This is a genomic window from Kitasatospora sp. CB02891, assembly GCF_002803145.1.
Classification (GTDB): Bacteria; Actinomycetota; Actinomycetes; order Streptomycetales; family Streptomycetaceae; genus Kitasatospora; species Kitasatospora griseola.
This window is the reverse complement of record NZ_NNBO01000015.1, coordinates 1-112,999: the sequence shown is the minus strand read 5'-3', so window position 1 is coordinate 112,999 and position 112,999 is coordinate 1. Positions and strand designations below refer to the sequence as shown.

The following is a 112,999-nucleotide window of genomic DNA, read 5'->3' as shown; positions in this document are numbered from 1 at the left end:
GCGTGTAGGTGAGGAACCCGATGCCCTGCTCCTCGATGCCGGTGCCCCAGCTGGTGGTGCGGTCGACCTGGCCGAGCATGTGCGGCGGGACGCCGTACAGCATCGCCACGTCCAGGGTGGCGGCCGCCTTGGTGCCCAGGAACTGGGCGTCCTCCGGCGTGACGGAGATGGACTGCCACTTCGCGCCGCCGGACAGGATGCCGATGGAGTGCGCACTGGCCATGCCGGAGTGGCTGGCCTCGAACGCCTCCTTCATCTGGCGGGCTTTGGCCCGGTCGAGGTCGGCGTCGACGGTGATGACGCCGCTCAGGTGGGCGCCCTTCTCGAAGAACTTCCCGCCGAAAAGCTGCGCGGCCAGGCCGAGGCCGATGCAGTGCCGGGCGTAGGAGATCGGGGACATTGCGGTCGGCGCGCCGGGCAGGCACATGCCCATCAGGTGGACCATGTCGGCGGGGTTCTCCACCGGCTCGTTGTCGACCCTGTAGCAGCGCTCGCCGTCGTCGTCCCAGTCGACCTTCACACGGTCGGGGTGAAGGACCATCAGGCGTGTCGGGCGGAAGAGCCAGTCTCTGGAGGTGACCAGCGCGTAGGCGTTGCCGCGCAGGCCGAGCGAGACGGCGAGCTGCTGGAAGCCGGCCCGGCGGGACAGGCGGCGCAGGTCGTTCGCGCCGCCGAACGGATCGGCGACGATGGCGGGTTGGTCGGGCACCGGCACGGTGATGCCGCCCTGGGGGCGCATCGCCGCGATCGGCAGGGAGGACACCGCGGTCGACAGGATCCGGACGCACGCCCACACGGCAGCGAGCTGCATCGCCGTCTGGTCGGTGACCGGCATCCCGGCCGCCGACAGGCCGGACAGCGACCCGTTGGTGGGGATGGAGGAGTCGCCCCACTGAGTGACGGCGCGACGTTCGAACGCGCGGCGCAGGATGCTCACCGGCTCACCGCCCGGCCGATGAGCAGCAGCAGCGCGCCGGCCGCGGCGAGCCCGGCGACCGGGTGCAGCCACCAGGCGGCGCCGTCCAGACAGGTCAGGCCGGCCAGGTCGACGATGTCGGACAGCGCAGTGCGGGAGACTCTGAGGTGGGGCGGCTTCACGGCACCTCCTACAGGTCGGCCCAGCTGAAGAACTGCGGCTCGGGGGGGAGTTCGGGCTCTTGGACGGCGCGTTCCAGCGCCATCACCGCCGAGACGGCGAGGTCGATCTTGCGGGGGCTGTGCTTGGCGTCCTTGCTCAGCCGGGAGCCGCGGGAGTCGGTGCGGATCACGCAGTTGGCGAGGTGCCGGGCCAGACGCGGGTCGCCGGAGTGCGTCAGGGTCCGGTTCATCACCGACTCGTAGAAGCGGGTGGTGGCCGGGATCATGCGGGCCGGGCTCTGCGGGAACTCGACGACGGGCAGGCCCTCTTCCTCGAGCACCTGGTAGGTGCGGCCCCAGCGGTAGGGGTCGCAGTCGATCTCGCGCACCGTCCAGCGGCGGCAGGCCTGTCGCAGGGCGTCCTCGACTTCGAGGATCGGCACCGTCCAGTCCTGGCCGGCCTGCTGCGGGCGCTCCCACGCGGCGACGACGTCGACGTGCGGCACCTCGGTGCACGAGACGGCGGTGATCGCGGTGGAGTCGCCGTTGAACGAGCCGTCGAAGCCGATGCACACCTCGGTGCCGTCCGGGATCGGCCCGGGCGCCGCGCAGGCGTCCCACGCGCCGGCCGGGAGCCAGGCGGTGGCGGTGTTCACCCACTGGTTGAGGCGCTTGGTGCGGAACTCCGCCTCCGGGGTGCGCTTCACCGCGCTGGCGAAGTCCTCCGGGTCGATCAGGTCGCCATAGGCGGGGTTGGCGATCCGCCAGGTCTCCTCCAGCCTGTGGTCCGCCTCGTCCGGCGCGCCCCACCAGGCCATGAAGAACGTCGGGTCGACCTCTTCGCCGGCCGCGAGCCGCTGCCCGTACTGGAAGAGCTGGTAGCAGATCGAGTCCAGGCCGCGGGAGTCGGTCTTCACCCCGGCGGTGGTGATGGCGACGATCAGCGGGTCGAGCTGGGCGCCCATGGCCAGCGACATGACGTTCCACAGGTCCGGGTTCGGCTGGACGTGCAGCTCGTCGAAGACCACCCGGGTGGGCCGCAGGCCCTCCTTGGTGAACGCCTCCGCAGACAGGCACCGGTAGACGCTGCCGGAGCCGATGACCTCCAGCGCGTCCTTGTACGGCTTGATCGCCTCCGACAGGTCGGGCGACGCATCGACCATCCGCTTGGCGTCGCCGAAGACGATCCGGGCCTGCTCCTTGTCGCCGGCGCACGAGTACACCTCGGCGCCCTCGCACTCGAACAGGCCGTCCAGCGCGATGCCCGCGCCGAGTCCGGACTTGCCGTTCTTCCGGGGCTCGCCGATCAGCGCGATGCGGTGTCGCCGCCGGCCGTCGGCGCGGCGGGCAAAGAGGTGCGCGAGCAGGGTCTGCTGCCAGTCGCGCAACAGCAGCGGCGACCCGGACGGCCCGGCGAACGAGTCCTTCGTGACCGTGCACAGCGTCTCGACGAACTCGACCACCGCAGGACCGTCGCCGCGGCGCACGTCCGCGGCCGGGACCGGGGTGAGGAACCTGGGCGGCCAGTTACTCGCCGCCGGCCGCCCGCGCCTGGCGCCGCGCGATGAGCGCATCGAGCTTGCTGGCACGCTTCACCTCCGCGTAGCCGAGCCGGGCCCGGTCGGTCGGTGTGAAGCCGCACAGCGACTCCCACTTCGTCATCTGCGCCTCCAGGACGCGGATCTGGGCGAGCAGCGGATGCGCACGGGTCTGCCCCATCGAGCCGGCCACCATGTAGCCGTCGGCGGCGACCTGGTCGCGCATCGCCTCGCGCTCGTCGTGCGCCTCGCACAACCTGGTGAGCACGTCCACGTCCGTGGTCGGCGACAGCCACGCCTGGCCGGCGGTCCACAGTCGGTCCCACACCGTTCGGCCGGTGTCGCCGAGCGTCGCGGGCGGCGGCGGAAGGTGCGCGACCGCGGCCAGCTGCACCACCGGCTCCGGGAGGGGCCTGCCGCCGGGGTTGCCGGTGAGGCGCTTACGCTCCGTGGGCGTTGGAGGCCGGCCTGCGGGCATGATCAACACCCCCGAGAAAGACCAAGGTCAAAAATGGCCCGAATTTCGCGGCCGTGTGTGGGGGCTGGGGGGCCGGGTCCGAAGACGATCATGCTCCGAACTTTCGCCCACCCCCCACTGCGTGACGAAGGCTCGGTCACTCGTCACACTGTGTGACATCTGGCTGTGTCCTACTGGCGGTTGCCCTTGCGGGAGTTGCACGAGCGACACAGCACCGCGAGGTTCGAGGCGGAGTTGGTTCCACCCTTGGACATGGGCGTGACGTGGTCCGCTGTGAGGTCAGTGGCGTGGTGCGCGGGCACGTTCCAGCCCGGGCACCAGTCACCGTGCTGGGCTCGGTGTGCTGCCACTGCTGCTCGTGCTGTGCGTTGGTAGCGGGAGTCGTACCCACGCTGTGTGGCGCTGCCACGGAGCTGGTCCTGCCGGGCCTGCCACGCGGCCTGGTGCGTGTCGCACCTACTGGCGTTGCGGGTGAGCGTGCCGCAGTCCAGGCACGGGCGACGTCTGCGCACGAGGGCACCTCCGAATCCCGGGTAGGGGGTTGGTCCGGCGGCGCCGTCGTATGTTGACCCCCGGGGTCAACGTCGACGGTCTGAAACGGCGAGAGCCCCGCGGCTGCTGCTCGGCCGCGGGGCTCTCGAAGGTCTGGACTCTGCCGTTTTCGGGCAGGAAGATCTGGCAAGATCGTGCGCCCTGGTCAGGGGCGGTGTCAAGCGCCCTGGTCAGTTGATGTGGGGCGGGCGGCGATGACGTCGGCGACGCGGTAGATCGGGTGGTGGGCGCTGCCTCCCCACCGGGTGAGACGGCCTCGGCGGACCCAGCCGCGGATGACTGCCGGGGTCACACCGGCGGCCTGGGCAGCCTGGGCGGTGGTGAGGTAGCCAGGGGGCAGGGAGAGATATTGCACATCACCAGTGTGCAGGCATCCCCCGTCGGCTACAGGGCGGCAAGCGCGAACGCGGCGGGCAGGAGGCCGACGGTGATGTGCAGGGCCTGGTCGACAAGCGGCGCGCCGGCACCACTCTCCAGGAACGCTGCGCTGCCGGTGTTGCGCATCCACCAGGCGACCGGCCATCGGCGGTCGATCAGGCCGTGCGAGAAGCCGATCCAGGCGATGGCGAGCGCGGCCGGCCACGGGGCGATGTCGAGATCGAGGGCGGCCCGGGCGGTGCCGAGCAGCACCGCGGTGACGGCGACGTGGGTGGCGACGTGCAGCAGGTTCGCGCGCCAACCCTGCCAGCCCGGGCCGGACTTGAGGGTGGCCATGCGGTCGCCCTGGAAGAGGTAGTCGGCCGCGTAGTGGGCGACGAGGAGCAGGAATCCGATGGTGCCGAGCATGATGCCTCCCGGGCATGGGAAGGCCCCGCGCACCGGGTGGTGTGCGGGGCCTTGGTCGTGCGGGTCGGGTCAGCGGGCGGTGGCGGCGGGGAGTTCGGTGATCGGGCCGTCCCAGACCTTCACGTCGGGGGTGCCGCCGCCGGCGCGCCAGTCGCGGGCGATCTCGTCGGCGAGCTCCTGGGCGGTGCCGTCGAAGTGGGTGCCGGTGACTCGTTCGCCGGGGGCGGGCTGGTAGCTGTAGTGGGTGCGGGGCATCGGGTTCTCCGTCGGTTCGTGCCCTGTAGTCGGGCGTGTAGTCGGGCTGTAGTCGGGGTTGTAGTCGGGTAGTTGTGCAGGTGGGAGGCGGTCTGTAGTCGGCCGGGGAGGGGCGGGGCCCGCTCCTGGGGGAGGGGCCCCGGAAGGGGCTTCGAGAGGGGCTCCGGAAGGGCTCCGCGGGGCCCTGAGCCGGAGCCCAACTAGGCGGCCTGGGCGGGGGTGTGGTCGACGGCCGGTCGGGGAGGCAGGGAGGGGGCCCGGCCGAGAAGGTCCCGGAGGTGGCTGACGGACCATCCGGGGGAGGTCTTCCGTTCGCCCTTGATCACGACCGACACGGCCTTCTTCGGGGGGATCCCGGCGGCCCTCACGGCGGCGCCGAACCCGCGGGCGTCGGAGCCCTGGTAGTGGCCGCAGTGCTGGAGGGTGGCGAGCGCCTCGGGGAGGAGCACGTTGCCGGCCCCGCCGTCGGTGGTGGCGCGGATCGCGACCATCTGCTCGATGGTGGTGGCGAGTTCGGCGGGGGTGAGGGGCTGTGGTGCGGGGGCGGAGTCGTCCTCGTCGGCCTGGTCGTCGTCGGCCTGGTCGTCGTCGAGCTCCTCCTGGTCGTCCTCGGACTCCTCGGTGTCCGACTCCTCGGTGTCCGCCCGCCGTTGGCGCTTGGCGGCGGCGGCCATGGTGGCGGCCATGTCGGCCGGGGTGGGGGCGTGGATGAGGGCGGCGAGCCACCAGGCGGCGGCGACGAGTTCCGCGCCGATCGGGATCCAGGGGCGGGCGAGGGACCAGATCAGGGGGCCGCCGACGACCAGCATCAGGGCGGCCGCGCCGGCCTGGTCTCCGAGCTTGCTGCGGAAGGCCTTGCCGTTGGCCTTGGCCTGCTCCTGCTGGACCTGGCGGGCGGCGACCTGGGCGGCGTGCCGGGCCTCGACCATCGTCGCGCGCTTGGCGGGGTCGGTCTCGCCCTGCAGTTTCTCCTGGAAGGCGTCCTCGGCGGCGGCGGCGGCCTTGGCGGCGAGCTCCTCCTGCTGGGCGCGGAGGTCGGCGGCCTGGGCGCGCTTCTTGCGCTGGGGCGCGGTGAGCTTGGCGACGAGGGGCGGGGTGCCGGTGATGGCCCCGGTGATGGGCCACAGGGCGATCGAGATCCACCAGTACCGCTTGTCGGGGTCGGTGGCCGGGGGCGCGGTGGGGAACAGCATCGTCTTCATCGTCATGAGGGCCTCAGCTCACGAACGAGGTGACGACGCCGAACAGGGACGCGGGGATGACCCAGACCCCGCCGGCGGCGGCGAACAGCGACGGGGCGATCGCGCCGCACAGGGCGTCCTTCCAGGCCCGGGGCTTGAGGCCGAACACGGCGATCGTCAGCATGGTCGCCGTCGCGCCGACCCCCCAGTCGCCGAGCGCGGCGTTGCTCTGGAGCGAGGCGTTGAGCTGGGTGCCGATGCCGGAGAGCTGCTGGAAGGCGGTGCCCGCGTTGGCGGAGAGCATGCCGATGGTGAAGGCCCAGTAGGGGACGTGGTCCGGGTCGACCTTGATCTTGTTCTTCCCGCGGACGCCGACGTACAGGTAGAACGTGGCGGCGGTCGCGGCGCCGCCGGTGCCGAGGGCGATGAGGCTGCTCATGGTGTCTCCTGACGGTCAGTTGAAGAGGTGCAGGGCGGGGAAGAGCGGGCCGATGCCGGTGGCGACGGCGAGGCCGGAGGCGACCGGGATGCGCGCGATGACGAGCAGCACGACGGGCCAGAAGCGGGTGACCTCGCTGACGCGCTGGCGGCCGTGGTCGCGCACCCACAGGTCGAGGGCCAGTCCGACGGCGGCGAGGGCGAGTCCGGCGAGGGGGCCGCCGGTCGAGGCCAGGCCGACCAGGCCGAGCCCGTAGCCGACGGTGGCGCTGATCGCGGTGAGGACGCACCACTTCCTGAACCGCTTGTAGCGGTCCGAGGGCTCGGCCTGGCGGGCGGCCTGGCGGCGTGCGCGCCGGGCCCGGTTCGCGGCCTCGCGCTTGTCGGCGAGGGCCTGCTGCCGGTGGCGCTTGGTGCGCTGCTCGGGGGTCTCCCCGGCGGCGGCCAGCTCGGCGTCCCGGCGGGCGCGTCGGCGGCGCTTGTCGAGCTCGGCTTCGCCCTCCAGTCGGGCGGCGCGCTCCTCGGGGGTCTCGCCGATCCGGGCGGCGAGCATGTCGACCATGCCGACGAGGTCGGTGCGCTGGAGCGGGCCGGGTTCGAGGAGCTGCTCCACGCGGTGGCGCTCGGTGCGCTGCTCGCGGGTCTCGCCGGCGGCGGCGAACTGGGCGTCGCGCTCGGTGCGTTGGCGGGCGATCCGCTCCTCGTACTCGACCTGCTCGCGGGCGAAGCGCTGGGCCTCGGTCTCGGTCCACAGCTGGTGGACCTGCTCGCCGATCTGGCCGATCTGCTCGCCGACCCGGTGGGCCATCAGGTCGGCGGCCTGGCCGAGTTGGGCGGCCATCACGGTTCCGGCCTGTGCCCAGAACGCCTCGGCGGCGGCCCGCATCGCCTCGGCGTCGGCGGGGCCGGCGGCGCCGAACGCGGCGGGGATCTGGGCGGTGGTGTCCGGCATGCCCGAGGTCGGGGGCTCGGCGGGCCGCGGGGGGACGTCCTCCTGGACGCCGCCGGCGCGCCACCACCGGCCGCCGCCCTGCTGGGAGTTGCCGCCGCCGTGGGGCGGCTCCTCGGCGGCGGTGGGCGGCTCGGTGGGGTACGGCGGGATGGTGGACGGTTCGGACGGGAGCTGGGGGATGGTGGTCACCGGTGCCACCCCTGACGGCGGGTCAGGAGGCGGATGCAGCGCCAGATGATCGCGGCGTCGAGGGCCAGACCGATCAGGAAGAGCAGGATCCAGATCACGGACGTATCTCCAGGTCAGGGGTGGTGCGCACCCCGGGCGTGCAGAGGTGCGCACCAGGCGCTCAGGGGGTGGGGCGGCCGAACGGGTAGCCGGTCTCGGGGCCGGTGGTGCGGTCGTGGACCTGGCCGGTGCGGGCGTCGCTGGTCGGTGCGGCCGCGGTGGTGGCCTTCGCGTGGGCGGCGGCGTAGAACGCGCCGGCGTCGGCCGCGCCGTTCTCGGCGGCGTTGCGCTCCCACCAGCTCGTCGTGTCGGCGGTCATCAGCTCCCCTTCAACCGGTGGAGCGGGAGAGGAGGCGGCGGACGGTCTCGCGCTTCACCGCGGTGCCGTGGACGCGTCGGACAGCGGCCAGGACGGTGTCCAGGTCCTGTCCGACGGACCGGACAGCGGACCGGACGGTGTCGGTGATGGTGTCGTCCGGGGCGTGCGGGGCGAGGGCGAGCACCGTGGCTGAGCTGCTGTCCTGGCTGTCCGGGTGCTGTCCGGACACGGATTCGGACAGGGTCCGGACGGTGTCCTCGTCGGTGTCGATGCCGACGCGGGCGAGCTGCTCGACGATGTCGGCGGTGCTGGCGTCGGGCATGGTGGTGAGCGCGGCCCGGACAGCGGAGCGGACAGTGCCGGACACGCGGACGGGCTGTCCGGACGGGCCGTTCGGGTCGGGGATCGGGCGCTCGACGGTGACGGTGTCGTGGCCGTACGCCTCGCGGTAGGCATCGAGCTGGTGGCGGGAGCGGGCCAGCTGCCGCTCGACGCCAGCCATGGCGAGTTCGGCGCCGGCAGCGGCGCGGCGGCGGGCGACGTACTGCTGCGCGATCGGGGACAGCTCCTTCGCGCTGGCCTTGATGACGAGCGTCCACACGCCCTTGGCGACGAGGGAGACGGCCGCGCCGATCGCGCCGACGGCGATGCCGGAGTAGCCGTGCGGGAGGATTTCGCGGGTGGCGATGGCGGCCATGGAGATGCCGAGGAAGACGAAGCCGGCGATGCGCGGCGCGCGGGCCCGGTGAGGGTCGTGGCGGGCGAGCCACTCCAGGGCCATGCAGATGATCCACGCGAGGTCGAAGACGGCGGCGACGGCGTACGCGATGCTCTTCTCCACGCCGTTGAGGGCGAGCAGGCCGCCGATGCTGGCGGTCGACCAGGTGACGGCGAGCGCGAGGAGGAGGCCGGTGCCGGCGGCGGCGGTGCCGAGGACGGCGCGGTCCCAGTCGCGGGGGACGGCGACGGTGTACTCCTCCTCCACCAGTTCGACCGGCGCGCCGAGGGAGGGGGCGAAGGGGACGAGGCGGGTGCGCTTGACGTTGCGCGTGAGCAGGCTCATGGGTCTTGGGCTCCGGGGAGTGGGCCCGGGCCGAGGGTCGGTCGTCACCTCAGCCCGGGCTGGGCGGTCGGCGGGTCAGACGCAGGCGCTGGAGGTGATCTGCAGTCCGTTCTCAGCCGCCCAGGTGCGGGCGTTCCGCTCGGCGATGGCGGCGCGGTGCTCCTCGAAGTCGACGTAGCCGTAGGCCTCGTAGGTCACGGACCCGAAGGTGAGGGCGGCGGACAGGTTGCCCTCGGCGTCGGCGGTGGTGGTGAGACCGTGCTCGGAGGCGAACGCGATGACCGCCGAGTTGGTGCTGAGCGGCAGCAAGAACCGGGGGCTCGTCGGCGCGGGAACGTCGGGGGTGGCCTCCAGCCAGTCGGCGAACTGGCGGATGCCGGCGATCAGGTCGGTGCGGTCGGACATGGGTGTCCCCTTGAAGGTGGTGTGGTGGCCCGGCCCGAGGGGCGTGTCACCTCGGGTCGGGCGGTTGGTGCAGCAGTGACCACGGCGCGCTGCCGCGCTGGCCTTCCGCTGCGGGATGCGGCCTACTGGCCGGGGGCGGGCTCGCCCGTGACGACGTAGAGTCCGGTCGGCGGCTCGTAGCGCGTCTCGACGCTGGTGTAGCCGCGGCTGAGGGCCTCGCTGGCGATCGCAGCGATGCAGGCTGCGGCGCCGGGGGCGTCCTTGTGCATGACGGTGATGGTGTCCATCAGGCGGCCTGCGGCTGCGGGACCGGCTTCGGCTTGCCGACGGTCGCGGGCGGCTGGCGGAACGTCTTACCGGGGTCGCGCTGCGGCAACGGCTCGGAGTCGCCGTTGAGCGACACCGCCCCGTCGTTCCACGCGGCCCGGGCCTGGGCGACCAGGTCGCCGGCGACCTGGAAGACGAGGAGGGCGGCGTCACGAAGGAGGCCGGCCCGCGCGGCACGCAGCTGAGCGCGGCGGAGCGAGTCCGGCCGGGTGCAGTTCGCGACGGCGGCAAGGGCGACCTTGCGGCGACGGTCCATCACCCGGTAGTCGTCGGCGGCCTGGGCGAGCTGCTCCTTGGCGGCCTCCAGCTCGTGGAGGAGGCCGGCGAGGTGGGGCGTCACGGCGGCGCTGTCCGGCACGTCGGTGTGGTTGCCGGCCGCGAAGTCGACAGGCTGCTCGCGGCTGCTAGCGCGACGGAAGTGGTCGGCGATGACGTGGGCGGCGATGGTGTTGAGGATGCCGCGGGGACGCTCGATCTCCAGGCCGGTGGTGATCGACCTCCACAGCCGGATGAAGGTCTCGCTGGTGAGGTCCTCGGCGAGGTGGCGGTCGGTGCGGTGCAGGTGCATGGCGATGTACAGGGTGATCTGCCGGGAGTGGTCACGGTAGATCGCCTCGAACTGGGCGCGGGGGGTGATCGCCGGGTCGGTCGGCGACGTGGGAGCATTGCCCACAGCTGGTCTCCTTGTGCATGCAAGGGTGCCGGTGAGGCCCTGCCCTGGTGATGGCGTCACCTGGGCGGGGCCTGTCTGGTTGGTACGTCGAAAACTGTAGCCACACTGTGGCTACAACGCAAGGCTTGTGGGAGACTCGCTGTAGCCACAGAGGAGGCATGCATGGCAGAGAAGGCGCCGTCCGGGCTCCGTCGATTCCGCACCACGGACGAGCTCTGGGCCCGCTTCGAGGCGGCAGTCGATGCCTCCCCCGATGCGGAGGCCGATCGGTCGAAAGTGCTGCGCAGCTTCATCCGCTGGTACATCGGAGAGCCTGGCGCCAGGCTCCCGGAGCGGCCGGAGCAGCAGGCACCAGCCACCTGAGACGGCCCCCGGTGATCCGCCGGGGGCCGCTTTGCGCCCCTACGCCGCCCGGTGGATCTCTGCCGCCAGATCGAGCCAGGTCGAGGCCGGATACCGGGTCGAGCACCAGGTGCACACCACTGGCCGGCCCGGCACGGCGAAGAGCACCGCGCCGCACACCTCTCCGCCCTCGGTCTCCTGGGTGCACGTCCCTGCTCGGAGGCGGCGCTCCCGCGGGGCGACGATGGACCGGGCCGAGCTGTGCATGGTGTGCACCGCCGCGGCGAACTCGCCGGCCCGCGACCAGTTCTGAACGTACTCGAGCATGTTGTGCAGTCCGGCAACGGCGCGGCGGAGCCGACCACGGTAGTCACCGAACGGAGATCCCCATCGGATCTGTGCGTCCTGGCACAGTTCGAAGCGCCAGTCCTCCAGCGCGGTGACGATTCCGCCGGGCCCGATGAGGTCCAGGGCGTCTTCGAAGACGGGCAGGGGCGCGTCCGGAGCCGGAGTACCTGAGCCGACCCGGATGGAGATCTGGGAGGACGGGCGGAGGTAGGCACCGAGTGCCTCGTAGAGGGCAGGAAGGGAGCGGAGCTCGGCGCCCACACGCTCGGTGCAGCGCGCGCACAGGTACTCACCGGCGGTTTCCTGCTCGCAAGCCAGGCAGTCCGTCAAGAGTCAGTCCTCCTTGAACACGGACGGCGCGGCGACGTCGGTGGGCAGGCTCCCGGCCGCGATGGCGAGAGCGACAGCGTGCGGGCCGGACGCGGCACCGAGCTTGCGGTAGACGCGGCGGAGCGTGGTCTTGACGGAGTTGAGTCCGCCGTACGTGTCGAGCGCGATGTCGGCGTATCGGTGACCGCGGGCGAGACGAGTCAGGGTCTCCGACTCGTGTGGCGTGAGCGGTTGGCCGTGCAGCGGAATGGTCATGATGGTCTCCAGGCGGTCAGGCGGCGGCAGGAGCGAGAGCGGCGGCTACCCAGGGGTCCAGCACGATGGAGGCCTGGACGATGTCGAGGGCGTCCGATACCTCGCCGGCCGTCGACCCGGGGCGGATCCGAATCTTGCGATGCCGGGCCATCCCCAGCTGGCGGGCAGAAGCCGGTCGACCGCGCCAGGCGGAACTCCTCATGGCGAGCGCGCGACCGTCGGTGCGGGTCGCACCGATCTCCGCCCACCTCATCGCCTCGTGCTGCGGCACCTCGATGTCCCTGGCCGGCGGCCGGGCACCGGTGTCCGCTGCCCACCGCCGGATGCGGAAGCGACCTGGAACGGCACCGGGGATGAGGAAGTAGTAGGCGGCGCCCGCCGGGATGAACCAGGTGCCGCCAGCGGTGCGCAGCCAGCGGATCCGGGAGGTGTGGAACAGGTCGATGTCCTCCCAGCGCACGGCGAGGGCCCGGCCGCCCGGTACCGGTACGTCGGTCTCGGCGTCGGCGGCCTCGATGAGGCTCTGGTCCGAGCGGAGCTCGGCGACGGCCCGTTCGGTCAGGTCGACGATCGAGGCGAGCTTGTGGCGGGTGCTGCTTCCGACCACGTCGAGGACCAGGGCGTCTGCCTTCCCGGCGTACGGTCGCAGGACCCGGCCGACCATCTGCACGTACAGGCCGACGGACTTGGTCGGCCGGGCGATCACCGCGCACGACGCCCGAGGCGCGTCCCAGCCCTCGGTGAGCACCGAGCAGTTCGTCAGCACCTGGAGGCTGCCGTCCTTGTACCGCTGCAGGACGCTCTGCCGATCCTCGGCGGCCATGTCGCCCCACACTGCGGCGGCCGGGATCCCTCGGGCGGTGAGGACGTCGGCCATGCTGCGGGCCGTGGCGACGGTGGGGGCGAAGACGACGCCGGCCCGGTCGGCGGCGTGTTCGGCGTAGGCGTCCGCGACGACCAGGGCCGCGCCGGAGGTCTCCATGGCCTGGCCGAGCTGGCCGTCCTGGAGGTCGCCTCCGCGGGTCTTCACCGAGTCGAGGTCGAGGCCGTCGACCACGACGCGCTTCCCGCGCACGTTGACCAGGTGGCCGGTCTTCATGAGGTCCAGGATGTCGAGCTTGAACACGATGTCCTGCCAGACGTCGGCGAGGCCGCCGTCGGTGCGGGTCATCGTGGCGGTGAAGCCGGCCACGGGCACCCCGGCCCAGGCGCCGAAGTGTTCGAGGACGGTCATGTAGGTGTCGGCGGCGGCGTGGTGGCACTCGTCCACGACGACCAGGCCGATGCCGGTGATCGGTGCACGACGTCGGAGGCTGGCCAGGGTCTGAATGCTCGCCACCACCACGTCCACGCCCCGGTGTTCGTTCCGGCCGGCCTTGACGATGCCGACCTTGAGGTGCGGGGCGATGGCCCGGATCTTCGCGGCGGCCTGCTGGATGAGCTCGTCGCGGTGCGCGATGACGAGGGCGCGGTGGCCGAAGCGGGCGATGAGGTGGGAGAGGACCACAGTCTTCCCGGCGCCGGTCGGCAAGACGACCGCAAGCCGGTTGCCGGTGCCTGATCGCCAGCTGCCGATCAGGCGGTCGATGGCCTCGGTCTGGTAGGGGCGGAGTGTCAGGGTGCCGGTCACGGGGTCGCCTTCCTGGCTCGGTGCGGGGATGTGGGGGAGGGGAGCGGGGATCTCAGCGGGGATCTCAGGGGGGAGCTGGTGTGCTTCTGATCTGCTGCTTTGCGGGCTTTGCGGGAATCTGCGGGATGTTCTTCAAGTCGTGGCGTGAAGAGCAGAGAAGGTTCGGGTTCACGCTGACCACGTGCCGGGAGAGAAGGGGGAGTAGTGCGCACGGGCCTGTAGAGGGGGGGCCCGGAGTTCCCCGCAGATCCCCGCATCCCCGCATCTGCGCTGGTGGGGGCGAGGGTTGAGGCTGGCGGGATTCCCGTCGCCTGCGGGGTTGTGATCCCCGCAGATCCCCGCCACTGCGGTGCCCGGGTGCTCACTGGGCCCCGCCGTGGACGTCGACCCGCCACAAGTTCTGCTTGCGGTGCGAGTCGGGCACCATCGTCAGCTTGTGGGTGCCGTAGTAGCGCCCATCCCGGGCCTTCAGCCAATGGCCGAGCTGCTTCGGGGTGGGCGGCTCGTCTCGGGTGGTGGGGACGTACTCCTTCAACGCGCCAAGCGCCTCCCCGGTGGTGACCGTGCGCTCGCCGAACGCGTCGCGCCAGGCCTCCAGGAACATCCGCCAGTCCTGGGCCTCGTCGTCGAGCGCCCTGGTGTCGTCCTGGTCGGCCATCCAGCCGATCACGCCGAGGTGGTCGAGGATGCCCGCGATGAGGCTGGCCCACTGGGAGTAGTCGCCCTTGCGGACCCGGATGGTCGGCGCGCCGGCGGCCGCCCAGGAGCGCACCATCGTCACCAGCGCGGCCACCACTGTGGACGCGTTCGCCCGGAGCCAGGGCCTGAGGTCGCCGACCATGTAGCCGTCTCGCTGGTCCGGGTCAGGGCAGTTCGGATCGAGGCGGACCCACAGCACACGGCGGCCGTTGTCCCCGCCGGTCCGCAGGGCGTTGCCGGTGGCGATCCACAGCCGGTCGTTCGGCATGCTGACCGTCGCGGTGACGCCGAGCACCCGGTCCCGCCAGATCTCCTCGGTCAGCAGGGCCGACAGGATCGGCGACTTGATGATGTGCCCGTTGGGGAGGTTGTCGAGGGCGACGACGGGCTGGCCGGTGGTGTAGAGCTGCGCGGTGATGGCCTTGCGCAGCTCGGCGTCGTTCTCCGGCCAGGGGGTCGAGGCGGTGCCGTAGCAGTACTGGAAGATGTCCTTGAGCAGGCTCTTGCCGCTGCCGGCGGCGGTCGCGGTGATGACCATCATCTGGGTGGTGCCGTCGAAGTACGGGCGGATGATCGGGGTGAGCAGGGCACCGAGAAAATTCGCGCGGTCGGCCGGGGTCTGCCACGGGAAGTCGGCGAGCATCTGGCCGAGGACGATGTCCTTGGCCTTGGCGACGCTCTCCGGGGTGAGCTCGGGGGCCAGGCGCCGCACCTTCACCCGCGGATGGAGGAACAGGCCGCTGTCCGGGTCGTAGCCCGGTGCGGTGATCAGCGAACCGTCGCGGCGGAGCACCGGGGAGGTGATGACCCCCGTGATCTTCCGCAGCGGCCAGTCGCGCCGGCCGAGGATGGTGGAGCAGGTCCGCGGGTTGACGAGTGCCCGGACCGCCTTGGTGCCGCCGGTCTCTTTGTCGTCGGTGGTCGTGTAGGTCTGGATGTGCTCGGCGAAGTAGGCCCGGAGGTTGTCGGTGCCGAGCTGCACCAGTTGCGGGTCGCCCTGGTCGTCGGTGGTCACCCAGCACGGGCCGGTGGAGCGCTTGTAGAGGTCGGGAAGCTGGTTGGCGGCCATCACCGCGAGCAGCCCGTCGAGGCCGTCCGCTTCGTTGGTGATGTCGACCTCGGGCAGCGCTGCGGGCCCCGGGTCCTCGGGGAGGTCGGGCTCCTGCGCCGGGTCGTACTGGACGGCGAGCGCGCCGTCGGTCGGCGGGGACGCGCGCTGGACGGGCAGGTGGGAGACCGGGGCGAGGCCGCGGTGGGGTGTGGCATCGCCGTACCCCTGGGCGCGCAGGGCCCGGGCGGCGGCCTGGTAGTCGCCGCCGTGGTTGAGCAGCGCCCAGGCGCCGAACTTCGTGTAGGGCACCTCGGGGATGAAGTCGCTGCTGGTCGTGAAGACGTACAGGCGGTCGGTGGCCGGGTCGCGGCCGGTCGTCGCCTTCGCCCCGCGGGACCCGTCGGCCCACCCCCAGTAGGTGGTGCTACCGCTGGTCCGGACCGGCCGAAAGATGCCGGAGAGGATCTCCTCCCAGGACGCGCGAAGGTTGAAGTCCTCGCCGGGCCGCAGTCCTCCACCGGGAGGAGGTGGTGTGCGGCTCTTCGGGGCGCTGGCCGCAGTTTCGGGCCGGGGGAGGGCGTCGACCATCCGGCAGACCTCGCGGACCGCTTCCATGTAGTCGGCGGCGATGGTCGGGATGCTGCTCGGTCCCCCGGCGATCCGCACGTACGGCCGACCGGACGCGTGTACGGCGCCGCCTGACGGCTCGACGAGCCCGTATCCGCCCTCGCCTCGTGTCTCGACGAGCACACGCGTGATCCGACTGCCCGGCTTCTCCGCGATGCGTTGGCGCTCCTCTGGGGTGTACTCGTCCTCGCGCGCCGGCCGCTGGGCGAGCTTGGTGTTCGGCGGGACCGGGGCGCCGTCGATGTGGACGCGGTAATGGATCCCGCCGGACGGCGACTGGGTGGCCCATCCGGACTGGACCGCTGCCCAGACGTCGCCGAGGCCGGAGGCCTGCATGATCTCGGTGACCTCGTCGAGGACGCCCTCACGGACGGCGAGGCCCTCGAATTCGATCATCTCGATGGCACCAGAGACCTCGCCGTAGACCACGGCGATCCCGGCGTCCCGCCCGGGACGGAACCATGTGTCGTGCTCCTCCGGGGTGGACCTGGAGACCTTGTACGGGGTCCACTTGACGGAGGGGGCCTTCTCGCCGTTCGCCCGGATGGGGATGACGCACAGGCCGGCCTCGTGGAGTTCGCGCGCAGCATCGCGCAAGGTGGTGGGCACGGGGAAGCTCTCTTCGCTGGAGCTGGTGAAGGTGAAGTGGCAGCGCGGCAGCCGGGGGAGGGCAGGAGGGGCCCCGCCCCGGCGCGGGATGGCGCTGCTGCAGGTCGTCGGCCTGCTCGATGACGGTCTCGGCGAATACGGAGACCTGCGCGCATGAGCCGCGGGGGCTGGGATCTCAGCGGCTGTGGCGGTGGTGAAGTGTTAGGCGGCCGTCATCTGGTGGCCGGACGTCGCGCGACGCAGTTGGGCGCGAAGGCCGTCGATCATCGCGGCGGCGGCGCGCAGTTCGTGCGCCAGGCGGTCGAGACCGGCCTCGTCGTATTCCTCGCAATCGCCGTTGGCGAACCCGATCATGCCGCACGGCGGCCGGTCGGTGGCCTCGGCGAGGAACGGGCTCGACGCGATCCACCCAGAGAACAGGTCCTCGGGGGTCCCGTTGGCCCTGGTGACGCAGACGAACTGCTCGTCGCTGGCGTGGTACAGGTCCTGCGGGTGGTCACCCATGCCGTTGTGCTGGGTGTGGGACGTGGTGCACCACGTCGGCTCGAGGATCGTGATCACCGCGTCGCCCCAGACTTCGGCGTTCACGGTGGCGCATCCGGGACTGGCGGCGATCTCCGCGTCGGCGAGGGTCTTCGTCGCGGTGACCGCGTCGGCGTAGACCGCCTCGATCGGTCGCGCCGGTGGGATGCCGAGGGCGTGCAGGATGTCGTTCACCTGGGCCCGGTCGAGCACGCTGAGGTCGACCGAGACGATGTGGCCGCCGGCGGGGCGTCGCGAGGGGGCAAGCGGGGACTGGCCGTCGCGGATGGCTGCGATCAGCTCGGTGATCGGAGTGGAGCCGTCCGATTCGGGAGCCGACGTGTACACGGCCGTCCCCCGATGCGACGTAGTGAGTGCTGTGGGAGCATCGCTCATGAGATGTGCCTTCTCTTGCTAGTTCGCGCTGGTGGAGCGGGGTGTCTCGGACGGCGTCGGGGTGCCAGCCCCGGCGCCGTCGCTGTTGTCCGAGCAGATGTTGAGCACTCGGAGCAGGTCGGCGGTGATGACGCGGTAGGACCGCCCTGCCCGGATGACCTTGCAGGGAAACTGGTCCGAGCGTGCCAGTGCGTAAGCGGTGCTTCGGCCAAGACCGAAGGCGCGGCCGCCGGCCGCCACGTCGACAGTGGGCGGCCATCTGAGCAGGTCGCGCGCACTGAGGGCAGGTTGTGTCACTAGGTGTCAATCCCTCTAGAAGTTGTCTCTCTGGGATGGTCCCACGAGTCTGATCTCGGGCAGGGCCGGTGTCAAGCTGTGTTGTCTTGTACGAGCACAAGAACCGTGGGAACGTTGCTCCCATGACAACTAGTACTGAACCATCCGACTGGGCGTCGAAGCTTGCGGCAGCGGTGGCGGACGAGGTTAAGCGCCTTCGCAGGGTGCGAGGAATGAGTGCTCAACAGCTTGCGGATCGGTGTGAAGATCTCGGTTTCCAAATTCCGCGCTCCGTGATTGCGAATCTTGAAAGTAAGCGGCGGCTGACAATTTCAGCTGCGGAGATTGTGATTCTTTCTGCGGCGCTGGAAGTTCCCCCCGTGACCCTCCTTTTCCCGATCGGATATCGAGAGTCGGTGGATTATCTTCCCGGTATTTCCGTTGCTCCACTTGAGGCGATTGACTATTTTTCAGGAGCTGCCGCTCCCCCTGTTGTTTCGAATGAGGTTTTTCTATCTCATCAAATGTATCTTTATGAATCTCATCGGAGGCTCAGTAGGCGGGCTGGCAGGGAAATCGACAGGAGGCGGCGAGCTGAGACCGAGCTCGCTGTGTTTGAGCAGCGGCTCAGCAAGATGCAGACGGCTGATCGCCTGCAGGAGCTCGATGAGGTGAGAGCGGAGAGGGACTCAGTGTTCGCTTCCTTGAGGGAGCAGGCGGCTCATCCAGATAAGCGTGCCGCTCTAGAGCAGCACCTCCTGCTCCTTAGTGTGCGTGAACACGAGTTGGGTTCGGAGGTGGCGGAATTTCACTCGATGATTAGTGAGCACAGGCGGCTCCGCTGGGCTGTTGATGCTGCATCGAGGAGCCTTCGGACGGCCCTTGAGCAGCTAGTTGATCTGTGGGCCAGATTGGATGCTATTGGAGCTCTCCGGCCGAAGATTGATGGCACGTTGAGAGTGGCTGTAGAAGATTTCCTGGAGCAACGTTTTCGGTATGACGATGATGATCGCGGTGAGGATGATGACGAGGAGTAGCGTGTGAGTGCGGCGAGGCGTGGCGGGGGAGTTTATAAGCGCTGTGAATGCAGGGGGGATGATGGAAAGCTTTTGGGTTCATCCTGCCCGAGCCTTGTCCGAAAGAATCACGGATCGCCAGCCATCCGGCAGGAGCTCCCGGTTGCTTCAAGCGGTAGTCGGCGCACCTTCCGCCGTACTGGTTTCGCCAGCGTCAAGGATGCGCAGGACGCCCTCGATGAGGTGCGTGCGGTTCTCGCGCTCGTCAAGGACGACGACCAGGACGCACAGCAGAGGGTTGGCGACCTCTTGGCCGGCGTCGCCAAGAATCGGGGTCCGATCCCGAGTCCAGAGGAAGTGAAACGGCGCCTTGGCGTCGGCATCCCGCTCGATGGCAAGATGACCGTGGCCGAGTGGCTCGACACCTGGTTCGCCAGCAAGAAGACCAGGAAGACCACCAACAACGGTTACGAGTCCCACATCCGGGTGCACCTCAAGCCGCACCTCGGGCACCTGCGCCTCGACCGGCTGAACGCCGGCCACCTGCAGGAAATGTTCGACGCCATCGCCGACGAAAACGAGGTCATCACCGCAGAGAACCAGGCCCGCCGCGAACAGGTAGCCCGCTGCCGTGCCAGTCGGCCGGGCGCGCCGACGGCAGAGGAAGCGATCCGGCTCGCAGCCGAGAAGGACCGGCTCGCCGAGATGAAGCCGTTCCGGCGTATCACTGGCGCCGCCACTCGCCAGCGGATCCGTTCCACTCTGCGGGCCGCGCTGAACGTCGCCATCGCGCGGAAGCTCATCACCCACAATCCGGCCGAGCACTTGGAGATGGTCTCCGGCAAGCGGCCCAAGGCGCTGCTGTGGACGCCCCCGCGGGTCGAACAGTGGAAGAAGACAGGCGAGAAGCCGTCCCCCGTCATGGTCTGGACGCTGCCCCAACTCGGGGAGTTCTTGGACGCCGCCGAAGAGCACCGGCTCTACCCGATCTACCACCTGATTGCCTTCCGGGGCTTGCGCCGTGGGGAAGCGGTCGGGCAGGACGAGGCCAACGTCGACCTGGAGGATGCCACCATCACCGTGGCCAAGGAGATCGTGCAGGACGGCTGGACACCCATCGAGACTGAGCCGAAGACTGACGGCAGCGCTGCCACAATCGCCCTCGACAGTGTCACAGTCCAGGTCCTCCGCGAACACCGCGTCAGGAAGGCTGCCGAGCGCGCCGGCGTGCTGCGGGCCCGACGCGACTACCTCTCGGCGGGCGGAGATCTGGCAACAGCACCAGCCTGGATCGAAAGCGGTAAGGAGTTCACCACTGAGACCGGCTCCTGGCTTCACCCCGACGTGGTGTCGGCCGAGTTCGAGAAGCTGCGCGTGGCAGCGAGCCTTCCGCCGATCAACCTCCGCGATCTGCGGCATCAAGCTGCGACCGTCATCCACGCCGGCGGCGGTGACCTCCACGCGATCAAAGAGACCCTGCGGCACTCCACGATCAGGCTCGCCTCGGATACCTACACCTCGCTCCTGCCGGAGGTTGACCGAGAGGTAGCCGAGCGCGCGGCCGGGGTGGTGCCACGGGCGCGTCGGCGCCCCGCCCCCGAGCCTGCGGCGGGCAGGGAACCCTCAGACGCTCCGGTTGCCAGCCCTCCTGCGGGGTAGGCTGAGGACAGCTCGTAGAGCCCCGCCGACCGCGGTGAATACCTTGGTCGACGGGGCTTTTCTGCTGGCCCGCTGCTGGCCCGAACGCGCCGGAACGGGTTGGCACGGGACGCACCCTCGCGGACGATGCGGCACGTGGTCATGCCTTTGACCAGCACAGATGCATACGGCCCGGCACGGAATGGCAGAGGGCAGCATGTATGCCTGCGGACTTTTAATCCGTAGGTTCAGGGTTCGAACCCCTGGCGGCCCACTAGACCAAAATGTCTCCTGACCTGGGCGTTCTCCCTTCGGGGAGGGCGTCCTTCGTCGTGTTCGGGTCGGTGATGGGTCGATGGTGGGCCCCGGGTGGGGCATTGGGACAACTGCTGGTCGGTGTTCTCGGCACCGTCGTGCGCAGTCTGGGGGAGGACCGAGGTGTAGGTGTCCGCGGTGGTGACGATGGTGGAGTGGCCGAGCTGGGCCTGGATGACCTTCAGATCGCAGCTGCCGGTCAGGGCAAGGCTTGCTGCTCCATGGCGCAGGTCATGTAGGCGGACGGGCGGCAGACCGCTGGCGCGGACAAGCAGTTGGAAGGTGTAGCCGATGTGGTCGGGGCGCAGGGGACGCCCGTAGCGGTCGGTGAATGCGTATTCGGAGTCTCTCCAGAGTTTTCCGGCGGCGGCTTTCTCCAGCTTTTGCTGGTTACGGTGTGTAGTCAAAACGTGGACGGTGCCGGAGTCGAGGGCGATGGTGCGCTCGCCTGCCGCGGTTTTGGGCGGGCACACCTCCAGGCGGCCTCGCTCACGGCACGTGGGACAGGATCCTGCGGGCCGTCCAGGCCGATGCCGACGCGGCGGGCCGACTCGACTGGAGCATGGTGAGCGTGGACTCCACCCCCTGTCGCGCTCACCAGCACGCCGCTGGAGCCCGGAAGATGGCGCTTCGCGTTCCGGGAAAAGATCGGCGTCCCGGCAGCACCGCCCCGACGAGGGACTCGGGCGCTCCCGGGCCGGACTGACGACGAAGATCCACCTGGCAGGCGAGGGCGGCCGCCGCCCGCTGGGCCTGTTGATCACACCGGGCCAGTGGGGTGACGCCCCTCAACTCATACTGGTCATGGAACGCATCAGCGTCCCGCGCCCGGTCGGCGGGCACCCGCGCACGAGACCCGACCGGGTGAGTGGCGACAAGGCGTACAGCTCCCGCCGCAACCGCTGCTACCTGCGCAGACGCCAGATCAAGCACACCATCCCGGAACCCCGGGACCAACGGGCCAACCGCCGCCGTCGCGGCAGCCGGGGCGGGCGCCCACCCTCGTTCGACAAGGAGGCCTACAAGCGCCGCAACGAGGTCGAACGCACGATCAACCGCCTCAAGACCTTCCGGGCCGTCGCAACCCGATACGACAAGCGGGCCTACGTCTTCCACGGCACGGTCACCGGCACAGTGATCCGTCTCTGGCTCCGGCCGTGATCCGCCGGACAGAACCTAGACGCAGCCTGTCCACGTGAACCATCGCCGAGTTGATTCAGCCCGTGCCGTAAGCTCTGAAGCTCCAAGTTTGTCCGTGGGGCGCGATACAACTCCAGAGGACAGCCGGTCAGCAGGCCTGAAAGAGACCGGGTAGAGCGGCAGAGCCGGCACCGAAGGAAGAGGGCAAGACGGTGAGCGTCCGATACATCGGCTCCAAGGCCAGGGTCGCCGGGCTAATCGCCGATCTCACCGGGCCTCCGTCTGGTGCCGGTGCCTTCGTAGACGGTTTCAGTGGCACCGGCGTAGTCGCGAGCGCCGTGGCCGATCGCGGATGGTCGGTGCGGATCAACGACCACCTCACCAGCTCCGTCGTCACCTCCGCAGCCCGGCTGATTGCCCGGAGTGATGTGCCGTTCACCTCGCTCGGTGGCTACGAGGCAGCTCTTACGAGGCTGGACGCGGTGGAGCCGCTGCCGGGTTTCATCACGCGCGAGTACAGCCCCGCGTCCGCGCAGCACGCCGGGGTGGAGCGTCGGTACTTCACGGAGGCGAACGCTTCCCGCATAGACGCGATGCGGACCCAGATCGCCACCTGGCGCACGGACGGCACGATCAGCATGTCCGAGGAACGTCTGCTGATCGCGGACCTCCTAGCTGCCGCCAACCGTGTGGCCAACATCGCCGGCACGTACGGCTGCTTCCTGCGCCACTGGTCCAGCACTGGCGTGCGTGAACTGGAGCTGCGGCCCCGGGAGCTACGGAGACGGGCCGTCACGGCGGACCTTCGTGTCGGGGACGTCACCCAACTTTCGATCCACTCCGAGGATGTCGCGTACTTCGACCCGCCATACACCAAGCGCCAGTACGCGGCGTACTACCACATCCTGGAGACCATCGCTGTGGGTGACGAGCCCGAGGTCGGCGGAGTGACGGGCCTACGCCCGTGGAAGCACCTGGCCTCTGACTTCTGCTACCGAAAGCGCGCGCTCGAGGCGTTGACGTCTTTGGTGCGCGGCTGTGCCGCAGGACGGGTGCTGCTGTCCTACAGTTCCGAGGGTCATGTGGCCCAGAAGGAATTGGAAACGGCGCTTGGGTCACTGGGTGAGTTGACCGTCCACTCACTCGGTAGCATCGGTCGGTACCGCCCGAATGACGTCGCCGTCCGCAACGCCGACTCGGTTCACGAGTTCGTCTTCGAGCTGCGCCGTGCGGCATCGGACGTTGCCGGAGAGTCGTTGCGCCCGCTGGCAGTACAGGGAGCCGCATGACCGCCGTAAGGGCCTATGAGCAGAACGTGCTGGCCGAGTCCGAGGCCGTCCTGGGGATCGCGGGGAGTGAGTCCGAGCGTCGCCTCGAGGTGCTGGAAGCCGCATCCTGTGCGTACTCGGGCATTGACGTCACCGAGTACTGGGCCGCGTTCTGCGCCGAGTCGAGGGTGCGCACCGGTACCGAGGAGCAGGCTGTCAGGGAGCATGCCGCGCGGCTGCTTAAGTCGCTCGCTTCGTCCCCCGCTGCCGTCGTCCCCGTGCCCCTTGCGCTGGCCTCGCTGGCGAGGGTGGAACTCTCGCATGGCGAGCGCCGCAACACGGGTGCCTACTACACCGACTTCCGCCTCGCGGGTTACCTGGCCGAGGGCCTGGCCGAGCACATCGGGCCCGGGATGCGGGTGATCGACCCCGCAGCCGGGTCCGGCCTGCTGCTGACCGCTCTCGCGTTGTCGGTCGGCGAGCACGGCAAGGTCAGCGTCACGGACTTCGTCGCCAACGCCGTGTGCGCCGCTGATGTGTCCGCCTTTGCGCTACGCGGCGCCCGGCTGGCGCTCGCCGCTGTCACGGACGACCTGAAAGCTGTGATGAGCCTGGACGAACGACTACTCCATGGCGATAGCCTGCTGACCGAGGATGCGGTCTGGGAGCAGGTGTCTCTGGGCGGCTTCGACGTGGTGATCGGCAATCCGCCATGGGAGAAGCTCAAGGTCACCCGTCATGAGGTGCTCGCGAACGCTGGCGTGGTCCGGCACTACGGCGCCGACTACGCGACTCATGACGACCTGCCCCAAGCCATGTCCGAGGCGCGCCAGAGGATGCTTGACTACCTCGAGCGGACTGCCGACGGAGCCAGGCTCCAGGGACGCGGCGAAGCCGACCTCTACAAGCTCTTCCTCGAGTTCTCCTGCCGTCGGCTGCGCGCCGGGGGGCGGCTGGCTTTGCTCGTGCCCGCCGGGCTGATCCGTTCGCAGGGCACGGAGCCGCTGCGCCGGTTCCTGTTGGAGAGCGCATCGGAACTGGAGTTCACGGTGGTGGAGAACCGCGCCCGGTTCTTCGCCATCGACACTCGCTTCAAGTTCCTCGCCCTCAAGGCCCAACTCGCTGGCGGCGGGACCGCGAGTCCGGTCGTGCTGAAGCACGCATCAGGGACGGACACTGGCCTTCGCCAAACCTCCGTCGTCACCGTCGAGCGTTCCGAACTCGCTGAGGTTCGGCGGGACTTGACGGTGCCCGAGGTTCGTGGACCGGCTGAGTGGGAGATGTTTCTACGAATGTCCAGGGCGGGCGTTCCATTCGATGCCCCGGATGGCACGTGGCGGCCGCAGCTCGCCCGCGAGGTCGACATGTCACGGGACCGCGCGGACTTCCGGACCGCGCCGTCGGCCGGCTATCTGCCGGTGATCGAGGGCCGGATGGTCCACCAGTACCGTTCCCGCGCCAAGGCCCACCGGTCGGGCACGGGGCGGGCGGCACAGTGGGACGTTCTGGCTCCCGCCGAGGCGGTCGTCGGCCCGCAGTTCTGGCACCCGGTTGACCGGCTACGTCGCGGGATGGCCGAGCGGACACGACAGGTGCGCGCAGGCTTTTGCGACGTCACCGGACAGACCAACGAGCGCACCCTACTCACGGCGGTCATTCCACCCGACACTGTGTGCGGCAACAAGGTGCCCACCGTGGTCTTCGACACGCCTGCTGGCAGCGAAGAGGACCTGGTCCACCTGTGGGTGGCACTGATGAACAGCATCCCGGTCGACTGGCTCGCGCGCCGGATTACCACGACGTCGATGAACTACTTCTTGCTGTTGTCCATCCCACTCCCGCCGCTCGTGCCGGCCAACCCGGTGGGTGCCCGCATCATCGAGCTGTCCCGGCAGCTAACGGATTTGGAGGGCCAGTCGCGCCCCCATCTGAGCGCCGACGATGCGGCTCGAACCCGAGCCGAGATCGACGTGCTGGCGGCCAGGGCGTACGGGCTGGGGCCCGACGACCTACGGCTGATGTTCGAGGACTTTGCCCTTCTCGACCGCGGCCAGACAGCGCTCGACGGTGAGAAGCGCTCGACGATCACCCGTGACCTCGTGTTGGCACAGGCCTACTCCGGTGCCGCTGCCAAGCCGTGGGCAGATCGCGTCACCGAGGCGCAGCGGCTCGGGGCCACGGCCTACGTGCCAGCGGACTACGCGCACTTCTACAACTAAGGGGGAAAAGTGGCAGTGCAAGGGCTGCTTCGGAAGGCAGGCATTCTTCGAGTCGTCTACAAACAGCTCAGCCGTGGAGACCTACGGAAACTTCAGGCCGAGTCGAATGACGCTCCAACGGGTGGCGGGGCGCGGGACTTCCGGCTACCGTACAAGGACTTTGATCCGGTCATGCGCAAGCTTCTTCCGAATATCCTGCAGAAGGAACGGCGCCGAAGTGGCAAGAAGATCACCGTGGAAGTTCATTGGGGCCCGGTGAAGTTCAGCATGCCAAACGGGGAGGTCGAGGTCGATCTGGAATGGGAGAGCCCTACTGATGCCCGTCCCACCGAAGGCCGGATTTCGCGAATCCACCAGCACTTCACCCTTCCACAGGCGGGCCCTGAGCTCGGGGCGGCCTTCTTCCTGATACTGCAACACGAAACCGAGATCCGGGCCCACTATGCCTACGAGCAGGATCTACGCAAGGGAGGCTGGAACAGGGAACTGGCCCAGCGCATCCTCGCCTGCAAGGACGACCCCACCCGCAGGGCGGGAAGCTCCGTTCAGGGCTATATCGACTGCGTAGAAGAGCTCCAGCACTGCCACGGGATCGCCGGTGACTGATCACACCTACTCGGACGACTGCATCCAGATTTTGGAGCTGTTGAGGGAACGGAACAACGTACTCCTCAGTGGCCCGCCCGCGACCGGAAAGTCGCGGTTGTTGGGCGAACTGAAGCGCGCTTTCGTCGAAGGGTCCGGGACCGGTGCGAGCTACCGGCCAGGCGCGTACATCCCGCTGCCCGATCAAGGGGCCACCGCCCAACCCTGGCTGCCCAGCCAGGATCGCAAGGACCGCCACGTCTTCATCACCGCCTTCGACCAGAGCACTCACCAGCGGGACGTGCTGCGTGGACTGGTACCGAAGATCGCGGGCGCGGGGATGCCACTGAGTTTCAGCGTATCCGAGGGCATCCTCTACCGAGCGGCCGAGCATGCCCTGAAACCCAACGGAGCGGCCCTGCTGATCATCGACGAGATCAACAGGGGGCCTGCCGTGGCTGCCTTCGGCGCCAGTATCGTCTCGCTGGAGCCGGACAAGCGCCTGGACCTCGAAGGCAAGCCCACGCCGACGACCCAGTCCTTCGAGCTACTCGACGACGGTGGCGAGAGAATCGACTACGCGCTGCCCCAACACCTCTACATCGTCGGCGCGATGAACCAGGCAGACGCGTCGGTCGCGCCACTGGACGTCGCCTTCCAACGGCGTTTTGCCCCATACCGACTGATCCCCCACGCATCAGTGCTGCATGAGCACTTCGGGCTGACGAGCAACTTGGCCGGACAGCTCCCTAGTCAGGAGGCCGACAGCAAGAATGTCTATGCAGCTCTGGTACGCGCCTGGCAGAAGGTGAACGAACGGCTCTCCCTGGGGCGGGGCGCCGCCTTCCAACTCGGCCACGGCGCCCTCATGCACGCTGACGCTCCGGCCGATCTGGATGGGGCGCTGCGATACGCCACCAACTGCTGGACCCTCACTAAGGCTCACATCGACGAGGTCTTCTTCGGCGACCTCCGGGGGGTCGCCGAGACGATCTCGGCTGGCGTCCCCGGCAGTCCATTCACGCTCACCTCGGCGACCTTCGCCGAGCAGCCGGTGCTCCAGCTGTCTCCCTCCGGCGAGTTGGAGCCGCACCAGGTCTATTCGGCCCTCAAGGCCATCGCCGAGTCGCCCTGATGAGCAGTTCCGCACTGCACCGTGTGCGCATCACCGAGAACCGCGACGAGCCACGGCTGGTATCCCGGCTGGCCGGGCTGATGGCAAAGCCGGAGCTGGAGGTCGAGAGCCTACTCCTTCACACAGGGCATCGCCTCGCCGACCTGCTGGGCCACCAGCAGCTCCCCCTGCGGATCTCGTCGGTCGGATCAGTCCGGATCGAGGGGGTGGCGGGGCTGCTCCGGCTCTCGCCGCATCTGGAACTTGAGATCGTGCCGAAGTTCCTGGACGGTACTGACTCCGGCTGGCGGCAGGACTTCTTCCGAGCTGCACTGCTCAGCAAGACGGGCAAGCTGCTACCCCGCGAGCACCTGCGCGCCGACTTCGCCGCCCTCGGGGACCTGACCACACTCGTCGGCCGGACCCTCGCATACCTGTATTGGGAGAGCCACCGGCGACCACTGCGCGAGTACCGATCGCGCAACGTTCACGACTACGCCGTCGTCGGCGATCTCGACCCGGTAGGCATCGTCCTACCGGAGGCGGACGGCTTCCGTCAGAACCAGCTCGTATTCGACCACGTGAACTCCTGGAACGAGGTCATCTCATCAGCAGCGGGCATCCTGTTGCCCGAAGTCCGCGACAGCGAAACACTGCACCAGCTCCTCCGGGTGCGCCAGGCCCTGGCGCCGCAACGGGTGGTCACCTCAGCCCAGCACCGAAGACTGCCGAACCGGTACCAACACTGGCAGGCCTTGTACGACCTCTCCGTGGAGGTGCTCAACGGCTTCGGTGTCGGCTATGACGAGCGGCACCTGCGCGCACCCGGCTACGTCATGGTGATGTGGTCGACCTGGCAGCACCTGTGCGAACTCGCCCTCAGAACGGGGATGGCCCCACAAGAGGTACACGCCTCGCCAGTCTTCCCCCTCGGCATGCGGAACAGCAAACCGCTCACCGTCACTCCGGATGCGGCGGTAGGTCCCCGGAACGCGCCCACCATACTCGTCGACGCCAAGTACCGGACGAGGCTCAACGGAAGGGCCTCCGTGGAGAACTCCGACGTCTACGAGTCACTGGCCTTTCTGCGAGCTACCGGTGCCAAGCAGATATTCCTCCTCTATCCACGGCCCGCCTCGACCGGAACCCCCGAGCAACCAGGCACCACGAAGGTATTCCAAACGATCACCGTCGGCGAGGATCGGATCGACGCCCTCCTGGTCGAGTGCCGCGGCATCGGAGGCACGGGCGGCTTCGAAAAGTTCAGCCACAACCTCGCGTCGGGGATCACGAGTTTCCAACTTTACGGCGACTCGTAGCTGGCCCTGCACCACCATCCTCGGCCAGAAGAGGCAGGCCCTCATCCCGCCCGAGCACACGAAACCCTGGCCGAAGGACGGCACGGTCGCCGAACTCTCTTGCCCTGTCGGCCGCCACTGGCCTGCCCGCCGTGTTTGTGCGTCGTCTGCCGAAGCCGCATGGCTCCCACCGGCAGAGCGAGGGCATCGGCATCACCGTTCTGCGCACCGTCCTGATCGGCGACGTCGTCCGCTCCGGCAGCCAATTCCTCGCCGTGGCGCGGACGCTGCGGATGGCCGGGAGACCGGTCACCGACGCGATGTGCGGGCTGGAGCGCCCGCTCGGCGGCCGGACGGTGCTGGCCGAACACCGGGTATCCGCGCCTCCGCCAAGGCCGACAGCCGTTGTCCGAGTCATGAGTGGGCCCGACCCGCTGCCGCCGATTGTCTCTGCGGACGGCTGACGCGGCGGGATTACCATCTCGTACTTGCGGCCCCCGGGCGAGGGGCGACAAGACATCGCCGAGGCCGGGGTGTTCGTGTGGCGCGGGTCACGGCAACGGCCGGACGCGGCGGGACAGGTACGCGCGTGGAGAAATCGATACGCGCTCAAATACGGGCCGGGGATGCGAGGGCGTTCGGGCAGGTCTTCGAGGACCACGCCCGCGCGGTGTACCGGCACGCTGTTCGGATGACGGGAAACTGGGACGTCGCCGAGGACGTGGTCTCGCTGACCTTTCTGGAGGCGTGGCGCCTGCGCACCAGGGTCGAACCCGAGGGAGAGAGCCTGCAGCTCTGGCGCTGGGCATCGCCACCAACGTCATCCGCAACACCCGCCGGGCCGCCCGCCGCCATCGGAAGGTACTCGCCGCGCTTCCGCCGCGCGAAGTCGCCCCCGACTTCGCCGTCGAGCTGACCGGCCGCATGGCCGACGCCGAGGAGATGGCCGCGGCGAAGGCCGCGCTGGAGCAGTTGCGCCCGGCCGACCGGGAGGTGTTCGCGCTGTGCGTGTGGGAGGGGCTTGACCACGCGGCCGTCGCCGAGGCACTGGGCAAGCCGATCGGGACGATCCGCTCCCGGCTCTCCCGCGCTCGCAGCCGGCTGCGGAACCTCACCGCGAAGGAACTGGCGGCGAAGCGCTCCGCGAACAATCTGCAACGCACGGACAAGCGCGGACAAGTAACAGGTGACCGCGCTTTCGCGGTTCGGTCGACCAAGGAGACGATCCGATGAGCGCCACCCCCCAGCACCAGTCCCAGCAGGCTGAGCGGGAGGAACTGGCCCGGCTGCTGCCGGCCGCGGGCGACGCGGAACTCCCTCGCCGCCGCCAGCTCCTACTGAAGAAATACCTGATGGGCGCCATCACCGAGAACTCCCGGCCCGCGACCAAGCGACGGACCCTGATGCTGCGGGTGGTGCTCCCGCTGGGAGTGGCCGCTGCCGTGTCGGGGGCCGCTCTCGCCGTGGTGCCCGGCCACCGCGCCGCGCCTTCCCCGGGCGTGGCCGCGCCGGGAAGCGAGGGGCTGGGCAGTGTCGCCGCCGTGGCGTACACGTTGCAGGGCAGCAGCGACGGCCTCGTCAAACTCACCATCCTGGACGGCTGCAAGCCGGCTGACGCGACCCAGTTGCAGTACGACCTGGACCGGGTCGGCGTCCGCAGCCGCGTCTACGCCGGCGAGCCCGGCTGCCACGCCCTCGACCCGACGATGCCCTCCTACTCGCCGGAGACCGTGGCCAAGGCGAACCAGGACCAGCTGTCGGCCTTCGGCTGGGACATGCGGGGGGAAAGGGGAGCCGGTTCGGAAGGCGCCCGGCAGGTTCTCACCATCCGCCCCAGCGCCATCCCGGCCGACCTGCGGCTCTTCATCTACCTGCCGCTGGCCAAGACCGACCCGGATCACAGTTCCCGCGAACTGCGGGCCGGTCTGATGCAGAGCCCCGCCCCCGACTGCATGCCCACCGGGACTTATGAGAACCCCCTGGCCAGCCTGTACCCGACCCCGGAGCACTGAGTCCTCCCGACGCCCGGCCGCCGGTGTACGGCGTGCTCCGGACAACGGTCCCCGCACCCGCCGGAGTACCGTCGCAGGCACGCCGCGCACAGGTACCTTCTGCCCGGCCCCTCGTGCGGAGGGTTGACCAGCAAGATCCACCGGTCTGCGACGGCCTCGGCCGTCCGCTCGTCCTCACCTCGACCGGTGGCATCCACAACGACCGCGCCCAGGCCGAAGCTGTGATCGGCCTGATTCGCGTCGCCCGCCCCGGAGACGGGCCGGCCCGCACTGCCGCCCCCGACCCGTTCGTTGGCTTCGGCGTCGACACCCCCACGGCCTCCCGCGTCTCCAGCATCGCCGGGGATGTTCCTGCGTGAGCGACGCGTGAGCGGACTGCGTGGCAGCGGCCGTCCGGTGCCGGATGGGCCGTCACCGCACACACCAACACGCTGCAGAGATAGCAGGAAGTGACCTGCTCCAACCCGCCGGAGTACGATCGGAGTTGATCTTTTAATCCGTAGGTTCAGGGTTCGAACCCCTGGCGGCCCACCGGAGTTGAGGCCAGGTCGGACATCGTCCGACCTGGCCCTCTTCGTTTCCGGGTGGGGGACCTGGGAGTGTGACGGGGGCGCGGAGGGTGTTACGGGGACGTCGGCTGCGTGGTGATCCGCCCCAGGCGGACGCTGTCCAGGCTGCCCGGCTGATGGCCGAGGCCGTTGATCCCGCGAACACCAGGACCGCGAGCGAGCTGCTCGCCGCCGAGCCGAGCGCCCGTGCGACCGGGACGAACGCCCGTTCCGACTTCCTGCCGTCGGCCGTCACCCCTTTCACCGGGCTCGGCGAGGCGGAGCGGCGATCCGTCTCGCCCGGAGCCGGGCCGCCTCCTGGCCGGCAGCCGTGTAGGCGGCGGACGGGAGGAGCCCGGGCCGGGGCCGGGCTCCGTCACTCGCGTGACCACTCGGTCTCGGCGTGGGGTTCGCCGTCGGCACCGGTCCCTTCCCAGAGTCGGATTCTGACTGCCCGGGGGCCCGGCGCCGGTCGGGAGAGGGTGCGAACGAAAACGTCCCGGAGATGGTTGGCCGCCCGCTGCGGCGGACCGTCGTACTCCAGCGGATTCGGCATCGTCGTGTAGTCCTGCCGGGACCAGCGGCCGTCGTCGTCCTGGGTCTCCAGAATCCACCGGTAGCGCCGCATCGTGGCCTCCTGTGACAACGCTCCTGCTCCGACCACGACCGTACGAGGCGGTCGGCCGGAGGGCGACCGGGGACGTCAGCCGGCGGCTCCGGGGCCACGGTGGAACCAGGAGCGGAGGAGACGGAGGAGGTGGCCGATGTTCGAGGCAGCGGAGACCGGTCCGTGAAACGCTGAACGCCGGGCCAGGCCGGGCGTAGCCTGGACATTACCGAAGGCACTCCGCATGCCGGCACCGGACACTGGCGTCGTCTCCGGCGAACGGCAACCCCGGACGTGGCACCGGTCAGGTTCGGAGACAGGTCCGTGATCATGACTGTGATCGACGGCGCGATGCTTGCCACTCCCGAACCCGCCCTGCGGTTGTGCCTGGCACCGGACGGCTCGCGAGCCGGACGACTGGACGGGGCCTGGTGGCCCCGGTCGCACGACCTTTCTTTCGAACTCCCCGCCCTGGCCGCCGAACTGGACGCGCAGTGGGGCCGGGTCGCCAGGATCACCGTGAATCCCGCCCAGTGGTTGACCGTGCCCCGACGGATCCCGGTCGCGGGCCACACCGTCCACACGGGCTGGCTCACCGCTGTGCAGGGCCGGCACACGATCTCGGTCCGCTCGCACCTTCCCCGCCGGCTGACCCTGCTGGTCGTCCCGCCTCGGACGGAAGCCGTCGCTGCCGCCCGGTTGATGGCCGAGGCCGCCGATCCCGCGAACACCAGGACCGCGAGCGAACTGCTCGCCGACGAGCCGTCCGCGAAGGTCTCCGACCGGCGGGGGATCGTCTGGCCGGTACGCGACCCCTCGGTCTCTGCCTGGAGCTCGGCCCGGTGGGGCGGGCCGTCGTCCTCGCCCCGGCGCTCCGACCCGGGCCCCCGGCCGACCAGCGGTGACGCCGACCAGCGGTGACGCTGCCCGATCCTTCGCTCTTTTGCGGCCGGCGGATCGCCGTCAGTACTCGGAGCCGCTTCGTAGGCAGGTACCCACGACCTGGAGCCACGCTCCGGGGCTGGAGCACGCCTCGATCCGGTCGGAGTGTCCTCGAAGACCCGCAGGACGCGAAGCGCCCCGCTGGGGTGCAGGTCGTACTGGAAAGTGACGCTGTCCGCGCCGTCCTCGTACTGCAGGTCAAGCGACCCCTGGGCGACGGCTCGGACGCGGTGAACGTCGCGACCGTCACCGACGGATGCACCCCGAACGGCCGGGTCGTCAGCTGCGGGCCGCTCTCCCGGCCGGCTGTGGGAGAGGACGGCGGTCTTCCGGATCACCGTGAAACTCCTCGCGCCCGCCACCGCACCCACCCCCCACCTCCTGCCGGCCACCGGCGCCGGCCCCGTACCGGCGCTCGCCGCAGCGGCCGTCACCACCCTGAACCTGGGAGGAACCCTCGCCGTGACGTTCCGCCGCCGCCGCCACCGCCACCGCCGCCGCAACGGCCCGCCCGGTCGCGCAGAGCGCCCGGTACCCCGAGGGCCCGGACCGCAGCCGCGGTCCGGGCCCTCGATCGCGGTTACCGACTCGGCGGTCGTGGCGGTGCGAGTCAGAGGTGGTACATGGCGGTGTAGGGCTCGGCGATGCGCTCCTGTCGTGATCCGAAGTCGACCAGCACCGCGGTGTCGCCCTCGGCGCCGATGACCCGGCCGAGGCCGTAGGCGTCGTGAGTCACACGGTCGCCGACGGCGAAGTGCTTGCGCGGTGCTGCGGTCCTGGCTTTGAAGGGGCTGGTGGGCAGGTGCCGGCGGACTGCTTCAGATTTTTTCATCCAGGCCAGTATGCGCCGCGGGGAACGGAGTTGGCTCTTCCCAGGCCGGCCGAATTCCGGGCGGTCCGAAATGCCGGGTGTGTCGAACGGCACCTCCCGTGGCTCGGGCACGGGAGCTGAGGGCGAGAGTGCCCCGGAAGGTGCTCCGAAGAGTGGCCAACGTGCTTTCACTGAGAGTGGGTTGAGGGCGTATGCGGCTCGGGGCGACGGCAGCGAGGGTGCCTCCGGCGAAAAACCGGGGTGAAATTTTCCGCCCGTTACGGGTCCGGGGCTGCTACAGTCGAGGTAGTTGCAGTAATGGTTCCCATGAACTTTGTGTGCGCCTGCTCATATATCGCAGGCGCATTTTTTTGTTTTCCGGATCTTCTCCGGGCGGGCTCCCATCACGGTGACTCGGCATCCGCATCGTGCGGGTCGCCGGAAAGCCCCTGAAGGAGATTTTTTACATGGCTAATGGCACCGTGAAGTGGTTCAACTCGGAAAAGGGCTTCGGCTTCATCGAGCAGGAGGGTGGCGGCCCGGACGTGTTCGCCCACTTCTCGAACATCAACGCCGGCGGCTTCCGTGAGCTGCTCGAGGGCCAGAAGGTCGAGTTCGACGTCACGCAGGGCCAGAAGGGCCCGCAGGCCGAGAACATTCGCCCGCTGTAGTTCTTTCCACCGCCGCGGCACCCGCCCGGCGGCGAGGGGCCCGCACCGCGTGCATCACGCGGTGCGGGCCCCTCGGCATGTCAGCGCACGTCCCCTGACTGTGCCGGGGCCGCCCCGAGGAAGGCCTCCGCATGGACCGCTCCATCCGTCTGCCGGGCAGGAACCGAGTGCGGCCCTGACCGAGTGTGCGCGGAGTACCGTGGGAGTGCAGCCGAGGACATCCCGCACACCGGCATCCGCGCCGACGTCGCCCTGGGTGATGAGTGGTCCCGCAGCGGACCGGACGGGCGGCCGGCCATGATGTCGATCCCCCTCCCTGTTCCTTCCTCCCCCGGCCCGTGGTCGGTGCCCGGGGACCCTTCGCTCCCGCGTCTGACGATGGAGCCGACCATGTCCCGGGAAGGCCTCTTCGATGGCGCCTGGTGGCCCCGCACCACCCACGTTCTCGACGAACTCCCGGATCTGGTAACCGCGTTGGGCGCCCATCTGGGCCGGATCGTCCGGGTTGGCCTGGACACCCCGGCCTGGGACGGCGTGCCGAGGTCCGTCGTGGTCGACGGCCTCATGGTCAGGATCAGCTGGTTCGACGGCAGTGACGCCACGATCAGCGTCACCCGGGGCTTCCAGGACCACTTCCTGCTCCTGGTGGTGCCCCCGGACACCCCGTCCGCGACCGCTGCGGCCGCGATGGCCGAGGCCTCCGCGACCGGCAACCACACACCGGCGGCGGAACTCCTGCCCGGCTGAAGCGGGTCAACGCCGGACGGGCGGTTCCGGCGGGCGGCTCCCGGGCCGCTCAGCGCCACTCGATCAGGAACAGCGTGGCGTCGTCGCTGGTGTGCCCGCCCCGGCGCGCCTTCAGCGCGTGCGAGAGGGCGCGTACGGTGGCCCGCACGCCGGAGCGGGAGCGCTCGATGCGGTCGACCGAGTCGATCAGCTGCTTCTCGCCGAACTGCTCGCCGCTCGCGCCCCGTTCCTCGACCAGGCCGTCGGTGAAGCACAGTACGCGGTCCCCGTGCCGGAGTTCCCGCTCGCTGATCACCGGCTGTTCGCCGCCGAACCCGACCGGCAGGGTGGTGGCGCTCTCCAACCGCTCGACGACCGCGTGGTCGCGGATCAGCAGCGGTTTCGGGTGACCGGCGTTGACCCACTGGAGGTGGCCGGTGACGGTGTCGAGCCGCATCATCTGCGCGGTGACGAAGTGGTCGGGGCCGAACTGCTCGGCGATGGCCCGGTCCATGAAGGCGTAGATCTCGGCGAGTCCGACGTCCGCGCGGCGGGCGTGCCGGTACGCGCCGACGGCCACCGTCGCCATGGTGGCGGCGTCCAGGCCGTGGCCCATGGCGTCGAGGGTGGCGACGTGCAGCACGTCGCCGTTGAGCGCGTAGTCGAAGCTGTCGCCGGCCACCTGGTAGGCGGGCTCCAGGATGCCGGCCACCGCGACCCGGGGCACGGACATCGACAGCGGCGGCAGCAGCGACCACTGGATCTCGGCGGCCACGCTCATCGGCTCCAGTCGCCGGGCCTGGAAGACCAGGTCGGTGTAGCCGCTCCTGGTGATCAGCAGGTCCGCGACCAGGGCCGACAGCCGTCGCAGCGGCAAGCGGTCGCCGTCACCGACCGCGTCCAGGGTGAAGGCCAGCACCCCCGCCTCGTCCCCGCCGTCCAGCAGGGGCAGGTACACCCGCATCCCGTCGTCCTGGGGCACCTCCACCGTGGCGCCCCGCAGGAACGCCTCGCCCGCGGCGGAATCCGCGATCGGCAGCGGTGGGCCCTCGGCCAGACCGCCGCCCGGCAGCGGGACCAGGACCGACTGGCCGTAATCCTGCAACAGCAGCGCCGGCTCCCGGCCGCCCAGCTCGGCCACCGCCTCGGCGACCAGCGGGGCGATCAGCGGCGGCGCGAACTCCCGCGCCCGGTCGAGCAGCACATCCAGCAGGTGCTCCCCGGACCTCGCGGTCCGGCCCGGGCCCGCCGCGGACCGCCGCCCGCCGTCGCCGCTCACCGCCATACCTGCCTCCCGAACCACCCCGGGCCTCGCACCCGGCCCGACGGACCGGTCCTCTCCATTACGCCCGACATCGGCCCGACCCGCCCCCGGCACCGGACCGCAGCGCCGTCCCGACCGCCCACCCCGCCCAGACGGCCTCTCCCACCGCTCTCCGCCGCTGCGCCCCATCCCGTAGTGCGCCGGTCGAGGACGGCAGCGCCGTAGCCGTTGGGCGTCCCGGGCTCGGTGAGCTGGCGGCGGGGCAGGGCGGAACTTCGGTCGCCGACCGTGACGCGGACGGCGCCGGGGAGGCGTTCGAGTGCGAGGTGGCGCGGCCCGCCACCGTGGTCGCAGGCGTTGGACAGCAGTTCGCCGACCGCGAGAAGGGTGTCGTCGGCGAGGTGGGGCCGACCGGGGCCCCGACAGGTGCCATTCGGACAGGGCCGGCGGGTGAAGTCCAGGGCGGACCCGACCGGGGCGTCGGAGCGGGTGGGGAACGGGAGGCGTCGGCGCAGCGGCTTCGGGTCCGGATCCGCCGCTTCCGGCACCAGCGTGGGCTCAGCCAGGAGCGGCCGGCCGAGGCGATCGGCCGGGACCGACAGACGTGGGAGCGGGCCGTCACGCCACCCACGGTGGACGACCTGTCAGACCTTGCCCGAGCACTCCGGATCCGAACCCGGCGGCTGTTCTGCGGTCAGCCGGTTGAGGGGCCGTCCGCGGTGGGACTGGGCGTCCGGGCCTCGTTGCACCCGTGGTGGTTGCGGATGGCGTCGGAGTGGCTGCTGATGACGCCGGCGTACTCGCCCCGGCCGTAGCCGCCGCATCTGACGCAGTAGCCGAGCATCTCCTGTTGGGGTTGGTCGACGGGTTGGTCGCTCATGATGCCTGCCCGGTGGCGGCGTCGAGGTGGTCGGCCCAGCAGTCCGAAGCGGCGGGGTCGACGTCGCGGCCGGCGCCGGTGAGGCATCGGTCGCAGTCGTTGCACTCGATGTACGGGTCGCCGGCCGTGGATCCGTTCCGACGCCCAGTTCTGGGCCGAACGTCTCGCTGACTGGTTTCGCTCATGCCCGGCTCCCTGCCGATCGTTCCGTGTCGGGCAGCGCTCCGACACGACGATGGTCGGTCAGTCGACGGGACGAACACACCACGTTTCAGGGACGCTTGGGACGTCTTGCTGGTACACCTTGACTCGTCCTTGCAGACCGGAGAGGCGAGCCCGTGAACGAGCCACTGCGGCAGGCCATGGCCCGTGCGAACATGACGGAGTCCCAGATCGCGCGCGCGTGCGGAGTGGATCCGAAGACGGTCGGCCGGTGGATCGGCAACGCCACTTGCGTGCCTCATGCCCGCCACCGTGCGGCGGTGAGCCGGGCCCTTGACGAGGAGGAGACCGTGCTCTGGCCGGCAGTTCAGCAGCTCGTCAAAAGCGGCCCCGACCGTGAGCTCGTCCAGATGTACCCGTACCGGTCGGCGGCCCCCACCTCGCTCTGGCGGCAGCTGATCGGCAAGGCGCAACGGGAGTTGACGTTCGCCGGCTACACCAACTACTTCCTGTGGCTGGAACAGGCCCGGTTCGGCGAGGTGCTGCGGAGGAAGGTCTCCCAAGGGTGCCGGGTCCGCTTCATCCTCGGTGACCCGGCATCCCCGGTGACCCGGCAGCGCGAGCTGGAGGAGGACGTGCCGCTCACCCTGTCCACCCGGATCGAGGTGACGCTGTCCGAACTGGCCGAGCTGAAGGACACGGCGGTCGAAGCCCGCTACGAGACCGGGCACGTCTCGCTCTCGGTGTTCCGCTTCGACGACGACATGATCGTCACGCCTCTGCTGCCCGGCAGGATCGGCCACGACGCCCCGATGATGCACCTGCGGCGAGTCCAGGACGACGGCGTGTTCGACCGGTTCGCCGGCCATGTGGAGGACCTCTGGGGGCGCGGCCGTGACGTGAGGACGATCCCGACGACGGAGGACGCTCATGCCCAGGCGTGACTACGAGGACGACCCGAACGCGCCGAAGGCCAACAGCCTCGTTCCTGCGGCGAGCGTCGTGGTCGTCGGCGCGGACGGCCGAGTGCTTCTCCAGCGCCGGACCGACAACGGCATGTGGGCCCTTCCCGGCGGCGTGATGGACATCGGCGAGTCCCTGGCCGGCTGCGGCATCCGGGAGACGCGGGAGGAGACCGGCCTCGACATCGAGATCACCGGGATCGTCGGCACCTACACCAACCCCGGGCACGTCTTCGCCTACGACGACGGCGAGGTCCGTCAGGAGTTCAGCATCTGCTTGCTCGGCCGGCCGATCGGCGGTGAACTCCACATCTCCGACGAGTCGTTCGAGGTCGCGTGGTTCACGCCCGAGCAGACCGACGAGCTGCCGATGGTGCCCAGCATCCGCAAGCGCCTGTCGGACTGGCGGTCGGGGCAGAGCCCGGTCGTTCGCTGATCATCGTTCGGGCGGGGCGGTGTTTCGAGACGGGCACATCGAGTACACCTCCTGCCCGGCCGATACGGTCCTCCGTACATCACCACCCCTTTCACCACCTGGTCAGTGACGGGGTGTGGAGGGTGCGGACTGACCGGGGGCGGGGAGTTCGGGCAGTGGCGTCGGAGTGCTCCGCTCCGGCGGGGCGGCCGGGCGGCTCGCGCCCGATCTGGAGCTCGCCGAGACGGGCGCGGTGACCGGCATCGATGCCGCGGCCCGGCGGGAGCGTGACCGGCGGATGCGTGAACCGATACTCACGGCCTACGAGTTCCGGTGCGCGTCCTGCGGTTACGACGGGATGCTCGGCCCAGCTCGGTCGGGCTGGAGGCCGCGCACGTGCGCTGGTGGTCGCACGACGGGCCGGACGAGGTCGAGAACGGCCTGTGTCTGTGCTCGCTGCACCACAAGCTCTTCGACGAGGGCGTTCTCGGCTCGGGGGACGAGCACCGCGTTCTGGTCTCCCAGAGCTTCGCCGGTCGTCAGTGCAGGGTAGGGCGGATGGCCAACTGGGCGGCTCTGCAGGGCTGATCGCAACCCCGGGTGAAACATCGGGAGGTGGCCGTGCATCTAATAGGAGGAGACAAGCTCGGAGGGGCCGGGCGACGGGGGTGCGATGTGATGGGCGGACAGGCCGAGACCGTCGAGCCGGTGGCGGACGGGGGCGGCGGGAAGGCGCCCCGGCAGCGTTCGGGGGACGAGGGGCGGGCCGGGGCCCGGCGGGCGGCGAAGCGTGGGCGCAAGGGGCGGCGGCGTGGGCTGAAGATCGTCGCCTGGAGCGTGGCCGGGCTGGTGGTGGTGACCGTCGGGACGGGCGGCTACCTGTACATGCGGTACAACGGCAACATCAAGTCCGCGCCGCTGTTCGCCGGTGAGAGCGGGGACGCCGGGCACGAGGTGCCGGACGAGTTCGGGCGCACCCCGATCAACGTGCTGGTGATCGGCTCCGACGGCCGCGACAACCCGGAGGACTGCGAGATCGGCGGCAGCGAGTGCGGGGCCGGCGCCAACGCCGACGTCCAACTGCTGCTGCACGTCTCGGCGGACCGCTCCAACGCCACCGTGATGAGCATCCCGCGCGACCTGATGACCAACCTTCCGGGCTGCGTGGACAAGGAGCACAAGACCTCGTCCAAGGCGGGCCGCGGGCAGATCAACTCCACGCTGCAGTACGGCCCCGGCTGCACGGTGGCCGCCGTGCACCAGCTCACCGACATACCGATCGACCACTTCATCAAGGTCGACTTCGTCGGCGTGATCAAGATGTCGGACGCGGTGGGCGGCGTCCCGGTGTGCGTCAGCGACGACGTGTACGACCCGTACTCGCACCTCAAGCTGGCCAAGGGCTCGCACACCCTGAAGGGCATGGCGGCGCTGCAGTTCGTCCGTACCCGGCACGGTTTCGGGGATGGCGGCGACCTCGGGCGGGCGAGCGCCCAGCACGCCTTCCTCGGGTCGATGATCCGCCAGCTGAAGAGCGCCGGGACGCTCACCGACCCGGGCAAGGTGCTGTCGCTGGCCGACGCCGCCACCAAGGCGCTCACCGTCGACCCCGGCCTGGACGGGATCACCAAGCTGGTCGGCCTGGCCGACGACCTGAACAAGGTGCCGCCGTCCCGGGTCACCTTCACCACCATGCAGACCGAGGCCGACCCGAGGGACGAGAACCGGCTGGTGGCCGGCCCGGACGCGAAGAAGCTGTTCACGACGATCAAGAACGACCAGTCGCTCAGCGCCGACCCGAACGGCGCGGCCACCGCGCCCTCCTCGCCGCCGCCCGCCGCGCCCTCCTCCAGCGCGCCGGCCGCGCCGCCCGCGGACGCGACGCCGCGCAAGAACATCGCCGTCCTGGTGCGCAACGGAAGCGGCGCGGCGCACCGCGCCACCGCGCTGGCGGACGCGCTCAAGTCGGCCGGCTTCTCCCGCGAGACCTCCACGGGCAAGGACACCGCCGCCGACCGCACCGCGGTCCGCTACCCGGCCGGGAAGGCGGCCGAGGCCAAGCAGGTGGCCGCCGCGCTCGGCGTGCCCGAGACCGCCGTCGAGGCCGGCGCCGGCGGTTCGATCGAGCTGGTGATCGGCGCCGACTGGACGCAGGGCACCAGCTACCCCGCCGGTGCGAACGGCGCCCCGGCCGCCCCCGCCGACCCGGCCGCCGCGCTCAAGGGCGCCGACGCCGTCACCGCCGACAACGACGGCAACTGCACCCAGGTCAGCCACGAGAAGACCGTGAGCCTGCCCGGCCTCGGCAGCATGACACCGGTGCAGGCGTTCGCCCGCAGCAAGGACGTGCCGGTCTCCGCACCCTGATGCGGTGTCAAGACCGCACCCGGCGACGCGGACGGGCGGGCGCCACCGGAGTGGCGGAAGGCGCTCCCATCACGGGCGTCGTGCGGGGAGGGCGGCGAGCGGGAGCGGGATAGGGGGCCGATAGCCGGGCCGGTTCGGGGCGATAGGGGGGGCCGGGAGAGTAGTGCTCACAAGAGGCGAACCTCCGCCGAATCGTGAGGACTCGGATGATGATCGATTATCAGAACCGTACGGCGTCGAGGGGGACGGCGTCCCCCCTGGCGGCTGAACTGTCCAGTGTCGTCAAGCGGTTCACCAATGCCAAGGGCGAGGTGTTCACCGCCGTCAACGGGCTGGATCTGCGGATTCGGCGGGGCGAGGTGGTGGCGTTCCTCGGGCCGAACGGCGCGGGCAAGACCACCTCGATCGACATGCTGCTGGGGCTGACCCGGCCGGACGAGGGCGAGGTGCGGCTGTTCGGGGTGAGCCCCGAGCAGGCGGTGCGGGCCGGGCGGGTGGCGGCGGTGCTGCAGTCCGGCGGTCTGCTGCCGGACCTGACGGTCGAGGCGACCGTGCACATGCTGGCCTCGCTGCACCCGGGCGCGGACCCGGAGCGGTGCATGGCGCGGGCGAACATCACCGAGCTGCGGGCCCGCCGGGTGGCGGCCTGCTCGGGCGGTGAGCAGCAGCGGCTGCGGTTCGCGCTGGCGCTGCTGTCCCGGCCGGACTTCCTGGTGCTGGACGAGCCGACGGCCGGCATGGACGTGGTGGCGCGGCGGGACTTCTGGGCGGCCGTCCGGGAGGACGCGGCGCGCGGCATGACGGTCATGTTCGCCACCCACTACATGGAGGAAGCGGACCAGTTCGCCGACCGGGTGGTCATGATCAACAAGGGTGCGGTGGTGGCCGACGGCTCGGCCTCCTCGATCCGCGCCGCGACCAGCGGCCGCACCGTCTCGGCGGTGCTCAGCCCGTACGAGGCCGGCCTGGTCTCCCGGACGCCGGGCGTGCGCTCCAGCGCCGTCCGGGGCGAGCGCACCTACTTCACCTGCACCGACTCGGACGCGCTGCTGCGGGTGCTGGTCGGCGAGACGCAGGCGCGGGACATCGAGGTGGCGCCGCGCAGCCTGGAGGAGGCCTTCATGGCCATCACCGAGAACGCCGGCCGCGTCGAGAGCGCCGCCAACGCCCGGAAGGAGAACGTCTGATGGCCGCCGCCACGGCGCCCGCCGCCGCCCGCACCTCGGTCTTCAACGGGGTGAACCCGACCTTCGTCCGCTACGAGCTGCGCCGCCGGTTCAACCGGCAGACCACGATCTTCACGGTGCTGCTTCCCGCGGTGCTGTACCTGGCCCTGTTCCGCACCGCCCCGTCCGGCGGGGCCGACCTGCCGCACGGCAACTTCGCCGCCTGGATGATGATCGGTCAGGCGGTGTACGGCGCGGCCACCGCGGCCGTCAGCTCGGCCGCCACCATCTCGGTGGAGAAGTCCGTCGGCTGGATGCGGACGATCGCCATGAGTCCGCTCACCCCGCCCGGCTACCTGCTGGTCAAGGTGCTCTGCTCGGTGCTGATGGCCGGTGTCCCGGTCGCCATCGTGGGAGCGCTGGGTGCGCTGACGGGCGCTCACGCCGACGCCAATGTCTGGGTGACGTCGCTGCTGGTGGCCTGGGTCGGGGCCGCGGTGTTCGCCGCGCTCGGCATCGGCATGGGCCTGGCGCTGAAGCCCGACGTGGTGATGCACATGCCGGGCCTGACCATGACCGCCCTCGCCTTCCTGGGCAACCTGTTCATCCCGCTCAGCGGCGTGATGCTGGAGATCTCCCGCTACACCCCGATGTACGGGGTGGCGACGCTGGCCCGGTACCCGCTGAACGACGGGTTCTCGTTCCACGGGGAGCACTCCAGCGTGGCCGGCGCGGTGTTCAACCTGCTGGCCTGGTTCGCCGGCTTCTCGTTCCTGGCGATCCGCCGCTTCCGCAAGTCCACCGGCCGCCCGTAGCGGTCCCCACCGAAGCCCGCGCTCCTGCGCCGGGCGCAGGCCCCACTCGAAAGGAGGTTCGAACAAATGTTCGCATTCATTGCGCCGGGTCAGGGCTCCCAGACCCCGGGCATGCTGGCCGCCTGGCTGCGCGACCCGGCCACCGCCGAGCGGGTGCGGGCCTGGTCGGAGGCCGCCGACCTGGACCTGGTCCACCTCGGCACCAAGGCCCCGGCCGCCGAGATCGCCCGCACCGAGCACACCCAGCCGCTGCTGGTCGTCGCCGGACTGCTCGCCCACCACGCCCTGGCCGGCGCCGCCCGGCCGGGCGGGGCGGTGGCGGCCGGCCACTCGGTCGGCGAACTCACCGCCGCGGTGTACGCCGGGGTGCTGGAGCCCGCGGACGCGGTGCGGCTCGCCGCGATCCGCGGCCGGGCGATGGCCGCGGCCTGCGCCGAGGCGCCCACCTCGATGGCCGCCGTGGTCGGCGGCGAGCAGAGCGAAGTCCTGGCACGAATAGCCGAGTTGGGCCTGACCCCGGCGACCTTCAACGGCCCCGGCCAGATCGTCGCGGCCGGTCTCGGAACGGCCCTGGAGCAGCTGGCCGCCGCCCCGCCCGCCGGGGCCACCGTCAAGCCGCTCACCGTGGCCGGCGCCTTCCACACCCCGTTCATGGAGTCGGCCCGGCAGACCTTCGCGGCCGCCGCCGAGGCGGTGCCGTTCGCCCCGCCGACGCAGCCGCTGCTGTCCAACGCGGACGGCGCGCTCGTCGAGGACCCGGCGGAGATCCGCCGCCGACTGGTCCGGCAGGTGGTCAGCCCGGTCCGCTGGGACTTCTGCCTGGACCGACTGGGCGAACTGGCGCCGGAGACGACGATCTCGCTGCCGCCCGCCAAGACCCTCGCCAACCTGCTCAAGCGCCGGCACCCCGGGCTGGACGTGCTGTCCGTGAACACCGCCCGGGACGTCGCCCGGGCCCAGGAGCGGCTCGCCGTCGCCGCGATCAGCGAGGGAGTGGCCGTCCATGCCGGTGTCTGACCTGCTCGAATACCCGCTCCTGGAGCGGGCCGACCACCCCGCCGTGACCGACGGCGAAGGCACCCTGAACTACCGCGAGCTGGGCGCCGCCGTGGACCGCGCGGTCGGCTGGCTGCGCGGCCAGGGCCTCACCGCCGGCGAGCGGGTGGTGTACGCCGGCGGCAACGACCGCTCCTTCCTGGCCCTGTTCTGGGCCACCCTGCGGATCGGGGCGATCTTCGTCCCGGTCCACCCCGACCTGACGGACCAGCAGATCGACCACATCGTGGCCGACTCCGAGGCCGCGCTGGCCGTCTGCCGCCCGGCGGCCGGCGCCCGCGCCGCCCGCACCGTCGACGTCGAGCAGGCCTGGCAGCAGGTGCTCGCCTCCGCCGAGGACGGCCACCGCGCCGACGTCGACGAGGACGCGGTGGCGATGCTGATCTACACCTCCGGCACCACCGGCCGCCCCAAGGGCGTGGTCTGCCCGCACCGCCAGATGCTCGCCGCCCTGGACGCGATCAACGCCTGCCTGGGCTACCGGCAGGACGACGTGGTGCTGTGCCGGCTGCCGCTCTCCTTCGACTACGGCCTCTACCAGGCCCTGCTGTCCGCCCTGGTCGGCGGCACCCTGGTGCTGGCCCGCCGCAGCGAGGACGTCGGACTGCTCCGGCTGATCGAGCGCACCGGCGTCACCGTCGTCCCGCTGGTGCCCTCGCTGGCCCAGATGCTCCACCTGCTGCAGAGCAAGTTGCACCGGCCCACCCGGGTGCGGCTGTTCACCAACACCGGCGCCCGCCCCGGCCGGGCCGTGATGGCGGAGCTGCTGGAGGTCTTCCCCGGCTCCGAGTTCGCCTCGATGTACGGCATGACCGAGTGCAAGCGGATCTCCATCCTCGACCCGGCCGAGTACGCCGGGCACCCCGATTCGGTCGGCCCGCCGATCCCCGGCGACCGGGTCCGGATCGTCGCGGCCGACGGCGCCGAGCTCGGCCCCGGCGAGACCGGCGAGATCGTGGTGTGGGGACCGACCGTGATGGCCGGCTACTGGCGGATCCCGCTGGAAGAGCAGAACCGTTTCATCCGCCGCCCGGACGGCTCGCTGGAACTGCACACCGGTGACCGCGGCCGGCTCGACGAGGACGGACGGCTGTACTTCGTCGGCCGCGACGACGACGTGATCAAGCGCCGCGGCATGCGGATCGCCCTCACCGAGATCGAGGACGCCGCCGAGCGACTCCCCGGCGTCACCGCCGCCGTCGCGCTGCGCCCCGAGGAGGAGGGCGGACCGCTGCTGCTGGCCGTGCACGGCACCCTCCCGCCGGAGCAGGTCCGCGCCGCGCTGGTCGGCCGGCTCGACCCCAGCCGGATGCCCGACCGGGTCGTCCCGCTGGACACCGTCCCGCTGACCGCCAACGGCAAGCCGGACCGGGCCGCCGCCAAGCGCCTGGTCGACGCCGCCACCGCCGCAGCGGCCGAAGCCGCGGAAGCGGCCGCCGCCGCAGCCGCCGTCGTCGCGGCCGAGCACCACCGAATCCACCAGACCGTCACCGCATCCCCGAGGGGCAGCCATGAACCAGTCGCAGTTTGATCAGCTCGTCGAGCGGATCTGCTCCGTGCAGGTCACCGACTCCGAGACCCCGCTCGTCGACCTGGGCGTGGACTCGCTGCACACCATCGCCCTGGTGATGGCCGTCGAGGAGGAGTTCGGCATCGAGGTCGACCCCGACGCCCTCGCCGACCCGGCGCTGGCCTCCCCGGCCGGACTGTTCCGCTACGTGCAGGCCTGGGCCGCCGACGCCGCCCCGGCCCGAGTCTGAGGGACCGCCAGCCATGTGGACCGACACCAGACCCGCGGCCGAAATGCCCCGGCTGTTCGAGCGGGGCGGGGACGTCATATCCCTGGCGGGCGGACTGCCCGACCTGGACGTGCTCCCGCTGGGGGACATCTCCCAGCAGCTCGCCCGACTCGTCCGCCTCGGCGGCAAGCTCGCCCTGCAGTACACCACCCCGCACGTCGCCAAGGCCCTCGTGCCCGCCGTCGCCGACCTGATGGCCCGTGAGGACGGCCACGCGAGCGCCGACAACCTGATCCCGACCAGCGGCTCCCAGATGGGCCTCACCGCCGTCGCCCTCGCCCTCGGCACCCCCGGCGACACCATCCTGGTGCAGACCCCCGCCTACCCCGGCGCCACCGCCGCCTTCCGCACCGCCGGCCTCGAACTGCACGCGGCCCCCGAGGACCCCCAGGGCCTCGACCCGCAGCAACTGCGCACCACCGTACGCGAGTTGAGAGAAGCCGGCCGCGCCGTCCGACTGCTGTACGTCAACCCGACCTTCCAGAACCCGACCGGCGCCACCCTCTCCGTCCCGCGCCGCGCCGAGATCCTCACCGCCTGCCGCGAACTCGACCTGCTGCTGATCGAGGACAACCCGTACGGCCTGCTCGGCTTCGACGGCGCCACCACCACGCTGTTCCAGGCCCTCGACCCCCAGCAGGTGGTCTACCTCGGCACCTTCTCCAAGATCTTCGCCCCCGGCCTGCGCTCCGGCTGGATCGCCGCCCCCGAGCACCTGCGCTTCGACCTCGCCCGGGTCGCCGAGATCATCTCGCTCTCGCCGTCCGCGCTCGCCCAGGGCACGCTGGCCGCCTACTACTCCCGCAACGGCTGGACCGAGCTGATCGACCGCTACCGGGACAGCTACCGCGAACGCTGCACCCTGATGGCCGACGCGCTGGACGCCGAGCTCGGCGCCGACAGCCCGTGGACCTGGCAGCGCCCCGACGGCGGCTTCTACCTCTGGCTGCGCCACCGCGACGGCGCCGACGCCACCCGCTACGCGCAGGCCGCCGCCGCGCACGGCGTCTCCTTCGTCCCCGGCGGCCACTTCTCCGTCGACGGCGAGCACAACGACGGCATCCGGCTGTGCTTCAGCAACGTGCCGCGCAAGAAGATCACCGAAGGCATCGCCCGGCTCGCCGCCGCACTGACCGAAACCTCGGCCGGGGCACGCGAGTTGGCGGAGGTGTCGGGATGACCGCCCCCGCCGTCGAAGCCGCCCGCGCCGTGGACTGGGCGGACTTCGCCCCGCTCCACCCGCTGGCCGGCTCCGACTGGCAGGTCTGGGGCGTCGGACTGCTCCGCAACGCCGGCTTCCCGGTCTCCGGCCTCGACCTGATCGGCGGCGCCCTCGCCCCGGCCGCCGCCGCCCGGCTCGCCGCCGGCGACGGCACCGCCGAGGAGTTCGACACCGCCTACCGGGCCGACGTCGACACCGAGGCCGCCCGGCTCGCCGCCCTCGCCACCGACCCCGAGCTCCGCCTGGCCATCGCCTGGCAGAACCGCACCGTCTTCCGCATCCTCGACTCGCTCGCCGCCCCCGGCGGCAAGGAGACCAAGCGCCGCCAGCGCGAACGCACCCTCGCCATGTACTGGCTGCGCTACTGCGCCAAGGCCGAGACCATCGGCTTCTTCGGCCCCGGCGCCTGGATCGGCGTCGGTCGCACCCAGCAGGCCATCGGCATCGACCACGGTCCCGCCCTGGTCGCCGCCGCCCGCACCTCGCTGGAACGCTGGACGGTCGCCGCGATCGCCGACTGGATGGCCGAACAGCCCGGCGCCCGCTGGTGGTTCCCGCCGATGCTGCGCCCCGACGTCCACCTGGACGGCGAGCAGCTGGTGCTGGCCAACCGCAAGACCGTCCGGCTGCGCCCCGAGGACGGCCAGGTGCTGCGGCTCGCCGACGGCGACCGCAACGCCGAGCAGATCACCGACCTGCTGGTCGCCGACCACGGCTGGGACGCCGCCACCGCCCGCGGTGCCGTCGACAAGGTGCTGAACCGGCTGCTGCGGCAGCGGGTGCTCGGCTGGGACGCCAACATCCCGGTCGACGTGCGCGCCGAGGAGGTGCTGCGCCGCCGCGTCTCGGCGATCGGCGACCCCGAACTGTTCGTCCGCTACGACGCGGTGCTCGCCGAACTCGCCCGCCACAAGGGCGAGATCGACCGGGCCGGGAGCGCCGAGCAGCTGGTCGAGGCGCTGGACGCGCTGGACGCGTACTTCGTGGAGACCACCGGCCAGGCCGCCTCCCGCGAGGAGGGCAAGGCGTACGCCGGCCGCACCCTGGTCTACCAGGACACCCTGCGGGACTGCCGGATGGAGCTCGGCCGGGACTTCCTGGACGGCATCGCCCGCCCGCTCGCCCTGGTCGCCGACGCCGCCGACTGGTTCGGCAACCGGCTCGCCGAACTGGTCGAGGCCGAGGTGGTCGCGCTGGTCCGCAAGGCCGCCGAGCGGCAGCGCCCCGGCGTCGCCGTCACCCTGGCCGACGTCTGGCCGCAGACCCTGGCGCTGTTCTGGGGCGAGCACAACCACCCCGTGCAGCAGGCCGTCCGGGAGCTGGCGCTGAAGTGGCGCGAGGTCATCGGCGAGGTGCCCGAGGGCGCCACCCGGATCGACCTGAGCGTCGAGAAGATCGCCGCGAAGACCCGGGAGGTGTTCGCCACCGGCCCGGTGCGCTCCCCGCACCTCGCGGTGCACAGCCCCGACCTGCAGATCGTGGCTCGCTCGGCGGACGCCGTCAACAACGGCCAACACCTGGTCGTGCTCGGCGAGTTGCACGCCTGCCTGGCCACCCTCGACCTGCCGTTCCTGGACTGGACGGCCGACGCCGGCTCGCTGCGCGACAAGGTCAACCGGGCGATCGGCGGCGAGCGGCTGGTGCCGCTGCTGCCGGTCGGCTGGAAGCGCAACAGCGGCCGCATGGTGCCCGCCCCGATCGGCGCGGGCGACCGGCTGATCGGCTTCACCCGCGCCCCGTTCGACCAGCGGGAGCGGATCGAACCCGCCGTCGCGATCACCCTCGCCGAGCACGACGGCACGCTCACCGCGACCACCTCCGACGGCCGTACCCGGACGCTCTCCGAACTGCTCGCGGTGCTGATCTCGATCATCGCCTGCGACGCGTTCAAGATCGGCCTGGACCGGCCGCACGCCCCCCGGGTCACCCTCGACGACCTGGTGCTGTTCCGGGAGACCTGGCGGCTGCCCGCCACCGGCGTGGCCCTCGCGCCGAAGGCCGACCGGAGCCGCGACTACCTGGCGGTGCGCCGCTGGGTCACCGACAACGCGCTGCCCGACCGGGCCTTCGTCAAGTTCCCCGAGGAGACGAAGCCGTCCCTGGTCGACTTCACCAGCCCGACGCTGGTGCTCTCCTTCGCCAACCTCGTCCGCCGGGCGGTGCAGTCGGACCCCGACGCCAGGGTGACCGTCAGCGAACCGCTGCCGGCCCCCGAGGAGTCCTGGCTGCCCGACGCGGACGGCGAGCAGTACGTCAGTGAGCTTCGGCTCCAGATCAGCCGAAAGGTGCCGGAATGACCGTGCTCGTCCCCGACGGCGCCGGGCTGCGGGTCCGCCCGCACCGTCCGTCGGACCCCGACATCGTCGCCACGATCGGCGGCACGCCGCTGGTGGCGCTGGACCGACTCTTCCCGCCGAACCGCTTCCAGGTGTACGCCAAGTGCGAGCGGTTCAACCCCGGCGGCTCCATCAAGGACCGGGCCGCCAAGTCGATGGTCGAACAGGCCATCGCCACCGGCCGGATCGTGCCCGGGGTGTCCACCGTGGTGGAGTCCTCCTCCGGCAACCTGGGCATCGCGCTCGCCCAGCTCTGCAACTTCTACCGGCTCGGCCTGATCATCGTGGTCGACCCGCGCACCACCCCGCAGAACCTCGCCATCATGCGGGCCTACGGCGCCCGGGTGGAGGTGGTCGAGCACCGCGACCCCGCCACCGGCGAGTTCCTGCCGGCCCGGATCGGCCGGGTCAAGCACCTGCTGGCCACCGTCCCCGACGCCTGGTGGCCCAACCAGTACGCCAACGAGGACAACTCGCGCGCCCACCACACCACCATGCGGGAGATCGTGGAGGCCCTCCCCGAGGCCCCCGACTACCTGTTCCTGGCGGCCGGCACCACCGGCACCCTGCGCGGCTGCGCCGAGTTCATCCAGGACCAGGGGCTGCCCACCCGGGTGGTCGCGGTGGACGCCGTGGGCAGTGTGATCTTCGGCCCGCCGGAGCCGTGGGAGTCCACGCACCGGCGGACCATCCCCGGCCACGGCGCCGCGGTCGTCCCCGCCCTGCTGCGGCCGGGCTTCGCCGACCGGGTGGTCAAGGTGACCGACTCGGAGTGCATCCGGGGCTGCCGCCGCCTGCTGGCCGAGGAGTCCGTCCTGGCCGGCGGCTCGTCCGGCGCGGTGATCGCCGCCCTGCAGCAGTCCGCCGACTGGATCGAGCCGGGCGCCACCTGCGTCGCCGTGCTCCCGGACGGCGGCGACCGCTACCTCGACACCATCTACGACGACCAGTGGGTGGAGTCCTACCTCCGGCAGTACCTGCCGCAGACCGACCAAGAAGGGACCCAGCCATGAGGATCCTCGGCCGGGAGGACGTCCGGACCGCGCTCGCGGACCTCGACTCCACCGTGATCGACCTGGTCCGCAACGCCTACGTGCTGCACAGCCAGGGCAAGTCCGACCTCCCGTTCTCGACCTTCCTGCGCCCGCTGCACCGCTCCGACTCGCGGATCATCGCGCTGCCCGCCTACCTCGGCGGACCGGCCCCGGTGATGGGCCTGAAGTGGATCTCGTCCTTCCCGGAGAACGTCAACCGGGGCATGCAGCGCGCCAGTTCGCTGTGCATCCTGAACGACCTGGAGTCCGGCTACCCGCTCGCCCTGATGGAGGGCAGCCAGATCTCCGCGGTCCGCACCGCGGCCGGCGCGGCGCTCGCCTCGGGGCTGCTGAACGCCGGACGCGAGGTCCGCACGATCGGCCTGGTCGGCTGCGGCACCATCAACAGCCAGGTGGTGCACTTCCTCACCCAGGTGCACGAGGACCTGCGGACCGTGCTGCTGCAGGACGCCTTCCCGGAGCGGGCCAAGGTGTTCGCCGCGGAGCTGGCCGCCGAGTACCCGGGCGTCGAGTTCAAGGCGGCGACGCTCGGTCAGGCGCTGTCCGCCGACACGGTCTCGATCGCCACCACCGACTCCTCGTACTGGCTGGACCTGGCGGACCACCCGAACCGCCCGTACGGGCAGGTCGTCCTGCACCTGTCGCTGCGCGACCTGTCGGTGGCCTCGGTGCTGGGCGCGGTCAACGTCACCGACGACGCGGACCACGCGATCCGCGAGCAGACCTCGCTGCACAAGGCCGAGCAGCAGGCCGGCCACCGCCGCTTCGTCACCGCCGAGATCGGCGCGCTGCTCGACGGCACCGCCGAACTGCCCGCCGCCCGCACCGTGGTGTTCGCCCCGTTCGGACTGGGCGTGCTGGACCTGGCGGTCGCCGAGGCGGTGCTGAACCACGCCGAGAAGCACGGGCTCGGCACCGAGGTCGAGGGCTTCGACCCGGGCAGCCACAAGGTCACCTCCAACCTCGCCGGGAGCGCGGCATGAGTCAGCTGTTCACCGAAGGCACCAGGGCCGTCGTCACCGGGGCCTCCCGGGGCATCGGCGCGGCGATCGCGCTGCACCTGGCCGAGCACGGCTGCGACGTCGCGCTCAACTACCGCTCCAGCGCCGGCAAGGCCGAGCAGCTGGCGGAGAAGATCGAGGGCCTCGGCCGCAAGGCGCTGCCGGTGCAGGCCGACGTGTCCGACGAGGCGCAGGTCGCCGCGATGTACAAGGAGATCCGCACCGCCTGGGGCGGCGTGGACGTCGCGGTCCTCAACTCCGGCATCACCGCCGACGGCCACTTCGCGGCGATGAGCGCCGCCAAGTGGCAGGAGGTGATCTCCACCAACCTGACGGGCGCCTTCCTGACGGCCCGTGAGGCCACCAAGCAGATGTACGCGAGCGGCGGGTCGATCGTCTTCATCGCCTCCACCTCGGGCATCGCCGGCCGGGTCGGCCAGGCCAACTACGCCGCCTCCAAGGGCGGGGTGATCGCGATGGCGAAGACCCTGGCCTACGAGGGCGCCGCCAAGGGCATCCGGGTCAACGTGGTGGCCCCGGGCTTCATCGACACCGACATGGTGAAGAAGGTGCCCCGCGCCCAGCTGAAGGAGGCCGCGGCGGCGATCCCGCTGGGCCGGATGGGCACCCCGGAGGAGGTCGCGCAGGCGGCGGTCTTCCTGGCCAGCCCGGCGGCCTCGTACATCACCGCCAAGGTGCTCACCGTCGACGGCGGGATGCTCTACAGCTGACCCCCCTCACATCGAACTGACGTTCCATCAATTACCGACAACGGAAAGGCACATCATGTCCACCGCCACCTTCGAGGACGTCCGGACCCAGGCCGAGCAGCGCCTGGAGAAGAACCTCAAGATCAAGTCGATGATCATCGACCGCCTGGGCCTGGACGCCGAGGCCGAGGTCGTCTCCGACAACCAGCCGCTGTTCGGCCGGGGCCTGGAGATGGACTCGCTGGACACCCTGGAGATCGTCGTCATGATCAACAACGAGTACGACGTGCTGATCAGCGACGACGACTTCGAGGCCTTCGGCTCCATCAACGCCCTGGTCGACTTCATCGAAGCCCGCGAGGTCTGACCGTGGCCACTGCCGTCGCACCCACCAAGGTGGCCGTCAAGGAGAAGCCGAAGACCTTCGCCTACTCCTCCGACGACATCAAGCGGATGCTCCCGCACCGCTGGCCGATGCTGATGATCGACCGCGCGTACGACGTGGTCCCCGGCGTCTCCGGACGCGGCATCAAGAGCGTCTCGGTGAACGAGCCGTTCTTCGCCGGCCACTACCCCGACCACTCGATCATGCCCGGCGTGATGATCGTCGAGGCGATGGCCCAGCTGGTCGCCGTGGTCTACGTCGCCGAGCTGCTGGAGGCTCCCGCTCCGGCCGAGGGCGACCCGTCGTCGAGCGTCGGCTACCTCGGCTCGATCAGCTCGATGAAGTTCTCCCGGCTGGTCGTCCCCGGCGACCAGCTCACCCTGGAGGCCAAGCTCGGCCAGAAGCTCGGCGGCCTGCGCTCCGTCTCCGTCCGGGCCTCCGTCGGCACCGAACTCGCCGCCGCCGGCTCGCTGATCGTCACCACCGAACGCAAGGGCTGACCCCCGTCGCCCCTCGGACCAGAGCAGACAAGGAGGTGTGGAATGTCCATCACGATCCGCCCGTACCAGGAGGGCGACGCGCATGACATCGCCGAGCTCTACAACCGTCACCGCGACAACCCCAACCCGGTGGCGGGCGGAATCACCGGCGAGGAACTGGAACGCGAACTCGCCGAACGCGACACCGCGACATTCCTGATCGCCGTCGACGACGACCGGGTGGTGGGCACCTTCGGGCTGTTCCACAGCACCGGACGCCGCTCCGCCCGGGCCGGCGAGCTCATCGCCGACATGTTCTTCGTCGCCCCGGCCTACCGCAACGGCGTCATCACCGGACGGCTCTTCACCGAAGCCGTCGAATGGATGATGCGCTGCGGCTGCCTGGTGCTCCGACTGACCGTCAACCCGGCCAACACCGTCGCCTTCAAGCTGTACCGGCGGGTCGGCTGCGTGTCGGTCGGCGAGACCGTCCCCGGCGAGGACGGCAACGTCGAGCTGCACAACTACATCCCGCTGATCCTGCGCAGCGTCTTCCACGACCTCGACCCCGAGGCGCTGGCGGCGCTCGGCCAGCTCAGCAGCTTCGGCAACGTCGCCGGCGGCCGGGACGACGAACTCCGTTCCGACGTACGGGTGGTGGACGGAATCCGCACCGTCGCCTACGCTCTGGCCCTCGGCGAGTTCAAGCTCACCGCCACCATCGACGTGGACCGCGGCCTGATGCTGGACGCGGCGCTCACCACCCCCGACGGCGCCACCCGGCCGCTGAAGATCGCCGAACCGCCCTACGAGGTCCGGAGCCGGCAGGCCGCCGAGCCGCACCGCTTCGGCGACAGCGGCCTCACCGCCGAGCTGGACACCGCCGAAGGCACCCTCACCGTGCACGCCGAGGGCCACCACGGGCCGGTGTTCGTCTCCACCTGGCCCAGCGCCGAGGCCGACCGCTCGGCCGGCTGGCGCGAAGGCCAGGCCCGCGAACTGGAGATCCACCCCGTCGAACACGGCGTCCAGGTCCGCGAGACCACCGGCGGCAACCAGGTCACCGGCACCCTCACGCTCCACCGGGGCGTGCTGGAGCAGCAGTTCACGTACACCACCCGGCCCGGCCGGATCTTCCAGACCGTCGGACTCCGCCAGGGCGACTTCACCCTGACCGGCCCCGACACCACCGCCGTCCAGCACCTGATCGGCACCGGCATCGGCGTCCGGGACACCTCCGAGGTGGTCGCCGCCGCGCAGACCGCCCCGGCCGGCTCCACCCTCGCCTGGACCGACGGCGCCACCCGGATCACCCTCCCGGCCGGCCGCCCGGTCCGGCTGATCCACACCACCCTGGTCGAACGCCACCTGGAGCCCGACGCCGACGGCACCGCCCGGCTGCGCACCGAACTCCGCACCGGCGCCGACCACGACACCCCCCGCACCACCGCTGAACCGCAACTCGCCACCGGCGAACGGAAGTTGATCGTCAAGGCGAACGCCGGCGGGATCACCTCCTGGACCGAGGGCGGCAAGAAGGTGCTGCGCAGCCCCGCCCCCCGCACCCGCGCCTTCGGCAACAACCCGCGGTGGAGCGCCGGCGCCTGGGTCACCCTGGAGCACCACCGGCACAGTCTCGCCACCGGTCTCGGCTGGGGCGTGCCGACCACCCGCGAGTGGGAGCAGAAGCACCCGCTCGGACTGGCCGCCCCGCAGGAGCGGATCAGCTGGGAGGCCACCGCCCCCGAGCAGGCCGCCGAGCCGGTCCGGATCGACGTCCACGCCCCCGGCGCGGACGAGGAGACGGTGCTCTGGCTCACCCCGGACACCCCGGCCGACACCGCCGTGGTGCTGCACTCCGCCGGAAAGCGCCACGAGCTCGACGCCACCGCCTTCCGCCAGGTCTGGGCGTCCGCCGCGGCGATCCGCCTCACCAGCGGCCACTGGCTGCACCTCGCCCCCGCCGGCAGCGGGAGCGGCGCACCGGAGATCGTCCTGCGCACCACCTCCTCCGGACTGCTGATCGGCTGCGCGACGGCCGGCGCCGAGGCCGCCTGGCAGCTGTCCGTCCACCCCGCACCCGCGATCTGACACCCCGTCGAAACATCCTCGAAAGGACCACCAGAGCCATGACCACCACCGTTGCCGTGCGCACCGCGCAGGACGACTACACCACCGTCCGCACCGCCATCGGCGTCTACCCGATCACCGCCCCGCTGGTCCGGATCTCCGGCGGCGACCGCTACGAGTTCCTCGACCTGTTCCTCGCCAAGTCCAGCGAGTACGTCGAGCCGGACACCGTCCGCGAGGCGCTGGCGCTGAACCAGGACGGCTCGCCGTTCGCGATCCTGCTGCACTTCGAGATCGGCGACGACTCCTGGCTGCTGCCCCGCACCCCCGTCTCCGTCGACGCCCTGACCGGCTACCTGGAGGCGCTGGACGCCCCCGCCGACGTCACCGTCGAGGTCGCCCCCGAGGGCTGGGGCGCCACCGCGTTCGAGGGCCCGAACGCCTGGGCCGCGGCCGCCGCGTTCGTCGAGTTCGACATCTCCGGCCTGACCCTGCACGGCGTCACCGAGTCCGCCGTCCCCGGCGAGCCGGCCGCGCTCGCCCACCTGGCCCGGGTCGGCACCACCGGCGAGTACGGCTACCTGCTGCTGTCCAACGCCCCCGAGGCCGGCCACGCCGCCGCCGTCGAGGCGGTGCTCGCCCAGGGCGGCGCCGAGGTCGGCGCCGAGGGCCTGGCCCGGGTCCAGGCCGAGGCCGGCATGGCGGTCTACGCCGCGGGCTTCGCCGGCCTGCCGGTCCACGAGGCCGACCTGGCCTGGATGGTCGACTGGAACCGGGTCGGCGAGTTCCTCGGCTCCGAGGAGCTGGTCAAGCCCACCGCCGAGAACGCGAAGATCACCGCCCTGGCCGCCCCGGCCGGCGCCGCCTTCGCCGTCGGCACCCCCGTCACCGCCGGCGGGCAGCAGATCGGCACCGTCATCTGGCAGGCCCCGTCCGCGAACGCCGACGAGGAACTGATCGTCGCCAAGCTGGACGCCCCGTTCTGGGTCCCCGGCCTGGAGCTCTCCGCGGCCGACCGGGACGGCGCCGACACCCCGGTCCGCACGGTCACCCAGCCCCGCGTCATCGCCCGCTCGCTCACCACCCGGATCCACTGATGACCAAGACCACCGAACGCATCGCCCTCACGGGCCTCGGGCTGATCACCGGCGCCGGCGATGACGTGGAGAAGAGCTGGGCCTCGATCTCCCAGGGCGTCTCCGGCATCCGCACCAACACCCTGTTCGACACCGCCGAGCTGCTCACCGACTGGGCCGGCATGGTCACCGCCGAGCAGCCCGCCGACCTGGACCGCTGCTACGCGCTGGCGGCCACCGCGATCCGCGAGGCGCTGCGCAACTCCGGCCTCGACCTGGACACCGTGGACCGCGACCGGGTCGCCGTGGTGGTCGGCTCCAGCCTCGGCGCGATGCCCACCCTGGAGAGCGTGCACCGCGGCCTGGTGAAGGACGGCGTGCTGGACGCCGTACAGGCCGCCGCCTCCCAACTCCCGTGCGTGGGCGACTTCATCGCCGCCGAGTTCGACCTGCGCGGCCCCCGCGTGGTGCTCTCCAACGCCTGCGCGGCCAGCGCCGTGGCCCTCGGCTACGCGGCCGAACTGCTCTGGAAGGGCGACGTCGACTACGTCATCTGCGGCGGCGTCGACCCGCTGGCCCAGCTCTCCGCGTACGGCTTCTCCGCCCTCGGCGCGCTCGATCCCGAGCCGTGCGCGCCGATGACTGCCTCCACCGGGCTCACCCTCGGCGAGGGCGCCGGCTTCATGGTGCTGGAGTCCGCCGAGCGGGCCGCCGAACGCGGCGCCGCCCCGCTCGCCGAACTCGGCGGCTACGGCCTCTCCTGCGACGGCTACCACCAGACCGCCCCCGACCCGAGCGGCAAGGGCGCGGCCGCCGCGATGGCCCAGGCCCTGCAGACCGCGGGCCTGGCCCCCGAGGACGTCGACTACGTCAACCTGCACGGCACCGGCACCCCCGCCAACGACGTGTCCGAGCCCAAGGCCGTGAAGCTGCTGTTCGGCGCCGAGGTGCCGCCCGCCAGCTCCACCAAGTCGATGCTCGGCCACACCCTGGGCGCGGCCGGCGCGGTGGAGGCGATCGTCTCCACCATGGCGATCGACCGGGGCGTCATCCCGCCGACCGTCAGCACCCGCGGCGTGGACTCCCCGTTCGGGCTGGACATCGTCCCCAACGCCGGGCGGCCCGCACCCCTCGAAGTGGTCGCCTCCAACTCCTTCGCGTTCGGCGGCAACAACGCCACCGTGGTGCTCAACAAGCCCGGCCGGCCCGCCCGTTCGGCCCGGCGCACGCAGCCCGTGCACCACGTCGTGGTCACCGGCGTCGCGGGCCTGGCCGGTTCGGCCGGCTCCACCGCCGAACTGACCGCCGCGCTCGCCGAGGGCCGGGTCGGCTTCGACAACCTGGAGCAGGTCGCCGGCGTCGGCGAGCGCCCGATCGGCCGGATCGACGTCAAGGCCGTCGCCAAGCGCCTCAACCCCAGCAAGGCCCGCCGGATGGACCCGCTGGGCGTGCTCGCCGCGGGCGCCGTCGGCGACCTGTACGAGCGGCACGGCAAGCCGTCCCGCGCCGAGGCCGAGGGCACCGGCATCGTGTTCGCCACCGGCTACGGCCCGGTCACCTCCGTCCTGAGCTTCCACCAGGGCGTGCTGGAGCAGGGCATCACCGGCGCCAACCCGGCGATGTTCGCCAACACCGTGGTCAACGCCGCCGCCGGACACGTCGGAATGCTGCACCGCTACCGCGGCTACACCGCCACCATCGCCAACGGCGGCACCTCCTCGGTGCTCGCGCTCCAACTGGCCGCCCGGGTGATCGCCCGCGGCATGGCCGACCGGATCATGGTCGTGGTCGCCGACGAGTTCCCCGAGCAGGCCCTGGCCACCCAGGCCCGGCTGCCCGGATACGCGACGACGACGCGGGTGGTCCCCGGCGGCGGCACCGGCACCGTGCTCTCCGAGGGCGCGGCCGCGATCCTGCTGGAGTCCGAGGCCTCCGCCGCCGCCCGCGGCGCGAGCGTCCTGGCGGACGTCCGGGGCTTCGGAGCCTCCGGCGAGGCGGCCGGCATCGGCCGGATCGGTCGCGACGGCGGAGCCTGGGCCCGCGCCCTGCGCGGCGCCCTCGCCGAGGCCGACTCCACGCCCGAGCAGATCGACACGGTGGTCTCCGCCGCCTCCGGCTACCGCCTGGTCGACGTCGCCCAGTCCCGCGCCCTGACCCTGGCCGGCCTCTCCGACCGCCCCACGGTCACCCCCAAGGCGCTGCTCGGCGAGACGTACGGCTCGGCCGGCGCCCTCGGCCTGGTCGCCGCCCTGGCCGGCGACGCCCCCGCCGGACGCCTGCTGCTGTCCAGTTTCGCCTACGGCGGCTCCTACGCTGCCGCGGTGTTCGACGCGAGGCCGTGATGGGCGCCGTGCGAAGCGTGCTGCGGGCCGCCGGGGACTGGCTGGAGGAGCAGCGCCCGGAGACCGACCTGGTCGGGACGGACCTGGTGATGCTCGGCTGGGCCGGCCGGTTGGGCCCGGTGCTCGCCGCGGCCTCCGCGACGGCGACGGCCGAGCGGCTCCGGACGCCGGAGTCGGTGCCCGGCGGGGCACCGGACTTCGGCCGGGTGCCGGGCGGCGGCCCGGCACCCACCCAGGCCCCGGCACCCACCCAGGCCCCGGCGGACGGCCGGCCCGACCGGGCGACACCCGGGCCGACGGTCCGGCGGGCGACGGCGGAGGCCCCGTCCGCCCCCGCGCAGCCGAACCGCCCGGCGCCCGCCGCGGACGCGCCGCAGGGCGGCCCGGCGGACGAGGCCGCCATCGACTGCCTCGTCACCCGGCACCCGCACCTGCCGCGCGACCGGATGGGCCACCAGCTGAACGACGCCGGCCGGTGGCTGATCACCGAAGCGGTGGCGAGCCTGTACGGGGTCCGGCTGAGCCCCCGCGAGCTGGCCCGCGACGAGCACCGGCGGTGGAGCGTGCCGGAGCTCGGCCTGACCGCCTCGGTGGCGCACTGCGCCGCGTACTCGACGGTGGCGCTGGTGTCCGGCCAGACCGTCGGCGTGGACCTCCAGGACCACCGGGACCGGCCGTTCGCGATGCAGTGGCTGGGCGCGCTGCTCGGCCGCCCGGACGGCGAGCCCGCCACCATGCGGGACTTCGCCGAGTGCGAGGCGCTGATCAAGGCCTCGCACCTGCGCAAGGAGACCTTCGCGGGTGTCCGGCTGCCGGACTGGCGGCCGGGCTGGCGCCCCACCAACGTCGGCCACTTGGTCCGCTCCGCCGACCTCGGCCACGGCCTGCACCTGGCGCTGGCCACCGACGCCCCCGCCGCCGTCCGCTGGTGGTGGCAGCCGCAGCCGTCCGCACCCGCCGTCCGCACCGAGGCACTCGGCCTGGAGGCCGCCGCATGACCGCCGCCCGCTGCGCGGGGCAGGCCGGGACGGAGCAGCGGCCCGCCGTCGGGCCCGAACCCCGCCGGCCGCAGAACTCCGGTGCGGCCGCACTGCTCACCGCCCACCCGGTACTGGACGGCTCCGCCGAACTCGGTTCTCCGGTCGAGGAGTTCGGTGTGGCGTCGCAGACCGGTCCGGGCTGCGCGCAGCGCGCCTCCGCCCGCGCCTGCTCGCGGTGGGACTGCTCGGCCGAACCCGTCGGCCCGCAGGCGGACTCCGGTGCCGCCCCGACGCCGTCGGCCGAACCCGGCCGCGCGCGGCGCGAGGTGGTGACGAGCAGCTGCTCCCGGTGGGACTGCCTGCCCGAACCCGCCGCTCCGACTCTGGAACTCGTCGCATGACCGCCATCGCGACCACCGCGACCGCCACCGCAGCCACTACCGCCGCCGTCCGCCGACCCGCCTCGCAGTTCGAACTCGGCACCCTGCCCGAGGACGTGGCCACCCGGCCCGAGGACTTCGCCGCCCCGACCCTGGAGCTCGTCGCATGACCGCCACCGCCGTTGCCACGCCGGCCCGGGCCTACACCCGGCGGATCTCCCAGATCGAGCGCGGCTACCTGAACGCCAACGCCACCGGCACCCCGCAGCTGATCCAGATGGTCGTCGAGGGCGAGGGCCGGATCGACCCGGAGCGCCTCGCCGACGCGGTGCGGCAGGCCACCACCGCCAACCCGGGCCTCGCGGTCCGCCGCAAGGGCCCCAACTGGCGGGCCGGGGACGCGCTCCCGCCGATCACCGAACTGCCCGCCGACGCCGGGTTCGACCACCCGTTCTTCCACCGCGACCTGGACGTGGTGGCCGGGCCGGTCTGCGAGGTCGGCCTCGCCAACGGGCCGGTGACCACCCGACTGGTGGTCCGGGCCAGCCACATCGTCACCGACGGCCGCGGCCTGCGGTACTGGATCGAGGACCTGTTCCGCGCACTGCGCGACGAGCCCGCGATCGGCGCGGACTCCACCGTCGACGACACCCACTTCCGGACCGCCGCCGCCCCCGTCCCGGCCGCCCCCGTCCCGGCCCGGGTGGAGGGGGGCCCCGCGATCCTCGGACAGGGGACCGCCGACGGAACGGCGCTCTGGCTGCGCCGCTCGATCGCGGCCACGCCGTCCGCCGCCACCGCCCGGATCGGCGCGGCGGTGTCCCGGCTGCTGACCGCCGACGCCGGCCGCCTGATCATCCCGGTGGACCTGCGCCGGCACGACCGCGAGGTGCGCTCCACCGCCAACCTGACTTCCCAGCTGGTGCTCGACCTGCACCGCGAGGACCGCTGGAACCGGCTGCACAGCCAGCTGCTCGCCGCCATGCTCCGCAAGCGCGAAGTCGCCGCCCTGGACCGGGACTTCCTGCGCAACAACCCGTTCGCGAACTCGCTGCGGGAAGCCCAGGAGCTGGACGGCGCCCGCTTCCCGTGCACCGCGATCCTCACCGACCACGGCCGGATCGACACCGAGCTGTTCCGCACCGCGCACTTCCGTCCCACCGACTACTGCACGCTGCCGATGCTCGTCCCGTACGCCGAGATGTTCCTCAGCACCTGCCAGCTGGGCGGCCGTACCGAAGTCACCCTGTCCTGCCGCAACCGGCCCGACGCCCGCCCGGCCGCCGAGGCCGTCCTGGACGAGGTCGAACGCGCCCTGCTCGCCGTCGACTGACCCGGCCACCCCTCCTCCCGCTGATGAAGGACCCGCGAAGATGCCCACCAAGCAGCCCGCCCGCACCACGGTGAACGCGGCCAAGGGCAAGGCCCGCCGCACGCCGGGCCCGGCACGCAAGCCCGCCGCCAAGCCCGCAGCCGCCGCCAAGCCCACCGCCCCCAAGTCCACCAAGGCCGCCCCCGAGCCCACCAAGGCCGCCCCCGCCGCCGTCGCGACGACCGTCGAGCCGGCCGCGGTGGTCGAGGAGACCGCCGCGGTCGCCGTGGCGGAGCCCGAAACCCCGTCGACGTCCGCTGCCGACAGGTCGACCGACAAGCCGGCCGAAGCGCCGCCGGCCCAGGACGGCGGTCCGTCCAAGGCCGCGCTGATCACCATGGCCGTCGCCATCGCCGGCGGGTTCATCGCGCTGCTGGACACCACCATCGTCAACGTCTCCATGCAGGAGACCACCGCCCGGTTCGGCGGCATCAACCAGGTGCAGTGGGTGGTGACGGCCTACCTGCTGGCGCTGGCGGCGACGATGCCCGCGACCGGCTGGCTGTCCACCCGGTTCGGCACCAAGCGGGTGTTCGCCGCGGCGGCCGCGCTGTTCGCGCTGGGTTCGCTGGGCTGCGCCGCCGCCCAGTCGCTGGACCAGCTGATCGCGGCCCGCGGCCTGTCCGGCGCGGCGGCCGGCATCCTGACCCCGGCCTCGACGATCCTGCTGACCCGCGGCGTGCCGCGCGAGCACCTGGCCAAGGTGCAGGGCCTGAACGGCTCGGTGATGCTGATCAGCCCGCTGCTCGGCCCGACCATCGGCGGCCTGCTGGTCGCCTGGGGCGGCTGGTCGGCGGTGTACGTGGTGAACATCCCGTTCTGCGCGGTGCTGCTGTTCGCCGCCGTGCGCTGGGTCCGCAAGGACGCCCCGCCGGCCGGCAGCGCCAAGCCGCTGGACCTGCTGGGCCTGGTCTCCTCGGCGACCGCCACCGTCTCCCTGGTGCTGGCCATCCACGCGTACGCCGAGCGCGGCGCCGAGGCGAGCGCGGCGCTGCTGGTGCCGCTCGGCCTGGCGGTGGTCGGCACGACGGTGTTCGTGGTGCGCGAGCTGAAGGCGAAGCACCCGCTGCTCGACCTGCGGCTGTTCCGCATCCCGGTGTACGCGGCCGCGGTGGTGAACATCTTCTGCCTGGGCTTCGTCCTGTACTCGCCGATGATGCTGATCCCGCTGTACTTCGAGGACGCCCGCGGCGAGTCCGCGGTGACCACCGGCCTGCTGATGTCCACCGGCGGCCTGGGCGTGGTGACCGCCGCCTGGCTGTCCCGGGTGCTGCTGCGGAAGATCGGCGGCGGTGCGACGGTGCTGATCGGCATCAGCCTGACGATGATCGCGACCGTCCCGATGACCGGCCTGACCGGCGCCACCCCGTACTGGCTGATCTGCGGCAGCCTGGTGGTCCGCGGTCTGGGCACCGGCCTGACCATCGTGCCGACCATGACCCGGGCGTTCCAGTCGATCCGTCAGGAGTCCATCCCGGACGCCTCCTCGCAGCTCAACCTGACCCAGCGGATCGGCGGTGCGCTGGCCATCGCGGTGGTCACGGTGGTGCTCACCGACTCCGCCCGCAGCCACCACGGCATGGTGCCGGCCGCGTTCGCGCACTCCTTCGGCTGGCTGCTCGGGGTGTACGGGGTGACGCTGCTGCCCGCGCTGGCGCTCCTCCTCGCGGACCGCCGGGAGAAGCGCCAACAGGCCGCGCAGGCGGCCTGACGGCATCGGAGCAGGACGCCCGCGGTCAGCGCGTGGCGGGGAGCCAGCCGTCCTGGACGGCGTGCACCCCGGCCTCGAACCGGCTGCGGGCGTCCAGGCGTTCCATCAGGTTGGCGGCGAACCGCCGGGCGGTGCGCGGGGAGACGCCCATCCGCTTGGCGATCGCCTCGTCGGTGTGGCCCTGGGCGAGCATCTTCAGCACCGCGAGCTCGTGCGGGGGCATCTCGTTCTCGTCGCACTTGGGGGCGTCCCCGACCGGGATCGCACCCGACCACACGCCCTCGAACAGCGCGCACAGCGCGGCCACCGTGCCGGCGCCGCGCAGCACCACCGCCCCGGCCCGGGCGTCCTCGGTGTCGATCGGCAGGACCGCCTGCTGCCGGTCGAAGATGATCATGCGGATGGGGAGTTCGGGCACCGTGCGGACCTGGCCGCCCTGCAGGTTCAGCCAGGTCACGTGGTCCAGGGTGGGCCGGTGGTTGCGGACGCTGTCCAGGTAGACGGTGCGCATCTGCACGCCGCGCTCCAGCAGCGCCGCGTTCGGCTGCCGGCTGGCCCGCAGGTCCTCCTCGGTGTGGGCGCCGCCGGGGGCGAAGGTCGCCACCTCCTGGCGCACCGACCCGGCCAGTTCGGCCAGCCGCTCGCGGATCATCTCCGGGCCGTTCAGCTGCTCGGACGCCGCGTCGGTGGCGGTCGGCCGGAACGCCGAGCACTCCGCGATCAGTTGGGCCGCCGCGGCCCGCGACGCCTCCACCCGCAACTGCTGGGCGGCCAGTTCGGCCTGCTGGCGGGCCAGCAGCACCTCCATCGCGGTCTCCGGTCCGACCGCCCGGAAGCCGATGCCCTCCCGGGCCGACGGCTGGATCAGGGCCAGTTCACTGAGTCTGTCGAGTCCGGTGCGGACTCTGTCCTCGGTGAGACACAAGGCTCTGCCCAGCGCCACCACCCCGGCCTGCGGGTCGGCGAGCATCCTCCGGTAGATGGACTCGGCCTCCGCATCGAGCCCCAGAACGTCCAGCATGGATCGGTCCCCGTTTCGATCAGCGCCAGTAAGGTCTACATCTTTTCCTGAGCTTACTGACACAGGGCAACCACACCTTGACCCCAAGATTCCACAAACATGTCAGGACAACGGCGGCCCGGACACGACCCGCGGAGCGTTCCGACCGGGCCCGCTCTCAGGCTGTCACCGCCAGTTGACCGACGGTCAGCTCGGTCGGCGGTCCGCTCCCGTCCGACGGCTCCGGCAGCAGCCGCGAGCAGTCCCGCACCAGGCTGTGGAACGAGAACAGCGCCGCCGCCTCCTGCCGGATCAGGTTGTTCTCGTACAGCGCGTCGAGGCAGCCCTCCACCTCGTCCGCGCTCAGCCCCGTCACCGCCGCCGCCCGGTCCACGTCGAACGACCCGGCGGGCTGACGGCTCATCAACAGGCTGAACCGCTGCTGCGCCCGGTCCAGGTACTGGTAGGACGCCCGCAGCAGCGCCATCAGGTCGCGGTCCGCGGTGCGCAGGCAGCGGGCCCGCCGCTCCGGATCGGCCAGCCGGTCCACCAGGTCCGCCACCGACCACGCCGGCCGGTCCCGCAGCCGGGTCGCGGCGATCCGGATCGCCAGCGGCAGGTAGCCGCACAGCGCCGCCGCCTCCGCCGCCCGGACCGGCTCCCGCGCCACCCGGCGCTCCCCGGCCACCCGGGCGAGCAGCTCCACCGCGTCGCCCGGCGGCAGAACGTCCAGCGGCAGCGCCACCGATCCGTCCAGCGCGCTCAGCTTGCGCCGGCTGGTCACCAGCACCAGGGTCTCCCCGGCGCCGGGCAGCAGCGGGCGCACCTGGGCGCTGGTCGCCGCGTCGTCCAGCACCAGCAGGCAGCGCCGGCCCGCCAGCCGGGAGCGCCACAGCGCGGAGCGCTCCTCCAGCGAGGCCGGGATCCGCTCCGGGCCCAGGCCGTCGGCGCGCAGCAGCGCGGCCAGCGCCTGGCTCGGCGGCACCGGCGGCCGGGACTCGTCGAAGCCGTCCAGGGCGGCGAAGAACTGGCCGTCCGGGAAGTCGGCGGTCACCCGGTGCGCCACCCGCACCGCGAGCGTGGTCTTGCCGACGCCGCCCATGCCGTCGATCGCCAGCATCAGCGGGGCTCCCGCCGCCCGGCGGGCCACCGCCTCCTGGAGCAGCGCCAGTTCGGCGCTGCGGCCGGTGAAGTCGGTCAGGTCGTGCGGCAGGCAGTTGGGCCGCTGCCCGGGCGCGGGGTCCTCCGCGGCCGCCGGGCGGGCCGGCGGCCGCTCCGGCGCGTCGTGCACGCCGGGCGCGTCCGCGAGGATCTCCGAGTGCAGGGCCCGCAGTTGGGGGCTCGGCTCCAGGCCGAGTTCGTCCGCCAGGAACCGGCGGCCCTCGTCGTACACCGCCAGCGCGTGCGCCTGCCGGCCGCTGCGGCACAGCGCCGTCATCAGGCTCCGCCGCAGCGAGTCGCGCAGCGGGTACTCGGCCAGCAGCGCGGTCAACTCGCCCACCAGCGAGGAAGTCTCACCGACCTTCAGGCGCAGTGCCATCAGGTCCTCCAGCGCGGTCAGCCGCTGTTCGTTCAGCTTCACCGCCGCGCTGGTCACCGCCGGGCAGTGGATGCCCGCGAAGGCGTCGCCGCGCCACAGGTCCACCGCGGCCTGCAGCAGCCGGATCGCCTCCGGGAACCGCCCGTCCCGTTCGGCGGCCCGGGCCTCCCGGACCTTGCGGGTGAACCGGTGCGCGTCCACCGCGTCCTCCGGCACCGCGAGCCGGTACCCGACGTCCACCGTCACCAGTCGGTGCTCGCCCGCGGCCAGCACCCGTCTCAGGTCGCGGATCGCGTTGTGCACCTGCGGTCTGGCCGACGGCGGCGGGTCCTCCCACAGCTCGTCCACCAGGAAGTCCATCGGCACCACCCGGCCGGCGTTCAGGAGCAGCAGCGCCAGGAGTCTCTGCTGCCGCATGCCCCGGACGTCCACCAGGACGCCGCCCTGACGCGTCTCCAGCGCGCCCAGGACCAGGTATTCCATCGTCTTCACCCCCGTGAGTGCGATCGGTCGGATGTGCGGTCGTCGTGCGTGGGGCTCAGCCGCCCCAGGTGACGTCGCCGTTCGGGGAGACGACCGGGCTCGGAGTGGCCGTCGCGACCGGCACGACCTGGCCGGCGCCGGTGCCGTCGGCGACATTTCCGGAGTATTCCACCGACGCCGCGGAAAAGGCCAGTGCGGCAATTGCGGCGACCGAGAGAGCGACCAACTTGGAGACGCGGGTGACCAGCACGGAAATTCTCCTCGAAAGTGGTGGAATTTCCCCGGGATTGCTTTCCCGGGGTTTCGGTCGGCGTCCTCGCCGCTGCCGACACCACTACTGTGCTCCACCTGCGCCACCGTGGGAACAGCGGGCGGCTGGACGGAACATGCACTGTCCTAAGCCGTCCACGCGGCGGCTACTCGAAGCCCCACCAGGGCCCGGGAACCAGTGCGGCGCCTACCGCCAGCACGCCCCAGCCGGCCAGTGCGGGTTCCTCGTCCACGGCCCGCCGGACCAGCCGGGCCGCCCGCTCCTCCGCCTCCAGCAGGGTGGCCGCCAGGCTGAACACCCCCACCGTGACCTCGCCGGATCCGGCCGGGTGGACGCTCACGTGCTCCAGCGCGTCCAGGTCCTCCGCGTGGGAACGGATCAATTCCGCCAGGTCGGGAGGAGAGCTTCGACCGACCGGCGAGCGTAGTCGCGCATGCACCAGATACATACTCCTATCTTCGGCCCCGCCACTAGGTGCTCGAACAATTTCGCGCTGGTCGATTCATGCCATGTCATAAACCGACCAGGCCCGGCATCGGGCGAATTCGGGCACAACGACGGCAGGGCCCCGGGAGCGACCTGCGCCCCCGGGGCCCTGCCCGGTTCACTGTCCACAGCCCTGTGGACAGGCGTCACGGTGGTGCGTCAGCGGCCCTGCAGCGCCTTGACGTTGTCGCCGAAGCTCCAGCCCTTCGAGCCGTCCCAGTTGATCGACCAGTCCATCAGGCCCTTCAGCTGGCCGTTGAAGGCGCTCCAGGACTGGCTGACCAGGCTGGGCGCCATGTAGCCGCCGCCCGCGCCGGGCTGGGCCGGCAGGCCCGGGACCTGCTTGTCGTACGGGACCTTGATGGTGGTGCCCTGGATGTTCAGGCCGTTGTTCAGGCAGGTGGTCTGGGCGGTGAAGCCCTGGACGGTGCCGGCCGAGTAGGAGTCGCCGGAGCAGCCGTACATCGAGCCGTTGTAGTACTGCATGTTCAGCCACCACAGCCGGCCGTTGTCGACGTACTTCTTGATGATCGGCAGGTAGGAGCCCCAGATCGAGCCGTAGGTGACGCTGCCGCCGGTCACATACGCGGTCTCCGGGGCCATCGTCAGGCCGAAGCCGGCCGGCATCTGGGCCAGCACGCCGTCGATGATGCGGATCAGGTTGGACTGCGAGGGGGACAGCGTGCCGATGCTGCCGCTGCCGGACAGGCCGGTCTCGATGTCGATGTCGATGCCGTCGAAGTTGTACTTCTTCAGGATCGGCACGACGGTCGCCACGAACCGGTCGGCCACCGCGCTGGAGCTCAGGTCGATGCCCGCGGCGGCGCCGCCGATCGACATCAGGATGGTCGCGCCGGCCGCCTTGGCCTGGCACATCTCGGCCGGGGTGGAGACCTTGACGCCGCTGTCCATGCCGTCCTGCCACAGCACGGTGCCGTCCGACAGGATCACCGGGAACGCGGCGTTGATGACGTTGTAGCCGTGCTGCGCCATCCGGCTGTCCGTGATCGGGGTCCACCCCATGCCCGGGTGCACGCCGTTGGACGCGCCGTCCCAGTTCTCCCAGTAGCCCTGCAGGACCTTGCCGGCCGGCTTGGGCTTGGTCGGGCAGGTCGCGTCACCCGAGGTCGAGCTGGACGACGGGCTGGCCGAGGCGCTGCCCGAGGGGCTCGACGAGGCGCTGCCGGACGGGCTGCTCGACGGGCTGGCAGAGGCGCTGCCCGACGGGCTCGACGACGGGCTGCCGGACGGGCTGGTGCTCGGCGACGGGCTGCTGCCGCCGGGGCCGGAGAGCGTGAAGTCGTCCGCGTAGTAGGCGGGCTGCCCGTACCAGCCGTGCACCCAGATGGTGACGGAGGTGGTGCTCGCGCCGGTGGTGAAGCCGACGCTGAGCTGACCGTACGAGGCGTTGCCGGCCGTCCAGGTGGACGGGGAGGTGGTCAGCCCGGTGCCGGTGGCGCCCAGGTAGACGTAGCTGCCCTGGACGTACGCGCTCAGCGTGTACTGGGAGTTGGGCTGCACGCTGATGGTCTGGCTGCACTGGGCGGTGTCCTGGCCGCTCGGGGTGGCCTGGAGCGCGGAGCTGCCGGAGTGGACGGGGCTGCCGACGACCGTGGCGCCGGAACAGGTCCAGCCGGAAAGGCCGTTCTCGAAGCCGGAGTTGGCCACCAGGTTGGTGGTGTCGGCGGCGGCCGTGACCGAGCCGGCCACGGCGAGGCCGGCGCCGACCACGGCGGCCGCGCACACCCCGGCGAGGGAGCGCTTGAGAACGCTCGGGCCGGGTTCGGGCCGCATCACCTGCACTGCGCGTTCCACGCCCGCCTGTTGCGGGCGTGACGTGCGCGGGCTCCGACGGAACATGTGGTGCTCCCTTCCCGCCGAGCGCCATGGGCATGGGTGTGGCCATGCTGCGTGGGGGCGTGACGCCCGGCTCTGGGTGAGGTGGGGGACATGTGGGGCTGTGCCGACCGGATCGTAAAAGCGCTGGCAGAGCCCGTCAATAGGTCTGGACCAAAGGCAAGGGTGGTCTGGACCATCGGCGAGGGACGGCCGGCTCGCCGGGCCGCGCGGCCCCGAAGTCCCGCCCCACGTGGGCAGGGTGGACACTGACCTGGGCGCCCACCCGGCGCCCCGACGCGCCGCACCCAGCCGGTCGCGGCCCGCACGCCGAGTGGAACGGGCCCGAGACGTGGACTGCCGAGAACCCGCCGGACTGCTGGCCGAGGCCTGCGCCGCCGCCGGCCGCCCGAGCGCCGGCGCCCGGCTGATCCGGGCCGGTGAGAACACCCTGTGGCGACTGCCCGGCAGGGTCGTCGCCCGGATCGGCCGGACCGGCCAGGGCGCCGTCGCCGCCCGCGAGTTGACCGTCGCCGGGTGGCTGCGCGAGCACCGCGTCCCGGCCGTGCGCCCGCTCGACGAACCGCCCGGCCCGGTCCTGGTCCGCGGCCGCCCCGTCACCTTCTGGCACGAACTGCCCCCGCACCGGCACGCCACCGCCCCCGAACTGGCCGCGGCCCTCCGCCGGCTGCACCGACTGCCGCCGCCCGCCGCCGAACTGGGCGCCATCGACCCGTTCGTCCGGCTCCCCGCCCGGATCGACGGCGCCGCCACCCTCGACGCCCCGCAGCGCGCCTGGCTGCACGGCCGACTCGCCGAACTCCGCACCGCCTGGGCCGAACTCGGCGCCAGGACCGCACCGCCCACCGTGGTGCACGGCGACGCCTGGGGCGGCAACCTCGCCGTCACCGCCACCGCCGCCCACCTGCTGGACTTCGAACGCACCGCCCTCGGCCCGCCCGCCTGGGACCTCGCCTCCACCGCCGTCGCCCACGACACCTCGGCACCCTCGCAGCCCCCGGCTACGCCGCCTTCTGCGCCGCCTACGGCGCGGACGTCACCGAGTGGCCCGGCTACCCCGTGCTCCGCGCCGTCCGCGAACTGCGGGTCGCCTGCTACGCGTTGCAGCAGGCCGCCGCCGACCCGGCCCGGCACACCGCCCAGGCCCACTACCGAGTGGCCTGTCTGCGCGGCGAACACGGGCCCCGGCCCTGGCGGTGGACGGCCATCGCCTGATGCAGCGTCAGTCCACGCAGGGCACCCCGTCCAGCTTCACCGGCGCCTGCCCGGCGTTCCCGGAGTACACCTCCCCGGTCTCCGCGGAGGTGCTCGACGGGACCGGCGCCACCGGCCCGTTGCCCAGCAGGATCTGCTTGGCCGCCCCGTCCGCGGTGCGCACGCGATTCCCCTCGAACGCGATCGGCAGCGTCGACGCGGTGCCCCGGCCGGCCGCCAGCGCCGGCACCTGGCGGACGAAGTCCACCGGGCTCCACCCCTTGTCGGTCACCAACTGGTCGGAGAACGCGCCGTAGAGCGCCGACAGCTTCGCCGGATCCGTCAGCACCCCGCCGGTGCGCAGCTTCGTCAGCACCCCCGCCAGGAGCGCCTGGGCCCGGGTGGTCCGCTGCACGTCCGAGCCGTCGCCGATGCCGTGCCGCTGCCGGACGAACGCCAGCGCCTGCGCCGGGCCCACCTCCTGCTTCCCGGCGGGCAGCCGGATCCCGCTCCAGGCGTCCTTCACCGCCTCGTTCAGGCAGACCGGCACTCCGCCGAGGGCCTCCACCGCCCGGACGAAGCCGGCCATCGAGATCTCGGCGAAGTGGTCCACCGGCAGCTCCGCGAGCCGCTCCACGGCCGTGATCAGCGCGGCCCGCCCGGCCTCCCGGGCGCGCCGGCGCAGCTCGTCCTCGGGCAGGTTCTGCCCGCGCAGCCGGTCCAGCTCGGCAGCCTCCGCCTTCGGGTACACCCCGTTGACCGGGCCGTCCCAGCTGCGGCCGTCCGGCGCCCACAGATCCCGGGGGATCGACAGCTGCCGGACCTCACCGCCGTCCGGCGGGATGTGCACCAGGATCAGCGTGTCGGGCATGTCCTGGTGGCGCAGCAACGGATCGGTGGGCACCGGCCCGCCCAGCGCGTCGATGCCGGGCCCCAGCCCCATCAGCAGGATCGTCACGCCCTTCGCCGCCGGCTGTGCGTGCGGCGGCGATGTCGAATCGGCCATGTCGATCGCATTCGACCGCGTCCCCGGCACCCCGTGGGGCACCGTCAGCATCCCCGCCCCGACCGCCACCGCCGCGGTCAGCGCACTCGCCGCCAGCACCGCCCGCCGGCGGGCCCGCCTGCGCCGCCGACCGATCGCCAACCCGCCGTCCACCAGCCGCGCCGTCACCTCCGGCCCCGGACCGCCCCCCGCCTGCCCGAAGGCCGCCTCCAACTGCACCTCGAACTCCCCGTCCCCGCCGTTCACTCCACCACTCCCTCGACCGAGCTCCCCGTACTCCCCGTGCTCCCCGTGCTCCGCACTCACCGCGCCACCAGCTCCGCCAGTTCCCCGCCCAGCAAGGTCCGCAACTTGGCCAGCGCCCTCGAAGACCGGGTGCGCACTGCCGCCGAACTGTCCTTCACCATGGCCGCGGTCTCCTCCACGCTGCGGTCCTCCCAGTACCGCAGCACCACCACCGCCCGGTCCCGCGGCGGCAGTTGACCCAGCGCGTCGACCAGCGCCAGCCGCAGGGCCGAGTCCGGCGACTGCGCGGCCACCTCCGGCAGCACCTCGCTCGGCCGCTCGCTGCTGCTGCGCCGCCGCTGATGCGTCAGGTACGCCCGCACCAGCACGGTCTGCGCGTACCCGGCCGGATTGTCGATCCGCCCCGCCCAGCCCGGCCGGTGCAGCCGGTGCCACTGGGTGTACATCTGACCGAGCGTCTCCTGCACCAGATCCTCGGACAGGTGCGAGTCACCGCCGGTGAGGAAGTACGCCGAGCGGTAGAGCTGCCCGGACCGGGCCGTCGCGAACGCGACGAACTCCTCCTCCAGGGCCGCCCGCCGTCGAGCTGTGGCCACGTTTCCTCTCCCTCCGCCGAGTCCGCCCTATGACGACCCGGCACGGCCAGGATGTTTCATCCAGCCCCCGAAAAGATTCCTGTCCGGTAGCGGACAGCTCCCGGAGCCCCGCCCGCTGGAAGGATGGAACAGCCCCACCGTTCGTCCCCCGCACTGGAGTTCGCCATGGCCATCACCCACGATCCACTCACCGGCAGACTCGTCCGGCTCAGAGAACTCCGCGAGAGCGACCTCCCCCGACTCACCGCCTGGTGGCGCGAGCCCGGCCTCGCCATCCAGCAGGTCACCGGCCCCGTCCACCCCCAGCCGGACGGCCGCCTCGCCGACATGTTCCGCGCCTGGAGCCAGAACACCGGCACCGACCTCGGCCTCTCCGTCGAAACCCTCGACTCCGAGGACCTGGCCGGCCACGTCACACTCTACGGCGCCACCCCCAAGGACCGCTGCGCCACCCTCGCCATCATCATCGGCCCGCCCCACCAGGACCGCGGCCTCGGCACCGACGTCCTGCGCACCACCATCCGCTACGGCTTCGAGGAGCTCGGCCTCCACCGCATCGAACTCACCGTCAACGGCTACAACACCCGCGCCCTCGCCGCCTACCGCCGCGCCGGCTTCACCGAGGAGGGCCGCCGCCGCGAGGCCGTCTTCCGCGCGGGCAGCTGGCACGACCAGGTCCAGATGGGCGTGCTCAGCACGGAGTGGCGCGAGGACGTGTAGCCGGCTGAGGGGCACGAGAACAGGGAGAGCACACCCGGGCGCCCCCACGCGCCCCTGAGGGTGCTCTCCCCGACTTCGCCACCGGTCGCCCGGCTAGCGCTGGAACGCCCCCACCCCGTTCGGGGTGCCCAGCCCGGTGGGCCCGTCGTAGCCCGGGCCCGCCGTGCAGAGGTAGGCCGGGCGGCAGGTGGAGGTGGATCCGGTGACCACGTCGTTGAGCGCGGCCGGGTGGGCGTACGGGAAGCTCGCGGGGTTGCTGCCGGCGGGCGGGGCGCCCGCGAGGGCGTAGGTGGCGGTGATGATGGGGGCGGCCGCGGAGGTGCCGCCGTAGGTGTACCAGCCGGAGCCGCCGAAGCTCTGGTAGACGGCGACGCCGGTCTCGGGGTCGGCGACGGCGGCCACGTCGGCGACGGTGCGGCGGGTGCAGCCGGTGTCCTTCTGCCAGGTGGGCTTGGCGAGCCTGGCGGAGCAGCCGCTGCCGGTGCCTTCGGAGGAGGTGGTCGACCAGACGTTCTCGGTCCAGCCGCGCAGCGAGGCGTCGGTGCGGAGGGAGGTCCCGCCGACGGCCGTGACGCGCGGCGAGGAGGCCGGGAAGACCACGCCGTAGCCGCCGTCCCCGGAGGCGACGGCGATGGCCACCCCGGGGTGGTCGAAGTAACGGCTGTCGTACGTCGCGGAGTTGACGCTCTCGGGCCCGCCCCAGCTGATCGAGACGAACTTGGCGCCCAGCCCGACGGCGGTGTTGACGGCGGTGCCGAGGTCGGACATGCCGGCGCTGTCGGCCTCGACGAGGATCAGGTGGGCGCGCGGGGCGATCGCGGACACCATGGCGAGGTCGAGCGCCGTCTCGCCGGCCCACGCGCTGTCCGTGCGCGGGAGGCGGCTGCCGCCGCGCTGGTCGGTCTTGCGGAAGCAGCCGCTGTCGGTGGTGCAGGACGGCAGGCCGTAGTGGCTGCGGTAGACGCCGAGGTCGGCCTCGGCGTTCGGGTCGTCGTAGGCGTCGACGACGGCGATGGTGGCGCCCGCGCCGCCGTCGGCGGGCAGCCCGTACGCGTCGAGCAGGTCGGCGGGGCCGTAGCCGCCCTGGTCGGAGGCCGGCCTGACGACCCGCAGGGCGTTGCAGGCGGCGGTGTCGGCGGTGGTGGGGCGGGCGCAGCTGCGCACCCAGTGGGCGGCGTGGTGGTGGGTGTCGGCGTGCGTGGGGGCGGCGGCGGTGAGGGTGGTGAGCAGGGCTGCGGCGGTGGTGAGGGCGAAGGTGCGCACGGACGGGCCTCCGGTCGGGACGGCGGACCGGTGGCGCGCGTGGAGCTCCCTGCACGACCGGTCACGGTTCGTACCGGGAGTGTTGACGCGGAGTCAGCGATTTATGCGTCCGGTCACTCGGCCGGTAGATGGTCGACGCCGCCGACCTGGACGCCGGCCTGGCTGTGCCGGCGGGCCGGTTCGCGGCCGGGCGGCTGGCCGGGCCGATCCGCGGGGGCGCTGATCTTCGCGGTGGGTCGGCTGACGGACTTGCCGACCTCGACGCGCAGCGGCACCCCGTCGTGCAGGATCGTCAGCACGCTGCCGCGGCGCAGCGTGTAGGTGGTGGCGGCGTGGGTGATGTCGACCCGCAGCAGGTGCTCGTGCACGGACATCGAGAAGCACAGCCGTTGCAGTCCGGCGGGCAGCCGGGGCCGGAACGCGAGCTGTTCGCCCGCGTCGCGCAGGCCGCCGAAGCCGGTCACCAGGGCGATGCAGGCGCCGGCCAGCGAGGCCATGTGCAGACCGTCGCGGGTGTTGCCGCCGAGGTCGTGCAGGTCCATCAGGGCGGCTTCGGCGGTGTAGTCGTAGGCCAGGTCGAGCTGACCGACCTCGGCGGCGATCACGGCCTGGGTGCAGGCGGACAGCGAGGAGTCGCGGACCGTCAGGCGCTCGTAGTAGGCGAAGTTGCGGGCCTTCTGCTCGGGGGTGAAGAGGTCGCCGCGGACCTGCATGGCGAGCACCAGGTCGGCCTGCTTGACGACCTGCTTCCGGTACAGGTCGAAGTACGGGTAGTGCAGCAGCAGCGGGTACTTCTCGGGCGGGGTGGCCTCGAAGTCCCACATCTGGTGGTCGGTGAAGCCGTCCGCCTGCGGGTGCACGCCGAGCTGCTCGTCGTACGGGATGAACATCTTGTCGGCGGCGTCGCGCCAGGCGGCGGCCTCCTCGGTGTCCACCCCGAGCAGCGACGCCTCGTGCAGGTACGTCAGCGCGGTGTCGGCCGCGTTCCACAGGTTCGACTGCGCCATCACGTTGGTGTAGACGTTGTTGTCGGCGACCGCGCTGTACTCGTCGGGGCCGGTGACGCCCTCGATCCGGAAGTTGCCCTTGGCATCGTGGTGGCCGAGCGAACGCCACATCCGGGCGGTCTCCACCAGCAGCTCCAGGCCGTGCGTGCGCTCGAACTCGGTGTCGCCGGTGGCCCGCACGTAGCGGACCACCGCGGCCGCGATGTCCGCGCCGATGTGGAACGCGGCCGTGCCGGCCGGCCAGTACCCGGAGCACTCCTCGCCGCGGATCGTCCGCCACGGGAACACCGCGCCCGCCAGGCCGAGTTGGGCCGCTCGCTCGCGGGCCATCGGCAGCGTGGTGTGCCGCCAGCGCAGCGCCTGCTTGACCGCCTCCGGCAGGCAGTAGGTCAGCACCGGCAGCACGAAGGTCTCGGTGTCCCAGAACGAGTGCCCGTCGTAGCCCGGCCCGGTCAACCCCTTGGCGGGGATGGCCCGTTCCTCACTGCGGGCGCCCGCCTGAAGGACGTGGAACAGCGCGAACCGGACGGCCTGCTGGAGTTCGACGTCACCCTCGATCTCGACGTCGTTGTCGCCCCAGAACCTGCCGAGGAACTCCTTCTGCTCGGCCACCAGCCCGTCCCAGCCGGTGTAGCGGGCGGCGGTCAGCGCCGCCTCCACCTGGTCGCGGACGGCGGGCAGCGACCGGGTCGCCGACCAGCCGTACGCCACGAACTTCACCATTCGGAGCTTCTGGCCGGACTTCAGCACCGTGGTGACGGTGAGCCGGGCCTGGTCGTCCGAGGCCTCGGCGGCGGTGTCGATCCGCTCCGGACCGTCGATCACGTGGTCGATCCCCGCGGCGACCCGCAGCCCCGAGAAGCGGGTGCGGTGCACCAGCACTCCCTTCGTGCCCTCCGCGTGCCGCAGCTCCGACGCCAACGGCGCCTCCAGCACGGCCGCGGCCCGCGGATCGCCGTCCCCGCCGCCCGGCAGCTGCTCGTTGGCGACCAGCTCCGACTGCAGCACGATCCGCACCGGGCCGTCCACGGCCTCCACGGTGTAGTCGATCGCGCACACCGCCCGCTGGGTCAGCGACACCATCCGCCGGGAGCTGACCCGCACCGTCCGCCCGGCCGGCGAGGTCCACTCGGCCTCCCGGCGCAGGATGCCGTCCCGGAAGTCCAGGCTGCGCCGGTGGCTGCGCAGCTCGCCGTACCGCAGGTCGAACGGCTCGTCGTCGACCAGCAGCCGGATCAGCTTGCCGTTGGTGACGTTGATGACGCTCTGCCCGGACTCCGGGAAGCCGTAGCCGCTCTCCGCGTACGGCAGCGGACGCAGCTCGAACACGCCGTTCAGGTACGTGCCGGGCAGGCCGTGCGGCTCGCCCTCGTCCAGGTTGCCGCGCAGCCCGATGTGGCCGTTGGACAGCGCGAACACCGACTCCGCGCGGGCCTGCCCGGGCAGGTCCAGCCCGTGCTCGCTGATCCCCCACGGATCGACCGTGAACGCCTCGGACGGGCTCATCCGCGCTCCCCGAGCAGCTCCGACAGGTCGTCGACCACCAGGTCCGCGCCGTGCTCCCGCAACGCCGCGGCCTGCCCGGTGCGGTTCACCCCGACCACCGTGCCGAACCCGCCGGCCCGGCCCGCCGCGACGCCCGCCAGCGCGTCCTCGAACACCGCCGCGTGCTCCGGGGCCACCCCCAGCTGCTCCGCCGCGGCCAGGAAGGTGTCCGGCGCGGGCTTGCCCGCCAGGTGGTCACGGGCCGCGGTGATCCCGTCCACCACCACGTCGAACATCCCGTCGATCCCGGCGGCCCTCAGCACGTCCCGACAGTTCGCACTGGACGAGACCACCGCCCGCGGCAGCCCCAGCTCCCGCAGCCGCTGCAGGTACGCCACCGACCCCCGGTACGGCTGCACGCCCTGTTCGCGGATCATCCGCAGCACGGTGTCGTTCTTCGCCGCCGACAGCCCGTTCACCGTCCGCGACCCCGGCGGGTCCTGCGAGGCGCCCTCCGGCAGCTCGATGCCGCGCGAGGCCAGGAACTGCCGGGTGCCGTCCAACCGCGGCCGGCCGTCCACGTACCGGTCGTAGTCCTCGACCGGGTCGAACGCGACGAACGGAGCGCCGGTGCGCTCCGCCTCCGACCGCAGGAAAGCGTCGAACATGTCCTTCCACGCGGCCGCGTGCACCTTCGCGGTCTGGGTCAGCACCCCGTCCAGGTCGAACAGGAAGGCGTTGATGTGGTCCGGAAGTCCCAACATGCAGCCAGTCTCACCCGTCGCCGCCGCTCCATGCCGGTCATCGCCCGAAACGGCGCGTCGCGATCAGTCCGCCGCCGCGTGCACCCCGGGGTGCGAGTGGCCGTCCGGCACGAACAGCGGCTGCGGACGCCCGCTCTGCGCGTAGTCCTTCAACCGGACGATCGCCTCGGCCCAGCCGCCCGCCGCCGCCGGAACCGACGCCGCCGTGTCCGGGCCCCACCCGAGATGGCGCAGCAGCAACAGCGTGCGCCGCGACCCGTCCGGATGGTCGAACAGGTCCCACGTCACCGTGGTGCCCTGCCAGGTCGGCGGATACATCCCGACACTGCGCCACCCCACCCGGTCCAGGTCCGCCCGCTCGCGCCGGAGCCGGAGCGGCTCCGGCGCACCCGGCACCGTGACCAGCAGATCCTCCCCGTCCCGGTCGATCCCGGTGCTCCACCACGACGTCAACCCCACCTGGGTGTCCAACGCCGCCAGCAACCGCTCCCGGGACGCCGCGACATCGACCTGCAAGGCGATCTCGGCCATCGCACTCACCTCACCACCCACCATCGCGCGAAACGCACGCGCGTGCGAAACGCAGGCGGGTGCACCGACGGGGTGTTCACCTCGCCGCAGGCGACATCCGGGTCGAGACGCCCACCCGGTTGAGGGCGTTGATGCTGATGATCAGGCCGAGCAGGTTCGCCAGCTCCGTCTCGGAGAAGTGCTTCGCGGCCTCGTCGTACACCTCGTCCGGCACGTGCGTGGAGGCGACCAGGGTGACGGCCTCGGTGAGGGCCAGCGCAGCGCGCTCGCGGGCGGTGAAGAACGGCGTCTCGCGCCAGGCGGCGAGGGTGTGGAGGCGGTGCGCGCCCTCGCCCTGCTCGACGGCGTCGCGGGAGTGGACGTCGAGGCAGAACGCGCAGCCGTTGAGCTGGGAGGCGCGCAGGTTGACCAGTTCGGCGACGACCGGGTCGCCGAGGCCGGTCCGGGCGAGGCGGTCGAGGGCGATCAGGTTGCGGTGGAACTCGGGGACGGCGCGGGCGAAGGCGAGGCGCGGGGCAGGGGCGGGAACGGTCTCGTGGTCGGTCATGGCCCCCACGCTAGGCGGGAGTTGTCCCACCGGTGTGGTTCATTTGAGGGATGAGTTCCTGGGCCACTTTCGGTGGTGACCTGCACCTCGACCTGACCGCCGGCCGCGCCCGCGGTCTCGGCCTGCGCGCCGCGCTGGAGGACGCGCTGCGGACGGCCGTGCGCGACGGACGGCTCGCGCCGGGCACCCGGCTGCCGTCCTCCCGGGCGCTGGCGACCGATCTCGGGATTGCCCGCAACACCGTCGCCGAGGCGTACACCCAGCTGGTCGCCGAGGGCTGGCTGATGTCCCGTCAGGGGTCGGGCACGGTGGTCGCCGAGCGCGGCCCGCAGCCGACGCCGTCCGCTCCGCCGCCGGGCCTGCGGCAGCCCGTCGCGGTGCGGTACGACCTGAAGCCGGGCTCGCCCGACCTGAGCGGGTTCCCGCGCGGCGCGTGGCTCGCGGCGGCCCGCCGGGCGCTGGCGACCGCCCCGCACGACGCGTTCGGGTACGGCGACCCGCGCGGCCGGATCGAGCTGCGCCGGGCGCTCGCCGGGCACCTGGCCCGGGCGCGGGGGGTGCGCACCGACCCGGAGCGGCTGCTGATCTGCTCGGGCGTGCAGCAGGGCCTCGGCCTGGTGTGCGCGGCGCTGCGCGAGCAGGGCCTCGGGGCGGTCGCGGTGGAGGCGTACGGGCTGCCCCCGCAGCACGCGGTGCTGGCCGCGCAGGGGCTGGCGCTGCGCCCGCTGCGGTTGGACGAGGGCGGCGCGGTGACGAGTCGACTGGGCGGCACGGACGCCGGGTTGGCGCTGCTGACGCCGGCGCACCAATTCCCGACCGGGGCGGTGCTGCAGGCGCGTCGGCGGACGGAGGCGGTGCACTGGGCGCGGCAGGTCGGCGGGTACCTGCTGGAGGACGACTACGACGGCGAGTTCCGCTACGACCGGCACGCGATCGGGGCGATGCAGGCGCTGGACCCGGAGCGGGTGGTGTACGCGGGCACCGCGTCCAAGTCGCTGGCGCCGGGCGTGCGACTGGCCTGGCTGGCGCTGCCGGCCGCGCTGGTGGAGCCGGTGGCGCGGCACAAGCAGCTGGCGGACGGGCAGAGCGGCGCCCTGGAGCAGTTGACGCTGGCGGAGCTGATCGAGTCCGGCGGCTACGACCGGCACATCCGCCGTAGCCGCCACCTGCTGCGGCGCCGCCGCGACCGGCTGGTCGAGGTGCTCGCCGAGCGTGCCCCGCGGGTGCGGGTGACGGGGATCAGCGCGGGCCTGCACGCCGTCCTGGAACTGCCCGCGGGGTCGCCGGGCGAGGAGGAGTTCCAGGCCCGGGCGTTCCGGGCGGGCCTGCGGGTGCACACCCTGGGGTGGAGCCGGGTGGACGCGGCGGACCGGCCGCCGGCGCGGCCCCCGGCGCTGGTGATCGGCTACGGCACGCCGCCCGACCACGCCTTCGAGGCCGCCCTGGACGCGCTGTGCGCCGTGCTCGGCCCCTGACGGTCGGTCACTTGCCGTGGCGGCCGACGTAGAACAGCAGGAACAGGAAGCCCACGAAGCCGTGGCCCGACACGATGTAGATCCAGACCCGGATCCACACCCGGTTGGAGGCGCGGTAGCCCGCGTCGACGGTCTCCTTGTACTGCGGAACGGCGGGCTTGGTGTCGGCCATGGCGGTCTCCTGACGGTGGTGGCGGACGGGTTCGGGGGCTACAGGCGCGGGGCGTCGCCGAGGCACAGGTCGCCGGCGGGGCTCTGCAGCAGGGTGTGGACGAAGATCAGGTCGACTCCGGCCTCGGAGTCCGCCGCGATGACGTGCGGGGTCAGCGAGTCGAAGTGCGCCGAGTCGCCCTCGGCGAGCAGGTGCACCCGGTCGCCCAGGGTGAGCTTCATCCGGCCCTTGGTGACGTACAGCCACTCCTCGCCGGGGTGCACCCGCACCACCGAGTCCTGGGTGCCCGGCGGGACGTGCACCCGCAGGGCCTGCATGGCCCGGCCCGGAGCACCGGCGCGCCGGTACCCCCAGCCGCCGGCCCGGCCGGGTTCGACCACACCGCCGCGGATCACCGGATCGGGCTCGGCCACCTGCTCGCCGAGCAGCCCGGACACGCTGGTCCCGTACGCCCGGGCGAGGCCGAGCAGCACCGGCAGCGAAGGCTGGCGCCGCCCGGTCTCCAGGCGCGACAAGTAGGCTGGCGACAGGCCGACCCGGGCCGCCGCCGTCTCCAGCGTGAGCCGGCTGGAGACCCGCTGTTCCCGGAGCCGCGCGCCGAGGCCCGCGACTTCCTGGTCGTCGCCGAGTGGACTGTCTGTCATGACTCCAGTCCACACCCTCCGTGCCTCATAGGCAACATCTTTGCCCCACAGGCAAACCGGGTGGATCCCCCTTCGATTTCCAGTCTCCTCGCCCTTATCCGACCGTCAAGGACGGGTCAGGGGCGGGGCACGTTGCGCAGATTGGAACGGGCCAGGTCGATCATCCGGCCGACGCCGCCGGCCAGCACCGTCCGCCCGGCGGCCAGCGCGAAGCCCTTGAGCTGGGCGGCGGTGATGCGCGGCGGAATGGACAGCGCGTTCGGATCGGTGACCACGTCCACCAGGGCCGGACCGGGGCGCTCCAGCGCGTCCGCCAGCACCTCGCGGACCTTCGCCGGGTCGGTCACCCGCTTCGCCGGGATGCCGCAGGCCCGGGCGATCGCCGCGTAGTCCACGTCGCCGTTGTCGATCTCGAACTCCGGGTAGCCGGAGACCAGCATCTCCAGCTTGATCATGCCGAGCGCCCCGTTGTTGAACACCACGGTCTTCACCGGCAGCCGGTGCTTGGCCACCGTCAGAAGCTCACCCAGCAGCATGCCCAGCCCGCCGTCGCCCGACATCGACACCACCTGCCGCCCGGGGAACGCGAGTTGGGCGCCGATCGCATGCGGCAGCGCGTTCGCCATCGAGCCGTGCAGGAACGAACCGATCACCCGCCGCCGCCCGTTCGGGGTCAGGTAGCGGGCCGCCCAGACGTTGCACATGCCGGTGTCCACGGTGAACACCGCGTCGTCGGCGGCCACCTCGTCCAGCACCGACGCCACGTACTCCGGGTGGATCGGCCGGTGCTTCTCGATCCCCGACGTGTACGCCCCGACCACCGTCTCCAGCGCCCGGCAGTGCCGGGTCAGCAGACCGTCCAGGAACGACCGGTCGGTCTTCTGCTCCAACAGCGGCAGCACCGCCCGCAACGTCGCCGCCACATCCCCGTGCACCGCCAGCTCCAGCGCGGTGCGCCGGCCCAGCCGGGTCGCGTCGTGGTCCACCTGCACGGTGCGGGCCTGCGGCAGGAACGAGTCGTACGGGAAATCGGTGCCCAGCAGCAGTACGATCTCGGCCTCGTGCAACGCCTCGTGGCACGCCCCGTAGCCGAGCAGCCCGCTCATCCCGACGTCGTACGGGTTGTCGAACTGCACCCACTCCTTGCCCCGCAACGAGTGCCCGATCGGCGCCTGCAGCGTCCCGGCGAGCTTCATCAGCTCCTCGTGCGCGCCCCGCACCCCCGCGCCCGCGAACACCGCCACCGTCCGCGCCGCGTTCAGCGCCTCGGCGAGCGCCTGCACCTGCGACCACGGCGGCGCCGCCACCGCCTGCTCGGTCAGGAACGTGCTGCGCCCGGTCGGCGCCGGCGCCGTCAGCGCCGCGACATCGCCCGGGAACGCCAGCACCGCGACACCGCGCGCCCCCAGCGCGTGCTGGATGCCCACCCGCAACAGCCGCGGCAACTGCGCCGGGCTCGACAGCAACTCGCACCAGCCGCTGCAGTCGGTGAACACCCGCTCCGGATGCGTCTCCTGGAAGAACCCCGTCCCGATCTGCGCGGACGGAATGTGCGACGCCAGCGCCAGCACCGGAACGCCACTGCGGTGCGCGTCGTACAGGCCCTGGATCAGATGGGTGTTGCCCGGCCCGCAACTTCCCGCGCAGACCGCCAGGCGCCCCGTCAGCTCGGCCTCGGCCGCCGCCGCGAACGCCCCCGCCTCCTCGTTCCTGACGTGCACCCAGGAAATCCCCTCGGCCCGCCGAATCGCGTCCACCACCGGATTCAGGCTGTCCCCCACCACCCCGTAGACCCGCTCGACCCCCGCCTGCTGAAGCACTTCCACCATCTGGTCGGCCACGCTGCCCACGGGATCACCTCATGCCACGAGACGTTTCGGACGAGCCGAACATATCGGGTGAAAACGGGCACGGAACGCAGGCAGGCGCGAAAACAGGGGCACGTGGGGCCCCTGCTCCCGCACCCGCCTGCGCCTACCGCCGGTCCAGTGTCTTGCCGAGCGCCTCGCACACCCCCGTCGTGCGGTCGACCGTCTCGCCCACGATCGGGTAGTTCGCGAGGTCGCGGTGGCAGAGCTCGGTGGCGGGGGGCATGCCGTCGAGGTAGCCGTTGTCCATGCCGTGGACCTCGTCGAGGCCGCTGACCTGAATGATCGGAGCGTCGGCGTAGGCCGGGGTCGCGCCGAGGGCGAGGCCGGAGAGGGAGAGGGCGGCGAGCGCGGTGAGCTTGTTCATGGCTGGTAGAACGAGGGCCGCCCCCGCCCGGTCACGTGCGGTGACCCGGCGAGGGCGGCGGCCCCGGGGGAACGTCAGGAGGTGCGCACCAGCAGGGTGCTGACGCTGTTGCTGACGAAGGAGGCGATCGGCCGCGGGTCCGCGCCGTCGGCCAGCCGCAGGCCGGGGTGGCGGGCGAACAGCTCGCGCAGCGCCGTCTCGGCCTCCAGCCGGGCCAGCGAGGAGCCGATGCAGAAGTGCGGCCCGTGCCCGAGCGCCAGGTGCCGGTTGTTCTCCCGGGTCAGGTCGAAGCGGTTCGGGTCCTCGTAGTGGCGGTCGTCGCGGCCCGCGGCGGCGTACGAGGCGAGCATCGCCTCGCCGCGGCGGATCAGCACGTCGCCGACCTGGATGTCCTCCAGCGCGTAGCGCATCGGGAACTGGCCGACCGGGCCGTCGTAGCGGAGCGTCTCCTCGACCACCGCGGACCAGGAGACGGTGCCGTCGAGGACGAGTGCCAGCTGGTCGGGGTTGGCGAGCAGGGCGCGCACCGCGTTGCAGATCAGGTTGAGGGTGGTCTCGTGGCCGGCCACCACCAACTGCATGAGGATGCCGATGAGTTCGGCCTCGCTGAGGCGGTCCTGCTCCTCGCGGGCGGCGATCAGCGCGGTGGTCAGGTCGTTCGCGGGCTCGGCCCGCTTCGCGGCGGCGACCTGGGCGAGCAGTCCGGCCAGGTTGCGGGCGGCGGCCGCGCCGGCGCCGGGGGTGGCGGAGGAGCTGACCAGGGTGTTGGAGAGTTCGTGCAGCAGGCCCTGCTGCTCCTCGGCCAGGCCGAGGAGTTCGCCGATCACCTGCATGGGCAGCGGGTAGGCGAAGTGGGTGCGCAGGTCGAAGTCGCCTTCGAGGTCGGCGACGCCGTCCAGCAGGCGGGCCACCCGCTGCTCGATGGCGGGGGCCAGTTCGGCGATCCGGCGCGGGGTGAGCGCCTGCGAGACCAGGCCGCGCAGACGGCGGTGGTCGGCGCCGTCGGAGGTGGTCATGCCGGGGACGGTGATGAAGGTCATCAGCGGCCAGCCCTCGGGCAGCCGGCCTTCCCGGTACAGGTTCCAGTGCTTGGCGTCCTTGCCGACCCGTGGGTCCGCGAGCAGCTCCTGGAGGGTGTCGTGGTGGGTTATCGCCCAGACCACCACTCCACCAGGTAGCTCCACCAGCGTGGCCGGTCCGTTGGCGCGGAGCCGCTCGTTCTCGGCGTGCTGGTCGGCCCCGACGGGGTCGAGTCTGACGGGCTGGAGCTGGTCTGCGGTGTCCATGCGGTCCTCTCGGGCGTGGCGGTGCGGGGCGGGACGAAGGCGCTGTACAGCACCGGCAGGCTGACCAGGGCGCGCGACCAGGGCGACGGGCGCCACGTCAGCTCGTGCGCGGGGATGGCGAGCTGGAGGTCCGGCAGACAGTGCAGCAGGGTCTCGATCGCGGTCTCGACGATCAGCCGGGCCGGGTCCTGCGCGGGGCAGACGTGCCGTCCCGCGCCCCAGGCCAGGTGCGCCCGGTTGCCGGCGATGCCGTCCGGCCCGTGCGCGGACGGGTCGTCGTTGGCGCCGGCCAGGCCGAGCACCAGCATGTCGCCGGCGCTGATGTACTGGCCGCCCAGGATGGTGTCGGAGACCGCCCACCGGCCGGGGAAGTTCTGCACCGGCGGGTCGCGCCACAGCACCTCGTCGAGGGCGTCCGCGACGGTCGCCCGGCCGCCGGTCAGGGTGGTGCGGAAGCGGCGGTCGGTGAGCAGCAGCCGGACGGCGTTGCCGATCCAGTTGATGGACGACTCGTTGCCGGCCACCAGCATCACCATCAGGTTGTGCACCATCTCCTCGTCGCTGAGCCCGGCCGGGTGGGCCAGCAGCCAGGACACCAGGTCGGCGCCGGGCTGCGTGCGACGGCTGACCACCAGGTCCATCAGCAGGCCGAAGAACTCGGCGGCGGCGCGCTGCGAGTCCTTGCTGCTGTCGACCAGGGCGGTGATCAGCCCGACCAGGCGCGGACCGTCCTCCGGCGGCAGGCCGAGCAGCCGGGTGAACACCAGCAGCGGGAGCCGCCGGGTGAACTGGGTGACCAGGTCGGCGGTGCCGTCGGGGCCCCAGCTCTCGATCAGCGCGAGCGCGGCCTCCTCGGTGGTCTCGCGCAGCTGCTGGTGGTCGATCTTCGCCAGCGTGTCGGCGATCGCGGTGGACAGCCGGTGGTGGGCGGCGCCGTCCATGCTCTGCAGGGTGGGGCGCCACATGGTCATCGGGATCAGGTGCGAGTCGACCCGCAGCCGGCCCTCCCGCTGCACCCGCCAGCGCCGCGAGTCCTTGGAGAACAGCTGCTCGTTGCGGGTCAGTTCGAGCAGCTCCTGGTAGCCGAGGACCAGCCAGGCCTCGACGCCGGGCTCCAGCTCGATCGGCGCGACCGGGCCGTGCTGCGCGCGCAGCCGGGCGTACAGGCTGTGCGGGTTCTCGGCGACCGCCGCCCCGTAGAGCGCGGAGCCCTGGGAGCCGGTGTACGGGCAGCCGGTGGCCGCCCGGTGGTCGGGGACGGTCATGAGAGCTCCTCGGCGGCGGCCCGCAGGTGGTCGACGAAGTCGACCAGCAGCTGGTGCGCGGCGTCCTGGTCACGGACGTCGCAGGCCAGGATCGGGACGTCGGGCAGCAGGTCGAGGGCGGCCCGCAGTTCCTCGTCCGGGTAGGCGGGGGTGTCGGGGAAGACGTTGACCGCCACCGCGAACGGGATGCGGTGCTCCTCCAGCAGGCCGAGGATGTCGAAGGACTCCTCGATCCGCCGGGAGTCCACCAGCGCGATCGCGCCCAGCGCGCCGCGCGACAGGTCCTCCCACAGCGGCCAGAACCGCTGCTGGCCGGGCGTGCCGAACAGGTACAGCGCCAGGTGCTGGTTGAGGGTGATCCGCCCGAAGTCCAGCGCCACCGTGGTGGTGGTCTTCTGCGGACGGCCCGTCAGGTCGTCCACCCCGGCGCCGGCCGCGGTCATGGTCTCCTCGGTGCGCAGCGGAGCGATCTCGCTCAGCGCACCGACCAGCGTGGTCTTGCCGACCCCGAACGGGCCGGTGACCAGGATCTTGACCGCCCCCTGGACGGTGGACGGCAGATAGGTCGGCTCAACGGAGCTGACGGAGGCCAACCAGCACCTCCTCGAGCAGTGCGAGCGGGACCTGCTCGGCCTGCCGCACCGGCGGCAGGACCTGCACGGCCCCGAGGTCCAAGAGATCGCCGACCAGCACCTTCAGCACACTGATCGGCAGGCCGAGGTGGGCGGCCACCTCGGCTATCGACAGCAGTTCCCGGCAGAGCCCGAGGATCGCCTGCTGTTCGCGGTTCAAGGCCGTGCGGTCGACCGCGGCCCCCGGCACGGTCCGCACCAGGCTCTCGAACTCCAGCACGTTCCGGCTGGCCCGACTGCGGCCGCCGGTGATCACGTAAGGCCGAACCGGCCCCCGCCTCACCGCACGTCCCCGGCGGTGGCGTGCTCCTGCCGCGGTGCCGCGGTCAGGTGGCTGCCGATCCGCTCGACCAGCGTCTGCATCTGGTAGGCCACCAGGCCCGCGTCCACGGCCTCGGTGGCCAGCACCGCCAGGTGGGTCCCGGCGCCGGCGGCGACCACGAACAGGTATCCGCCGCCGAACTCGATGATGATCTGCCGGGTCGGGCCGTCGCCGAAGCCCTGCGCCACGCCCCGGGACAGCGACTGCAGTCCGGAGCAGGCGGCGGCCAGCCGCTCGGCGTCGTCCCGGCCGATCTTCGGGCTGCGGCCCATCTCCAGGCCGTCGTTGGACACCACGACGGCGTGCTGGACCTCTGGAACGGCGACGATGTCGGTCAGCAGCCAGCCGAGATCAGGGGTTGCGGTCATGGGATTCTCCTGCGCGCCGGGGAAGTTGGGGGGAAGCGGGGAATTCGTCGTGGCGGTCCTGGTCGGACCGCCGGTCCTGCTGGGCGGCCGAACGGCCGCTGGCGGTCCCGGCCTGGAACAGCGACATGAACGTCTGCGCCTCGCGCGCACAGCGCGGCGGTGGCGCGGGCTGCTCCTCGGCCCGGGACTCGGTCTGCTGCTGGGCGCTGCTGCGGCGGTTGACCCGCCGCGGCAGGGCGCCGCCCTGCGTGGGAACGGACGGCCGGCCGGGGTCCGCGGCGACGACGGCCGGACGGGAGACCGCGGCGGCCGCGGCCGGCGTCGGCTCGGTGCGCGGGAGGCTCACGGGCACCGACAGCGGATCGGTGAGCAGGGCGGACGGCAGCAGCACGACCACCCGCACACCGCCGTACGGCGAGGGCGCGGAGTTGATGGTGACCCGGAAGCCGTACTGCTCGGCGAGCCGGCCCACCGCGGCCAGGCCCAGCTGCGGGACCTCGCCGATCCGGGACACCTCCAGCGAGCCGCCGCCGGACAGCGCCGCGCCCGCCTTGGCGACCGTCATCTCGGTCATGCCGACGCCGCAGTCGTCGATCTCGATCACCGCGCCGTTGTGGACCGGCATCAGCGTGACGTAGACCTGCGAGCTGGGCGGCGAGTAGCGGGTGGCGTTGTCGAGCAGTTCGGCCACCGCGTGGATCAGCGCCTCCGCCGCGGCGCCGAGGACGGCGGTGTCGACCCGGCTGTGCACGACCACCCGCTGGAACGGCAGGATGCGCGACTGGGCGCCGCGCACCACGTCCTCCAGCGAGACCGGCTCCGGCCAGTGCCGGCCCGCACGGGAGCCGCAGAGCACCGCCAGGGTCTGGGCGAGTCGGGCCTGCTGGGCGGCCGCGTGGTCGGCGCGCAGCAGGCCTTCGAGCAGCACCGGGTCGTCGTGGGTGCGCTCCATCTCGTCCAGACCGGCCTGCTGGTCGTGCGCCATCACCAGGATGCGGCGGGCCACGCTGAGAAAGGCGCGGTGGGTGGCCGCGTTCATCTCCTGCTCGCGCAGAACCGATTCGGCACCGGCCTGACGGTCCGCCAGCTCGGCGGCCAGCCGGTCACGGGCGGCGGCGAGTTCGTCCTCGGCGTCGGCCAGCCGGCCGCGCAGGGTTCGGGTGACGGCGCGGGACCGAGCGGTGGCCGCGAGAGCGAGAAGAGCGAGCAATGCGGCTGCTGCCAAGCACCATTGAGTGGTCGTCACGCGCGAATTCTAGGGTGGACTTCCTACTTCCGTATGAACTGATCGAAGCATTGCTGTTCAGAGCGCGCCAATATCGGACAGAACCGGCAGGGCCGGATGTCCGAAAGTCGACCGGTCGATGGCCGGAAGACAACATGCCATTGACCGACCGGAGTTCACGCTCCGTCACATTCGACGGGCGACGACTACTGGCCGTCGACCTCGCCGTACGACGGCTGCTCCTTCGCCGCCACCGGCCGCAGCGAGCGCAGCCCCCGGGCCACCGCGGAGCAGCGGGCCAGCACCGCCCCCCACCGCTCCGGCCCGGGCTCGACGGCCCGCGCGACGGGCGCCGACCCGTCCGGGGCGGTCCGCGGGGCCGGGATCAGTCCCGTGCGGGTGTGCTGAGTCGCCTGCGACATTGCGCTGTCCTCCGTGCTTGTCGGTCACACCGTGGAAGTTCTCTACGCGGTATGACTTCCCGACCGAAGGACAGTGTTACGCACCGGTGGTGACAGAACGGTGGTGGACCGGTTGCGAAAAGGTGTGGAGGGGCGCGCACGGGGGGCGTGTGCGCAGGTGGGGCTGCTGTCAGGCGGGTGTGCCGTCCTCCTGGACGTTCTCGGCGAGCGGCCGGTCCGGGGCGGAGAGGGTGTCGGTGTGCGGGGTGGTGCCGCCCGCGTGCTCGTGGGTGGCGTGCGCCGCGCTGGGCGCGGTGAGCGAGGCGACCACGCCGACGGCGAGCGAGGCAAAGGCGAGCAGGCTGCGCTTCTTCATACCGGGTAGAACGCGCCCGACCCCCCTCAGGTCACGCCGTCCGCCCGCCCGGCCAGTCGGCGAGGCCGTCGACCACGACCCCGATCAGCCGCTCCAGCGTCACGTCCCGGCCCTCGGCGAGCTGGAACGCCCCCGCCGTGGTCAACGAGGCGTACCCGTGGGCCACGGCACGCAGCGTGCGCGCGGCGTGCACCGCCTCGGACCCCTCCAGGCCGTACCCGCGCAGGACGGCGAACAGCACGTTCACCAGCCGCTCGCCGGCCGCGGTGAGCTCCGGATCGGGGTCGGGGGCCTGCGGCAGTGCGGCGTAGCGCCGCGGGAACCCGGTGGCGTACCCGGCGTACGCGGTGAGCAGGGCGGCGACCGCCTCGTCGCGGGAGTGGCCGAGGACGGCGGCGGCCAGGTGGTCGGTGAGGTCGTCGAGGGTGCGGACGGCGACCAGGCGGCGCAGTTCGGGCAGGCCCCCGGCGACGTGCTTGTACAGCGAGGGGGTGGCGACCCCGGCCCTGGCGGCGACGGCGGCCAGGGTGAGCGTCTCGGCGCCCTGGGCGTCGATCAGGTCGAGGGCGTGGTCCACCACCGCGGTGGGGGAGAGTCCGGCGCGGGCCATCAGCGGGCGACCTCGTTCAGGAAGGGGAGCAGGGCGTCGGCGACCGCCTGCGGGTGGCTGGCCATCGGGTAGTGGCCGGCGTTCTCGATCATCACCTTACGGCCGCGCAGCGCGGCGGCCTGCCGGTCGGCGATCAGCCCGGGGTCCGGGAAGTCGGGGTCCTTGCTGCCCATCAGTACCAGCGCGGGGACCTCGACGGCCTCGCACCAGCCGACCGGCGCGGAGTCGCCCTTGAGGTAGCCGCGCAGCGCTGCCTTGCGGGCGGGCTCGCGCAGCATCTCGGCGAGGCCGGCCCGGTAGGCGTCGAAGTCGGCGGGTCGCTCGGTCGGGTAGTAGAACTTCTGCAGCGCGCTCCACAGGCCCGGGAACGCGGAGACCAGCGGGGCGGCCAGCCCGAACATCGCCTTCTGGAAGCCGTTCAGCGGGAGGTTCTCGATGAAGGCGTCGATCAGCACCACCCCGGCGGTGCGCCCGGGGGCGAGTCCGGCCGCGCGGACCACCGTGGCGCCGGTGTACGAGCTGCCGGCCAGGACGGCGCCGCGCAGGTCGAGGTGGTCGAGCAGGGCGACCAGGTCCTCGGCGATCGCGGCCGGGGAGTGGTCGGTGAAGCCGGTGGAGGACTCGCCGAGGCCGCGCAGGTCCATGGTGATCACCCGGTGTCCGGCGGCGGTCAGCAGCGGGACGAGGTGCCGGTAGGCGGCGCGCTTGTCGAGCATGCCGGGCAGCAGGACCACCGGGACGCCGTCGCCGGGGGTGTCGTCGTAGGCGATCCGGCCGCCGGTGACGTCGAGGTACCGGGTGGTGCCGAGGGTGCTGTTCATGGTGGGCCTCCTGGGCGGCGGGTGCGGTGCGCCGGGCACTGGAGGCCCGGCCGACTGCCGATAGCCATAAAGCTAAGGCTAATAGCCTTAGCCGTCAAGCGGGGGCGGCCGGCCGGGTCGTCAGATGTTCTCCACCTTGAACGGGTCGTGCTCGGCGAGCAGCTTCTCCAGCCGGGCCTGGTCCACCCGGCTGGTGATCGCGCCCTCCTCCTGGCGGTCCCGGACCACCTTGGCCAGCGTGAACGCGGAAGTGATCACGTACAGCACGCCGACGGCCAGGAAGGCGCGCATCCAGGCGCTCACCGGCAGGTAGGCGATCCCGATGGTGAGGGCGATGGCGGCCAGCGCGAAGGAGGCGGCGGCCTGCAGGAAGTAGGCGGCGGTGGTCCGGTGCGGCACGGTTGCGGTCATGGCATCAGGGTCGCGCCGGCCCGGGGGCGGGGCGTGAGTACGGATACTCAACCGTGCGGTCACCATCCGTCAGGTACGGCCTGGTGAATCGTCATAAATCGCCCATAGGGCGTCAGGAAATCTTCACCGTCTCCCGGGAGGAGCTTGGAATCATGGGGTCCATAGGATTAACGTTTGATAACGCAGCGCGGTCGGCAACGCCGTAACCATGCGGCACCGTGCGCCACGCCTAATCCACTTGGGCACGCCTTTCGGGGCGTCCCAGGAGCCGGGGAACCACGTTCCACCGGGGTGAATCGGGACGGCCCTGGGCCCGACCGTAGGAGACCTTCCACCTCCGAACCCGTCAGCTAACCCGGTCGGCGGCAGGGAAGGAAGGAGCACGCCCCCGTGGCGTCGACCTACACCGAGAGCACCGGCACCCAGCTGCTCGACCACCCGGTCGAGCCGGAAGCCGCCCGGCACCGGCTGCCCCGCCAGTCCCGCGCCGGCGCGCCCCTGCTGGGCGTCACCGCGATGACCGCCGCGCTCAGCGCCACCGGACTCGCCCCCGCGCAGGCCGCCGCCCCGGTGCCCGTCACCGCCGCCGACGAGGTCTCCGACGGACTGCTCGCCGCCGACCCCGGCCTCGCCCTCGCCGCCCGCATCCAGCAGCAGGCCGACGGCCAGCGCACCTCCGCCGACGAATCCGCCCGGCTCGCCGCCGCCCAGGACGCCGAGGCCAAGCGCGCCGCCCAGCAGGCCGAGGCCGAACGGGACGCGCACACCCTGCCGGTGGCCGGCTACCAGCTGACCGCGCACTTCGCCCAGGCCGGCTCGCACTGGGCGCACCTGCACACCGGCCTGGACTTCGCCGCCCGCACCGGCACCCCCGTCGCCGCCGTCGCCGGAGGCACCGTCACCTCGGCGGGCTGGTCCGGCCCCTACGGCTACCGGGTCATCCAGACCCTCCCCGACGGCACCGAACTCTGGTACTGCCACCTCTCCCGGATCGTCACCGCCTCCGGCCCGGTCGCCCCCGGCGCCGTGCTCGGCGCGGTCGGCGCCACCGGCAACGTCACCGGCCCGCACCTGCACCTGGAGGTCCGCCCCGGCGGCGGCGCCCCGGTCGACCCGCTGCCCTGGCTCCAGCAGCTCGGCCTGCAGCCGTAACTCCCGCGCTCACCGACGGCCGTCGTCTCCCGGCAGGAGTCGGCGGCCGAACACCGTGCACCCGAACAGCACCCCGCCGGCCAGGAAGAACGGCTCGTACAGCAGCGTCGCGAAGCGGGCCGTCGCGGCCGGCTCCGCCACCGGGCGGTGACCCTCCGCCGCCGGCGCCGCCCAGTCCGGCACGGACGGCGCGGCGTGCACGATCAGCACCACCGCCGTGCCCCGCGCGGCCCGCAGCAGCCCGCGGGCCGGCAGCCGCCTGCCCCACGGCCGCACCAGCGCCAGGGCCGCGAGCGGTGTCGTGACGACGTCGGTCACCAGCAGCGGCGTGTTGTCCAGCACCGACAGGCCGCCCGGCAGCCCGGCCCGGCCGCCCAGCAGCCAGTACAGGTGCACCAGGGCGAAGCCGGCCGACCAGAACGCGGCGGCCAGGGCGGCGACCCGCCGGAACGACGGGCGCAGGCCGGCCGCGGCGGCGCCGGCGGGAGTCACGATGTCCATGGCTCCACCCCGGCCCGGCGGCCCCGCCCCGCGGATCGTCCGGACGGCCGCGGCTGATGGATCACCAGGACGATCCCCGGGTCCTCCGAGCGGCGGACCCGACGGGCCGGAATCCTCAGTACACCTCGGGGGCCAGCTCCGGGAACTCCTCCAGCAGCAGCCGGGCCAGCCCCGGCACCGTCCACTCGCCGCACAGGTCGATCGCGGCCTGCGCCACCGCCTCCTCGAACTCCTCGAACTCCCCGGCGAGTTCGTCCGGCATCGGCAGACCCCGAGCGGTCAGCTCCGCCAGGTTGCGGTAGCTGCGCCGCATCAGGCCCTGCTCCAGCAGCCGGCGCGCGCCGTCCGTGGACACCCCGACCAGCAGCGCCCGCTCCGGGCCCCAGCCGCCGTCCGGCGCCACGCCCGGCACCCGCTCGTACGCGGCGAAGCGCTCCTCGACGTCCAGCGCCCGGAACTCCTCCAGCCAGCCCCGCACCCGGTCGAGGTCCTCCACCGGCACGCCGTCCGCGCGCAGCAGCAGGGCGTACAGCCTGGGCCAGGTCAGCAGGTCGGACCGGAGCAGCAGCGAGTCCACCAGCACCTCGCCCTGCCAGTCGGTCTCCTCGCGCAGCTTCTCCAGCCGCTTGGCGTTCAGCCGCCGCGCCGCCCGCTGCCACTCGATCAGCAGCCGCACCGCCGCCGGGTACGCCCGGGCGTCGCCGTCCGGCTGGACGTACAGGTGCAGCTGCTCGTACAGCAGGTGTTCCAGCACCGGCGAGGTCAGCTCCGGGAAACCGTCGTGCATCCGGGCGCCGCCCAGCTCCAGCAGCGTCAGGACGGTTCGCACCGCGGGCTCGGGTACCGCCTCCAAACCCTCCTCGGCGGCCCACTCCAGCAGGTCGGCGGCTCGGGTACGGGGGAGCAGGTGCAGGTCTTCGTCGTCCACCCAGGTACGGTAGCCGGTCCGCGCGGGGCCGCCCGGTAGGGTCGGGCGCCATGGAAACCGTCCGGCTGACCGGCCCCCGGCTCACCCTGCGGGAGTACCGCCACACCCCCGAGGAAGTCGCCGCGCTGCACGCCGTCCACGGCGACCCCCGGACCGTCCGCCATCTCCCGTTCGACGCCGCCGACTTCGAGGAGTGCGCCGACCAGATCGAGCTCTACCTCGACGAGGCCGAAGCGGAACCCCGGCAGCACTACCGGCTGGCCGTCGACGACGCCGCGGGCGAACCGATCGGCCAGGCCGCCCTCACCCGCGAGGGCGAGCACGCCGCCCAGCTCGGCTGCGCGCTGCGCCCCGACATCTGGGGCTGCGGCCACGCCGGGGAGGTCACCGCGCTGCTGTGCGCGCTCGGCTTCGACACCCTCGGCCTGCACCGGCTGTTCGCCCGCACCGACCCGGCCAACCCGGCCGCCGCCCGGGTGCTGGTCAGGGCGGGCTTCCGGTACGAGGGCCGGATCCGCGCCGAGTCCCACTGGGGCGGCAGCTGGCACGACGCGCTCCAGTACTCGCTGCTCGCCCCCGAATGGCGGGCCCTGGCCACCCCCGGAGCCGGGGGATAACCCCACCCCGAACTCGGCAGCAGGCCTCATACCGGCGACCGGGTCCGGTGCGGCACCTTTGAAGGGTGCCCGGCACCGCCGACCGGCGGCGCCGACCCCGACCACCGAAGGACCGCGGATGTCCACCGCTGCGTACCGTGCCACCACCGGCGACCACTCCATCCGGCCCGGGTTCTGGCGCGCCCCGATCTCCCGGGCAGGCTTCCGGGAGCTCGGCTTCGCGCTCAGCGGCCTGCCCGTCGCCATACTCGGCTTCTCCGTCGTCGTCACACTGTTCAGCACCGGCCTCGGCCTCGCCGTCACCATGCTCGGCCTGCCCGTGCTCGCCCTGCTGACGATCGCCGGCCGCGGCTTCGGCGCCGCCGAACGCTTCCGGATCCGCACCATGCTCGACCTCGACCTGCCCGACCCGCGCGAGGTGACGGCCCGCCGGGAGGGCGTCTGGGGCGCGATCACCGCCCGGCTCGCCGACCCGGTCGGCTGGAAGGGCGCGCTCTACCAGTTCGTCATGTTCCCCTGGGCGATCCTCAGCTTCGCGCTCTCCACCGTCTTCTTCACCGTCGGCTGGGCGCTCCTGCTGTTCCCCGCCTACCAGTGGGTGTTCGGCCGCTACACCGACTGGGACGGCTACCGGGTCGCCAACTGGACGGACTCGCACGGCGTCCACCACGTCTACGACATCATCTCGCCGTTCCAGATCGCCGGCGTCAGCCTGGTCGGCCTGCTCTTCGTCCTGCTCACTCCGCAGCTGGTCCACGCCCTCAACGGCGCCAACCGCCTCGCCGCCCGCGCCCTGCTGGCCGGCCGCTGAACATGCGACACCGCCGGGCCCGTGGTCGGATGACCACGGGCCCGGGCCGCACCCCGGGCCCGTCGGACGTCCGGAGGACCACCGATGTGCCCGGTCAGCAGCACCCGCCCCGCACACCGGCGCGGGCCGGCCGCCCCGCCCGTGCTGATCAGCTCCCGGCCGCTCGACGAGTACTGCGGCTACTTCGGCCTCACCCGCGCCGACCTGAGCCGTCTGCCCGGCCCGCTGCTGGACTGCCCCGGCGGGGCCGCCGCGTTCGCCGCGGAGGCCCGCGCGCTCGGCTGCGAGGTGGTCGCCGCCGACCCCGGCTACGCGCTCGGCCCGCGCCGCCTCGCCGAACTCGCCGCCGCCGGCCGCGACACCATGGCCGGCGCCATCCGCCGCGACCCCGCCCACCACCTTCCCCGCGGCCGGCACGGCCGGCGCCGCCCCGACAAGTACCTCCGCAGCTGGGACCGCGCCCGCCGCCTGTTCGTGGCCGACGCCGCCGCCCACCCCGGGCACTACCCGGCCGCCGAGCTGCCCCGACTCCCGTTCGCCGACGGCAGCTTCGCCCTCACCCTCAGCTCCTACCTGGTCTTCGCCTACCCGGCGCTGTTCACCCCCGCCGACCAGTTCCGGGCCCTGCGCGAACTCGCCCGGGTCACCGCCCCCGACGGCGAGGTCCGGATCTTCCCGCTCCACGACCACACCGGCAGCCGCTGCCCGCACCTCACCGAACTCCGCGCGGCGCTCCGCCACCACGGGATCGCCAGCCGGGTGCTGACCACCACCCCCGCCCACCGCATCCTGCTGCTGCACCCGCCCCGATGAGGGCCCGTCAGCAGGCCTCGACCGGCGCGGGGGCGTCCCGCAACGAGCGCACCGCGCGCAGGTAGGCGCCCACCGCGTCCCGGCTGCGGGACAGGCACTCCACCCGGTCGGTCAGCTGCCGGTGCTCGTGCTCCAGCGCGGCCAGCGTCTCCGGGGTGGCGCCGCGGACGTGGTACTGGCCGCTCGTCAGGCAGGGCAGCACCTCCCGGATGGTGCGGGTGGACAGGCCCGAGTCCAGCAGCGAACGGATCTGCCGGACGCGCTCCACCAGCGCGTCGTCGTACTCCCGGTAGCCGTTCGCCGAACGCTCCGGCTTCAGCAGGCCCTGCTCCTCGTAGTAGCGCAGCAGCCGGGGCGAGGCCCCCGCCCGGTCCGCCAGCTCACCGATCCGCATCCGCTTCTCCCGCCCGTCGGAAGGACTTGACCTTCACATCGATGTGAGGGTTCGAGGATAGCGGCATGACCGCGACCCGCACCGTACTTCCTTCCCCTGCTACGCCCGTGACCAGCAGTCATGGCCTGCGCTGGTCCCCCCTGCTGGCCCTCGCCACCGCCGCCTTCCTGGGCATCGTCACCGAGGCGCTGCCCGCCGGCGTCCTCCCCGAGATGGCCCACGACCTGCGGGTCGGCGAATCCGCGATGGGCCAGTCGCTCACCGGCTACGCCCTCGCCACCGGACTCTCCGCGATCCCGCTCGCCCGGGCCACCGCCCGCTGGAACCGCAAGCGCCTGGTGCTCGCCGCCGTCGCCGTCCTGCTGGTCGCCAACGCCGTCACCGCACTCTCCCCGTCCTACCCGCTCACCATGGCCGCCCGGATCGCCGGCGGCGTCGCCGTCGCCGCGATCTGGGCCGAACTCGTCGGCTACGCCCGCCGGTTGACGCCGCCGCAACTGCACGGCCGGGCGATCGCCGTCACCGGCATCGGCGTCCCGCTCGCACTCTCCCTCGGCATCCCGCTCGGCACCTGGTCCGGCCGGCTGATCGGCTGGCGGCCCACCTTCGGACTGGTCGCCGTCCTGGCCGCCGCCCTGCTGGTGTGGATCGCCGCCGCCGTCCCCGGCGCCCCCGGCCGGCGCTCCGGCCGCGCCGAACCCCTCCTCGGCGTGCTGCGGCTGCCCGGCGTCCGACCCGTGCTGTTCGTGGTCGCCGCGTTCGTCCTCGCCCACAACGTGCTCTACACCTACATCGCCGCGCTGCTCGACGACTACGGCCTGACCGACCGCCGCGACCTGGTGCTGCTGGTCCTCGGCATCGCCTCGGTCGCCGGACTCGCCGTCACCGGCGCCCTGGTCGACCGGCGGCTGCGCCACCTCACGCTCGCCGCCACCGCCGCCGTCCTCGCCGCCCTCGGACTCCTGCTGCTGCCCGCACCCGCCGCACCCCTGGTGCTGCTCGCCGCCGCACTCTGGGGCCTCGGCTGGGGCGCCGTCCCCCCGCTGTTCCAGACCGCCGCCGCAGACGCGGGCGGCGACCGCGCCCAGACCCTGCTGGTCGCCACCTGGAACACCGCGATGGGCCTCGGCGGCGCCGTCGGCGGACTCCTGCTCGACCTGGCCGGCCCCGGCGCCTTCCCCTGGTTCGCCCTCGCCCTGCTGCTGCCCGTCCTCGCCGTCGCGGCCCTGGCCCGCCGTCACGGCTTCCCGCCGAAGCGCCCCTGAAAAGCCCCCGGAGAACGCAGACGGCCCGTGGGCTGCTTCCTCGGGCCGGGCCCCGCTGGAACGGGGACGGCGATCGAGGCACCGGGGATGTACCGGTGAGCCCACGGGCCGGGTGACTGCTGGGAATTAGCCTGAGCCGGAGGCCGAACGGCCTCACCACTGCACAGGCAGGGGCGGCTCTAGCGAGCAGCCACCTCACGCATCCTGAAAGAACTCAACTCAGGATCACCTCCTTTCAGTGTGCCGCCAGCGTAGGCACCCCCGCCGAAGCGGGCAACGGATTTATTCGCCGAGAATCTCCGCCGGTACGACGAAGGGCCCGGAGGCGATGCCTCCGGGCCCTTCGTTGCTACTGAGTAGCGGGGACAGGATTTGAACCTGCGACCTCTGGGTTATGAGCCCAGCGAGCTACCGAGCTGCTCCACCCCGCGTCGGTGAACACGACTCTACGTGAGTCCCACCGGAAAGGGAAATCCGTTTCCCGCGGAGACCCGTGCAGGTCAGCCGGGGCTGGTGCGCGGGTCGGTGCGCGGGTCAGCCGGGGCCGGTGGGTTGGCGGGTGCGACGCGTCTGCGCCCACACCGCGAAACAGACCAGCGCCGCGAAGCACGGCACCATCACCAGGCCGTACACCAGCAGGAAACCGTCGGTGCCCAGCCCGGCCGCCGCGTTCCACACCCCGTGCAGGCCCATCGCCAGCAGCAGACCCGCCGGAGCGCCCAGCCGGGCCGCCCAACGGCGGCCGGTGGTCAGCGTCACCGCGAGACCGATGCCGGCCAGCGCGGTGAACAGCGGATGCGCGAACGGCGACAGCAGCGCCCGCAGCACGAAGGTGTGCACCGTCCCGTCGAAGTCCCGCAGGCTCGGCGTCCGTCCCAGCCCGATCGCGTCCAGCCGGGCCTGCCGGTCCGCGGTGAACGCCCGACCCAGGTAGAGCGCGTTCTCGGTGAACGCGAACCCGGACGCCGTCACCCCGCCCAGCACCGCCCCCGCCGCCAGCGTGCGCGGCCGTGAACGGGCCCGCTGCCGCCCGGCCGGGGCCGGCCGGAACAGTGCCGCCGGACGCTCCGGGGCGCCCCGTCGGCGGCGCAACCGCCGCCGCCGCAGCCGCCGCAGGCGGCCGGGGGGCCGGGCGGGCTCGTCGTGCTGCCGCCGCAACGGCAGCAGCAGCATCAGCAGCGCCGAGCCCTTCGCCACCTCCTCGATCAGCGGCGTCGCGAACTCCGAGCCCCAGGTCTCCCCGCGCGCGCCCCGGTGGGCGATCAGGAAATCGCTCGCCCAGCCGTTCGCCAGGATCGCCACCGTGGTCGCCGCACAGGCCCCCCACGCCAGACAGAACAGCGTGTGCCGGATCGGCACCCGCGCGGTCTGGTTCAGCCACGCCAGCGACCCCAGCACGAACGGCAACGGCAGCAGCGCCAGCCCCAGACCCACCAGCAACCCGGCCGTCCCGGTCTGACGCTGCACCAGGTGCAGGATCAGCACCCCCGACCCGGCCAACGCCAGCGCCACCACCGCCGAGGACACCGCCGGCCGCCGCAGCGGCCACAACCGGCGCGCCAACGACGGAACGGCCCGCACCGCGCGGGCGCCGCGCTGACCCGGAATCCGCCCGACCGCCGACAACCGCATCCGGGACAGCCCACCGGACCGGTGCGCCCCCGGCTCCGGGAACGATCGGGCACCGGTGGGGGACGGCGGTGGATCGGCGGCCATGGCGGCGGCCCCTACAGGCAGGCTGGGGGAGGCCTTGCCGCCGGGCGGACTGCTCACCCGCAGAAGCGTAGGGGAATGCTCCGCTCGCAGGGGAGTGGCGAGAACAATCCGTACAGCCGGGGTGACGGTCCGTCAGCAAGGCGAAACGGCGGACGCCGCCTCCCCGTTGTTCCTACCCTGCCCACCCCCGCCGGGAACGCGCCCGCCGCCTGCCGTCGTCAACTCTCGTAGTGGTAGCGGCACTGCGCGATCAGTACGGAATCGTCGGTGGCCTTGTGGATCAGTCGGTGCTCGTCGTCGATCCGCCGCGACCAGTACCCCTGGAAGCCGTGCTTCAGTGGTCCGGTCTGCCGATTTCCTGGGCCTGCCACCACAGGTAGTCCTCCCAGACGCGGGAGGCGAAGACGACCTTCACTCGGGATCCGCCGGCTCCCGCACGCTGCCGCCGCCGTTCTCCAGCTCATCGATGGAGGCCAGCAGGCGTCGTGCGTTCGCGGGGCTGCGCAGCAGGTGGGCCGTCTCCTTCAAGGACTCGTAGTCCTCCAGCGGGACGATGACGACCGGCTCGTGCCCGGCGCGGGTGATCACCATCTCCTCGCGGTCGTCGACGACGGCGTCGAGCACCTCGGCATACCGGGCGCGGAACTCCGAGTACGACATGGTCTTCACGGTCCACCTCCTGCGTACAGAAAACCGTACGCAGGACGCCTGGGGCTCTCACGCCTCATTCGCCGCAGGGACGATTCGGCAGGCCGTGACGCGTCTCAGCGGCGGCGGAACAGGACGTCGTGCACCACGTGGCCCTTGGCCAGGCCGGCCCGCTCGAACTTGGTCACCGGGCGCCACTCGGGGCGCGGCGCGTAGCCCGGCACGCTGCCCGCCGGGTGGTCCTCCGGCTCCAGCCACGGCGAACCGTCGCCCTCCCGGTGCAGGTTCTCCAGCTCCGGCGACGCCTCCAGGACGGCGAGCATCTGCTCCGCGTACGGCTCCCAGTCGGTCGCGCAGTGCACCAGCGCGCCGGGGGCCAGTCGCGGCAGCACCAGCTCCAGGAACGACTCCTGGAGCAGCCGGCGCTTGTGGTGCTTCGGCTTCGGCCACGGGTCCGGGAAGTACACCCGCAGACCCGCCAGCGACGCGTCCGGCAGCATGTCGCGCAGCAGGATCACCGCGTCGCCCGCCGCGAGCCGGACGTTCTCCGAACCGTCCCGCTCCAGGAACTGCAGCAGGTTGCCGTGGCCCGGGGTGTGGACGTCCGCCGCGAGGATCCCCGCCGACGGGTCGGCGGCGGCCATCGCGGCCGTGGTGTCGCCCATCCCGAAGCCGATCTCCAGCGTCACCGGTCGGCCGCCGAACATCGCCGGCAGATCCAGCGGGGTGCCGTCGATGGCATGGCCGAAACGCTCCCAGCCGCGGTCCAGCGCACCCGCCTGCGCCTTGGTCATCCGACCACGACGCGGCTGGAAACTGCGGATCCGCTGCTCACGGTGCTGGGCCTCGGTGGCCTTGTGCGGGTACATCGGCGCGGGGTACGCCGCCGGAGCGGCGGACAGCCGGGCCGAGGCGGGCAACTGGGGGCTGGGGGCGGAGGAGGTCACAATCGCACCAGTCTACGGGAGGCGAAAATTCGGCACGGGCGGGTGCGAAACCAGTGCGAGTGCCACCTGCCCGCGCCCCTGGTGGTGCTCTCCTCACTCCGCTGCAGCCACGGCCCGGCGGGCCACCTCCCGGCCGATGGCCAGGGAGGCTGTCGCCGCCGGCGAGGGTGCGTTGAGGACGTGGACGATGCGGCCGGTGCCGGCGAAGGCGAAGTCGTCGAGGAGGGTGCCGTCGCGGGTGACGGCCTGGGCGCGGACGCCGGCGGCGGTGGGGAGGAGGTCGGCTTCGGTGACGGCGGGCAGGAGGCGGCGGACGGCGGTGGTGAAGGCGCGCTTGGAGAGGGAGCGGTGGAGTTCGCCGAGTTCGTAGCGCCAGTGCCGGCGGGCGATCGTCCAGGTGCCGGGGAAGCGGACCGTCTCGGCGAGGTCGCGGAGGTCGACGGTGCGCCAGTCGTAGCCCTCGCGGGCCAGGGCCGGAACGGCGTTCGGGCCGACGTGGACGTCGCCGTGGATGCCGCGGGTGAGGTGGACGCCGAGGAACGGGAACGCCGGGTCGGGGACGGGGTAGACCAGGCCGCGGACCAGTGCGCGGCGGGCGGGCGCGAGTTCGTAGTACTCGCCGCGGAAGGGGACGATCCGGACGCCGGGGTCGTCGCCGGCCAGCCGGGCGATCCGGTCGCTGTGGAGTCCGGCGCAGTTGACCAGCGCCGCGCAGCGGATCTCGCCGGTGGGCGTGGTGACGGTGACCCCGTCGGCACGTCGGGCGATGTCCAGGACCGGGGTGGCGAGCCGGAGTTCGGCGCCGCGTTCGCCCGCGAGGGCGGCGTAGCGGTGGGCGACCGCGGTGTAGTCGCAGATGCCGGTGGTGGCGAGGTGCAGGCCGGCGAGGCCGGTGATCTCGGGTTCGTGCTCGCGGATGCCGGCGGGGTCGAGTTCGAGCAGGGGGATGCCGTTGGCCCGGCCGCGTTCGGCGAGCGCGGCGAGGCGGGGGAGTTCGGCCTCCTCGGTGGCGACGACGAGTTTGCCGGTGACTTCGTGGGCGATGCCCTGGTCGCGGCAGAACTCGACCATTTCGCGGGCGCCCTCGGTGGCGTAGCGGGCCTTGAGGGAGCCGGGCCGGTAGTAGACGCCGCTGTGGACGACTCCGCTGTTGCGTCCGGTCTGGTGGAGGGCGAGGGCGCTCTCCTTCTCCAGCACCGTGACGGTGGTGCCGGGGTGGGCATGGGTGAGCGCGTACGCGGTGGACAGTCCGACGATGCCGCCGCCGACCACCAGGACCCGGACGTCGTGCTTCAAGCCCGCACCCCTCAGCCGGTGGTGAGGACCAGGCGGGCTCGTTCGGTGAGCTCCTTGACCCGCTGCTCGTTCTGGTAGGGCTCCAGGCGGCGCAGCAACTCGACCACGTACTCGCGGCTGCGGTGCGAGGAGATCCGCCCGGCGACCTCGACGGCGCGCTCGCCGGCGGCGACGGCCGCGTCCAGGTCGCCGGCCTCGGCCTCGGCCATCGCGGAGACGATCAGGCGCAGGCCGTGCGAGCGGACGAAGCCCTCGGTGGGGCGGGCCAGTGCCTCGCGGGTGAACTGCCGGACCTTGGACGGCACTCCGAGGTCGCGGAAGCATTCGGCGGCGTCGGCGGCGAGGCGGTCGTAGGCGTAGAAGTCGATCCAGGTCGGGTCGGGGTCGCCCGGGCGGGCCCGGTCCAGCGCGGCTTCGGCGGCGGACAGTGCGCTGCCGCAGGCGGGGGCGTTGCCGGCCTTGGCGTGCGCGCGGGCCTCGACCAGGTGGAAGAAGCTCATGGTCCGGGCCGTCGCCAGGCCGCGGTTGCGCTCCAGGGCGGCCTGGGCGAGGTCGACGGCCTCGTCCGGGAAGGAGCGGTAGGAGGCCTGCAGGCTCATCGAGGCCAGGACGTACCCGCCGAGCGGGACGTCGCCGGCGGCCCGGGCCAGGCGCAGCGCCTGGATGTAGTAGCGCTGGGCGGCCTCGTGCTGGCCGGTGTCGAAGGCCATCCACCCGGCCAGCCTGGTCAGTTCGGCGGTGGCGCCGAACAGCGCCCGGCCGACCGCGTCGCTGTACGAGGCGAGCAGCAGCGGGGCGGCCTCCACCCGCAGGCACTCCGGGACCATCGAGGAACGCCAGTCGCCGCCGCCGTACTTGGAGTCCCAGCGGCGGGCCTCCTGGGCGGCCTCGCGGAGTTTGGCGGCGTCCGCGTGGCCGACCCGGTAGCCGGACAGGTCGGGGGGGGTCTCCCGGGCCACCGACCCGTCGGCGGGAGTGATCAGCCAGCGGGAGACGGGGGTGGCGTACGCGGCGACCGAGAAGGTGCCGGCCAGGCTGTCGCTCCACCGGCCGCCGCCGGGGCCGCGCCGCAGGTCCAGGTCGACCCGCCAGAGTTCGGTGGCGGAGCGGACCGCCTCCGGGACTTCGCGCGGGAACTCCAGGCCGAGTTCCGGGGTGGGGTGCGAGTCGGCGAGGCCGATCTCCTCCAGCGGCACCGGGCGGCCGAGCTTGTTGCCGAGCGCGGTGGCGATCAGGTGCGGCACCGGGCGCTGCGGGACCATCCCCTTGGTCACCCAGCGGGCCACCGAGGTCTTGTCGTAGCGGAGGGTCAGGCCGCGCTGCGCGCCGAGGTCGTTGACCCGGCGGGCGAGCCCGGCGTTGCTGATCTGGGCGAGCGCGAGGAGGGCGCCGAGCCGGTCGTTCGGCCCTCGTGAGCTGACGGTCATGGTGGCGGTGGCACCCCCTGGCGACGTCGTGCGCGGATGGCGGCGAGTCGCGACGGCAGCAGCACGCCACCGGACTGCTTGCACCTAGCGTAGTCGCCCGCGTTCCCACGGTTAAGAGGCCGCATTCCGGTTGGCGGGAACGCGCTGCGTCCGCGGCGGGCGGCCGGGCGCCCGCCGAGTGTCCCGCGGGCACCTGCCGGACGCCCGTGCTCCGGTCCCGTGCCCGTGTGCGCCATCCGTGCTCCCTGGCCGCATCGGCAGGTGGGCGATTCGCTGGTGCCTGTGGATCGGCCCGCCGTCGAGGACCCGGCGGGCCGGGGGAAACGCTGCCTCAATCCCCGCGGGCAGCGGCGCGTCCGGGAGGGCATGCGGATGCCCTCCCGGGTCGTGCGACGGCTTTCGGCCATTCTCGGCCGCATCGCGGCGTCCACGGACCATTCCCGCGCCGCTCTGTCCGGCCACCGGCCGTACCCCGGACGGGAGTTCGAGGACCCGCACGGCCCGGGCCCCGGAGGGGGTGGCCCGGTCCGTGCGCCCCGCCGGGAACGCCCGGCCCGTTTCCGCCCCACCGGTGGCACGATGTCTCCTGACGGTGCGCCAATTTCCCTCACATCACCGGATGTTCGCCGCGCACCCGAAGCACCACGGAGGCGCGATGCGGTGGCTCACCGGCTGGAGCGGCCCGGCCGCCGACCCGGCGCTCGCCGCGGTCCGGCCGATCGCCGGGACCCTGCTCTGGGGCGGCCCCGACCCGCTCTGGGCGGTCGGCGACTGGCGCCCCGACGAACTGCGCCTCGCCGTGCTCCGCCCCGGCGCCCCCGCCGCCGTCCGCGGCGGACTCGACCCGCGCGACCCCGCCGACCGCACCGACCGGGACACGCCCGCCACCCTGCGGCTCGCCGTCGCCGGCCGCTGCGGCGCCACCGACCGCGAACTCGCCGACGGCCTGGCCGCCGCCCGCGGCGGTGCACTGCGCCACCTCACCCACTGGCCCGGCAGCTACACCGTCGTCCTGCGGACCGGCACCCGCTCCACCGTGCTGCTCACCGACCTGGCCGGCGTCCAACCGGTCTTCCACACCCCGTTCGCCGGCGGCACCGCCTACGCCACCGCCGCCCTGCCGCTGGCCGACCTGGTCGGCGCACCCCTGGACGCCGGCCACCTGGCGGCCCGCCTCGCCACCCCCGAGACGCCCGAGGCGCTCGGCGACCGCACCCCGTTCCGGGGCGTGCGCCGGGTCCCGCCCGGCCACGCGCTCGGCATCCGCGGCGGCCGCGCCCACCACACCGCCCACCCCGACGAACCCGTCGAGGCCCCGGCCGAGGCCCCCGCCGTCCGCGAACTCACCCGCGCCCTGCTGGAAGCCGTCCGCTGCCGGGTCCGCGCCACCACGCCCGGCGACCGCTCGCGGCTCGGGGTCGACCTCTCCTACGGCACCGGGTCCGCCACCGTCGCCCTGCTGGCCGCCGCCGTCCCGCTGCCCGCCGGCGCCCAGCCCGGGGCCGCGCTCGAACGGCCCGCCGCCCGCACCGGCGCCGTCCGCGGCTCCTGGGCCCGCGGCGCCGACGGGCGCCCCGAGCCCGAGACCCTGCCCGCCGTCACCCTCGGCGAGGCCGACGGACTGGCGCTCGCCGTGCACGCACCGCGGCTGCGCCACGTCGTCGTCCCGCCCGTCCTCCCGTACGCCGGGCTCGCCGACCCTCCCCCGGCCCGGGGGGCCGGGTGGTACCCCCAAGCCGGCCCGCTCACCGACGAACCCGGCCCGGCGCTGCTGTGCGCCGCCCGGTACACCGCCCTGCACCGGGCCGGCGGCGCCGACCAGCTCACCGGCCACGGTGCCCGGCAGGTGCTCGACGGGCACCCCGCCAGGCTCGCCGACCTGCTCCGCTCCGGCCGCCCGCTCCACCTGCTCGCCCCGATCGCCGCCCTGGCCGGCGCCGACCGCTCCACCTCCGGCACCCTCACCGGCGCCCTGCACACCCCCGTCACCGTGCTGCGCGCCGCCCGTCGCCTGGCCCGCACCCGCCAGGCCGACGCGCTCGACGACCTCGCCCTGCGCCTGATGCTCCGGCAGGAGCCGGGCGGGCCCGGCACCATGGGCCGGGCGACCGCCGCCGAACTCACCTGGCACCGGGCCGGCCCGGCCGCCCACCTGCTCGCCGACGAGCCCCTCGCCGCGCTCGCCCAGCACCTGCGCACCGCCGCCCGCGACGGCACCCCCACCGAACCGCCCGGCGCCCGCCGCGCCCGCCTCGCCCTGCACCGGCACGCCGCCCACTACCGCACCCTGGTGCACGCCACCGAGCAGCACGGCCAGCGACTGCACGCGCCGTTCCTCGACAACCAGGTGGTCCGCGCCGCCCGCCTGCTCCCCGACGACGTCCGCCTGCAACCCGGCGCCCGGCCCGCCCTGCTGGCCGCCGTCCTGGCCGGCGCCGGCCGCACCGACCTGCCCGCCGACTGGGGCCGCGCCGCCGGATCCGACCCGCACGGCCCCGCCCGGGACGGCCTGCGCGCCGCCGCCCCCGCACTCGTCGAGCTGCTCGACCGCCCGCTGCTCGGTGAGGCCGGACTGATCGACGTCCCCGCCGTCCGCAAGACCCTCGCCGCCGCCACCGACCCCGCGCAGGACGCCCCGCCGGCCACCCTCGCCGCGCTCGCCGAGCTGATCGCCGTCGAACTCTGGCTGCGCCGCCTGGCCGCCCGCCGCCCCGGCTCCGCCTGGACCGGCCTGCCCGCCCCGCGCCGCACCGCCCTGGAGACCTGAGCGTGCCTGCCCGGCCCGCGCCGGGCGGCCGGATAGCGTCGCGCCATGACCCTCCCCGTCAGCACCGACGCCCCGCCGCCCGGCACCGCGATCCTCAACGCGTGCGACGGCTCCGACGCCTCGCTCTGGGCGCTCGACCGGGCGATGACCGAGGCGGAGGCGCACCGCCTCCCGCTGCACGTGCTCGCCGTGGTCAACCCCTCGCCCACCGGCTACCCGCCGGGCATGGCCGACCTGGTCCAGGAGAGCGTCCAGCGCCTCACCGCCAGCATGTCGGACGGCCTGCGCCGGGCCGTCGACACCGTCCAGGCCGCCCGCCCCCGCCCGTACGCCGGGCAGCTCACCCTGCACGTGCTGCTCGGCAACGTGGTGGACGTGCTGCTCCAGGCCGCGAACGGGCGGCACACCCTGGTGCTCGGCACCCGCGGCAACGGCGGCTTCGCCCGGCTGCTGCTCGGCTCGGTCAGCACCGCCGCCGTCCACCACGCCGGCTGCCCGGTGCTGGTGGTCCCGGCCCCCGTGGAGGACGCCTGAGCAGGAATGACGGCGAACAATTGAGCGTTCGTCCTGTCGACCCGGGCCGCCCGGCCGCCGTGAACCACCCCGACAGGAGCCCGCCCGCCATGAAGGTCGAAATCTACTCGGACATCGCCTGCCCCTGGTGCTACGTCGGAAAGCGGCGCTTCGAGCAGGCCCTGGAGCGCTTCGAGGGCAAGGACGGCGTCGAGGTGGTCTTCCGCCCCTACCAGCTGGTGCCGGACGCGCCCGAGCAGGCCCGCCCGCACCGCGAGTGGCTCGCCGAGCGCTACGGGCCGCAGTCCCTCGCCATGGACGCCCGGATCACCGAGGTCGGCAAGACCCTCGGCATCGACTACGACTTCGACGCCGCGCTGGAGGTCAACACCCTCCGCGCCCACCGCCTGCTGCACCTCGCCGAAACCGAGTACGGCCCCGCCGTGCAGGCCGCCCTCAAGGAGCGCCTGCTGAAGGCCCACTTCTCCGAGGGCGTGAACGTCGGAGACGTCGAGGCGCTGGCCGACCTCGCCGCCGAGACCGGCATCGACCGCGAGCGCGCCGCCGCCTACCTGGCCGGCGACGAGGGCGAGGCCGAGACGCTCGACCAGCTCGCCGAGGCCCGCGCGATCGGCGTCACCGCCGTCCCCACCTTCGTCTTCGAGGGCCAGTGGGCCGTCCAGGGCGGCCAGGAGGCCGACACCTTCCTCCAGGTCCTGCGCCAGGTCGAGGCCGAGACCGCCCGGCAGCTCACCCCGATCGCCCCGGCCGGAGACGCCTGCGCGGACGGCAGCTGCCAGATCTGAGCCGCGCCGGCCCCGCCTGCTGCGCCGGTCCGGCCGTCAGCAGGTGAGGCCGGCCTGGGCCCAGTCCGCCAGGTCGAGCACCGGGCCGGAGCCGTGGGCCGCCGTGACCACCAGCCGGATCGAGTGCTGGCCGTCCAGCGACGCGTGCACCGGGACGGGCTTGTCGTCCGCGGACAACTCGCCGGAACTCCACAGCACTTCACCGTTGTCGCCCTGCACCGAGAAGACCGCCCGGCCGAACGTCGGCCCGAAGTCGTCCAGTCCGGCGACGGCGTCGAACGACCGACAGCTGCGGTTCAGGTCGATGGTCACCCGCGACGGCACCTGCACCGCCAGCACGTGCCGGTAGTAGTCGCCCCGCATCCACGCACCGGGCCGCTGCAGCGCGAACCCGGCGCCGCGGATGGTCGGCGTGTCCGCGGGAGCGTGCCCGCGGTCCGTCGGCAGCTTCTCCAACCAGAACCGGCTGACCGCGGTGACGGTCGGGCTCGGCGAGGGCGTCGGGCTCGGCGGCGGCGTCGAGGCCGGCGGCTCCGGGTCGGGTGCCCGGGGCGTCGTGGCGACCGGCGCCGCGGGCAGGGCCGGGCTCGGCGACTGCGACGGCGACGAGCCGGCCTTCGGCGTCGGACCCGGGGTCCGCGACGGCGACGGCGACGGCACCTGCGACGGGGCCGACGAGGGCGCCGGCTCCGGGCCGGCCGGCGGCGGCACCGGCGTCGGGGCGTCCGGCACCGCGCTGATCGGCGCCGGCGGCGCGGCCACCGGCGGCTTCGGCTCGGGCGAACCGGTGAGCGCGAACGCGGCGACGGCCGCCGCGGCCACCGCGATGCCCGCGGCGATCCCGGCCTTCCCGACCGTGCCGACGCCCTTCCCGGCAGCCGCGGCCGCCCCGCCGCCACCGGACGAGCCGCCCGCCACGGCCGTCCCGCCGGCCACCGCACCCGTGACGGCGACCCCGGTGCCGACCGCGGCCGCCGCGGCCGTGAACCAGCCCGCGCCGACCCACAGCAGCGCACCGCCGGGCAGCACCGCCCGCAGACTGTGGTTGATGTCGGCCAGCTCCAGGTACGCGGCCGTGCACCGGGTGCAGTCCTGGACGTGCTTGCCGACCTCCGCCGAGGCCCGCTTGCGCAGCGACCCCCGGGCGTACGCGCCCAGCCGGTTCGCGTACCCGGCGCAGCCCGACTCCTGACTGCCCGACACGTGCGCCTGCAGGAACGCCGCGGCCAGCCGGTCGCGGGCCCGGTGGGCCTGCACGGCCGTCGCGTTGGCGGTCTTGCCCAGCATCACCGCCACCGTCTTCGGCGACTCCCGCTCGACTTCGGTGTGCCAGAGCACCACCCGGTCGTCCTCCGGGAGTTCCGCGTACGCCCGCATCACCATGCGCTGATCGGCCAGCGCCAGCGCCCAGGCGTCCGCACCCGGGTCGGCCAGGTCGAACTCGATCGTGGCGGCGGACCCCTCGGCGAAGGTGGAGAAGTCGTCCACCAGCTGCTCGCGCCGGTCCGACCGCGTCCAGGCCGCCGCGACATTGCGCACCGCCGTCAGAAGGTAGGCGCGGACCGCGAACTCCGGCCCCTTGCCCGCCTTCAACGCCTGCAGGGTACGGGCGAACACCTCGCCCGCGAGGTCCTCGGCGGTGAAGCTGTCCCGGCAGCACGTCCGGGCGTAGCGGCGCACCGCGTCCGCGTGCCGACGGTAGATCTCCTCGTACGCGGTGTCGTCGCCGGCCCGCACCAGAGCGGTCAACTCGGCGTCCGAGGCCGGGCGTTCACCGTCCACCGGATCGGCCGGCGGAGGCACCGTGGCGCGCACCGCGAGCTCCTCGGGAAGGAACGCCTCCGGCAGCACCCCGCCCTGCCCGGCGGGCGCCTGGCCCGGCACCCGGCCGGTCAGCGACTCCCGGGCGGGGCTTCCGCTCTGGTCCGGGACCTGTGCACCCAGCCCGGAACCGAACTCCCCGGCCTCGCCCTGCTCCTCCGGACTCACCTGGCACCGCCCTGTCGCACGGCACGCGACACGGGCCGCTCCTCGAAGTCGACGGCGATCACGGTACGCAACGGGACAATGGCTCCAACCACGGGCAAAGAATGGCATAGCGCAGCGACCACCGGTAGCCGCCCGGACCCGGACCCACTCTTCCGTGCCGCCGCTCGCCGAGGTGTTCGGGGACACGACGGCGCAAGTGCCGCGCGTACCCGGACAGTTCCGTGCGCCGTCCGCCCGACACTGCGCGCCCGGCGGCTCCCGTCACCCGAACGGTGCGCCACCGGCCACCGGCCGGGCCGCCCCGCCCGACCGCCCGCCAACGGCCCTCCCCGCACGACCGGTTCAGACCGAGCGCAGCCCCTGCAACAGGATCTGCAGCAGCCGGCTCCCGGCACTGCCCTCACCGCCGTCCTCGGCCGCGAACGCCGCCGATGCGTGCACCGGCACCGCCGCCGTCAGCACCAGCACCACGTCGGACACCGTCACCCCCGGCCGCAACTCGCCCGCCGCACCCGCCCGGGCCACCAGCGCCGCCACCAGCTGCAGCAGCAGCCGCGGATCCGCGCTCTGCTCGCCGTCGGCCACCGGCGCCCCGGCGAACGCCCGCAGCTCGGCGCCGCGCTGCTCCGGCACCCGGCCGATCTCCTCCGCGTACCGGAACGCCTCCGGCGGCAGCAGCCGGCCCGCGCCCGAAGCGGCGGCCCGCTGCAGGAACCCGGCCAACGCGTCCCACGGCCCGTTCAGCCCGCCGTACAGCGACTCCCGGGCCTGCGCCGTCAGCCAGGACACCTCCTCGGCGGCGATCCGCTGGACCAGCACCTCCTTGCTGGGGAAGCGCCGGTACACCGTGCCGACACCCACCCCGGCACGGCGGGCGACCTCCTCCATCGGCGCCCCGTAACCGAGTTCGCCGAACACCTCGCGCGCGGCCCGAAGCACGCTCTCCAGATTCCGGCGCGCGTCCACCCGCAGCCGCGAACCCGCGCCCCGGCCGGCCTCGCCCGGGCGCTCACCCTGCGGGAACGCGAAACGCTCCCGGTCGCCCGGGCCGCGCTGCTCCGGCACCACGTCCACCGGGGACCTTCCGAACGCCGCACCCGGCGACCGCTCGGCCAACTGCTCCTGCTCCGACATGCCAACCTCCCCCGAGGCACCCCGTCCCGGGCACCCGAACGGTCACTGCGCCCCCTGGTGTGCGCTGTCGACACCGGTCGGTCCGACGTCCGCGCACTACCTTCCCCGGATGGCTCCCGGGCAGTCGCACCGATGCCACCGGGCTCGCAGGTACATGGACCGGCGCCATCGGCGGTCCGAACCACAATCCGACCATAGTTCAAGGAAGTTCGCCGCAGAAGTGGACCACCCGTCGACCCGAACGGGCCGATCCCGCCCCGAGTCCGGACAAAACCACTCCCACCCGGACCGCCGGACCCGCCCACCCACCCGTCGACAGCCCTTCCGCCGAGCGGATTCGGACCGATCCGGCCCGGACTGTGGACAAGACCCCTCCACCCGGTGCGTCATAGGGGGAACGTGAAACGGGTCACAGCCCGAGGGCCGGCCGGAGGTGCCCCATTCGGATCCTGATCATCGGCGGCGGCTGCGCCGGACTGAGCGCCGCGCTGCGCCTCCAGCAGCTGCTGCGGCCCCGGTTGAGGGACCGTCGGATCGACCTCACGATCGTCGAACCCCAGCCGTACCTCACCTTCCAGCCACTGCTGGCCGAGGTCGCCGCCGGCTCCATCGACCCCCGGCACGTGGTCGTCCCGCTGCGCACCGCGCTCCCCGACTGCCGGGTGCTCACCGCCCGCGTCACCAGGATCGACCACGCCGCCCGCACCGCCTGGGTGGACGCCGCCCCGCGCGGCGAACTCCGGCTGCCCACCGAAGTCCCCTACGACGTCCTGGTGATGGCCCCCGGCGCGATCTCCCGCACCGCCCCCGTTCCCGGCCTCGCCGAGCACGGCATGGGCTTCGCCACCGTCGGCGAGGCCGTCGCCCTGCGCAACCACGTCCTGGAACAGCTCGACCTCGCCTCCTCCACCCGCGACCCCGCACTCCGCCAGGCCGCCCTCACCTTCGTCTTCGTCGGCGCCGGCTACGCGGGCGTCGGCGCCCTCGCCGAACTCGAGGACATGGCCCGCACCGCCACCAAGGGCTTCCACAACCTCACCCCCGACGACCTGCGCTGGGTCCTGGTCGAGGCCACCGACCGCATCCTCAGCGAGGAGATCCCCGAACTCGCCACCCACACCCTCGCCGAACTGCGCGAACGCAACATCGACGTCCGGCTCTCCACCACCCTGGAATCCGCCGTGGACCAGGTCATGGTGCTCTCCGACGGCGGCCGGTTCGCCGCGCGCACCCTGGTCTGGACGGCCGGAATCCGCCCCGCCCCCGTCCTCGCCCTCACCGACCTCCCGCTGGACCACGCCGGCCGGATCACCTGCCTGCCCACCCTCCGGATCGCCAACCCCGACGGTAGCCCCCTCGCCGACGCCTGGGCCGCCGGCGACTGCACCGCCGTCCCCGACCAGGGCGGCCAACCCTGCGCCCCCAACGCCCAGCACGCCCTCGCCCAGGCCAAGCTGCTGGCCGAGAACCTGGCCGCCGAACTGGCCGGCCAACCCCTCACCGCCTACCGGCCCGGCGACCCCGCCTGCTCCACCTCGCTCGGCCTGCGCCGGGCCGTCGCCCACACCAGGCGCGGCGCCCGCCTCACCGGCCGGCGCGCCTGGTGGCTGCACCGGGCCCGCCAGCTGCGCCGTCTGCCCAGCCGGGAGCGCCGGGTCCGGGTCCTGATGGACTGGCTGTTCGGCGGCCTGTTCCCGCGCGAGGTGGTCTCGCTCGGCACCATCGAGCACCCCCGCGCCGAGTTCGAGTTGGGGTTCGAGTCCGGGTACACCAACGGCCCCGGCAACTGACCGGCCCCGATCGCCGACCGGCTCCGGCACCCCACGTCGGCCGTACCGAGGTGCACCCCCGGCGCACGCCTGTCGGAACGCGCCGTACCGGGGGCCCGACTTCCGGAATCACCCCGGAGCCTGACAGGATCGACCCATCACGCCACGTACTGCCATGTGTACGCAATGTGATGATCGTATCGGAATCGACTCGTAAGCAGGCACCACCCCCACATCACTTCCCCGAGGAAGCGGCCGACGTTGAACCTCATGCGCTGGAGCGCCCGGCTCACCGGAGCCGCCCGGCTCACCGGAGCCGCTCGGCGGACCGCCCCCGCCGTCGCGGACGAACCCGTCACCGTCCCCGGCCAGCGCGACCCCGCCACCTCCGGCCCCGACGCCCGCGACCCTGAACAGCTCTACGACCTCCGCGACGTCCTGCGCCGCCTCCCCGCCCCCGTCGCCCTCACCCACGGCCCCCACCACCTGCTCGGCTACGCCAACCGCGCCTACCGCGACCTGTTCGGCACCCGCACCCCCGGCCGCCCGGCCGCCGAAGCCCTCCCCGAACTCACCGCGCTCGGCGTACTCCCCCTGCTCGACCAGGTCCTGCGCAGCGGCCGCCAGCGCAGCGTCAAATCCCGCTGCATCCTCGGCCTCGGCGGCAACCGCTACTACAACATCGCCTGCGTCCCGCTCGGCCCCGACGAACACACCACCCCCACCGGCGTCCTGATCTTCGCCACCGAAGTCACCGACCAGGTCCAGGCCGCCGGCCGCCTCCGGGACGCCGAACGCCGTCAACGCGAAGCCGCCGTCACCCTCCAGCACAGCCTGCTCCCGCAGAAACTCGAACAGCCCGCCGACCTCCACGTTGCCGCCACCTACCTGCCCGGCGGAGCCGACGCCGCCGTGGGCGGCGACTGGTACGACGTCATCGCCCTCGGCGGCGGACGCACCGCCCTCGTCATCGGCGACGTCATGGGCCGCGGACTGCGCGCCGCCGCCGTCATGGGTCAGCTCCGTACCGCCGTCCGCGCCTACGCCCGCCTCGACCTCCCGCCGCACGAAGTGATGACCCTGCTCGACGGCCTCGCCATGGAGATCGACGCCAACCAGATCGCCACCTGCACCTACGCCGTCTGGGACCCCGCCACCACCACCCTCGTCTACGCCTCCGCCGGCCACCTCCCCCTCCTGCTCCGCGCCCCCGACGGCACCGTCCTGCACGGCGAGGAACAGAACGGCCCACCCCTCGGCACCGGCGGCGCCGGCCACCTCTCCCACACCCTCCGCCTGCTCCCCGGCACCACCGGCGTCCTCTACACCGACGGCCTGGTCGAACGCCGGGACCAGGACATCGACCAGGGCATCGACCACCTCGCCCGCACCCTCACCGGCCCCGTCGCCGCCCCCGACATCGTCTGCGCCCGCCTGCTCCGCGCCCTCGGCGTCACCGCGGAACACGACGACGACGTCGCCGTCCTGGTCTTCCAGGTGGCCCTTGAACCCGAGCCCGCAAGTGTGTAGAGTTCTTCGAGTTGCCTGACAGGGAGCACCGAGCACGTGTCTGCGTGGACGGTCCCGGGGCGGCCAATCCTCAAGAACCACCCAGTTGATCCGTGCCGGGTCGCGTCTTTTTCGCGTCTCCGTTCGTATTTGCTGTGCGCGTTTTCGGAGATTGCGGCGGATTCGCTTTTCGGAGCGGGGATCGGCTAGAGTTTGAAACGTCGGACAGGCCGTCAGGTCGGGAAGACGAACAGCAAGTCGGATCGAAACTCCGGAAAACGGAGCGGAAAACATCTGATAAGCTGGAAACACGAAAGAACGAAGCGCCCGGAGGGTCGGTCGGAAGGCGGCCCGAAGGAAGTGTCCGTTCCTTGAGAACTCAACAGCGTGCCAAAAGTCAACGCCAGATATGTTGACATCCCCGGCCGGTCCTCTGGATCGGTTGGAGATTCCTTTATGAAGTATCACTAGCGAGGACGCAGTGCG

At 72.5% G+C, this 112,999-nt stretch carries 109 protein-coding genes, 2 tRNA genes, 6 pseudogenes and 1 riboswitch (1 of these 118 cut by a window edge); of the genes and pseudogenes, 53 read left to right on the top strand and 64 right to left on the bottom strand.

Features of this window, described 5'->3' with window-relative positions; all coding sequences use genetic code 11:
• The 16 genes from CG736_RS28370 to CG736_RS28310 all read right to left on the bottom strand — a co-directional run.
• Positions 1-937: the 5' portion of a phage portal protein gene (locus CG736_RS28370; protein WP_100589006.1), read on the bottom strand. 287 nt of this gene lie to the left of the window's left edge; the window shows 937 of its 1,224 coding nt (coding positions 1-937); the start codon lies at positions 935-937; the stop codon falls past the left edge of the window.
• Positions 934-1,098, bottom strand: coding sequence for a hypothetical protein (locus tag CG736_RS37220; protein ID WP_198520637.1), 165 nt, complete (start codon positions 1,096-1,098; stop codon positions 934-936). The genes CG736_RS28370 and CG736_RS37220 overlap by 4 nt, the downstream gene beginning before the upstream one ends.
• An 8-nt stretch (positions 1,099-1,106) precedes the next feature.
• On the bottom strand, positions 1,107-2,540 hold the full coding sequence (locus tag CG736_RS28365; protein ID WP_232734238.1) for a terminase large subunit domain-containing protein: 1,434 nt from the start codon (positions 2,538-2,540) through the stop codon (positions 1,107-1,109).
• A gap of 64 nt (positions 2,541-2,604) precedes the next feature.
• Complete coding sequence (locus tag CG736_RS28360; protein ID WP_232734237.1) at positions 2,605-3,009, bottom strand: phage terminase small subunit P27 family; 405 nt, start codon at positions 3,007-3,009, stop codon at positions 2,605-2,607.
• 254 nt (positions 3,010-3,263) lie between these two features.
• Positions 3,264-3,395: an HNH endonuclease gene (locus CG736_RS38445; protein ID WP_255419040.1), complete on the bottom strand. Its 132-nt coding sequence runs from the start codon at positions 3,393-3,395 to the stop codon at positions 3,264-3,266.
• Between the two features lie 407 nt (positions 3,396-3,802).
• Entirely contained in the window at positions 3,803-4,000 is a 198-nt protein-coding gene (locus CG736_RS36600; protein WP_157815772.1) for a hypothetical protein, read from the bottom strand.
• Between the two features lie 29 nt (positions 4,001-4,029).
• Positions 4,030-4,431: a DUF3307 domain-containing protein gene (locus tag CG736_RS28350; protein WP_100589002.1), complete on the bottom strand. Its 402-nt coding sequence runs from the start codon at positions 4,429-4,431 to the stop codon at positions 4,030-4,032.
• A gap of 69 nt (positions 4,432-4,500) precedes the next feature.
• Positions 4,501-4,686, bottom strand: coding sequence for a hypothetical protein (locus tag CG736_RS28345; RefSeq protein ID WP_100589001.1), 186 nt, complete (start codon positions 4,684-4,686; stop codon positions 4,501-4,503).
• A 200-nt stretch (positions 4,687-4,886) separates the two neighbouring features.
• On the bottom strand, positions 4,887-5,894 hold the full coding sequence (locus CG736_RS28340) for a hypothetical protein (protein WP_100589000.1): 1,008 nt from the start codon (positions 5,892-5,894) through the stop codon (positions 4,887-4,889).
• Between the two features lie 7 nt (positions 5,895-5,901).
• A complete protein-coding gene (locus CG736_RS28335) occupies positions 5,902-6,306 on the bottom strand; it encodes a hypothetical protein (protein ID WP_100588999.1) in 405 nt (134 codons plus the stop codon).
• 15 nt (positions 6,307-6,321) lie between these two features.
• Positions 6,322-7,446, bottom strand: coding sequence for a hypothetical protein (locus CG736_RS28330; RefSeq protein ID WP_100588998.1), 1,125 nt, complete (start codon positions 7,444-7,446; stop codon positions 6,322-6,324).
• A 160-nt stretch (positions 7,447-7,606) separates the two neighbouring features.
• Entirely contained in the window at positions 7,607-7,804 is a 198-nt protein-coding gene (locus CG736_RS28325; protein ID WP_100588997.1) for a hypothetical protein, read from the bottom strand.
• A gap of 10 nt (positions 7,805-7,814) precedes the next feature.
• Positions 7,815-8,867, bottom strand: coding sequence for a hypothetical protein (locus CG736_RS28320; RefSeq protein WP_100588996.1), 1,053 nt, complete (start codon positions 8,865-8,867; stop codon positions 7,815-7,817).
• 75 nt (positions 8,868-8,942) lie between these two features.
• Positions 8,943-9,272 carry a hypothetical protein gene (locus CG736_RS28315; protein ID WP_100588995.1) on the bottom strand — a complete coding sequence of 110 codons (330 nt, stop codon included), beginning with the start codon at positions 9,270-9,272 and terminating at the stop codon, positions 8,943-8,945.
• A 122-nt stretch (positions 9,273-9,394) separates the two neighbouring features.
• A complete protein-coding gene (locus CG736_RS36595) occupies positions 9,395-9,559 on the bottom strand; it encodes a hypothetical protein (RefSeq protein ID WP_157815771.1) in 165 nt (54 codons plus the stop codon).
• A complete protein-coding gene (locus CG736_RS28310) occupies positions 9,559-10,272 on the bottom strand; it encodes an RNA polymerase sigma factor (protein WP_100588994.1) in 714 nt (237 codons plus the stop codon). Before CG736_RS28310 ends, CG736_RS36595 begins: the two co-directional genes overlap by 1 nt.
• A gap of 162 nt (positions 10,273-10,434) precedes the next feature.
• Between CG736_RS28310 and CG736_RS28305 the strand changes: the two genes are divergently transcribed.
• Positions 10,435-10,635 (top strand): hypothetical protein, encoded by a 201-nt coding sequence (locus CG736_RS28305; RefSeq protein WP_100588993.1) that lies wholly within the window; start codon positions 10,435-10,437, stop codon positions 10,633-10,635.
• 39 nt (positions 10,636-10,674) lie between these two features.
• Here the strand turns inward: CG736_RS28305 and CG736_RS28300 are convergent, their stop codons facing one another.
• From CG736_RS28300 to CG736_RS28280, 5 genes are all read right to left on the bottom strand, one after another.
• The gene (locus CG736_RS28300; protein ID WP_100588992.1) at positions 10,675-11,292 is read right to left on the bottom strand and encodes a hypothetical protein; all 618 of its coding nucleotides are present in this window, start codon (positions 11,290-11,292) and stop codon (positions 10,675-10,677) included.
• A 3-nt stretch (positions 11,293-11,295) separates the two neighbouring features.
• On the bottom strand, positions 11,296-11,547 hold the full coding sequence (locus CG736_RS28295) for a helix-turn-helix transcriptional regulator (protein ID WP_100588991.1): 252 nt from the start codon (positions 11,545-11,547) through the stop codon (positions 11,296-11,298).
• Positions 11,548-11,563: 16 nt separating this feature from the next.
• Positions 11,564-13,177, bottom strand: a complete 1,614-nt coding sequence (locus tag CG736_RS28290) for a DEAD/DEAH box helicase (RefSeq protein WP_100588990.1) — start codon at positions 13,175-13,177, stop codon at positions 11,564-11,566.
• Between the two features lie 361 nt (positions 13,178-13,538).
• Positions 13,539-16,163: a hypothetical protein gene (locus CG736_RS28285; RefSeq protein ID WP_100588989.1), complete on the bottom strand. Its 2,625-nt coding sequence runs from the start codon at positions 16,161-16,163 to the stop codon at positions 13,539-13,541.
• 201 nt (positions 16,164-16,364) lie between these two features.
• Positions 16,365-17,033 (bottom strand): hypothetical protein, encoded by a 669-nt coding sequence (locus tag CG736_RS28280; protein WP_100588988.1) that lies wholly within the window; start codon positions 17,031-17,033, stop codon positions 16,365-16,367.
• A gap of 557 nt (positions 17,034-17,590) precedes the next feature.
• Between CG736_RS28280 and CG736_RS36590 the strand changes: the two genes are divergently transcribed.
• From CG736_RS36590 to CG736_RS28260, 3 genes are all read left to right on the top strand, one after another.
• Positions 17,591-18,394 carry a hypothetical protein gene (locus CG736_RS36590; RefSeq protein ID WP_157815770.1) on the top strand — a complete coding sequence of 268 codons (804 nt, stop codon included), beginning with the start codon at positions 17,591-17,593 and terminating at the stop codon, positions 18,392-18,394.
• 3 nt (positions 18,395-18,397) lie between these two features.
• Positions 18,398-20,032 carry a tyrosine recombinase XerC gene (gene xerC / locus CG736_RS28265; RefSeq protein ID WP_100588986.1) on the top strand — a complete coding sequence of 545 codons (1,635 nt, stop codon included), beginning with the start codon at positions 18,398-18,400 and terminating at the stop codon, positions 20,030-20,032.
• A gap of 188 nt (positions 20,033-20,220) precedes the next feature.
• A tRNA-Lys gene (locus CG736_RS28260) sits at positions 20,221-20,285 on the top strand.
• Here CG736_RS28260 and CG736_RS28255 read toward each other — a convergent pair.
• Entirely contained in the window at positions 20,260-20,799 is a 540-nt protein-coding gene (locus CG736_RS28255; protein WP_157815769.1) for a tyrosine-type recombinase/integrase, read from the bottom strand. The two genes, CG736_RS28260 and CG736_RS28255, sit on opposite strands and share 26 nt — an antisense overlap.
• Positions 20,800-20,813: 14 nt before the next feature.
• Between CG736_RS28255 and CG736_RS28250 the strand changes: the two are divergent.
• The 9 genes and pseudogenes from CG736_RS28250 to CG736_RS28195 form a co-directional block, all read left to right on the top strand.
• Positions 20,814-21,487, top strand: a pseudogene (locus CG736_RS28250) (IS5 family transposase); the annotation flags it as partial.
• A gap of 191 nt (positions 21,488-21,678) precedes the next feature.
• A complete protein-coding gene (locus CG736_RS28245) occupies positions 21,679-22,755 on the top strand; it encodes a DNA adenine methylase (protein ID WP_100588984.1) in 1,077 nt (358 codons plus the stop codon).
• The gene (locus CG736_RS28240; RefSeq protein ID WP_100588983.1) at positions 22,752-24,953 is read left to right on the top strand and encodes a restriction endonuclease; all 2,202 of its coding nucleotides are present in this window, start codon (positions 22,752-22,754) and stop codon (positions 24,951-24,953) included. The genes CG736_RS28245 and CG736_RS28240 overlap by 4 nt, the downstream gene beginning before the upstream one ends.
• Positions 24,954-25,124: 171 nt before the next feature.
• The gene (locus CG736_RS28235; RefSeq protein WP_100588982.1) at positions 25,125-25,559 is read left to right on the top strand and encodes a hypothetical protein; all 435 of its coding nucleotides are present in this window, start codon (positions 25,125-25,127) and stop codon (positions 25,557-25,559) included.
• Entirely contained in the window at positions 25,552-26,673 is a 1,122-nt protein-coding gene (locus CG736_RS28230) for an AAA family ATPase (RefSeq protein ID WP_100588981.1), read from the top strand. Before CG736_RS28235 ends, CG736_RS28230 begins: the two co-directional genes overlap by 8 nt.
• Entirely contained in the window at positions 26,673-27,971 is a 1,299-nt protein-coding gene (locus CG736_RS28225) for a hypothetical protein (protein ID WP_100588980.1), read from the top strand. Before CG736_RS28230 ends, CG736_RS28225 begins: the two co-directional genes overlap by 1 nt.
• Before the next feature lie 568 nt (positions 27,972-28,539).
• Positions 28,540-29,183, top strand: a pseudogene (locus CG736_RS28215) (RNA polymerase sigma factor).
• Positions 29,180-29,962 (top strand): hypothetical protein, encoded by a 783-nt coding sequence (locus CG736_RS28210; RefSeq protein ID WP_100588978.1) that lies wholly within the window; start codon positions 29,180-29,182, stop codon positions 29,960-29,962. The pseudogene CG736_RS28215 and the gene CG736_RS28210 overlap by 4 nt, the downstream one beginning before the upstream one ends.
• Positions 29,963-31,447: 1,485 nt before the next feature.
• Positions 31,448-32,038, top strand: coding sequence for a DUF5994 family protein (locus CG736_RS28195; RefSeq protein ID WP_157815768.1), 591 nt, complete (start codon positions 31,448-31,450; stop codon positions 32,036-32,038).
• 631 nt (positions 32,039-32,669) lie between these two features.
• Here CG736_RS28195 and CG736_RS28190 read toward each other — a convergent pair.
• The gene (locus CG736_RS28190; protein ID WP_100589092.1) at positions 32,670-32,891 is read right to left on the bottom strand and encodes a hypothetical protein; all 222 of its coding nucleotides are present in this window, start codon (positions 32,889-32,891) and stop codon (positions 32,670-32,672) included.
• A 446-nt stretch (positions 32,892-33,337) separates the two neighbouring features.
• Here CG736_RS28190 and CG736_RS28185 point away from each other — a divergent pair, with 446 nt between their 5' ends.
• Positions 33,338-33,541, top strand: a complete 204-nt coding sequence (locus tag CG736_RS28185) for a cold-shock protein (RefSeq protein WP_100588974.1) — start codon at positions 33,338-33,340, stop codon at positions 33,539-33,541.
• 297 nt (positions 33,542-33,838) lie between these two features.
• The gene (locus tag CG736_RS36585; RefSeq protein ID WP_369880620.1) at positions 33,839-34,288 is read left to right on the top strand and encodes a DUF5994 family protein; all 450 of its coding nucleotides are present in this window, start codon (positions 33,839-33,841) and stop codon (positions 34,286-34,288) included.
• Positions 34,289-34,337: 49 nt separating this feature from the next.
• Here CG736_RS36585 and CG736_RS28175 read toward each other — a convergent pair whose 3' ends face one another.
• Together CG736_RS28175 and CG736_RS36580 are read right to left on the bottom strand one after the other, a co-directional pair.
• On the bottom strand, positions 34,338-35,552 hold the full coding sequence (locus tag CG736_RS28175; RefSeq protein ID WP_100588972.1) for a PP2C family protein-serine/threonine phosphatase: 1,215 nt from the start codon (positions 35,550-35,552) through the stop codon (positions 34,338-34,340).
• 673 nt (positions 35,553-36,225) lie between these two features.
• Entirely contained in the window at positions 36,226-36,411 is a 186-nt protein-coding gene (locus CG736_RS36580; RefSeq protein ID WP_157815766.1) for a hypothetical protein, read from the bottom strand.
• 482 nt (positions 36,412-36,893) lie between these two features.
• On the opposite strand from CG736_RS36580, the gene CG736_RS28165 reads away from it, so the two are divergent.
• The 24 genes and pseudogenes from CG736_RS28165 (at position 36,894) to CG736_RS28055 (ending at position 62,272) form a co-directional block, all read left to right on the top strand.
• Positions 36,894-37,517, top strand: coding sequence for an XRE family transcriptional regulator (locus tag CG736_RS28165; RefSeq protein WP_369880617.1), 624 nt, complete (start codon positions 36,894-36,896; stop codon positions 37,515-37,517).
• On the top strand, positions 37,504-37,971 hold the full coding sequence (locus CG736_RS28160) for an NUDIX hydrolase (protein ID WP_100588969.1): 468 nt from the start codon (positions 37,504-37,506) through the stop codon (positions 37,969-37,971). Before CG736_RS28165 ends, CG736_RS28160 begins: the two co-directional genes overlap by 14 nt.
• Positions 37,972-38,030: 59 nt before the next feature.
• Positions 38,031-38,490: pseudogene (locus tag CG736_RS38080) on the top strand (HNH endonuclease); the annotation flags it as partial.
• A gap of 138 nt (positions 38,491-38,628) precedes the next feature.
• Complete coding sequence (locus CG736_RS28150) at positions 38,629-40,317, top strand: LCP family protein (RefSeq protein ID WP_100588968.1); 1,689 nt, start codon at positions 38,629-38,631, stop codon at positions 40,315-40,317.
• Positions 40,318-40,526: 209 nt separating this feature from the next.
• Positions 40,527-41,504, top strand: coding sequence for an ABC transporter ATP-binding protein (locus CG736_RS28145; protein ID WP_100589091.1), 978 nt, complete (start codon positions 40,527-40,529; stop codon positions 41,502-41,504).
• A complete protein-coding gene (locus CG736_RS28140) occupies positions 41,504-42,298 on the top strand; it encodes an ABC transporter permease (protein ID WP_100588967.1) in 795 nt (264 codons plus the stop codon). Before CG736_RS28145 ends, CG736_RS28140 begins: the two co-directional genes overlap by 1 nt.
• 66 nt (positions 42,299-42,364) lie before the next feature.
• The gene (locus tag CG736_RS28135) at positions 42,365-43,315 is read left to right on the top strand and encodes an ACP S-malonyltransferase (protein WP_100588966.1); all 951 of its coding nucleotides are present in this window, start codon (positions 42,365-42,367) and stop codon (positions 43,313-43,315) included.
• Positions 43,302-44,885, top strand: coding sequence for a class I adenylate-forming enzyme family protein (locus CG736_RS28130; protein WP_100588965.1), 1,584 nt, complete (start codon positions 43,302-43,304; stop codon positions 44,883-44,885). Before CG736_RS28135 ends, CG736_RS28130 begins: the two co-directional genes overlap by 14 nt.
• Positions 44,866-45,114, top strand: coding sequence for an acyl carrier protein (locus CG736_RS28125; RefSeq protein ID WP_035864761.1), 249 nt, complete (start codon positions 44,866-44,868; stop codon positions 45,112-45,114). Before CG736_RS28130 ends, CG736_RS28125 begins: the two co-directional genes overlap by 20 nt.
• A 13-nt stretch (positions 45,115-45,127) precedes the next feature.
• Positions 45,128-46,333, top strand: a complete 1,206-nt coding sequence (locus tag CG736_RS28120) for a PLP-dependent aminotransferase family protein (RefSeq protein WP_100588964.1) — start codon at positions 45,128-45,130, stop codon at positions 46,331-46,333.
• Complete coding sequence (locus CG736_RS28115; RefSeq protein WP_100588963.1) at positions 46,330-48,672, top strand: lantibiotic dehydratase; 2,343 nt, start codon at positions 46,330-46,332, stop codon at positions 48,670-48,672. The genes CG736_RS28120 and CG736_RS28115 overlap by 4 nt, the downstream gene beginning before the upstream one ends.
• Positions 48,669-49,724 (top strand): 2,3-diaminopropionate biosynthesis protein SbnA, encoded by a 1,056-nt coding sequence (gene sbnA, locus CG736_RS28110; RefSeq protein WP_100588962.1) that lies wholly within the window; start codon positions 48,669-48,671, stop codon positions 49,722-49,724. Before CG736_RS28115 ends, sbnA begins: the two co-directional genes overlap by 4 nt.
• Entirely contained in the window at positions 49,721-50,749 is a 1,029-nt protein-coding gene (gene sbnB / locus CG736_RS28105) for a 2,3-diaminopropionate biosynthesis protein SbnB (RefSeq protein WP_100588961.1), read from the top strand. The genes sbnA and sbnB overlap by 4 nt, the downstream gene beginning before the upstream one ends.
• Complete coding sequence (fabG, locus tag CG736_RS28100; protein ID WP_100588960.1) at positions 50,746-51,498, top strand: 3-oxoacyl-ACP reductase FabG; 753 nt, start codon at positions 50,746-50,748, stop codon at positions 51,496-51,498. Before sbnB ends, fabG begins: the two co-directional genes overlap by 4 nt.
• Positions 51,499-51,553: 55 nt before the next feature.
• A complete protein-coding gene (locus tag CG736_RS28095) occupies positions 51,554-51,844 on the top strand; it encodes an acyl carrier protein (protein ID WP_035864774.1) in 291 nt (96 codons plus the stop codon).
• A 2-nt stretch (positions 51,845-51,846) separates the two neighbouring features.
• Positions 51,847-52,362, top strand: a complete 516-nt coding sequence (gene fabZ / locus CG736_RS28090; protein ID WP_232734235.1) for a 3-hydroxyacyl-ACP dehydratase FabZ — start codon at positions 51,847-51,849, stop codon at positions 52,360-52,362.
• A 42-nt stretch (positions 52,363-52,404) separates the two neighbouring features.
• Positions 52,405-54,432 (top strand): GNAT family N-acetyltransferase, encoded by a 2,028-nt coding sequence (locus CG736_RS28085; protein WP_100588959.1) that lies wholly within the window; start codon positions 52,405-52,407, stop codon positions 54,430-54,432.
• Positions 54,433-54,470: 38 nt separating this feature from the next.
• Positions 54,471-55,508, top strand: coding sequence for an aminomethyltransferase family protein (locus CG736_RS28080; protein ID WP_100588958.1), 1,038 nt, complete (start codon positions 54,471-54,473; stop codon positions 55,506-55,508).
• Positions 55,508-57,829 (top strand): beta-ketoacyl-[acyl-carrier-protein] synthase family protein, encoded by a 2,322-nt coding sequence (locus CG736_RS28075; protein ID WP_100588957.1) that lies wholly within the window; start codon positions 55,508-55,510, stop codon positions 57,827-57,829. Before CG736_RS28080 ends, CG736_RS28075 begins: the two co-directional genes overlap by 1 nt.
• On the top strand, positions 57,829-58,827 hold the full coding sequence (locus tag CG736_RS37215; protein ID WP_198520636.1) for a hypothetical protein: 999 nt from the start codon (positions 57,829-57,831) through the stop codon (positions 58,825-58,827). Before CG736_RS28075 ends, CG736_RS37215 begins: the two co-directional genes overlap by 1 nt.
• The gene (locus CG736_RS28065; RefSeq protein ID WP_100588956.1) at positions 58,824-59,210 is read left to right on the top strand and encodes a hypothetical protein; all 387 of its coding nucleotides are present in this window, start codon (positions 58,824-58,826) and stop codon (positions 59,208-59,210) included. The genes CG736_RS37215 and CG736_RS28065 overlap by 4 nt, the downstream gene beginning before the upstream one ends.
• On the top strand, positions 59,207-59,359 hold the full coding sequence (locus CG736_RS36570; RefSeq protein WP_157815765.1) for a hypothetical protein: 153 nt from the start codon (positions 59,207-59,209) through the stop codon (positions 59,357-59,359). Before CG736_RS28065 ends, CG736_RS36570 begins: the two co-directional genes overlap by 4 nt.
• Positions 59,356-60,522 (top strand): hypothetical protein, encoded by a 1,167-nt coding sequence (locus CG736_RS28060; protein WP_100588955.1) that lies wholly within the window; start codon positions 59,356-59,358, stop codon positions 60,520-60,522. Before CG736_RS36570 ends, CG736_RS28060 begins: the two co-directional genes overlap by 4 nt.
• Before the next feature lie 40 nt (positions 60,523-60,562).
• Positions 60,563-62,272, top strand: coding sequence for a DHA2 family efflux MFS transporter permease subunit (locus tag CG736_RS28055; protein WP_100588954.1), 1,710 nt, complete (start codon positions 60,563-60,565; stop codon positions 62,270-62,272).
• Between the two features lie 25 nt (positions 62,273-62,297).
• Here CG736_RS28055 and CG736_RS28050 read toward each other — a convergent pair whose 3' ends face one another.
• From CG736_RS28050 to CG736_RS39035, 5 genes are all read right to left on the bottom strand, one after another.
• A complete protein-coding gene (locus CG736_RS28050; protein WP_100588953.1) occupies positions 62,298-63,293 on the bottom strand; it encodes a helix-turn-helix transcriptional regulator in 996 nt (331 codons plus the stop codon).
• A gap of 157 nt (positions 63,294-63,450) precedes the next feature.
• Positions 63,451-65,295 carry a BTAD domain-containing putative transcriptional regulator gene (locus CG736_RS28045; RefSeq protein WP_100588952.1) on the bottom strand — a complete coding sequence of 615 codons (1,845 nt, stop codon included), beginning with the start codon at positions 65,293-65,295 and terminating at the stop codon, positions 63,451-63,453.
• Positions 65,296-65,350: 55 nt separating this feature from the next.
• A complete protein-coding gene (locus CG736_RS28040) occupies positions 65,351-65,545 on the bottom strand; it encodes a hypothetical protein (RefSeq protein ID WP_100588951.1) in 195 nt (64 codons plus the stop codon).
• Between the two features lie 166 nt (positions 65,546-65,711).
• Positions 65,712-65,948: a hypothetical protein gene (locus CG736_RS28035; RefSeq protein ID WP_100588950.1), complete on the bottom strand. Its 237-nt coding sequence runs from the start codon at positions 65,946-65,948 to the stop codon at positions 65,712-65,714.
• 263 nt (positions 65,949-66,211) lie between these two features.
• Complete coding sequence (locus CG736_RS39035; RefSeq protein WP_369880607.1) at positions 66,212-67,912, bottom strand: glycosyl hydrolase family 18 protein; 1,701 nt, start codon at positions 67,910-67,912, stop codon at positions 66,212-66,214.
• Between the two features lie 229 nt (positions 67,913-68,141).
• Between CG736_RS39035 and CG736_RS28025 the strand changes: the two are divergent.
• A pseudogene (locus tag CG736_RS28025) lies at positions 68,142-68,813 on the top strand (phosphotransferase); the annotation flags it as partial.
• A gap of 155 nt (positions 68,814-68,968) precedes the next feature.
• On the top strand, positions 68,969-69,124 hold the full coding sequence (locus tag CG736_RS38065; RefSeq protein WP_232734234.1) for a hypothetical protein: 156 nt from the start codon (positions 68,969-68,971) through the stop codon (positions 69,122-69,124).
• 7 nt (positions 69,125-69,131) lie between these two features.
• Here CG736_RS38065 and CG736_RS28020 read toward each other — a convergent pair whose 3' ends face one another.
• Both CG736_RS28020 and CG736_RS28015 read right to left on the bottom strand, forming a co-directional pair.
• Entirely contained in the window at positions 69,132-70,355 is a 1,224-nt protein-coding gene (locus CG736_RS28020; protein WP_100588949.1) for an LCP family protein, read from the bottom strand.
• Between the two features lie 56 nt (positions 70,356-70,411).
• Positions 70,412-70,951: a SigE family RNA polymerase sigma factor gene (locus CG736_RS28015; protein ID WP_043915519.1), complete on the bottom strand. Its 540-nt coding sequence runs from the start codon at positions 70,949-70,951 to the stop codon at positions 70,412-70,414.
• Between the two features lie 123 nt (positions 70,952-71,074).
• Between CG736_RS28015 and CG736_RS28010 the strand changes: the two genes are divergently transcribed.
• Positions 71,075-71,671, top strand: coding sequence for a GNAT family N-acetyltransferase (locus CG736_RS28010; RefSeq protein WP_232734233.1), 597 nt, complete (start codon positions 71,075-71,077; stop codon positions 71,669-71,671).
• Between the two features lie 93 nt (positions 71,672-71,764).
• On the opposite strand, the gene CG736_RS28005 is transcribed toward CG736_RS28010, so the two are convergent.
• The 5 genes from CG736_RS28005 to CG736_RS27985 all read right to left on the bottom strand — a co-directional run bounded on the left by CG736_RS28005 (position 71,765) and on the right by CG736_RS27985 (position 77,268).
• Positions 71,765-72,934, bottom strand: coding sequence for a S8 family serine peptidase (locus tag CG736_RS28005; RefSeq protein ID WP_100588948.1), 1,170 nt, complete (start codon positions 72,932-72,934; stop codon positions 71,765-71,767).
• A 113-nt stretch (positions 72,935-73,047) separates the two neighbouring features.
• A complete protein-coding gene (locus tag CG736_RS28000) occupies positions 73,048-75,447 on the bottom strand; it encodes a glycoside hydrolase family 65 protein (RefSeq protein WP_100588947.1) in 2,400 nt (799 codons plus the stop codon).
• Positions 75,444-76,190 (bottom strand): HAD family phosphatase, encoded by a 747-nt coding sequence (locus CG736_RS27995; RefSeq protein WP_100588946.1) that lies wholly within the window; start codon positions 76,188-76,190, stop codon positions 75,444-75,446. The genes CG736_RS28000 and CG736_RS27995 overlap by 4 nt, the downstream gene beginning before the upstream one ends.
• A 63-nt stretch (positions 76,191-76,253) precedes the next feature.
• Entirely contained in the window at positions 76,254-76,721 is a 468-nt protein-coding gene (locus CG736_RS27990; RefSeq protein WP_100588945.1) for an SRPBCC domain-containing protein, read from the bottom strand.
• Between the two features lie 76 nt (positions 76,722-76,797).
• On the bottom strand, positions 76,798-77,268 hold the full coding sequence (locus tag CG736_RS27985) for a carboxymuconolactone decarboxylase family protein (protein WP_100588944.1): 471 nt from the start codon (positions 77,266-77,268) through the stop codon (positions 76,798-76,800).
• 50 nt (positions 77,269-77,318) lie between these two features.
• On the opposite strand from CG736_RS27985, the gene CG736_RS27980 reads away from it, so the two are divergent.
• Complete coding sequence (locus CG736_RS27980) at positions 77,319-78,743, top strand: PLP-dependent aminotransferase family protein (RefSeq protein ID WP_100588943.1); 1,425 nt, start codon at positions 77,319-77,321, stop codon at positions 78,741-78,743.
• Positions 78,744-78,750: 7 nt separating this feature from the next.
• Here the strand turns inward: CG736_RS27980 and CG736_RS36565 are convergent, their stop codons facing one another.
• From CG736_RS36565 to CG736_RS27915, 15 genes are all read right to left on the bottom strand, one after another.
• Complete coding sequence (locus CG736_RS36565) at positions 78,751-78,915, bottom strand: DUF6126 family protein (protein ID WP_157815763.1); 165 nt, start codon at positions 78,913-78,915, stop codon at positions 78,751-78,753.
• A 38-nt stretch (positions 78,916-78,953) separates the two neighbouring features.
• Positions 78,954-79,559 (bottom strand): helix-turn-helix domain-containing protein, encoded by a 606-nt coding sequence (locus CG736_RS27975; RefSeq protein WP_100588942.1) that lies wholly within the window; start codon positions 79,557-79,559, stop codon positions 78,954-78,956.
• 116 nt (positions 79,560-79,675) lie between these two features.
• On the bottom strand, positions 79,676-81,409 hold the full coding sequence (locus CG736_RS27970; protein WP_255419037.1) for a pyruvate dehydrogenase: 1,734 nt from the start codon (positions 81,407-81,409) through the stop codon (positions 79,676-79,678).
• 124 nt (positions 81,410-81,533) lie between these two features.
• The gene (locus tag CG736_RS27965; protein WP_100588941.1) at positions 81,534-81,794 is read right to left on the bottom strand and encodes a hypothetical protein; all 261 of its coding nucleotides are present in this window, start codon (positions 81,792-81,794) and stop codon (positions 81,534-81,536) included.
• A gap of 74 nt (positions 81,795-81,868) precedes the next feature.
• Positions 81,869-82,957 (bottom strand): cytochrome P450, encoded by a 1,089-nt coding sequence (locus CG736_RS27960; RefSeq protein ID WP_232734232.1) that lies wholly within the window; start codon positions 82,955-82,957, stop codon positions 81,869-81,871.
• Positions 82,942-84,345, bottom strand: coding sequence for a cytochrome P450 (locus CG736_RS38060; protein WP_232734231.1), 1,404 nt, complete (start codon positions 84,343-84,345; stop codon positions 82,942-82,944). Before CG736_RS38060 ends, CG736_RS27960 begins: the two co-directional genes overlap by 16 nt.
• Positions 84,342-84,938, bottom strand: a complete 597-nt coding sequence (locus CG736_RS27955; protein WP_043915529.1) for an ATP/GTP-binding protein — start codon at positions 84,936-84,938, stop codon at positions 84,342-84,344. The genes CG736_RS38060 and CG736_RS27955 overlap by 4 nt, the downstream gene beginning before the upstream one ends.
• Entirely contained in the window at positions 84,916-85,233 is a 318-nt protein-coding gene (locus CG736_RS27950) for a DUF742 domain-containing protein (protein WP_229847988.1), read from the bottom strand. Before CG736_RS27950 ends, CG736_RS27955 begins: the two co-directional genes overlap by 23 nt.
• Before the next feature lie 23 nt (positions 85,234-85,256).
• Complete coding sequence (locus tag CG736_RS27945; protein ID WP_043915531.1) at positions 85,257-85,667, bottom strand: roadblock/LC7 domain-containing protein; 411 nt, start codon at positions 85,665-85,667, stop codon at positions 85,257-85,259.
• On the bottom strand, positions 85,651-86,913 hold the full coding sequence (locus CG736_RS27940) for a sensor histidine kinase KdpD (RefSeq protein WP_157815762.1): 1,263 nt from the start codon (positions 86,911-86,913) through the stop codon (positions 85,651-85,653). The genes CG736_RS27945 and CG736_RS27940 overlap by 17 nt, the downstream gene beginning before the upstream one ends.
• Positions 86,914-87,098: 185 nt before the next feature.
• On the bottom strand, positions 87,099-87,314 hold the full coding sequence (locus CG736_RS27935; protein ID WP_100588937.1) for a hypothetical protein: 216 nt from the start codon (positions 87,312-87,314) through the stop codon (positions 87,099-87,101).
• Positions 87,315-87,483: 169 nt separating this feature from the next.
• Positions 87,484-87,669: a hypothetical protein gene (locus CG736_RS27930; RefSeq protein ID WP_100588936.1), complete on the bottom strand. Its 186-nt coding sequence runs from the start codon at positions 87,667-87,669 to the stop codon at positions 87,484-87,486.
• 31 nt (positions 87,670-87,700) lie between these two features.
• Positions 87,701-88,279 carry a TetR-like C-terminal domain-containing protein gene (locus tag CG736_RS27925; RefSeq protein WP_043915534.1) on the bottom strand — a complete coding sequence of 193 codons (579 nt, stop codon included), beginning with the start codon at positions 88,277-88,279 and terminating at the stop codon, positions 87,701-87,703.
• Entirely contained in the window at positions 88,279-89,100 is an 822-nt protein-coding gene (locus CG736_RS27920) for an alpha/beta fold hydrolase (protein WP_100588935.1), read from the bottom strand. The genes CG736_RS27925 and CG736_RS27920 overlap by 1 nt, the downstream gene beginning before the upstream one ends.
• Positions 89,101-89,220: 120 nt before the next feature.
• Positions 89,221-89,511: a YiaA/YiaB family inner membrane protein gene (locus CG736_RS27915; protein ID WP_100588934.1), complete on the bottom strand. Its 291-nt coding sequence runs from the start codon at positions 89,509-89,511 to the stop codon at positions 89,221-89,223.
• 216 nt (positions 89,512-89,727) lie between these two features.
• A riboswitch (cyclic di-AMP (ydaO/yuaA leader) is annotated at positions 89,728-89,891 on the top strand.
• A 10-nt stretch (positions 89,892-89,901) separates the two neighbouring features.
• Between CG736_RS27915 and CG736_RS27910 the strand changes: the two genes are divergently transcribed.
• Positions 89,902-90,663 carry a M23 family metallopeptidase gene (locus tag CG736_RS27910; RefSeq protein ID WP_232734230.1) on the top strand — a complete coding sequence of 254 codons (762 nt, stop codon included), beginning with the start codon at positions 89,902-89,904 and terminating at the stop codon, positions 90,661-90,663.
• A 9-nt stretch (positions 90,664-90,672) separates the two neighbouring features.
• Here the strand turns inward: CG736_RS27910 and CG736_RS27905 are convergent, their stop codons facing one another.
• A complete protein-coding gene (locus CG736_RS27905) occupies positions 90,673-91,164 on the bottom strand; it encodes a DUF3995 domain-containing protein (protein WP_100588933.1) in 492 nt (163 codons plus the stop codon).
• Positions 91,165-91,279: 115 nt separating this feature from the next.
• On the bottom strand, positions 91,280-92,092 hold the full coding sequence (locus CG736_RS27900; RefSeq protein ID WP_100588932.1) for a hypothetical protein: 813 nt from the start codon (positions 92,090-92,092) through the stop codon (positions 91,280-91,282).
• A 50-nt stretch (positions 92,093-92,142) separates the two neighbouring features.
• Here CG736_RS27900 and CG736_RS27895 point away from each other — a divergent pair, with 50 nt between their 5' ends.
• From CG736_RS27895 to CG736_RS27885, 3 genes are all read left to right on the top strand, one after another.
• Positions 92,143-92,709 carry a GNAT family N-acetyltransferase gene (locus CG736_RS27895; protein ID WP_100588931.1) on the top strand — a complete coding sequence of 189 codons (567 nt, stop codon included), beginning with the start codon at positions 92,143-92,145 and terminating at the stop codon, positions 92,707-92,709.
• 118 nt (positions 92,710-92,827) lie between these two features.
• Positions 92,828-93,520, top strand: coding sequence for a sensor domain-containing protein (locus tag CG736_RS27890; RefSeq protein WP_100588930.1), 693 nt, complete (start codon positions 92,828-92,830; stop codon positions 93,518-93,520).
• Positions 93,521-93,604: 84 nt separating this feature from the next.
• Complete coding sequence (locus CG736_RS27885; RefSeq protein ID WP_100588929.1) at positions 93,605-94,333, top strand: class I SAM-dependent methyltransferase; 729 nt, start codon at positions 93,605-93,607, stop codon at positions 94,331-94,333.
• 7 nt (positions 94,334-94,340) lie between these two features.
• Here CG736_RS27885 and CG736_RS27880 read toward each other — a convergent pair whose 3' ends face one another.
• The gene (locus tag CG736_RS27880) at positions 94,341-94,727 is read right to left on the bottom strand and encodes a MerR family transcriptional regulator (protein WP_100588928.1); all 387 of its coding nucleotides are present in this window, start codon (positions 94,725-94,727) and stop codon (positions 94,341-94,343) included.
• 65 nt (positions 94,728-94,792) lie between these two features.
• On the opposite strand from CG736_RS27880, the gene CG736_RS27875 reads away from it, so the two are divergent.
• A complete protein-coding gene (locus tag CG736_RS27875; RefSeq protein WP_100588927.1) occupies positions 94,793-95,992 on the top strand; it encodes an MFS transporter in 1,200 nt (399 codons plus the stop codon).
• A 357-nt stretch (positions 95,993-96,349) separates the two neighbouring features.
• Here the strand turns inward: CG736_RS27875 and CG736_RS27870 are convergent.
• The 7 genes and pseudogenes from CG736_RS27870 to CG736_RS27840 all read right to left on the bottom strand — a co-directional run bounded on the left by CG736_RS27870 (position 96,350) and on the right by CG736_RS27840 (position 102,026).
• A tRNA-Met gene (locus CG736_RS27870) sits at positions 96,350-96,423 on the bottom strand.
• 103 nt (positions 96,424-96,526) lie between these two features.
• On the bottom strand, positions 96,527-97,765 hold the full coding sequence (locus CG736_RS27865) for a PrsW family intramembrane metalloprotease (protein WP_157815761.1): 1,239 nt from the start codon (positions 97,763-97,765) through the stop codon (positions 96,527-96,529).
• 161 nt (positions 97,766-97,926) lie between these two features.
• Positions 97,927-98,123, bottom strand: a pseudogene (locus CG736_RS27860) (Txe/YoeB family addiction module toxin).
• Positions 98,120-98,377, bottom strand: a complete 258-nt coding sequence (locus CG736_RS27855; RefSeq protein WP_100588925.1) for a type II toxin-antitoxin system Phd/YefM family antitoxin — start codon at positions 98,375-98,377, stop codon at positions 98,120-98,122. Before CG736_RS27855 ends, CG736_RS27860 begins: the two are co-directional and overlap by 4 nt.
• A gap of 95 nt (positions 98,378-98,472) precedes the next feature.
• Positions 98,473-99,303 carry a tRNA (guanosine(46)-N7)-methyltransferase TrmB gene (gene trmB / locus CG736_RS27850; RefSeq protein WP_100588924.1) on the bottom strand — a complete coding sequence of 277 codons (831 nt, stop codon included), beginning with the start codon at positions 99,301-99,303 and terminating at the stop codon, positions 98,473-98,475.
• Positions 99,304-99,396: 93 nt separating this feature from the next.
• On the bottom strand, positions 99,397-100,599 hold the full coding sequence (gene lhgO, locus CG736_RS27845; protein WP_100588923.1) for an L-2-hydroxyglutarate oxidase: 1,203 nt from the start codon (positions 100,597-100,599) through the stop codon (positions 99,397-99,399).
• 11 nt (positions 100,600-100,610) lie between these two features.
• On the bottom strand, positions 100,611-102,026 hold the full coding sequence (locus tag CG736_RS27840; protein ID WP_100588922.1) for an MFS transporter: 1,416 nt from the start codon (positions 102,024-102,026) through the stop codon (positions 100,611-100,613).
• 655 nt (positions 102,027-102,681) lie between these two features.
• On the opposite strand from CG736_RS27840, the gene CG736_RS27835 reads away from it, so the two are divergent.
• The 3 genes from CG736_RS27835 to CG736_RS27825 all read left to right on the top strand — a co-directional run bounded on the left by CG736_RS27835 (position 102,682) and on the right by CG736_RS27825 (position 106,112).
• The gene (locus CG736_RS27835) at positions 102,682-104,793 is read left to right on the top strand and encodes an asparagine synthase-related protein (RefSeq protein WP_100589085.1); all 2,112 of its coding nucleotides are present in this window, start codon (positions 102,682-102,684) and stop codon (positions 104,791-104,793) included.
• A gap of 45 nt (positions 104,794-104,838) precedes the next feature.
• Positions 104,839-105,327: a universal stress protein gene (locus CG736_RS27830; protein ID WP_100588921.1), complete on the top strand. Its 489-nt coding sequence runs from the start codon at positions 104,839-104,841 to the stop codon at positions 105,325-105,327.
• Between the two features lie 89 nt (positions 105,328-105,416).
• Entirely contained in the window at positions 105,417-106,112 is a 696-nt protein-coding gene (locus CG736_RS27825) for a DsbA family oxidoreductase (protein WP_043915550.1), read from the top strand.
• Positions 106,113-106,148: 36 nt separating this feature from the next.
• Here CG736_RS27825 and CG736_RS27820 read toward each other — a convergent pair whose 3' ends face one another.
• Positions 106,149-108,101 (bottom strand): sigma-70 family RNA polymerase sigma factor, encoded by a 1,953-nt coding sequence (locus CG736_RS27820; RefSeq protein WP_232734228.1) that lies wholly within the window; start codon positions 108,099-108,101, stop codon positions 106,149-106,151.
• A 342-nt stretch (positions 108,102-108,443) separates the two neighbouring features.
• Positions 108,444-109,235: a TetR/AcrR family transcriptional regulator gene (locus CG736_RS27815; protein ID WP_100588919.1), complete on the bottom strand. Its 792-nt coding sequence runs from the start codon at positions 109,233-109,235 to the stop codon at positions 108,444-108,446.
• 446 nt (positions 109,236-109,681) lie between these two features.
• On the opposite strand from CG736_RS27815, the gene CG736_RS27810 reads away from it, so the two are divergent.
• Positions 109,682-111,025: an NAD(P)/FAD-dependent oxidoreductase gene (locus CG736_RS27810; protein ID WP_304528227.1), complete on the top strand. Its 1,344-nt coding sequence runs from the start codon at positions 109,682-109,684 to the stop codon at positions 111,023-111,025.
• 240 nt (positions 111,026-111,265) lie between these two features.
• Positions 111,266-112,501, top strand: a pseudogene (locus CG736_RS27805) (PP2C family protein-serine/threonine phosphatase); the annotation flags it as partial.
• Positions 112,502-112,999: the final 498 nt, after the last annotated feature.

Coding starts and splice junctions, on each gene's coding strand:
- CG736_RS27945 (WP_043915531.1), bottom strand. CDS start 85,667: ATGACCGCAACCCCTGATCTCGGCTGGCTGCTGACCGACATCGTCGCC.
- CG736_RS27815 (WP_100588919.1), bottom strand. CDS start 109,235: ATGTCGGAGCAGGAGCAGTTGGCCGAGCGGTCGCCGGGTGCGGCGTTC.
- CG736_RS27880 (WP_100588928.1), bottom strand. CDS start 94,727: ATGCGGATCGGTGAGCTGGCGGACCGGGCGGGGGCCTCGCCCCGGCTG.
- CG736_RS28225 (WP_100588980.1), top strand. CDS start 26,673: ATGAGCAGTTCCGCACTGCACCGTGTGCGCATCACCGAGAACCGCGAC.
- CG736_RS36580 (WP_157815766.1), bottom strand. CDS start 36,411: ATGAGCGACCAACCCGTCGACCAACCCCAACAGGAGATGCTCGGCTAC.
- CG736_RS28320 (WP_100588996.1), bottom strand. CDS start 8,867: ATGAGCCTGCTCACGCGCAACGTCAAGCGCACCCGCCTCGTCCCCTTC.
- CG736_RS36585 (WP_369880620.1), top strand. CDS start 33,839: ATGATGTCGATCCCCCTCCCTGTTCCTTCCTCCCCCGGCCCGTGGTCG.
- CG736_RS28075 (WP_100588957.1), top strand. CDS start 55,508: ATGACCAAGACCACCGAACGCATCGCCCTCACGGGCCTCGGGCTGATC.
- CG736_RS36565 (WP_157815763.1), bottom strand. CDS start 78,915: ATGGCCGACACCAAGCCCGCCGTTCCGCAGTACAAGGAGACCGTCGAC.
- sbnA (WP_100588962.1), top strand. CDS start 48,669: ATGACCGTGCTCGTCCCCGACGGCGCCGGGCTGCGGGTCCGCCCGCAC.
- CG736_RS28080 (WP_100588958.1), top strand. CDS start 54,471: ATGACCACCACCGTTGCCGTGCGCACCGCGCAGGACGACTACACCACC.
- CG736_RS28295 (WP_100588991.1), bottom strand. CDS start 11,547: ATGACCATTCCGCTGCACGGCCAACCGCTCACGCCACACGAGTCGGAG.
- CG736_RS27920 (WP_100588935.1), bottom strand. CDS start 89,100: ATGAACAGCACCCTCGGCACCACCCGGTACCTCGACGTCACCGGCGGC.
- CG736_RS36570 (WP_157815765.1), top strand. CDS start 59,207: ATGACCGCCATCGCGACCACCGCGACCGCCACCGCAGCCACTACCGCC.
- CG736_RS27935 (WP_100588937.1), bottom strand. CDS start 87,314: ATGTCGCAGGCGACTCAGCACACCCGCACGGGACTGATCCCGGCCCCG.
- CG736_RS27835 (WP_100589085.1), top strand. CDS start 102,682: ATGCGGTGGCTCACCGGCTGGAGCGGCCCGGCCGCCGACCCGGCGCTC.
- CG736_RS28210 (WP_100588978.1), top strand. CDS start 29,180: ATGAGCGCCACCCCCCAGCACCAGTCCCAGCAGGCTGAGCGGGAGGAA.
- CG736_RS28095 (WP_035864774.1), top strand. CDS start 51,554: ATGTCCACCGCCACCTTCGAGGACGTCCGGACCCAGGCCGAGCAGCGC.
- CG736_RS27980 (WP_100588943.1), top strand. CDS start 77,319: ATGAGTTCCTGGGCCACTTTCGGTGGTGACCTGCACCTCGACCTGACC.
- CG736_RS28190 (WP_100589092.1), bottom strand. CDS start 32,891: ATGAAAAAATCTGAAGCAGTCCGCCGGCACCTGCCCACCAGCCCCTTC.
- CG736_RS28345 (WP_100589001.1), bottom strand. CDS start 4,686: ATGCCCCGCACCCACTACAGCTACCAGCCCGCCCCCGGCGAACGAGTC.
- CG736_RS28235 (WP_100588982.1), top strand. CDS start 25,125: ATGCGCAAGCTTCTTCCGAATATCCTGCAGAAGGAACGGCGCCGAAGT.
- CG736_RS27925 (WP_043915534.1), bottom strand. CDS start 88,279: ATGGCCCGCGCCGGACTCTCCCCCACCGCGGTGGTGGACCACGCCCTC.
- CG736_RS28125 (WP_035864761.1), top strand. CDS start 44,866: ATGAACCAGTCGCAGTTTGATCAGCTCGTCGAGCGGATCTGCTCCGTG.
- CG736_RS28010 (WP_232734233.1), top strand. CDS start 71,075: ATGGAACAGCCCCACCGTTCGTCCCCCGCACTGGAGTTCGCCATGGCC.
- CG736_RS27885 (WP_100588929.1), top strand. CDS start 93,605: ATGTGCCCGGTCAGCAGCACCCGCCCCGCACACCGGCGCGGGCCGGCC.
- CG736_RS28085 (WP_100588959.1), top strand. CDS start 52,405: ATGTCCATCACGATCCGCCCGTACCAGGAGGGCGACGCGCATGACATC.
- CG736_RS27930 (WP_100588936.1), bottom strand. CDS start 87,669: ATGAAGAAGCGCAGCCTGCTCGCCTTTGCCTCGCTCGCCGTCGGCGTG.
- CG736_RS27965 (WP_100588941.1), bottom strand. CDS start 81,794: ATGAACAAGCTCACCGCGCTCGCCGCCCTCTCCCTCTCCGGCCTCGCC.
- CG736_RS27890 (WP_100588930.1), top strand. CDS start 92,828: ATGTCCACCGCTGCGTACCGTGCCACCACCGGCGACCACTCCATCCGG.
- CG736_RS27840 (WP_100588922.1), bottom strand. CDS start 102,026: ATGACCGTCAGCTCACGAGGGCCGAACGACCGGCTCGGCGCCCTCCTC.
- CG736_RS28175 (WP_100588972.1), bottom strand. CDS start 35,552: ATGGCGGTGAGCGGCGACGGCGGGCGGCGGTCCGCGGCGGGCCCGGGC.
- CG736_RS27825 (WP_043915550.1), top strand. CDS start 105,417: ATGAAGGTCGAAATCTACTCGGACATCGCCTGCCCCTGGTGCTACGTC.
- CG736_RS28000 (WP_100588947.1), bottom strand. CDS start 75,447: ATGAGCCCGTCCGAGGCGTTCACGGTCGATCCGTGGGGGATCAGCGAG.
- CG736_RS36590 (WP_157815770.1), top strand. CDS start 17,591: ATGAGTGCTCAACAGCTTGCGGATCGGTGTGAAGATCTCGGTTTCCAA.
- CG736_RS28185 (WP_100588974.1), top strand. CDS start 33,338: ATGGCTAATGGCACCGTGAAGTGGTTCAACTCGGAAAAGGGCTTCGGC.
- CG736_RS28065 (WP_100588956.1), top strand. CDS start 58,824: ATGACCGCCGCCCGCTGCGCGGGGCAGGCCGGGACGGAGCAGCGGCCC.
- CG736_RS28325 (WP_100588997.1), bottom strand. CDS start 7,804: ATGACCGCCGACACGACGAGCTGGTGGGAGCGCAACGCCGCCGAGAAC.
- CG736_RS28195 (WP_157815768.1), top strand. CDS start 31,448: ATGACTGTGATCGACGGCGCGATGCTTGCCACTCCCGAACCCGCCCTG.
- CG736_RS27915 (WP_100588934.1), bottom strand. CDS start 89,511: ATGACCGCAACCGTGCCGCACCGGACCACCGCCGCCTACTTCCTGCAG.
- CG736_RS27905 (WP_100588933.1), bottom strand. CDS start 91,164: ATGGACATCGTGACTCCCGCCGGCGCCGCCGCGGCCGGCCTGCGCCCG.
- CG736_RS27875 (WP_100588927.1), top strand. CDS start 94,793: ATGACCGCGACCCGCACCGTACTTCCTTCCCCTGCTACGCCCGTGACC.
- CG736_RS28050 (WP_100588953.1), bottom strand. CDS start 63,293: ATGCTGGACGTTCTGGGGCTCGATGCGGAGGCCGAGTCCATCTACCGG.
- CG736_RS28140 (WP_100588967.1), top strand. CDS start 41,504: ATGGCCGCCGCCACGGCGCCCGCCGCCGCCCGCACCTCGGTCTTCAAC.
- CG736_RS28055 (WP_100588954.1), top strand. CDS start 60,563: ATGCCCACCAAGCAGCCCGCCCGCACCACGGTGAACGCGGCCAAGGGC.
- CG736_RS28315 (WP_100588995.1), bottom strand. CDS start 9,272: ATGTCCGACCGCACCGACCTGATCGCCGGCATCCGCCAGTTCGCCGAC.
- CG736_RS36595 (WP_157815771.1), bottom strand. CDS start 9,559: ATGGACACCATCACCGTCATGCACAAGGACGCCCCCGGCGCCGCAGCC.
- CG736_RS28305 (WP_100588993.1), top strand. CDS start 10,435: ATGGCAGAGAAGGCGCCGTCCGGGCTCCGTCGATTCCGCACCACGGAC.
- CG736_RS27830 (WP_100588921.1), top strand. CDS start 104,839: ATGACCCTCCCCGTCAGCACCGACGCCCCGCCGCCCGGCACCGCGATC.
- CG736_RS27985 (WP_100588944.1), bottom strand. CDS start 77,268: ATGACCGACCACGAGACCGTTCCCGCCCCTGCCCCGCGCCTCGCCTTC.
- CG736_RS27990 (WP_100588945.1), bottom strand. CDS start 76,721: ATGGCCGAGATCGCCTTGCAGGTCGATGTCGCGGCGTCCCGGGAGCGG.
- fabG (WP_100588960.1), top strand. CDS start 50,746: ATGAGTCAGCTGTTCACCGAAGGCACCAGGGCCGTCGTCACCGGGGCC.
- CG736_RS27975 (WP_100588942.1), bottom strand. CDS start 79,559: ATGACAGACAGTCCACTCGGCGACGACCAGGAAGTCGCGGGCCTCGGC.
- CG736_RS37215 (WP_198520636.1), top strand. CDS start 57,829: ATGGGCGCCGTGCGAAGCGTGCTGCGGGCCGCCGGGGACTGGCTGGAG.
- CG736_RS28340 (WP_100589000.1), bottom strand. CDS start 5,894: ATGACGATGAAGACGATGCTGTTCCCCACCGCGCCCCCGGCCACCGAC.
- CG736_RS39035 (WP_369880607.1), bottom strand. CDS start 67,912: ATGTTCCGTCGGAGCCCGCGCACGTCACGCCCGCAACAGGCGGGCGTG.
- CG736_RS28145 (WP_100589091.1), top strand. CDS start 40,527: ATGATCGATTATCAGAACCGTACGGCGTCGAGGGGGACGGCGTCCCCC.
- CG736_RS27895 (WP_100588931.1), top strand. CDS start 92,143: ATGGAAACCGTCCGGCTGACCGGCCCCCGGCTCACCCTGCGGGAGTAC.
- CG736_RS28045 (WP_100588952.1), bottom strand. CDS start 65,295: ATGGAATACCTGGTCCTGGGCGCGCTGGAGACGCGTCAGGGCGGCGTC.
- CG736_RS28060 (WP_100588955.1), top strand. CDS start 59,356: ATGACCGCCACCGCCGTTGCCACGCCGGCCCGGGCCTACACCCGGCGG.
- CG736_RS28240 (WP_100588983.1), top strand. CDS start 22,752: ATGACCGCCGTAAGGGCCTATGAGCAGAACGTGCTGGCCGAGTCCGAG.
- CG736_RS28115 (WP_100588963.1), top strand. CDS start 46,330: ATGACCGCCCCCGCCGTCGAAGCCGCCCGCGCCGTGGACTGGGCGGAC.
- CG736_RS38060 (WP_232734231.1), bottom strand. CDS start 84,345: ATGACCGTCCCCGACCACCGGGCGGCCACCGGCTGCCCGTACACCGGC.
- CG736_RS28150 (WP_100588968.1), top strand. CDS start 38,629: ATGGGCGGACAGGCCGAGACCGTCGAGCCGGTGGCGGACGGGGGCGGC.
- CG736_RS28120 (WP_100588964.1), top strand. CDS start 45,128: ATGTGGACCGACACCAGACCCGCGGCCGAAATGCCCCGGCTGTTCGAG.
- CG736_RS28130 (WP_100588965.1), top strand. CDS start 43,302: ATGCCGGTGTCTGACCTGCTCGAATACCCGCTCCTGGAGCGGGCCGAC.
- CG736_RS28135 (WP_100588966.1), top strand. CDS start 42,365: ATGTTCGCATTCATTGCGCCGGGTCAGGGCTCCCAGACCCCGGGCATG.
- CG736_RS28350 (WP_100589002.1), bottom strand. CDS start 4,431: ATGCTCGGCACCATCGGATTCCTGCTCCTCGTCGCCCACTACGCGGCC.
- CG736_RS27995 (WP_100588946.1), bottom strand. CDS start 76,190: ATGTTGGGACTTCCGGACCACATCAACGCCTTCCTGTTCGACCTGGAC.
- CG736_RS28335 (WP_100588999.1), bottom strand. CDS start 6,306: ATGAGCAGCCTCATCGCCCTCGGCACCGGCGGCGCCGCGACCGCCGCC.
- sbnB (WP_100588961.1), top strand. CDS start 49,721: ATGAGGATCCTCGGCCGGGAGGACGTCCGGACCGCGCTCGCGGACCTC.
- CG736_RS28160 (WP_100588969.1), top strand. CDS start 37,504: ATGCCCAGGCGTGACTACGAGGACGACCCGAACGCGCCGAAGGCCAAC.